The 114,898-nt window shown below is 66.4% G+C and carries 110 protein-coding genes, 1 tRNA gene and 1 pseudogene (1 of these 112 cut by a window edge); 49 read left to right on the top strand and 63 right to left on the bottom strand.

Annotated features, from left to right (window positions below; translation table 11 throughout):
* Positions 1–74 precede the first annotated feature (74 nt).
* Genes CG716_RS12315 through CG716_RS12330 form a run of 4 tightly spaced genes read right to left on the bottom strand, consistent with a single transcriptional unit; the run spans position 75 to position 4,324 of the window.
* Positions 75–1,352 (bottom strand): amidohydrolase family protein, encoded by a 1,278-nt coding sequence (locus tag CG716_RS12315; RefSeq protein ID WP_207760660.1) that lies wholly within the window; start codon positions 1,350–1,352, stop codon positions 75–77.
* Positions 1,353–1,367: 15 nt separating this feature from the next.
* Positions 1,368–2,582 carry an amidohydrolase family protein gene (locus CG716_RS12320; protein WP_094479887.1) on the bottom strand — a complete coding sequence of 405 codons (1,215 nt, stop codon included), beginning with the start codon at positions 2,580–2,582 and terminating at the stop codon, positions 1,368–1,370.
* Positions 2,583–2,585: 3 nt separating this feature from the next.
* Entirely contained in the window at positions 2,586–3,389 is an 804-nt protein-coding gene (locus CG716_RS12325; RefSeq protein ID WP_094479889.1) for an acetoacetate decarboxylase family protein, read from the bottom strand.
* Entirely contained in the window at positions 3,386–4,324 is a 939-nt protein-coding gene (locus CG716_RS12330) for an SDR family NAD(P)-dependent oxidoreductase (protein ID WP_094479891.1), read from the bottom strand. The genes CG716_RS12325 and CG716_RS12330 overlap by 4 nt, the downstream gene beginning before the upstream one ends.
* A gap of 64 nt (positions 4,325–4,388) precedes the next feature.
* On the opposite strand from CG716_RS12330, the gene CG716_RS12335 reads away from it, so the two are divergent.
* On the top strand, positions 4,389–5,273 hold the full coding sequence (locus CG716_RS12335; RefSeq protein WP_094479893.1) for an IclR family transcriptional regulator: 885 nt from the start codon (positions 4,389–4,391) through the stop codon (positions 5,271–5,273).
* A gap of 54 nt (positions 5,274–5,327) precedes the next feature.
* Complete coding sequence (locus CG716_RS12340) at positions 5,328–5,822, top strand: hypothetical protein (protein WP_234817825.1); 495 nt, start codon at positions 5,328–5,330, stop codon at positions 5,820–5,822.
* A gap of 8 nt (positions 5,823–5,830) precedes the next feature.
* Here CG716_RS12340 and CG716_RS12345 read toward each other — a convergent pair whose 3' ends face one another.
* Entirely contained in the window at positions 5,831–7,066 is a 1,236-nt protein-coding gene (locus CG716_RS12345; RefSeq protein ID WP_094479895.1) for an HNH endonuclease signature motif containing protein, read from the bottom strand.
* Positions 7,067–7,233: 167 nt separating this feature from the next.
* Here CG716_RS12345 and CG716_RS12350 point away from each other — a divergent pair, with 167 nt between their 5' ends.
* The gene (locus CG716_RS12350; RefSeq protein ID WP_094480226.1) at positions 7,234–7,695 is read left to right on the top strand and encodes an OsmC family protein; all 462 of its coding nucleotides are present in this window, start codon (positions 7,234–7,236) and stop codon (positions 7,693–7,695) included.
* A 29-nt stretch (positions 7,696–7,724) separates the two neighbouring features.
* Here CG716_RS12350 and CG716_RS12355 read toward each other — a convergent pair whose 3' ends face one another.
* Positions 7,725–8,177 carry a hypothetical protein gene (locus CG716_RS12355; protein ID WP_133066928.1) on the bottom strand — a complete coding sequence of 151 codons (453 nt, stop codon included), beginning with the start codon at positions 8,175–8,177 and terminating at the stop codon, positions 7,725–7,727.
* 278 nt (positions 8,178–8,455) lie between these two features.
* Here CG716_RS12355 and CG716_RS29880 point away from each other — a divergent pair, with 278 nt between their 5' ends.
* Positions 8,456–8,806, top strand: a complete 351-nt coding sequence (locus CG716_RS29880; protein WP_133066929.1) for a hypothetical protein — start codon at positions 8,456–8,458, stop codon at positions 8,804–8,806.
* Positions 8,807–8,943: 137 nt separating this feature from the next.
* On the opposite strand, the gene CG716_RS12360 is transcribed toward CG716_RS29880, so the two are convergent.
* The 11 genes from CG716_RS12360 to alr all read right to left on the bottom strand — a co-directional run bounded on the left by CG716_RS12360 (position 8,944) and on the right by alr (position 18,950).
* The gene (locus CG716_RS12360) at positions 8,944–9,411 is read right to left on the bottom strand and encodes a cupin domain-containing protein (protein WP_094479899.1); all 468 of its coding nucleotides are present in this window, start codon (positions 9,409–9,411) and stop codon (positions 8,944–8,946) included.
* Positions 9,412–9,603: 192 nt separating this feature from the next.
* Positions 9,604–11,229: a chaperonin GroEL gene (groL, locus tag CG716_RS12365; protein WP_094479901.1), complete on the bottom strand. Its 1,626-nt coding sequence runs from the start codon at positions 11,227–11,229 to the stop codon at positions 9,604–9,606.
* A gap of 85 nt (positions 11,230–11,314) precedes the next feature.
* The gene (gene groES / locus CG716_RS12370) at positions 11,315–11,617 is read right to left on the bottom strand and encodes a co-chaperone GroES (protein WP_036346100.1); all 303 of its coding nucleotides are present in this window, start codon (positions 11,615–11,617) and stop codon (positions 11,315–11,317) included.
* A 210-nt stretch (positions 11,618–11,827) separates the two neighbouring features.
* Complete coding sequence (locus CG716_RS12375; protein ID WP_094479903.1) at positions 11,828–12,829, bottom strand: alpha/beta fold hydrolase; 1,002 nt, start codon at positions 12,827–12,829, stop codon at positions 11,828–11,830.
* Between the two features lie 39 nt (positions 12,830–12,868).
* Positions 12,869–13,963: a patatin-like phospholipase family protein gene (locus tag CG716_RS12380; protein ID WP_094479905.1), complete on the bottom strand. Its 1,095-nt coding sequence runs from the start codon at positions 13,961–13,963 to the stop codon at positions 12,869–12,871.
* Positions 13,964–13,966: 3 nt separating this feature from the next.
* Positions 13,967–15,025, bottom strand: coding sequence for a tRNA (adenosine(37)-N6)-threonylcarbamoyltransferase complex transferase subunit TsaD (tsaD, locus tag CG716_RS12385; protein WP_094479907.1), 1,059 nt, complete (start codon positions 15,023–15,025; stop codon positions 13,967–13,969).
* Positions 15,018–15,479, bottom strand: coding sequence for a ribosomal protein S18-alanine N-acetyltransferase (gene rimI, locus CG716_RS12390; RefSeq protein ID WP_094479909.1), 462 nt, complete (start codon positions 15,477–15,479; stop codon positions 15,018–15,020). Before rimI ends, tsaD begins: the two co-directional genes overlap by 8 nt.
* Positions 15,476–16,114, bottom strand: a complete 639-nt coding sequence (tsaB, locus tag CG716_RS12395; RefSeq protein ID WP_094480234.1) for a tRNA (adenosine(37)-N6)-threonylcarbamoyltransferase complex dimerization subunit type 1 TsaB — start codon at positions 16,112–16,114, stop codon at positions 15,476–15,478. Before tsaB ends, rimI begins: the two co-directional genes overlap by 4 nt.
* Positions 16,111–16,584: a tRNA (adenosine(37)-N6)-threonylcarbamoyltransferase complex ATPase subunit type 1 TsaE gene (gene tsaE / locus CG716_RS12400; RefSeq protein WP_094480230.1), complete on the bottom strand. Its 474-nt coding sequence runs from the start codon at positions 16,582–16,584 to the stop codon at positions 16,111–16,113. The genes tsaB and tsaE overlap by 4 nt, the downstream gene beginning before the upstream one ends.
* Positions 16,577–17,692 carry an alpha/beta fold hydrolase gene (locus CG716_RS12405; protein WP_420093191.1) on the bottom strand — a complete coding sequence of 372 codons (1,116 nt, stop codon included), beginning with the start codon at positions 17,690–17,692 and terminating at the stop codon, positions 16,577–16,579. Before CG716_RS12405 ends, tsaE begins: the two co-directional genes overlap by 8 nt.
* Positions 17,693–17,762: 70 nt before the next feature.
* A complete protein-coding gene (gene alr, locus CG716_RS12410) occupies positions 17,763–18,950 on the bottom strand; it encodes an alanine racemase (RefSeq protein WP_094480232.1) in 1,188 nt (395 codons plus the stop codon).
* 96 nt (positions 18,951–19,046) lie between these two features.
* Here alr and CG716_RS12415 point away from each other — a divergent pair, with 96 nt between their 5' ends.
* The gene (locus tag CG716_RS12415) at positions 19,047–19,862 is read left to right on the top strand and encodes a GntR family transcriptional regulator (RefSeq protein WP_094479911.1); all 816 of its coding nucleotides are present in this window, start codon (positions 19,047–19,049) and stop codon (positions 19,860–19,862) included.
* Here CG716_RS12415 and CG716_RS12420 read toward each other — a convergent pair.
* A complete protein-coding gene (locus tag CG716_RS12420) occupies positions 19,859–20,590 on the bottom strand; it encodes an HAD family hydrolase (protein WP_094479913.1) in 732 nt (243 codons plus the stop codon). The two genes, CG716_RS12415 and CG716_RS12420, sit on opposite strands and share 4 nt — an antisense overlap.
* A 69-nt stretch (positions 20,591–20,659) precedes the next feature.
* Between CG716_RS12420 and CG716_RS12425 the strand changes: the two genes are divergently transcribed.
* Positions 20,660–21,580 (top strand): phosphotransferase, encoded by a 921-nt coding sequence (locus CG716_RS12425; RefSeq protein WP_094479915.1) that lies wholly within the window; start codon positions 20,660–20,662, stop codon positions 21,578–21,580.
* 16 nt (positions 21,581–21,596) lie between these two features.
* A complete protein-coding gene (locus CG716_RS12430; RefSeq protein WP_094479917.1) occupies positions 21,597–24,053 on the top strand; it encodes a GcvT family protein in 2,457 nt (818 codons plus the stop codon).
* Here the strand turns inward: CG716_RS12430 and CG716_RS12435 are convergent.
* Genes CG716_RS12435 through CG716_RS12445 form a run of 3 tightly spaced genes read right to left on the bottom strand, consistent with a single transcriptional unit; the run spans position 24,050 to position 27,357 of the window.
* Positions 24,050–24,544 carry a nitroreductase/quinone reductase family protein gene (locus CG716_RS12435; protein WP_094479919.1) on the bottom strand — a complete coding sequence of 165 codons (495 nt, stop codon included), beginning with the start codon at positions 24,542–24,544 and terminating at the stop codon, positions 24,050–24,052. The two genes, CG716_RS12430 and CG716_RS12435, sit on opposite strands and share 4 nt — an antisense overlap.
* The gene (gene gad / locus CG716_RS12440) at positions 24,544–25,923 is read right to left on the bottom strand and encodes a glutamate decarboxylase (protein ID WP_094479921.1); all 1,380 of its coding nucleotides are present in this window, start codon (positions 25,921–25,923) and stop codon (positions 24,544–24,546) included. Before gad ends, CG716_RS12435 begins: the two co-directional genes overlap by 1 nt.
* Before the next feature lie 12 nt (positions 25,924–25,935).
* Positions 25,936–27,357 carry an NAD(P)H-hydrate dehydratase gene (locus tag CG716_RS12445; RefSeq protein WP_094479923.1) on the bottom strand — a complete coding sequence of 474 codons (1,422 nt, stop codon included), beginning with the start codon at positions 27,355–27,357 and terminating at the stop codon, positions 25,936–25,938.
* Between the two features lie 154 nt (positions 27,358–27,511).
* On the opposite strand from CG716_RS12445, the gene CG716_RS12450 reads away from it, so the two are divergent.
* Together CG716_RS12450 and CG716_RS12455 are read left to right on the top strand one after the other, a co-directional pair.
* Positions 27,512–28,183 carry a TetR/AcrR family transcriptional regulator gene (locus tag CG716_RS12450; RefSeq protein ID WP_234817826.1) on the top strand — a complete coding sequence of 224 codons (672 nt, stop codon included), beginning with the start codon at positions 27,512–27,514 and terminating at the stop codon, positions 28,181–28,183.
* A 67-nt stretch (positions 28,184–28,250) separates the two neighbouring features.
* On the top strand, positions 28,251–28,919 hold the full coding sequence (locus CG716_RS12455; protein WP_207760662.1) for a peroxiredoxin-like family protein: 669 nt from the start codon (positions 28,251–28,253) through the stop codon (positions 28,917–28,919).
* Between the two features lie 7 nt (positions 28,920–28,926).
* Here CG716_RS12455 and glmS read toward each other — a convergent pair whose 3' ends face one another.
* Entirely contained in the window at positions 28,927–30,795 is a 1,869-nt protein-coding gene (glmS, locus tag CG716_RS12460) for a glutamine--fructose-6-phosphate transaminase (isomerizing) (RefSeq protein WP_094479925.1), read from the bottom strand.
* Positions 30,796–30,849: 54 nt separating this feature from the next.
* Between glmS and CG716_RS12465 the strand changes: the two genes are divergently transcribed.
* Both CG716_RS12465 and CG716_RS12470 read left to right on the top strand, forming a co-directional pair.
* A complete protein-coding gene (locus CG716_RS12465; protein ID WP_094479927.1) occupies positions 30,850–31,701 on the top strand; it encodes a dienelactone hydrolase family protein in 852 nt (283 codons plus the stop codon).
* A 43-nt stretch (positions 31,702–31,744) separates the two neighbouring features.
* Positions 31,745–32,785: an LLM class F420-dependent oxidoreductase gene (locus CG716_RS12470; RefSeq protein WP_165774130.1), complete on the top strand. Its 1,041-nt coding sequence runs from the start codon at positions 31,745–31,747 to the stop codon at positions 32,783–32,785.
* A gap of 90 nt (positions 32,786–32,875) precedes the next feature.
* Here the strand turns inward: CG716_RS12470 and CG716_RS12475 are convergent, their stop codons facing one another.
* The 12 genes from CG716_RS12475 to eccCb all read right to left on the bottom strand — a co-directional run bounded on the left by CG716_RS12475 (position 32,876) and on the right by eccCb (position 44,527).
* Positions 32,876–34,201, bottom strand: a complete 1,326-nt coding sequence (locus tag CG716_RS12475; RefSeq protein WP_094479931.1) for a hypothetical protein — start codon at positions 34,199–34,201, stop codon at positions 32,876–32,878.
* A complete protein-coding gene (locus tag CG716_RS12480) occupies positions 34,198–34,479 on the bottom strand; it encodes a type VII secretion target (protein ID WP_094479933.1) in 282 nt (93 codons plus the stop codon). The genes CG716_RS12475 and CG716_RS12480 overlap by 4 nt, the downstream gene beginning before the upstream one ends.
* A 49-nt stretch (positions 34,480–34,528) precedes the next feature.
* The gene (glmM, locus tag CG716_RS12485; RefSeq protein WP_094479935.1) at positions 34,529–35,863 is read right to left on the bottom strand and encodes a phosphoglucosamine mutase; all 1,335 of its coding nucleotides are present in this window, start codon (positions 35,861–35,863) and stop codon (positions 34,529–34,531) included.
* Between the two features lie 156 nt (positions 35,864–36,019).
* Positions 36,020–36,478, bottom strand: coding sequence for a hypothetical protein (locus CG716_RS12490; protein ID WP_094479937.1), 459 nt, complete (start codon positions 36,476–36,478; stop codon positions 36,020–36,022).
* A gap of 307 nt (positions 36,479–36,785) precedes the next feature.
* On the bottom strand, positions 36,786–37,229 hold the full coding sequence (rpsI, locus tag CG716_RS12495; protein ID WP_094480240.1) for a 30S ribosomal protein S9: 444 nt from the start codon (positions 37,227–37,229) through the stop codon (positions 36,786–36,788).
* 59 nt (positions 37,230–37,288) lie between these two features.
* Positions 37,289–37,732 carry a 50S ribosomal protein L13 gene (rplM, locus tag CG716_RS12500; protein ID WP_094479939.1) on the bottom strand — a complete coding sequence of 148 codons (444 nt, stop codon included), beginning with the start codon at positions 37,730–37,732 and terminating at the stop codon, positions 37,289–37,291.
* A gap of 190 nt (positions 37,733–37,922) precedes the next feature.
* A complete protein-coding gene (locus CG716_RS12505; protein WP_094479941.1) occupies positions 37,923–38,825 on the bottom strand; it encodes a PaaI family thioesterase in 903 nt (300 codons plus the stop codon).
* 57 nt (positions 38,826–38,882) lie between these two features.
* Positions 38,883–39,131 carry an MmyB family transcriptional regulator gene (locus CG716_RS31100; protein WP_165774138.1) on the bottom strand — a complete coding sequence of 83 codons (249 nt, stop codon included), beginning with the start codon at positions 39,129–39,131 and terminating at the stop codon, positions 38,883–38,885.
* A gap of 15 nt (positions 39,132–39,146) precedes the next feature.
* Positions 39,147–39,440 (bottom strand): WXG100 family type VII secretion target, encoded by a 294-nt coding sequence (locus tag CG716_RS12515; protein ID WP_094479943.1) that lies wholly within the window; start codon positions 39,438–39,440, stop codon positions 39,147–39,149.
* A 15-nt stretch (positions 39,441–39,455) separates the two neighbouring features.
* Positions 39,456–39,755 carry a WXG100 family type VII secretion target gene (locus tag CG716_RS12520; protein WP_207760670.1) on the bottom strand — a complete coding sequence of 100 codons (300 nt, stop codon included), beginning with the start codon at positions 39,753–39,755 and terminating at the stop codon, positions 39,456–39,458.
* A gap of 57 nt (positions 39,756–39,812) precedes the next feature.
* Entirely contained in the window at positions 39,813–40,994 is a 1,182-nt protein-coding gene (locus CG716_RS12525; RefSeq protein WP_094479947.1) for a type VII secretion-associated protein, read from the bottom strand.
* The gene (gene eccCb / locus CG716_RS12530) at positions 40,982–44,527 is read right to left on the bottom strand and encodes a type VII secretion protein EccCb (RefSeq protein WP_207760663.1); all 3,546 of its coding nucleotides are present in this window, start codon (positions 44,525–44,527) and stop codon (positions 40,982–40,984) included. Before eccCb ends, CG716_RS12525 begins: the two co-directional genes overlap by 13 nt.
* A 92-nt stretch (positions 44,528–44,619) precedes the next feature.
* Between eccCb and CG716_RS30755 the strand changes: the two genes are divergently transcribed.
* Positions 44,620–45,915, top strand: a complete 1,296-nt coding sequence (locus CG716_RS30755; protein ID WP_094479949.1) for an EsaB/YukD family protein — start codon at positions 44,620–44,622, stop codon at positions 45,913–45,915.
* A complete protein-coding gene (gene mycP / locus CG716_RS12540) occupies positions 45,912–47,228 on the top strand; it encodes a type VII secretion-associated serine protease mycosin (RefSeq protein WP_410431247.1) in 1,317 nt (438 codons plus the stop codon). Before CG716_RS30755 ends, mycP begins: the two co-directional genes overlap by 4 nt.
* Here the strand turns inward: mycP and eccB are convergent.
* The 3 genes from eccB to CG716_RS12555 all read right to left on the bottom strand — a co-directional run bounded on the left by eccB (position 47,193) and on the right by CG716_RS12555 (position 50,351).
* Positions 47,193–48,542 (bottom strand): type VII secretion protein EccB, encoded by a 1,350-nt coding sequence (gene eccB / locus CG716_RS12545; RefSeq protein ID WP_165774131.1) that lies wholly within the window; start codon positions 48,540–48,542, stop codon positions 47,193–47,195. The genes mycP and eccB overlap by 36 nt on opposite strands.
* 73 nt (positions 48,543–48,615) lie before the next feature.
* The gene (locus CG716_RS12550) at positions 48,616–49,668 is read right to left on the bottom strand and encodes a polyprenyl synthetase family protein (protein WP_094480244.1); all 1,053 of its coding nucleotides are present in this window, start codon (positions 49,666–49,668) and stop codon (positions 48,616–48,618) included.
* Positions 49,665–50,351 carry a hypothetical protein gene (locus tag CG716_RS12555; RefSeq protein WP_094479955.1) on the bottom strand — a complete coding sequence of 229 codons (687 nt, stop codon included), beginning with the start codon at positions 50,349–50,351 and terminating at the stop codon, positions 49,665–49,667. The genes CG716_RS12550 and CG716_RS12555 overlap by 4 nt, the downstream gene beginning before the upstream one ends.
* An 82-nt stretch (positions 50,352–50,433) precedes the next feature.
* Between CG716_RS12555 and CG716_RS12560 the strand changes: the two genes are divergently transcribed.
* From CG716_RS12560 to CG716_RS12575, 4 genes are read left to right on the top strand one after another with little or no spacing between them, the layout of a single operon-like run.
* Positions 50,434–51,852: a hypothetical protein gene (locus CG716_RS12560; RefSeq protein WP_094479957.1), complete on the top strand. Its 1,419-nt coding sequence runs from the start codon at positions 50,434–50,436 to the stop codon at positions 51,850–51,852.
* Positions 51,849–52,364 carry a hypothetical protein gene (locus CG716_RS12565; protein WP_094479959.1) on the top strand — a complete coding sequence of 172 codons (516 nt, stop codon included), beginning with the start codon at positions 51,849–51,851 and terminating at the stop codon, positions 52,362–52,364. Before CG716_RS12560 ends, CG716_RS12565 begins: the two co-directional genes overlap by 4 nt.
* A 6-nt stretch (positions 52,365–52,370) precedes the next feature.
* Entirely contained in the window at positions 52,371–55,550 is a 3,180-nt protein-coding gene (locus tag CG716_RS12570) for an ATP-binding protein (protein WP_094479961.1), read from the top strand.
* Positions 55,547–57,607 carry an FAD-dependent oxidoreductase gene (locus CG716_RS12575; protein ID WP_234817827.1) on the top strand — a complete coding sequence of 687 codons (2,061 nt, stop codon included), beginning with the start codon at positions 55,547–55,549 and terminating at the stop codon, positions 57,605–57,607. Before CG716_RS12570 ends, CG716_RS12575 begins: the two co-directional genes overlap by 4 nt.
* 4 nt (positions 57,608–57,611) lie before the next feature.
* On the opposite strand, the gene CG716_RS12580 is transcribed toward CG716_RS12575, so the two are convergent.
* Positions 57,612–58,859: a saccharopine dehydrogenase family protein gene (locus tag CG716_RS12580; protein ID WP_094479963.1), complete on the bottom strand. Its 1,248-nt coding sequence runs from the start codon at positions 58,857–58,859 to the stop codon at positions 57,612–57,614.
* 11 nt (positions 58,860–58,870) lie between these two features.
* Positions 58,871–59,425 carry a CGNR zinc finger domain-containing protein gene (locus tag CG716_RS12585; protein ID WP_094479965.1) on the bottom strand — a complete coding sequence of 185 codons (555 nt, stop codon included), beginning with the start codon at positions 59,423–59,425 and terminating at the stop codon, positions 58,871–58,873.
* Between the two features lie 75 nt (positions 59,426–59,500).
* On the opposite strand from CG716_RS12585, the gene CG716_RS12590 reads away from it, so the two are divergent.
* From CG716_RS12590 to CG716_RS12610, 5 genes are all read left to right on the top strand, one after another.
* Positions 59,501–60,502 (top strand): EamA family transporter, encoded by a 1,002-nt coding sequence (locus CG716_RS12590; RefSeq protein WP_094479967.1) that lies wholly within the window; start codon positions 59,501–59,503, stop codon positions 60,500–60,502.
* Between the two features lie 126 nt (positions 60,503–60,628).
* Complete coding sequence (locus CG716_RS12595) at positions 60,629–61,222, top strand: cutinase family protein (protein ID WP_094480248.1); 594 nt, start codon at positions 60,629–60,631, stop codon at positions 61,220–61,222.
* 75 nt (positions 61,223–61,297) lie between these two features.
* On the top strand, positions 61,298–61,969 hold the full coding sequence (locus CG716_RS12600) for a cutinase family protein (RefSeq protein ID WP_094479969.1): 672 nt from the start codon (positions 61,298–61,300) through the stop codon (positions 61,967–61,969).
* A gap of 55 nt (positions 61,970–62,024) precedes the next feature.
* The gene (locus CG716_RS12605) at positions 62,025–62,678 is read left to right on the top strand and encodes a cutinase family protein (protein ID WP_094479971.1); all 654 of its coding nucleotides are present in this window, start codon (positions 62,025–62,027) and stop codon (positions 62,676–62,678) included.
* A 59-nt stretch (positions 62,679–62,737) separates the two neighbouring features.
* Complete coding sequence (locus CG716_RS12610) at positions 62,738–63,352, top strand: cutinase family protein (RefSeq protein WP_094479973.1); 615 nt, start codon at positions 62,738–62,740, stop codon at positions 63,350–63,352.
* Here the strand turns inward: CG716_RS12610 and truA are convergent.
* The 8 genes from truA to infA form a co-directional block, all read right to left on the bottom strand.
* Complete coding sequence (gene truA / locus CG716_RS12615; RefSeq protein WP_207760664.1) at positions 63,349–64,230, bottom strand: tRNA pseudouridine(38-40) synthase TruA; 882 nt, start codon at positions 64,228–64,230, stop codon at positions 63,349–63,351. The two genes, CG716_RS12610 and truA, sit on opposite strands and share 4 nt — an antisense overlap.
* 4 nt (positions 64,231–64,234) lie before the next feature.
* Complete coding sequence (rplQ, locus tag CG716_RS12620; RefSeq protein ID WP_094479975.1) at positions 64,235–64,840, bottom strand: 50S ribosomal protein L17; 606 nt, start codon at positions 64,838–64,840, stop codon at positions 64,235–64,237.
* An 88-nt stretch (positions 64,841–64,928) separates the two neighbouring features.
* Entirely contained in the window at positions 64,929–65,981 is a 1,053-nt protein-coding gene (locus tag CG716_RS12625; RefSeq protein WP_094479977.1) for a DNA-directed RNA polymerase subunit alpha, read from the bottom strand.
* An 82-nt stretch (positions 65,982–66,063) separates the two neighbouring features.
* A complete protein-coding gene (gene rpsD, locus CG716_RS12630) occupies positions 66,064–66,669 on the bottom strand; it encodes a 30S ribosomal protein S4 (protein ID WP_094479979.1) in 606 nt (201 codons plus the stop codon).
* A 13-nt stretch (positions 66,670–66,682) separates the two neighbouring features.
* Positions 66,683–67,099 (bottom strand): 30S ribosomal protein S11, encoded by a 417-nt coding sequence (rpsK, locus tag CG716_RS12635; RefSeq protein ID WP_005140014.1) that lies wholly within the window; start codon positions 67,097–67,099, stop codon positions 66,683–66,685.
* 6 nt (positions 67,100–67,105) lie between these two features.
* Positions 67,106–67,483 carry a 30S ribosomal protein S13 gene (gene rpsM / locus CG716_RS12640; RefSeq protein WP_059016004.1) on the bottom strand — a complete coding sequence of 126 codons (378 nt, stop codon included), beginning with the start codon at positions 67,481–67,483 and terminating at the stop codon, positions 67,106–67,108.
* Positions 67,484–67,646: 163 nt separating this feature from the next.
* Complete coding sequence (rpmJ, locus tag CG716_RS12645; RefSeq protein WP_003879483.1) at positions 67,647–67,760, bottom strand: 50S ribosomal protein L36; 114 nt, start codon at positions 67,758–67,760, stop codon at positions 67,647–67,649.
* Between the two features lie 56 nt (positions 67,761–67,816).
* Positions 67,817–68,038, bottom strand: a complete 222-nt coding sequence (gene infA / locus CG716_RS12650) for a translation initiation factor IF-1 (protein ID WP_005140011.1) — start codon at positions 68,036–68,038, stop codon at positions 67,817–67,819.
* 310 nt (positions 68,039–68,348) lie between these two features.
* On the opposite strand from infA, the gene CG716_RS12655 reads away from it, so the two are divergent.
* Genes CG716_RS12655 through CG716_RS12675 form a run of 5 tightly spaced genes read left to right on the top strand, consistent with a single transcriptional unit; the run spans position 68,349 to position 74,149 of the window.
* The gene (locus CG716_RS12655) at positions 68,349–70,049 is read left to right on the top strand and encodes an NAD(P)/FAD-dependent oxidoreductase (RefSeq protein ID WP_094479981.1); all 1,701 of its coding nucleotides are present in this window, start codon (positions 68,349–68,351) and stop codon (positions 70,047–70,049) included.
* Between the two features lie 4 nt (positions 70,050–70,053).
* Entirely contained in the window at positions 70,054–71,544 is a 1,491-nt protein-coding gene (locus tag CG716_RS12660; RefSeq protein ID WP_094479983.1) for an ATP-binding protein, read from the top strand.
* Between the two features lie 29 nt (positions 71,545–71,573).
* A complete protein-coding gene (locus tag CG716_RS12665; RefSeq protein WP_094479985.1) occupies positions 71,574–72,407 on the top strand; it encodes an LLM class F420-dependent oxidoreductase in 834 nt (277 codons plus the stop codon).
* Positions 72,408–72,424: 17 nt separating this feature from the next.
* A complete protein-coding gene (locus CG716_RS12670) occupies positions 72,425–73,279 on the top strand; it encodes an LLM class F420-dependent oxidoreductase (RefSeq protein WP_094479987.1) in 855 nt (284 codons plus the stop codon).
* Positions 73,280–73,291: 12 nt separating this feature from the next.
* On the top strand, positions 73,292–74,149 hold the full coding sequence (locus CG716_RS12675; RefSeq protein WP_094479989.1) for an LLM class F420-dependent oxidoreductase: 858 nt from the start codon (positions 73,292–73,294) through the stop codon (positions 74,147–74,149).
* A 13-nt stretch (positions 74,150–74,162) separates the two neighbouring features.
* Here CG716_RS12675 and CG716_RS12680 read toward each other — a convergent pair whose 3' ends face one another.
* The 3 genes from CG716_RS12680 to CG716_RS12690 all read right to left on the bottom strand — a co-directional run bounded on the left by CG716_RS12680 (position 74,163) and on the right by CG716_RS12690 (position 77,240).
* Positions 74,163–74,936, bottom strand: coding sequence for a type III PLP-dependent enzyme domain-containing protein (locus CG716_RS12680; RefSeq protein ID WP_094479991.1), 774 nt, complete (start codon positions 74,934–74,936; stop codon positions 74,163–74,165).
* Complete coding sequence (locus CG716_RS12685) at positions 74,933–75,730, bottom strand: type III PLP-dependent enzyme domain-containing protein (RefSeq protein ID WP_133066930.1); 798 nt, start codon at positions 75,728–75,730, stop codon at positions 74,933–74,935. Before CG716_RS12685 ends, CG716_RS12680 begins: the two co-directional genes overlap by 4 nt.
* Positions 75,731–75,893: 163 nt before the next feature.
* Entirely contained in the window at positions 75,894–77,240 is a 1,347-nt protein-coding gene (locus CG716_RS12690; RefSeq protein WP_094479995.1) for a DUF2254 domain-containing protein, read from the bottom strand.
* A gap of 965 nt (positions 77,241–78,205) precedes the next feature.
* Between CG716_RS12690 and CG716_RS30185 the strand changes: the two genes are divergently transcribed.
* Positions 78,206–78,382: a hypothetical protein gene (locus CG716_RS30185; RefSeq protein WP_165774132.1), complete on the top strand. Its 177-nt coding sequence runs from the start codon at positions 78,206–78,208 to the stop codon at positions 78,380–78,382.
* Positions 78,383–78,540: 158 nt separating this feature from the next.
* On the opposite strand, the gene kdpA (CG716_RS12695) is transcribed toward CG716_RS30185, so the two are convergent.
* Complete coding sequence (gene kdpA, locus CG716_RS12695; protein ID WP_410431306.1) at positions 78,541–80,214, bottom strand: potassium-transporting ATPase subunit KdpA; 1,674 nt, start codon at positions 80,212–80,214, stop codon at positions 78,541–78,543.
* A gap of 459 nt (positions 80,215–80,673) precedes the next feature.
* Here kdpA (CG716_RS12695) and kdpF point away from each other — a divergent pair, with 459 nt between their 5' ends.
* The 6 genes from kdpF to CG716_RS12730 all read left to right on the top strand — a co-directional run bounded on the left by kdpF (position 80,674) and on the right by CG716_RS12730 (position 88,829).
* The gene (gene kdpF, locus CG716_RS30760; protein WP_094480001.1) at positions 80,674–80,763 is read left to right on the top strand and encodes a K(+)-transporting ATPase subunit F; all 90 of its coding nucleotides are present in this window, start codon (positions 80,674–80,676) and stop codon (positions 80,761–80,763) included.
* On the top strand, positions 80,763–82,433 hold the full coding sequence (kdpA, locus tag CG716_RS12710) for a potassium-transporting ATPase subunit KdpA (protein WP_094480003.1): 1,671 nt from the start codon (positions 80,763–80,765) through the stop codon (positions 82,431–82,433). The genes kdpF and kdpA (CG716_RS12710) overlap by 1 nt, the downstream gene beginning before the upstream one ends.
* A 3-nt stretch (positions 82,434–82,436) precedes the next feature.
* Positions 82,437–84,590, top strand: a complete 2,154-nt coding sequence (kdpB, locus tag CG716_RS12715; protein WP_094480005.1) for a potassium-transporting ATPase subunit KdpB — start codon at positions 82,437–82,439, stop codon at positions 84,588–84,590.
* A gap of 1 nt (position 84,591) precedes the next feature.
* Complete coding sequence (locus CG716_RS12720; protein WP_094480007.1) at positions 84,592–85,515, top strand: potassium-transporting ATPase subunit C; 924 nt, start codon at positions 84,592–84,594, stop codon at positions 85,513–85,515.
* A 135-nt stretch (positions 85,516–85,650) separates the two neighbouring features.
* The gene (locus tag CG716_RS12725) at positions 85,651–88,146 is read left to right on the top strand and encodes a DUF4118 domain-containing protein (RefSeq protein ID WP_094480252.1); all 2,496 of its coding nucleotides are present in this window, start codon (positions 85,651–85,653) and stop codon (positions 88,144–88,146) included.
* The gene (locus CG716_RS12730; RefSeq protein ID WP_094480009.1) at positions 88,143–88,829 is read left to right on the top strand and encodes a response regulator; all 687 of its coding nucleotides are present in this window, start codon (positions 88,143–88,145) and stop codon (positions 88,827–88,829) included. The genes CG716_RS12725 and CG716_RS12730 overlap by 4 nt, the downstream gene beginning before the upstream one ends.
* 202 nt (positions 88,830–89,031) lie before the next feature.
* Here CG716_RS12730 and CG716_RS12740 read toward each other — a convergent pair whose 3' ends face one another.
* Positions 89,032–89,355, bottom strand: coding sequence for a hypothetical protein (locus tag CG716_RS12740; RefSeq protein ID WP_094480011.1), 324 nt, complete (start codon positions 89,353–89,355; stop codon positions 89,032–89,034).
* Positions 89,356–89,514: 159 nt separating this feature from the next.
* Between CG716_RS12740 and CG716_RS12745 the strand changes: the two genes are divergently transcribed.
* Both CG716_RS12745 and CG716_RS12750 read left to right on the top strand, forming a co-directional pair.
* Complete coding sequence (locus CG716_RS12745) at positions 89,515–91,509, top strand: APC family permease (RefSeq protein ID WP_207760672.1); 1,995 nt, start codon at positions 89,515–89,517, stop codon at positions 91,507–91,509.
* 38 nt (positions 91,510–91,547) lie between these two features.
* Complete coding sequence (locus CG716_RS12750) at positions 91,548–92,042, top strand: DUF4383 domain-containing protein (protein ID WP_234817828.1); 495 nt, start codon at positions 91,548–91,550, stop codon at positions 92,040–92,042.
* A gap of 3 nt (positions 92,043–92,045) precedes the next feature.
* Here the strand turns inward: CG716_RS12750 and CG716_RS12755 are convergent, their stop codons facing one another.
* From CG716_RS12755 to CG716_RS12775, 5 genes are all read right to left on the bottom strand, one after another.
* On the bottom strand, positions 92,046–93,005 hold the full coding sequence (locus CG716_RS12755) for a Ppx/GppA phosphatase family protein (protein WP_207760665.1): 960 nt from the start codon (positions 93,003–93,005) through the stop codon (positions 92,046–92,048).
* Positions 92,990–93,487 carry a DUF501 domain-containing protein gene (locus tag CG716_RS12760; RefSeq protein WP_094480254.1) on the bottom strand — a complete coding sequence of 166 codons (498 nt, stop codon included), beginning with the start codon at positions 93,485–93,487 and terminating at the stop codon, positions 92,990–92,992. Before CG716_RS12760 ends, CG716_RS12755 begins: the two co-directional genes overlap by 16 nt.
* The gene (locus CG716_RS12765) at positions 93,480–94,190 is read right to left on the bottom strand and encodes a septum formation initiator family protein (protein WP_094480019.1); all 711 of its coding nucleotides are present in this window, start codon (positions 94,188–94,190) and stop codon (positions 93,480–93,482) included. The genes CG716_RS12760 and CG716_RS12765 overlap by 8 nt, the downstream gene beginning before the upstream one ends.
* Positions 94,191–94,226: 36 nt before the next feature.
* Positions 94,227–95,513: a phosphopyruvate hydratase gene (gene eno / locus CG716_RS12770; protein ID WP_094480021.1), complete on the bottom strand. Its 1,287-nt coding sequence runs from the start codon at positions 95,511–95,513 to the stop codon at positions 94,227–94,229.
* Positions 95,514–95,625: 112 nt separating this feature from the next.
* On the bottom strand, positions 95,626–96,357 hold the full coding sequence (locus tag CG716_RS12775) for a lytic transglycosylase domain-containing protein (RefSeq protein ID WP_094480023.1): 732 nt from the start codon (positions 96,355–96,357) through the stop codon (positions 95,626–95,628).
* 178 nt (positions 96,358–96,535) lie between these two features.
* Here CG716_RS12775 and efeU point away from each other — a divergent pair, with 178 nt between their 5' ends.
* From efeU to efeB, 3 genes are read left to right on the top strand one after another with little or no spacing between them, the layout of a single operon-like run.
* Positions 96,536–97,513 carry an iron uptake transporter permease EfeU gene (gene efeU, locus CG716_RS12780; protein WP_094480025.1) on the top strand — a complete coding sequence of 326 codons (978 nt, stop codon included), beginning with the start codon at positions 96,536–96,538 and terminating at the stop codon, positions 97,511–97,513.
* Positions 97,510–98,676 (top strand): iron uptake system protein EfeO, encoded by a 1,167-nt coding sequence (gene efeO, locus CG716_RS12785; RefSeq protein WP_094480027.1) that lies wholly within the window; start codon positions 97,510–97,512, stop codon positions 98,674–98,676. Before efeU ends, efeO begins: the two co-directional genes overlap by 4 nt.
* On the top strand, positions 98,657–99,967 hold the full coding sequence (gene efeB / locus CG716_RS12790; protein ID WP_094480029.1) for an iron uptake transporter deferrochelatase/peroxidase subunit: 1,311 nt from the start codon (positions 98,657–98,659) through the stop codon (positions 99,965–99,967). The genes efeO and efeB overlap by 20 nt, the downstream gene beginning before the upstream one ends.
* On the opposite strand, the gene CG716_RS12795 is transcribed toward efeB, so the two are convergent.
* The 4 genes from CG716_RS12795 to CG716_RS12810 form a co-directional block, all read right to left on the bottom strand.
* Positions 99,940–101,079 (bottom strand): nucleoside triphosphate pyrophosphohydrolase, encoded by a 1,140-nt coding sequence (locus CG716_RS12795; RefSeq protein ID WP_094480031.1) that lies wholly within the window; start codon positions 101,077–101,079, stop codon positions 99,940–99,942. The two genes, efeB and CG716_RS12795, sit on opposite strands and share 28 nt — an antisense overlap.
* Complete coding sequence (mfd, locus tag CG716_RS12800) at positions 101,076–104,750, bottom strand: transcription-repair coupling factor (RefSeq protein WP_094480033.1); 3,675 nt, start codon at positions 104,748–104,750, stop codon at positions 101,076–101,078. The genes CG716_RS12795 and mfd overlap by 4 nt, the downstream gene beginning before the upstream one ends.
* A gap of 84 nt (positions 104,751–104,834) precedes the next feature.
* Positions 104,835–105,383 carry a GAF domain-containing protein gene (locus CG716_RS12805; RefSeq protein WP_234817829.1) on the bottom strand — a complete coding sequence of 183 codons (549 nt, stop codon included), beginning with the start codon at positions 105,381–105,383 and terminating at the stop codon, positions 104,835–104,837.
* Between the two features lie 52 nt (positions 105,384–105,435).
* Positions 105,436–106,029, bottom strand: coding sequence for a TetR/AcrR family transcriptional regulator (locus CG716_RS12810; protein WP_234817838.1), 594 nt, complete (start codon positions 106,027–106,029; stop codon positions 105,436–105,438).
* 130 nt (positions 106,030–106,159) lie between these two features.
* Between CG716_RS12810 and CG716_RS12815 the strand changes: the two genes are divergently transcribed.
* From CG716_RS12815 to CG716_RS31235, 9 genes and pseudogenes are all read left to right on the top strand, one after another.
* Positions 106,160–106,231, top strand: a tRNA-Gln gene (locus tag CG716_RS12815).
* Positions 106,232–106,304: 73 nt separating this feature from the next.
* The gene (gene glmU / locus CG716_RS12820) at positions 106,305–107,702 is read left to right on the top strand and encodes a bifunctional UDP-N-acetylglucosamine diphosphorylase/glucosamine-1-phosphate N-acetyltransferase GlmU (RefSeq protein WP_234817839.1); all 1,398 of its coding nucleotides are present in this window, start codon (positions 106,305–106,307) and stop codon (positions 107,700–107,702) included.
* 95 nt (positions 107,703–107,797) lie between these two features.
* Complete coding sequence (locus tag CG716_RS12825; protein WP_094480041.1) at positions 107,798–108,778, top strand: ribose-phosphate diphosphokinase; 981 nt, start codon at positions 107,798–107,800, stop codon at positions 108,776–108,778.
* A gap of 2 nt (positions 108,779–108,780) precedes the next feature.
* The gene (gene arsC / locus CG716_RS12830) at positions 108,781–109,122 is read left to right on the top strand and encodes an arsenate reductase (glutaredoxin) (RefSeq protein ID WP_094480043.1); all 342 of its coding nucleotides are present in this window, start codon (positions 108,781–108,783) and stop codon (positions 109,120–109,122) included.
* Entirely contained in the window at positions 109,119–109,766 is a 648-nt protein-coding gene (locus CG716_RS12835; RefSeq protein ID WP_410431238.1) for an LpqN/LpqT family lipoprotein, read from the top strand. The genes arsC and CG716_RS12835 overlap by 4 nt, the downstream gene beginning before the upstream one ends.
* 80 nt (positions 109,767–109,846) lie before the next feature.
* Complete coding sequence (locus tag CG716_RS12840; RefSeq protein ID WP_094480045.1) at positions 109,847–110,713, top strand: oxidoreductase; 867 nt, start codon at positions 109,847–109,849, stop codon at positions 110,711–110,713.
* A 135-nt stretch (positions 110,714–110,848) separates the two neighbouring features.
* On the top strand, positions 110,849–111,514 hold the full coding sequence (locus CG716_RS12845; RefSeq protein ID WP_094480047.1) for a 50S ribosomal protein L25/general stress protein Ctc: 666 nt from the start codon (positions 110,849–110,851) through the stop codon (positions 111,512–111,514).
* Between the two features lie 6 nt (positions 111,515–111,520).
* Entirely contained in the window at positions 111,521–112,096 is a 576-nt protein-coding gene (gene pth, locus CG716_RS12850) for an aminoacyl-tRNA hydrolase (protein ID WP_094480049.1), read from the top strand.
* 136 nt (positions 112,097–112,232) lie between these two features.
* Positions 112,233–112,586: pseudogene (locus CG716_RS31235) on the top strand (DUF6611 family protein); the annotation flags it as partial.
* 38 nt (positions 112,587–112,624) lie between these two features.
* Here CG716_RS31235 and CG716_RS12855 read toward each other — a convergent pair.
* Together CG716_RS12855 and CG716_RS12860 are read right to left on the bottom strand one after the other, a co-directional pair.
* A complete protein-coding gene (locus CG716_RS12855; RefSeq protein ID WP_094480051.1) occupies positions 112,625–113,275 on the bottom strand; it encodes a DUF998 domain-containing protein in 651 nt (216 codons plus the stop codon).
* A gap of 9 nt (positions 113,276–113,284) precedes the next feature.
* Positions 113,285–114,310 carry an epoxyqueuosine reductase gene (locus CG716_RS12860; RefSeq protein WP_094480053.1) on the bottom strand — a complete coding sequence of 342 codons (1,026 nt, stop codon included), beginning with the start codon at positions 114,308–114,310 and terminating at the stop codon, positions 113,285–113,287.
* 176 nt (positions 114,311–114,486) lie between these two features.
* On the opposite strand from CG716_RS12860, the gene CG716_RS12865 reads away from it, so the two are divergent.
* Positions 114,487–114,898: the beginning of a universal stress protein gene (locus CG716_RS12865; protein ID WP_094480055.1), read on the top strand. Its footprint extends 1,607 nt past the window's final position; the window shows 412 of its 2,019 coding nt (coding positions 1–412); its start codon is at positions 114,487–114,489; the stop codon falls past the right edge of the window.

The following is a 114,898-nucleotide window of genomic DNA, read 5'->3' on the forward strand; positions in this document are numbered from 1 at the left end:
CTGCTGCTTGCTGCCGACGAACCATCGAACACCCTCCAAAATTTCAGGGTGTTGCTTCGACCGGTTGAACCTAGTCAGTTCTCCACCAGATCCGGAATGGGCTCTGCCTCCGTCAGCCAGTGCCGGCCGGCTTCGCGCGCCGCCGCCCATTTGGGGATGCTCAGCGCATCGTCCTGGCCGAGGTCGGCGGGTGTCGGGCCGATCCGGTCGACCAGCGGTGCGAGAGCCTTCAGGTCGAAGTTGTAGATTTCCGCGGCGGCCAGCCCCAGCATCTGCCGTGTTTCGTCGATCGGGATGTCCCAGAATGCGTGACGCAGCCATTTGCGCGTGTTCGGCCACGTCCCTTCCGGGTGGGGATAGTCGTTGCCCCACAGCATGTTCGAGACACCGATCTCGTAACGCCGGGCCAGTTCCCTGCGCTCGGTGGTGGTCGCCCCGATGAAGCAGTTGCGGTCGAAGTACTCCGAGGGCGGCATCGTCAGGTCGCCTTCGAGCAACCGGCTCATCTTCTTCGCCGAGTGCTCACGCAGGAAGCGGGTGTCCATCAGCCACAGCAGATCGTTGGCCCAGAACGCACCGCACTCGGTGGCGCCCCAGCGCAGTGTGGGGAAGCGTTCGAAAACTCCGGCCCACAAGGCGAACCACAGGGGCCTTGCTCCCCACCACCGCACCTCGGTGGTGTAGATGCCGAGGTGCTGCCCGTAGTCCTCACTGGGCGCCGGACCGACGTGGGTGTGCACCGGCATCTGCAGGTCTTGGCACACCGCCCAGACCTTGTCGTAGCGACGATCGTGGTAGGGCGGGTAATCACCCCACAGCACCGGGATCAGGATCCCACCACGCAGGCCGGAATCGGCTGCACGTTTGATCTCGGCGACAGCCGCATCGACGTCGGCGAGGATCGGAATCACCGCGACCCCGGCCCGCCGCTCCGGGCTGTGACTGCACAGCTCGGCCAGCCACCGGTTGTGGGCGCGTGCCCCGGCCATCGCACGGCCCGGATCAAGGTTGCCCGACTGTCCCAGGCCGGCCCCGAAAGGAGCCCCGGCAACACCGGTCACGGCATCGGCGTCGGGGAAGATGACCTCACCGGCCACGCCGTCGCCGTCGAGTTCCTTATCCCGTTGTGCGACATCCCATCCGCCGGCGATGCCTTCGCCGTGTTCGTCGAACCACTGTTCGGCAAACTCCTCGTCGATGAACCCGCCGGCCTGTGATGCCGCGACTTTCTCGGCGAGGTAGGCCTCGAAGTCTTCGCGATATTCGGGGTCGACGTACTCGCGGTACTGCTCGGTAGGGAGCTCGGCGTGGGTGTCGGCCGAGATGATGACGTACGGGTCCAGGGTCGCCATGGTGCTGTCCTTTCGCTACCAGGTTCGGATGGGGTCGGGCTCGAAGACGGTGCTGCTCGCACCTGCAGGTACCGCGACCAGCGGCTCGGCGACGTCGGCTACGGTCGGGCCGATTCGGTCGGTGAGGGGTTTGAGCGCGGCCAGGTCGAAGCCGTAGACGGCCGCCGCGTTGCCACCGAGCATGGCCGCCACCTCCTCGGCCGGGACGTCAGAGAATGTGTAGCGCAACGCTTCTCGGGTGAACTCACCGGTCCCTTCAAGGTGCGGGTAGTCACTGCCCCACATGATGCGGTCGACGCCGATGTCGTGGCGTTCGGCGCACTCGACGGGCCGCATGAAGCTGGCGCCCACGTAGCACTGGCGGGCCCAGAACTCGCTGGGCTTCAGCGACAGCGAGCCGGCGGTGGGGCCGGCGAAGCGGGCGATCGCCGAGCCTTCTCGTGAATAGCGGTCTGCCGCGACGTCGAGTGAGTCCAGCGTTGCCGGTATCCACCCGGCGCCCTGCTCGGTGAAGACCACGGTGAGCTCGGGATGGCGATCCATGACGCCGCTGAAGATCAGGTGCCAGAGCGCACGGTGAGCGAACCAGTGCGTCTCGTACACCCAGATCGCGAACGAGCTGCCCCATCCGTCGAGCGGGCTCGGTCCGGCGTTGCCGCCGTGGTGGTTGATCACGACGCCCGACTCGGCGCATGCGGTCCAGAGCGGTTCCCAATGTTCGGCGTAGAGCTGCGGGATGACCGACCCCGGCGGGATTCCGGGCAGCAGAACACCACCGCGCAGACCGAGTTTGGCGATCTGCTTCACCTCCGCGATCGCTTCGTCGAGGTCTTGGAGCATGACCTGGCCCACCCCGGCGCGCCGCTCGGGCGACAGGGAACAGAAGTCGGCCAGCCAGCGGTTGTGTGCACGCAGGCCGGCGCAGCGCAGTTCCAATTCACGGGCGGTCTCCGGTGGGGTGGCCGCCAGGCTCGATGATGGAAAGAACGGCGGGATGGTGTTGGGGTAGATCACCTCCCCTGCGATGCCCTCTTTGTCCAAATCGGCATTGCGGCGCTCACTGTCCCAATTGCGCTCGGCGTCGGCGTCGGCGAGGTCGGCGAACGGGTTGACGTATGCCTTTGCCCAGCTGTCGAATTCGTCCCTGAATACCGAGTCGAGATAATCGCGGTAGTCGAGTAGGTCAGCGCCGGCATGGCAGTCAGCCGAGATGACGGTGTAGCGGTCCATGGGCTATACCCGCGTCGGCTCGGGCTTCGGGGCGGCGAGCAGGGCCACGTCGTCGTAGCGCTGGTGCACGTACGGCAAAAGCCATTCCTGCGGTACCTGTTGTGCGATCCGCCCGACCTGGACGGTCCGGCGACGACACCACGTGATCGACCTGATCGCACGGATTGCGATGTCGGCCACCGGATCCAGCGGCGACTCCCCCAACTCGATGGTGCCGTCGATGGTCTCCAGCAGCTCGTAGTGCCGGTGGTATTCGCCGTAGACCAGGTGGGGGTCGGTGATGCCGTCCCCGTCGGGGGCGCGCAGGAACTTGAAGTAGAACTCGGTGTTGACCTGGTCGGGCGGCAGCTCCGCCGGGCCGCTGATCCTTCCGGTGACGGTGATGAGGCGATACCCCAGTCGGGTGACGCTGGCGGTGACACTCTTCCCGTCGCGTTCAACGGAGATGTCGGCCAGTTTCTTGGGTTCGCCGAAGGTTTCGCGTCCACCCGTGACGGACTGCTCGGTGGACTGGGGCATGAACAGCGGATAGTCGCCCTGGACGTCGCCGTGCCGGGCCGTCACCGAGAACACCGCCGACCCGAACGGCGGTCTGCCCTCGATCTGGACCCGCTGAAGCTGGATGCGCACCAGGGGTTCGGCCGCCGGTTCGAGGGGTTTCGGGAGGACCGCGGCGACGATCTCGGGATCGGTCAGGTAGGTGACAGTGACGGCCTCGGTGGCGATGGGCGCCTTGGTGGCGTCGATCTCGTGATCGACGCGGGCTTGTGGTGGGCGGGGCCCATAGCGAATGACTTTGGTGCTCAAGGTTTTCCTCCTTCGGTCTCGGAGCTGCTCTCGGCGTGCTTGCCGAGGACGTCGACCAGGTAGTCCGGTGCGCCGCGAGCCAGGATCGACGCCGCCTTGGCGCTCACCACCTGGTCGGACGGCGCCGGCAGGCCCATCATCCAGAAGCTGTCCGCCCGGATTCCCTCGAGGACCTGGTCGGCGACCGTCTCGAGAGGCGTGAATTCGACGTGGACACCGGCAGATTCGAAGCGGTCCAAAACCTTGTCCAGTGTCTGGGCGGGAGTTCGGCGCTCCTGGGTGGCGGCGTACTGCTGCGGCCGGTGCCGCCACGACTCCCAGATGCCGGTGTTCAGGAAGCCGCCGGGGAACAGCACGTGGGCACGTACCCCCGTGCCGGTCATCTCCAGATGCGTGTACAGGCTTTCGGTCAGGCAGAGCACCGCGGCCTTGGTCATCGGGTAGACGGCCGTGGCAGGTCCGCCCATCGCGCCCCTGGCGAGCGGCGCGAATCCGCCGTTACCCGAACAGGTATTGACCACGTGCCCGTCACCCTGCTCGAGCAGGATGGGCACGAAGGCCTTGATGCCGTGGATGACGCCAAGCACGTTGACGTCGATTCCCCAGCGCCAGTCGGCGAGATCGTGCTCCCACATGTAGCCCTCGGAGACCCCGCCGGTGCCTGCGTTGTTGCAGACCACATGCACGGCGCCGAAATGGGCCACCACCTGTTTGGCCAGCGACTCGACCGAGGAGTAGTCGGTGACATCGGTGACCACGCCGAGGGCCTCGATGCCTTCGTCGGTGAGAACCCTCGTTGCCTCGTCGAGCGGTTCGGCGAGGACGTCGGCCAGCACGACCTTCATGCCCTCCTGGCCGAATCGCCTGCCCATGGCTCGGCCGATGCCGCCGGCGCCCCCGGTCACGACGGCCACTTTGCCTCGTAGGTCCCTCATTGTGGCCATCGTCACATGGTCGCGTATAACACCGCAAGGAGTCGCACTATGCGACCATCCACCCATGGCTCCCCGTCCCTCCCCGCAGACCGAGCGGGTCGTGGACCTGTTCGAACAGCTGGCCGGCGACGGGAGCCGGGGGATGACATTGGCCGAGGTGTCGCGTCATTTGAGCGTCCACAAGGCAAGTTGCCACTCGATGCTGTCGGAGCTGTTGCGGGCCGGCTGGCTGCTGCGTGACCCGGTGCGCAAGACGTATCACCTGGGCCCGGCGCTGGTGCGTCTCGGGCGCGAAGCGGCCGGCCGCTATCCGGCACTGGTGTTGGCGCGCTCCGCGATGGCCGAACTGTCGGCGGCGACGGGCGCTCATTGCGTCGCCTTCTTGGTGGACGAGGACCATTCGACCGTCGTCGATCAGATCCGCAGCAGCCACGGCGGCGGCCACCCGATGCCAATCGGTACCCAGATTCCGCACCGTCCGCCGTATGGGGCGTCGACCGTCGCGTGGCGAGAGCCGGGCGTTCGGGAGCGCTGGCTGGCCACCCTGCCCGACGACGTGCGTGATCGCTACCGCCAGGCGATCGCCAACGCCAATGAGCGTGGCTACGCGGTCGGCCTGCACATCCTGCCCGATCTGCGGCTCCAGGAGCTGGCGCTGGTGGTCCGCAGCGCCGAGGTGCGCTCAACCCGGCTGAGCCAACTGGCGCAGGCCTTGACCGACGAACTCATCCACCAGGAGGAGTGGTTCCCGGTCAGCCTCGCGCCGGACGCCACCTACACGGTGAGCCACATCGACTCCCCGATCCTCGGGCCGGATTCCCGCATCGCGCTGATGCTCAGCCTGGTGCCCAGCGCAGAACCAATGAGCGGTGCCGCGGTGACCCGCATGGGTAGCCAGCTTGCTGAGCTGACAAGCCGGTTGAGTGCCACATTAAACGACGACGTGTAACTCCTGTGTGCTTGAGACCGAATACATTTCAGCGAGCGAAGGAGGAATGTCCCGGTGTCCAAGCGCGTGTTGGCCGTCATCGCCGGCTTGACGCTGCCCGTCGTCCTGAACGTCGCACCGGCCAATGCTGATCCGCTGCCCGATTTCTGCGTGCCGCCCAGCGTCGCGGACAACGTGTGCACCGCGCGCCTTTCGTCAGTGACAGCTGACGCCATCAACGGGACGATCACCGGCAAGCCTGTCGGCGGCGGAACGGCGATTACCCTTGCGGGACAAGGGGATGCGTACCTGAAGTCCACGGGATTCGGGGATCATCCGCCTGAACCCGTTCAGCATTGGGACGCCACCATCGACAGCACGGGAAATCTCAATGTCGATCAGTTCGATCCCAATTGGTACGGCAACGCCAAGGCTCGCGCATTCATGCCCAGGACCCTCAACGACCTCGCCACCCAGTTCCCGCCGAATGTCCTGTTAGTCCGGTTCACGCCTGACGACACCGAGCCGGGCACCTTTCGACTGGTATCAATTCAGCCGACCGCTCCGTAAGAGCCGACCTAGTTGTCTGGTGGTGGTTTGGGTTCATAGGGGTGGTACCACTTCCATTGGGCGCGTTCGCCGGTGGGTCCCGGCCATGGTGGAACATCTGGTGGTGGGTGGTTGGGTGGCCGGGCCAGTGATCCTGGGGTGAGGGGGTCGCCGTCACTGTCGAGGATGGTGAGGTGGTCGGCGGGGCCGGTGATGGTGATGTCACCGCGGTGATGGGCCCGGTGGTGATACGGGCACAGCAGCACCAGGTTGGACAGTTCGGTGGGGCCGCCGTCTTCCCAATGGATGATGTGGTGGGCGTGCAGGCCGCGGGTGGCACCACAGCCCGGGACCGCACACATGCTGTCGCGGTGCTCGAGGGCGCGGCGCAGCCGCCGGCTGATGGTGCGAGTCGTGCGCCCGGCGCCGATCGGTTGGCCGTCGCGTTCGAACCACACCTCACAGGTGGCATCACAGGTCAGGTAGTGGCGGTCGCCATCGGAGAGCAGCGGCCCCACATGCAGGGCGGCCATGCGCTGTTCGACATCGACGTGCACGACCACGGTGGTGCGCTGTGCGTGCGGGCGGCGCGCCACCTCGCTATCCCAGCCGGCTTCGACCAAGCTCATGAACGCATCCACGATGGTGGGGAACGGCGGCGCCTGAGCACCCATGGTCTCCCCGTCGCCGTGATCGTCGTGAAAGTCGGCGACCAACGCATCCCGGAGCGACTGCAGGGCCGCATCGAAGGTGGCAGCCTCGTCGTGGGGCAAGGTGATCCGCCAACTCGTCGACTCCTCACCCAAGGTCTTGTGGATCGAGCGCGGCGGGTCGGGTTGGGGATCAGGTTTGGGCGGCCGCGGCTCCAACTTCACCGCGGTCCGCAACTGACTAACCGTCGCCACCGACGCCAACTGTGCGTAATGCTCATCAGAACCATCGGCGGCCCGGGCGGCGATCACCCCGACCTGATCCACCGACAACCGCCCCTCACGCAACGCCGCCACACAACGCGGAAACTCGTCAATACGATGCGCCACCGCCGCGATCGATTGAGCATTCGCTGTGGTGGTACCCAGTTTCCAGGCCACCACCGCGGCCACCGACCGCGCCCCTGTCATTCCACACAGATTGCCGTGATCCAACTCAGCCACCAGGTCCACGATCCGACCATCAATCGCATTACGCGCACCGGCCAACTCCGCCAACTCCTCAAACACCCGCTCGAGACGCTCAACAGGCATCAGCTCAGCGGTCGAGGACATGACACCATCATCGCAGCCAGGTCCGACAAAAAACGACCGCCGGGACGTCATCTGCCAAGCAGCACAACCGGATTGCTCGTCGGACACGATCCGACTAACCACCGAGTGGGATGTCAACGACCGACTTTGTCGACAACCGCCGTATCAGGGGTGATTGGATGGCAATCATGACGGAATCCAATACCAGTGGCGACGCGGCGTCCTCAGAGGGCACCGTGACCGTCGTCGAGACGGGCGCGGGAACCTACACCCAAAGGATCACGGCGGGTAGGCATCAGCTATTCGCGGACGAACCGCAGCCGATCGGTCAGGACGCCGGGCCGACGCCCTACGACCTGCTGCTGGCCGGCCTCGGGGCGTGCACATCGATGACGGTGCGGATGTACGCCAACCTTAAGGGCTGGCCACTTGAGCGCGTCGAGGTGTCGTTGCGGCACAAGCGCATTCACGCTGAAGACTGCGCCCACTGTGAAACCACCAAGGGCTGGATCAGTCACATCGATCGAACCATCACCTTGGTCGGCGATCTCGACGACACTCAACGTCAGCGACTTCTCGCGATCGCCGAGCGATGTCCTGTCCATCAGACCCTGACATCCGAGGTCGACGTCGCCACGACGCTGGCGTGAAAACACCATCGACTTCGATATCGAGACGGCTAACGACGAATACACTTCCTTATCAGGATGTTTGAACTCTTGAGGCCGACTTTGCCGGGTGCCTGCGGCGTCACAATCAACGGAAATGAATGGTCGGTCTCAGTGGAATTGAAATCGTCGTAGAGGCGCACTCGATACGTGCCCGGCTTCGTAGCGATGAAGGCTAAATGCAGCACCCGGACCCCGACTTTGCACGGCTGGCCCTCGACGTCCGGCCAATGCCAGAAGATCTCGACGGTACCGCGCCGCGCTCCGTCCGGATCGTGGGCGACTGCGTACAAGTGCGGGTCATGATCTGAGCCGCTTTCGGCCCACACCGACAGAACAATCGGAATCTGAACCCCGATCGGAAACTCGTTGACAGAGAACGTCGACATCGGAAGTCCAATGGCATTTACGCCTGAGCTACTGTCAATCGCTCTCACGACTGGCACAAAGGCCGAGACATGCATGGCGACCCCCGAGTCCCACTGCTACCCCAACAGGACGTTACCCGCACCGAAGCCCCTGAGCAGGCTCGCACAGGCAACCCGCAGGCGAAGCGAAAACACTCATGGACTAACAGGGTTCGGACACCAAACTGCGAGCGCGGACATAGCTCATTCTTAGCTCGCCTAGTTAGTTTAACTAGCAGATGCCACCTCCGGGGAACGTAACCGGCGTCGGACCGTCAGTGGAGCAAAACCTGCAACCGCGGCCCTCGTGGCGTCGGATGGAAGGGTTGATCGAAATGAAGCTAACGAAGATCGTTGCTGGAGTGGGGATCACCGGTGCTCTCGTCGCTGGCGCCATAGGGGTTGGCACCGGAGTCGCCAGCGCCGCACCCGGCTTCGCGCCAGTGCCCGCATACGGCCCATACGGCCCGCCGCCTCCTCCTCCCGGCTGGCGCGGCCCCGCCGACTGGTACCACCCTGAGTGGGCCGGCTGGAACAACGGTTATCCGGCGGCGGGCTGGATTCCGCCGCAGGGCTGGGAAGCACCGCCCGACTGGAACAATCCTTCCGGTTGGGGTCCCCCACCGGGCTGGAACCCCTGCGGTGGGCCGATCCGCGACATCCTGCATCCGTTCCGCTGCTTGTAAGCATCGGCACGTCCAACGAAAACACCCCCGGCCCAACAGGACCGGGGGTGATTTCGTACCGAGTTACCCAGTTCGCGCGCCCGTGGGTCTCGGGCTTGTGTTGGGGTGCAACCACAGGATGCTCGCGCGAAGGACCGTCAGCGCGGGGGGCCCAGGATGACCTGCCCGAACTTGTCGGCCCCTTCAGCCATCCGTGCGGGTGAGATCTCAAAACCCTCCGGGCGCGGCGTTGCCTTGTCTCGGCCGGCGTAGCGGAACATTCCTTCGATTCCCGCTGGGGTGTTGATCATCAGCAGGTCCGCCTTCTTGGAAGTAATGCGGTATGCGTGCGGAATATTTTTGGGCAAGAAGACAATCCCGCCCTCCGAGAGTTCCATCTCCTGATCGTCGTACCAGAGCAATGCGGTCCCCTTGATCAGCATGAAGACCTCGTCCTCACGCGTGTGCTTGTGATACGGAGGCGCCTCACCCTCGCTGACATCGAATCGTCCAACCATCAACTGGCCATCGGTGGCCTTGCCGTCCAGCAGGATCGCCAGCGTGCCACCATCGAGCCACTCCAATTGCTGCTGTTGGTTAGGTTGTGCCAGGTACGCCATGCTCATGGGTCGTCCAAATTCCTTGTCGACGGCAAAAACTACGTTGCCCGCGTGGTTGAGTGGGCGCCTTCTGCGTCCGCTGGTCGAAAGTATGCACGCCGGCGCCGTGCCACGCCCGATTTATCCGAGTCGCCACGGATGGTCAGAAACGAAAACACCCCCGGCCCAACAGGACCGGGGGTGATTCGACGGAACTACTTAGTGCGCGTGCCCGTGATGACCATGCCCGTGGCCGTCGTCGACAGCGTCGACCGGCTTCTCGACAATCGCGGTCTCGGTGGTGAGCACCATGCGTGCCACCGATGCGGCATTGAGCACCGCGGAGCGGGTCACCTTCACCGGATCGATCACACCGTCGGCGATCAGGTCGCCGTAGGTCAGCGTCGCGGCGTTGAAGCCATGCCCAGCAGGGAGCTCGCTGACCTTGTTGACCACGACGGCCCCATCCAGACCGGCATTGGCGGCGATCCAGAACAGCGGGGCGGACAGCGACGAGGCGAACACCTCGACGCCGAGCGCCTCGTCACCGGATACCGACGCGCGCAGCGCGTCGAGCGCCTTACCGGCCTGCACCAGGGCGCTACCGCCACCGGCGACGATGCCCTCCTCGACCGCGGCCTTGGCCGCCGACACGGCGTCCTCGACCCGGTGCTTGCGCTCCTTGAGCGCGGTCTCGGTGGCCGCACCGACCTTGATCACCGCAACACCGCCGGCCAGCTTGGCCAGACGCTCCTGCAGCTTCTCGCGGTCCCAGTCGGAGTCGCTCGCCTCGATTTCGCTCTTGAGCTGCTTGACCCGATCGGCGATCGCCTCAGCGGTGCCACCGCCGTCAACCAGGACGGTGTCGTCCTTGCTGACCACCACGCGACGCGCGGTGCCCAGCACCTCGAGGCCGACGTCACGCAACAGCAAGCCGACGTCGGGGTTGACCACCTGTCCGCCGGTGACGACCGCCAGGTCATCGAGGAACGCCTTGCGGCGGTCACCGAAGAACGGCGCCTTGACCGCAACGGCCTTGAGCGTCTTGCGGATCGCGTTGACGACCAGCGTCGACAGCGCCTCACCCTCGACGTCTTCGGCGACGATCAGCAGCGGCTTACCGGCCTGGGCCACCTTCTCCAGGAGCGGCAGCAGGTCGGGTAGCGAGCTGATCTTGTCGCGGTGCAGCAGCACCAGCGCGTCCTCGAGGACGGCTTCCTGCGAATCGAAATCGGTGACGAAGTAGGCCGAGATGAAGCCCTTGTCGAAACCGACGCCGTCGGTGACTTCCAGCTCGGTGTTCATGGTCGAGGACTCCTCGACGCTGACCACACCATCGGTGCCGACCTTGGTCATGGCCTCGCCGACCAGCTCGCCGACTTCCTCGTCACGCGAGGAGACGGTGGCGACCTGGCCGATGGCGACCTTGTCCGAGACCGGAGTGGCCCCTGCCAGTAGCGCTTCGGACACGGCGTCGGCCGCACGGCCGATGCCCGAACCGAGCGCGATCGGGTTGGCGCCTGCGGCCACATTGCGCAGGCCGTTCTTGATGATGGCCTGCGCCAGCACGGTGGCCGTGGTGGTGCCGTCGCCGGCGACGTCGTTGGTCTTGGTGGCCACCGACTTCACCAGCTGTGCGCCCAGGTTCTCGAAGGGATCCTCCAGCTCGATCTCGCGGGCGATGGTCACGCCGTCGTTGGTGACCGTCGGGCCACCGAACGCCTTGGCCAGCACCACGTGGCGGCCACGCGGGCCCAGCGTCACCTTCACGGCATCGGCGAGCTTGTCGACGCCGACCTCCATGGCCCGGCGCGCAGTCTCGTTGAACTCAATCTGCTTGCTCATATGTCAGTCCTGACTTGGCTTCAGCGCGATCCGCCCCGGAAACCACCCGTACGCATACGGGGATCTCCGGGGCGGTTCACGATTGCTACTTGTTGACGACCGCCAGCACGTCGCGGGCCGACAGGATCAAGTACTCCTCGCCGTTGTACTTGATCTCGGTGCCGCCGTACTTGCTGTAGATGACGGTGTCGCCCTCGGCGACATCCAGGGGAATCCGCTTCTCGCCATCCTCGTCCCAGCGGCCGGGGCCAACTGCGACGACGGTGCCTTCCTGCGGCTTCTCCTTGGCGGTATCCGGGATGACCAGACCCGACGCGGTGGTCGTCTCGGCCTCATTGGCCTGTACGAGGATCTTGTCCTCGAGTGGCTTGATGTTCACGGCCACGATGGAATCCTCCACTTAGTTAACTTGCGGGCCGGGGCTTGTGCGCCCGGACCAGTCGGAATTACCAGGTGTTCGGCATACGTCCATGCCCTCGCGTCGTCGTCGCGGGTGCCGGCGCTGGGGTTGTCCGTAAGCCACCTAGCACTCTATACATGCGAGTGCTAGCACTCAAGGGTGGGCTGCTGCGTATTCGCCGAGAGCGGACGCCGCAGGTCAGGCGGGCCGCTCGTGAACCACCCGCACGTCCCCGAAGAACGCGATGACCAGGGCATTGAAAAGGTCGGCCCGTTCCCACTGCAGAAAGTGCCCGGCGCCCGGCAGCACGACGGGTCCGGTCCGGTCGGTGAATGCCACCTCGCACAGGTGGACGAACTCCGGGCCGACGACGTGGTCGTCCATTCCGTAGAGGATGAGTGTCGGCACGTCGACCTTGCGGTCCATGATCGGCGGCTCGCTGAACGGCCTGCCGTAGGCCAGTTGGTATACGGCCCAGCCGGCCCGCAGCCGCTCTTCGGTGCCGAAGGGCTCAGTCATGAAGTCGACGGCGGCCTTGTCGAACGTGCCCGGGGAAGCCCACAGCCGGTGGCCGTACATCTCTGCGATGTAGCGCCGCCGCTTGTCGGCGGTGTCGAGCTCGGCGGCCAGCTCGTCCGGGGTTTCGCCCTGCCGGCGCCGATAGTCCCCGGTCGGGCCGTCGCTGAGGATGGCGGCCGGGTCGATGCCCGCGGCCACGTAGTCGTCGAAGACCAGGGGCGGCACGGTGTCGAAGAACACCAGCTTGTCGACGAAGCCGGGATAGCGGTGCAGCAAGTCCACCGCGACCGCCCCTCCGACGTCGCCGCCGACGACACCGCAGTGCTCGTGGCCGAGGACATCGTGGGCCAGGAGGTAGACGTCTCGGCTGTAGGCGGCGATGTCGTAGACGTCGTCGTCCGACAGGTCGGAATCGCCGTGCCCCCGCAGGTCCGGGGCGATCACCTCGTAGCCGGCCGCGACAAGTGCGGCGATGTTGCGCCACCAGATCCGTTTGGTCTCCGGGTAGCCGTGTAAGAGAAGTAGGGGATACCCGCCACCGCTTTTGGGCCTCTCGTGGACGAAGGCCAGCGTCAGGCCGTCCCGACCGGGACTGGCAGGCACCTCGCGACGGTGGATGGCGAAGGCGTCCGGAGCCGGGGTGGGCGGCTGCGCCGGACGCAGCCGAATGTCGTAGTGCACGGGAGGAAGTTTCGCCGGTGCGCGACGCCGACGTGACGATTACGCGTAGAACTCGCGGATCTTGGGCGCCTCGACCTTCGCCCGGTCATACCCGGCCTGCATCGCCGGGGCGATCTGGTTGGGGTCCAGCAGATTCACCCCGGGCGGCGTGCCCGCGATGATCAGCATCGGCGTGGTCCCGACGGCCTTGAGCCCGTCGATCTCGGTGTAGATGTTGTGCGGGATGCCGCTGAGCAGGCTGCCTTCGTAGCCGTTGGTCAACGTGATCACCAATGCCCGCTTCGAACCGGCCACCACATCGGTGTGCGCCCAGGTCTTGGAAATCCCGCCGTCCATGCAGAACCGCTGTCCCACCAAAGTCGGGCCCATCACCCCGGGCAGCGATGAACTTGCAGCCGTCGCGTGCGCGAGCGCAATTCCGTTGCGCTGTGCCACATCCTGACCGACCACCAGTCGCTGCCCCGTGTAGCAGTCGTTGGCCGTGGTGAACATCTTGGCCGGCGGCCAGCCGGTCTGGCTGTCATCGGTCAGCATCCAGGCCAGCCGCTCCACCACGTCGCCGTTGACCGAGTTGTCGGCGGCCAGCGCGGCGTGCCCGATCAGGCGGATGGTCTCGGCGTCGCCGCTCTTGACCGAGAAGTTGATCTCACGGGCACGCTGCTGGCTGGCGTTGGCGCTCGATACCGGTGCGAGTTGGGCGAAGCGCGCCGGGAATTGGCCGAAGAAGTCGAACTCGTCGCGCAGGTGCTGGAAGTGGCCCGACGTCATCGACGAGCCGATGTATGCACCGGCCGAGGTGCCGACGACCATATCGGCCCGACCGGCCGGGTCGACGCCATCCTCGAGCAAGCCGTGGAAGAAACCGCAATACCAGGCCACGTAGTACTCGCCGCCACCACCGAGGACCAGCGTGCGGTCGAGACCGGCCGCGAGATTTGACGGTGTCGGCGCATCCGGTACCGGTCGCGCGAGGCCGTCGCTGTCGAACAGTTTCGCCGAGATCGACGCCGCCGATGCCTCGCCCTGCGAACATGAGTCAGCCCGGGCTATCGGGCTCCCCGGCAATCCGGCCACCGCAGAGGTCAATCCGGCCGTGACCCCGAGCCCCAGTGCGCTACGCCTGGATAGCTCCACGTCTCATGCCACCTGGCCGTTCAGCACCGGCAGGCCGGGGTCGCTGGGCACATCCAGCGGGGACGGCGCGGCACCGGCCGCGATGAGGTGCGCGGCGAATGAGGCGATCATCGCCCCATTGTCGGTGCACAACCGTGGTCGCGGGATCCGTAACGTCAAACCCGCTGCTGCACAACGCTCTTCGGCCAGTTCGCGCAGCCGCGAGTTGGCTGCCACTCCACCGGCAATCAGCAGCGTCGACACCCCCAGCTCACCGGCTGCGCGCACCGCCTTCGCGGTCAGCACATCGGCGACGGCCTCCTGGAATCCCGCGGCGACATCGGCGGTCGGGGCGTCGGGATGGCTTTCGACGTACCGGGCGACGGCGGTCTTGAGCCCGGAGAACGAGAACGCGAACCGCTCATCACGCGGACCGGTCATCCCGCGCGGGAACACGATCGCATCGCGGTTACCGGTGCGGGCCAACTCGTCGAGCGGCCGCCCACCCGGATAGCCCAGGCCGAGCAGGCGGGCCACCTTGTCGTAAGCCTCCCCCGCCGCGTCGTCGACAGTGCTCCCGAGTTCGATGATCGGCTCACCGAGGGAGCGCACGTGCAGCAGATGGGTGTGTCCGCCCGACACCAGCAGGCCAACGCATTCCGGCAGCGGGCCGTGGTCGTAGACGTCGGCGGCCAGATGCCCGCCGAGGTGGTTGACGGCGTAGAACGGCACACCCCACGCCGCGGCGTAGGCCTTGGCGGCGGCCACGCCAACCAGCAACGCCCCGGCCAGTCCGGGTCCGATGGTGGCCGCGACGACGTCGGGTTTGTCGATGCCCGCAGTCTGCAGTGCGCGACGCATGGTCGGGCCGAGGGCTTCCAGGTGAGCACGTGAGGCGATCTCTGGCACGACCCCGCCGAAACGGGCGTGCTCGTCGACGCTGGAGGCGACCTCGTCGGCCAGCAGAGTGATGGTGCCGTCGTCGTCGAGCCGGGCGATACCGACTCCCGTTTCATCACATGAACTTTCGATGGCCAGGATGATGCTCGGCGGGCTGGAGCGAATCGACTCGTGGTTAGACATGGGCCGGATCCCGTCGCATGGTGTAGGCGTCGGCGCCGCTGACCCGGTAGTAGCGCTTGCGCACGCCGACTCGTGCGAAGCCCAGGCTGGTGTACAACCCAATCGCAGCCTCGTTGTCGGTGCGGACCTCCAGATACACCGTCGAATCCGGACCGACGGCACCGAGCAGTTCGGTCATCATCCGCCGCCCGATCCCGTGCCCCTGATAGGCGGGATCGACTCCGACGGTGTGGATTTCGTACTCGAATGGCGCCGCGCGGCCGAGCCGGGAAATGCCCGCGTAGCCGACCAGTTTGTCCTCGACCCGGGCTGCCACGTACCGGTTGTGCGGGGCGGCCAGCTCACGGATGAACGCGAAATCGGGCCATGGGTCGTCCCCGTCAAACAACTGGTTCTCCAGCTCGGCGCAGCGGGCGGCGTCGTTCTCGTGCAGCGGGCCGTAGCTGACGTTCATCGCAGGACACCTCGTTCGGCGAGGGTTTTGGCATCCGGGCGGCGCAGATACAACGGCACCAGCGGCTCCGGTTCGGCATCCCAATCAACAATGGCGGCAACCAGACCCGTCGCCGTCGGGTAGGCAGGACCGATACGGTTTAGAGCGAACATCGCGGTGTGCTCCGGTGAGCCTGCCACAGTCTCGGCATCACCGATCGGAACGTCAACAGCCGCAGCGACGTCAGGACCTTCAATGCGTACCCCGTCGCGATACCGCGCCCAGTAGACCTCGCGGCGGCGGGCATCGGTCACTACCAGCACGTCGCCGCTGGTCTCGATGCCGATGGCATCCAGGCTGCACACGCCATACACCGGCAGCTTCAGCGCGTGCCCGTAGGCGGCCGCGGTGGCCATCCCGACGCGCAGACCGGTGAACGGCCCTGGGCCACAACCGACGACGACGGCGTCCAGGTCGGCCATCGTCAAGCCCGCGTCGGCTACGGCTGCCACCACATTGGGAGTCAGCGTCTCGGCGTGAGCACGGGCGTCGAGGGTGATCCGCTCGCCCGCCACGGCAAGGCCGTCGCCCCGGACAACCACGGCGGCGGTGACGGCCGGTGTGGCGGTGTCGATCACGAGAACGTTGTGGGTCATCCGTGGCTCCACCGCCATGTCGCGGTACGCACCTCGTTGTCGGCGCTGCGCGCCAGCGTGATGTCCAGGTGGTTATCGGAGAGCCGTTCGGCCAGGCCCTCACCCCACTCGACCACGACGACGGCGTCGTCGAGGTCGGCGTCGAGATCCAGCGAGTCCAGTTCGGCCAGCAGGTCAGCACCGGTGTGCTCGAGCAGCCGGTAGACGTCGACGTGCACCAGTTCGGGGTGTCCGGGGCGTCGCGCCCGATGCACCCGGGCCAAGACGAATGTCGGCGACGTGACCGGTCCCTCGACGTCCATGCCGAGCGCAATGCCTTTGGCGAAAGCGGTCTTTCCCGCTCCGAGCGGCCCGGAGAGCACGACGACGTCGCCGGCTCGCAGCTGCCGGCCCAGTTGTTCGCCCAGCGCGATGGTGTCTTCTACGGTGGGCAGCTCGCGGGTGCCCGCGTCCACCTGCGTCCTATCCACGGGCACGGTCCTTGAGCCGGCGGGTGAAGGCGATGAGTTTCGACGGGGTCGCGCGTTCGACCAGTTCCACCAAAGCGTCGTTGATCAGCTCGGGTTGCTCGAGCTGCACCAGATGACCGGCGCCGCCGACGATGAGCAGGTCGCTGTCCGGCAGCACATCGGCCATCTCCTCGGAGTACACCACGGGGGTCAGCACGTCGTGGTCGCCGCAGGCGATCAACGTCGGGATCCGAGCCAACACGGGCAGCGCCGCGCTTTCGTCGTGCACTTCCAGCGCGTGGAGGAACTCGACCAGGGTGGCTACTGGGGTGTCGTGAATCATCTTCTCGGAGAAGGCCACAACGCTCGGGCTCATATGGTCGTCGCCGTAGGAGGCCGCGCGCAGGATCGGGCGGATCACCGACCGTGCCGCGCCGCGGGTGCGGTGAACCAGCTTGGGGGCGTAGCGCGCCGCGAAGCGCACCGCCTCCAGAGCGGGGTTCTGCAGGATCTCGCCCAGCGGCGAGCGGGACAGCCCCTCCGACGCCGACGAGATCAGCGCCGCGCCGACGACGCGGCTGCCGTACTGCTTGGGGAACTGGCGGGCGTGTGAGAGCACCGTCATGCCGCCCATCGAATGCCCGACAAGGACGACCGGTCCGCGCGGCACCATCACTTGCAGAATGGTTTCCAGGTCCTGGCCCAGCTGGGTCACGGTGTAGGTTTCGACCGGGGCGGGGCTGGACTGGCCATGGCCACGCTGGTCGTAAAACACCATCCGGACCTGATCGCCCCAACGCTCGGCCAGGGCCGCGCGCTGAAAATGGAACGATCCCATCTGCAGGCAGAACCCATGGGCGAACACCACTGTCAGCGGTGCGGCGGCCGGACCGACTTCGCGCACCACGAGCGGGATCCCGTCGGGCGTGGTGACCACGCAACCGCGGTCGGCTTCCAGCAGCCCGAAATCCTCACGATGGTAGATGTCTTCGACGGCGGAACGGTGCCCGAACGCGCGGGCCGCCGACACCCCGGCGACAGTGCCCACTGCACCCAATCCGGCGACCCCGGCCAGCAGCCCGGCCTTCTTGCCCACACCGAGACTTGGATGGTCGGCCTTGCGGGCCAGCCGCTCGGCACTCTTGGCAGCGCGGCGTGCCAGCCGTGCATCGATCCCGCGTTCTGATTTGGTCTCGTCGTCACTGCCCACCAGCGTCGGCCTCCCGATAGGTGCGCACCACGCGACCGCGCGGGCTGGTGACTACCTCGTAGTGGATGGTGCCTAGCAGATCAGCCCAGTCCTGGGCGGTCGGCTCGCCGGATGTGCCGGGGCCGAACAGGATTGCTTCGTCGCCCTCGGCCACGCCGGGCTCACCGGGGCCGAGGTCTACGACGAACTGGTCCATACAGACCCGTCCTACGCTGCGGCGCAGCCGGCCGTTGATCAGCACGTCGATCCGCCCACCGAGTGGACGGTACAGACCGTCGGCGTAACCGATGGGCAGCAATGCCAGGTTGGTGTCCCGCTCAGCGATCCAGGTATGCCCATAGGACACGCCGTCACCGGCCTTGACCGGTTTGACCATCGTCACCGCACATTTCAGTGTCATCGCCGGGCGAAGTCCCATATCCCCGCGGTCGGGGATCGGGCTCAGCCCGTACACCGCGATGCCAGGGCGGACCATGTCAAAACCCAGGTCGGGCCGCGTCATCGCCGACGGCGAGTTCGACAGGTGGGCTACCTCGAATTCGATTCCACGCCTGCGCGCTTCGCCGATCATCTCGGTAAAGCGTTGCGCCTGACGGTCATTGAGCGGATCGTCGGGGACGTCACCGTTGGCCAGGTGGGACATGACACCGCGCAGCCGGATCGCATCGGCGGCCACGGCGCGTTGCAATTCGGTGAGCACCTTCGGGTAGTCGGCGGAACTGACCCCGTTGCGGTTGAGCCCGGTATCCACCTTGATCGTGACCTCGGCCGTGCGTCCGGTGCGCTCGACGGCGTCGAGCAGCTCGGCGACCTGCCGCACCGACGACACGGCAACCTGCACGTCGGCCGACAGAGCCGGCCCGAAATCGGTGCCGGGCGGATGCAGCCAGGACAGCACGGGCGCCGTGATGCCGCCCGCCCGCAGCGCCAGCGCCTCGTCGATGGTGGCGACGCCGAGCTCCGCGGCACCGGCTGCCACCGCCGCACTGCCAGCCTGGACCGCGCCATGGCCGTAGGCGTCGGCTTTGACGACTGCCATCACCTGGGCGGACCCGGCGTACTCGCGCAAAACGCGCACATTGTGCGCGATCGCCCCGAGATCGATGAGCGCTTCGGCGCCTGGACCGGAAACCTGGGTTTGCGTCGACGGGGTCAACGATGTCGTGTGCATGTTCATGTCACCGCCGCCAATTGTCCCAGAAACCGGCACCGGAGCCTGCATAGGGCGCTGACCTGTCATTTCGTGGCGTTCAGGGGCGGTAGAGTCGGCGGGATGCGGGTGCTGTCGATCGACGACGCCGTCCTGGCCGCGCGGCCGGACCTCGGCGGCCCCTCCGAGCAGCCGGCCCACTCCCGAATCGCCACCTGGCTGGAGAAACTGATCGTCTCCGGGCGGCTGACACCTGGCGACAAGCTGCCCTCCGAGGTGGAGATCGCCGGCGCACTGGGCGTGAGCAGAATGACGCTGCGGCAGGCACTGGCGGCCATCGAGGCCAAGGGGCTCATCCGGCGCAGCCGGGGACGGTTCGGCGGGAATTTCGTCGAGACGCCGCGCTTGGAGTTCGACCACATCGGGCTGCCGGGCTTCACCGAGCAGCTGCGCCGGCTGGACATGTCCGCCGGTGCGCGGGTGATCAAGGCGGTCACCCGCCCGCCGTCGTCCGAGGTTCGGCAGGCCTTGAAGCTCAAACGAGGCGCCCACGTGCACGAGATCATCCGTATGCGATCGGCCAACAGCACCCCGGTGCTGCTGGAGCAGACCTACCTGCCGGCCGCGCGGTTCCCCGGCCTGCTGTCCGCCGACCTCACCGGCTCGGTGTACGCGCTCATGGCCGAGGACTTCGACACCCCGTTGTTCGCCGCCGACGAGCACATCGAGGCGGTCCCGGCAACCGACTCGTCGGCCGAACTCCTGGGGGTGGCCGCGGGCGACCCATTGCTGTCGGTGACACGAACCGCATACGACCGCAACGATATTCCGGTGGAATTCTCCCACGACTACTTCCGCTCTGACCGAACCCGCATCCGGGTGCGCTCCGGTGTCGACCGCGGTCCCGACGCCGAGGTGGAGACCTCGCCGGCGTCCTAGGATTCACGTAGCACGTGCCCGACGATGTCGGGCGAAAGACGCGGAACCAAAGCCGGCGCGACGGCCATCAGTTCGTCGCTGGGCGCGAGACCAACCGCGACACAACGCATCCCGGCCGCTAATGCAGCCTGAACACCGGGCACCGAGTCCTCGAAAACCAGAATATTCGTTGGTGCGCAACCCAGTTGGCTGGCACCGGCGAGAAATCCCTCCGGATCGGGCTTGCCGCGGGTGACGTCTTCCTCGGCGACGACCACGCCGATCAACTCCCCGACCGGGCTGTTGGACAGGACGGCGCGGACGTCGTCGCGCTGAGCGCCGGTGACGATGGCCAGCGGAACCCCATGATCGGCCAGCCGCCGCACAAGGCGCACCGTGTCGGGCCGGATCGGGTTGTCGTCGGCGACCAGTTCACAGTAGCGCCGCTTGCGCAGGGCGAGCAGTGCGTCGACGTCGCGGTCGCGGGCACCGCTGATCTCCAGAGCTTTCTCGACGATCTCGCGGTCGCTATGGCCCAAGAGGTGGCGGTCGTAGTCCTGTTGGGTCATAGCCCAGTTCAGGTGCTCGCCGAACAGCTCACTGAAGATGCGGAACAGGATCGGCTCGTCGTCGGACAGCGTTCCGTTGAAGTCGAAGATCACCGCGGGGCGCACGGTGCAGGCCCAAGCCGAGATGACCTCGCGGGCCGAGTGGGCATGGGGGTACGACGGCACGGCCGAGTCAAGCATTGGCGCCCCCATTAGTCAATGGTCTAGTCTTTTAGACGCGATGCCCCTCCCGGCGCAAGGATGTCCTGTATGCCGTTCCTGTCCGACCCGGAACTGGATGCGCTGCTGGGACAGCTGCCGGTCCTGGCCGGGCGGCCCCGCCAACTCGAGGAGCTTTCCGGCGGTCTGACCAACCGCAACATCAAGATCACCACGCCTTCTGGAATTTACGTCGCCCGCTGCAGCGTCAACAGCACGAACCTTCTCGGCATCGATCGCGACAACGAGTACTACAACAGCAAGGCGGCCGAACAGGCCGGCGTCGGAGCGCCGGTGATCGACTACCGCCCCGACCTCGGTGTCCTATTGGTGGGCTTCCTCGAAGGCACCACCTTGACCAATGCCGACATGCAGCGGCCCGATGTGCTGGCGCGGGTGGCTGCCGGCTGCCAGGCACTGCACGCCGGACCGCGCTTCCGCGACCAGTTCAACATGTTCGAGCGTCAACCTGCCTACCTGAAGGTGGTGCAGGAACACGGGTTCCGGATACCGACCGACTATTTGTATTTCACCCGCGAGTTCTCGGCGATCAGGCGGATTCTCGGGTCAGCCGGGCACATCACCGTGCCATGCAACAACGACCTGCTGGCGGGCAACTTCGTCGACACCGGTGAGAAGGTCTGGCTGATCGACTACGAGTATTCGGGCAACAACGATCCGTGCTTCGAGCTGGGCAACATCTGGGCCGAGTGCGGGCTGTCCACCGACCAACTCGAAGAACTGGTAACGCTCTACTACGGCCGCCGGTTGCGGCACAAGACCGCGCGAGCCCGGCTGCAGGGAATCGTCGGCAAGTACGGCTGGACCCTCTGGGGTTGCATCCAGAACGGCTCCAGTGACTTGGATTTCGACTTCTGGGGATGGGCGATGGAGCGCTACGAGTCCGCGGTCGCCGAGTTCCGGGGGCCGGACTTCCCACGCCTTCTCGCCGACGCACAAGCACCCGACTGACGACCGATAGGAATACATGTCGACCCAAGAGCTACCCGGCCGCGCTCAGATCGTCATCATCGGCGGCGGTGTCATCGGCACCAGCGTCGCCTACCACCTCACCAAGTTGGGCCGCACCGATATCGTGCTCCTCGAACAGGGCCAGCTTTCGTGCGGAACAACCTGGCATGCGGCGGGTTTGGTCGGGCAGCTGCGCGCGTCGGAGAGCGGCACCCGACTGGTCCAGTACTCCACCCAGCTGTACGCCGAGCTGGAGGCCGAGACAGGTCTGAGCGCCGGGTATAAGCAGTGCGGCGGCGTGACGGTGGCTCGCACCGAAGACCGGATGACGCAGCTGCGCCGCACTGCGGCCAATGCGGCCGCTTACCAGCTCGACTGCGAACTGCTCAGTCCTGATGAGGCTTTCGAACGCTACCCGGTGATGCGAGTGGACGATCTGGTCGGAGCGATCTGGCTGCCGGCTGACGGCAAGGCCAACCCGACGGACCTGACGATGGCGCTGGCCAAGGGCGCCCGTCAGCGAGGCGCCAAGGTCGTCGAACACGTCCGGGTGCTCGACGTACTCACCGCAGACGGACGAGCGACCGGCGTGCGCACCGACGCCGGTGATATCGAAGCCGAAATTGTGGTCAACTGCGCCGGACAGTGGGCCAAGGCGATCGGCGCGCTGGCCGGGGTGAACGTGCCGCTGTACTCCGCCGAGCACTTCTACGTCGTCACCGAGACCATCGCCGGCGTGCACCCCGACTTGCCGATCCTGCGTGATCCCGACGGCTACACCTACTTCAAGGAGGAAGTCGGGGGTCTGGTTATCGGTGGATTCGAACCGGAAGCCAAGCCGTGGGTGGCTCCGGACAAGATCCCTTACCCCTTTGAATTCCAGCTCCTGGAGGAGGATTGGGAGCACTTCGAGATCCTGATGAACAACGCTCTGTTGCGCATCCCAGACCTGGAGCACACCGGGTTGAAGAAGCTCTACAACGGGCCCGAGAGTTTCACCCCGGACAACCAGTTCATCCTCGGTGAAGCGCCCGAATGCGCGAATTTCTTTGTCGGCGCCGGGTTCAACTCGGTGGGTATCGCCTCGGCCGGCGGCGCCGGCCGGGCGCTGGCGGAGTGGATCGTCAACGGCTCCCCTACGTCCGACCTCACCAGTGTCGACATCCGGCGCTTCGCACCGTTCAACGGCAACGTGGCCTGGCTTCACGACCGGGTGGCCGAGATTCTGGGCGTGCACTACGAGATTCCCTGGCCCAACCGCGAACTGGCGACCGCACGGCCGTTCCGCCGGTCGCCGGTGCACCATCTGCTGGCCGCCGGAGGAGCGAACTTCGGCAGCCGGATGGGCTGGGAGCGGGCCAACTTCTTCGCCCCGGCGGGCAGCGAGCCGGTTATCGAATATTCCTGGGGTAAGCAGAACTGGCTACCCTGGTCGGCGGCCGAGCAGGTCAGTACCCGTACCGGCGTCGCGGTGTTCGACCAGACCTCGTTCTCCAAGTATGTGCTGGCCGGGCCGGACGCCGAGGCCGCGCTGCAGTGGCTGTGCACGGCGGATGTGGCTGTGCCGGTGGGCAAATCGGTGTACACCGGCATGCTCAACGAGCGCGGCACTTATGAGTCGGATGTCACCGTCACGCGCACGGGCGCGCAGGAGTTCCTGATCGTGAGCAGCGCGGCCACCACCGAGCGGGACAAGGATCACATCCGCAAGAACCTGCCGGCCGGGGCGCACGCCGAACTGGTCGACGTCACATCGTCGATGGCGGTCTTCGGGGTCATGGGCCCAAAGTCACGCGAGCTGCTCGGCAGCCTCACCGACGCGGACCTGTCCGACACCGCATTCCCGTTCGCCACCAGCCGGCTGATCTCGCTGGGCTACGCGACGGTGCGGGCGACCCGGATCACCTATGTGGGCGAACTGGGTTGGGAACTCTACGTTCCCGCCGAGTTCGCGGTGGGCGTGTACGAGGTTCTGCTGTCGGCCGGCGAGCGGTTCGGTATCGCCCGCGGCGGCTACTACGCAATCGAGTCGATGCGTCTGGAGAAGGGCTACCGGGCCTTTGGCCGGGAACTGACGCCCAGCGAGAATCCCGTCGAGGCCGGGCTGCTGTTCGCCTGCAAACTCTCCTCCGATATCGACTTTCTGGGCCGCGTAGCGGTGGAGAAGGCCAAAGCCGAAGGGCCACGCCGGCGGCTGGTCAGCTTCGCCGTCAACTCGCCCGAGCCGATGCTGTGGGGCGGTGAGCTGATCCTGCGCGACGGCGCCGTCGCCGGACAGGTCACTTCGGCGGCGTGGGGCGCGACCACCGGCGCCTGCGTCGGGCTCGGTTACGTCAGATCCGCCGACGACGCGGTCGTCACTCCCGACTGGGTGCGGGCAGGCTCCTACGCCGTCAATGTCGGCGGCGAAACGTACCCGATCACCGTGTCACTCAAGGCCATCTACGACCCCGCCAATGAGCGGGTCCGCTAGCTTTCGGCGTTGAATGTTGTCGTCGGTCGCAGCAGATTCAACATGACGACCGGAATCCGTCGACTCGTGGACTGCTGATACGTGATGTAGGGCGGATACAGGTGACACATGTACTCCCACACCTGATGCCGTTCATCACCTTCCGGTTCGCGCCAGCCGGCCTCGAACGCCTGGGTGGCGATCTGCACGTCCAGCGTGTCGCCGGACGCGACGTTCAGGTACCACTGCGGATGACTGTCGGCGCCGCCTTTCGACGCGACGATCACGATTTCACCGCCGAAGTTGCCGTAGATCAGTGGCTTTATGTAGCGCTGACCCGACGTGCGTCCCGGATAGCGAATCAGGCAATGGGTGGTGAATGAGCGGCCACCAACATCGCTCAGGTCGAGGATGTGCCCCTGCGCGCCACCGGATTCGAGGTACGTCGCGAGGTGCTGCGCCGTCCACTGCGCTCGGCTGGCGCGTATTTCCGCGGCGTCGGAGTCAGCCATCAGTGCGAGAAGTGTTCTTGGGTGAAGTACCCGTCGGGCTTGATCGCGTCCAAATGGGTGAGCACAGCGTTGAGGTCCGCCCACAGCGAGCGGGCCAGGTCGGCCGAGAAGCCCTCACGCACCACGACCCGCAGCACCGCAATATTCTCGGCGCCTTCGGGCATCGTGTAGGCGGGCACCTGCCAGCCATAGGAGCGCAGCCCCGCCGACACGTCGAACTCGTTGTAGCCGAAGCCGCCCTTCAACCGGAATGCCACCACCGGGATTGCCGAGCCGTCGGAGATCACCTCGAAGTGCTCGCAACCCTCCAGCTGATCGGACAACCAGCGGGCCGTGCTCGCAAGGCACTGCATCACATGGGTGTAACCGGCACGGCCCAGCCGCAGGAAGTTGTAGTACTGGCCGACCACCTGGTTGCCCGGGCGGGAGAAGTTGAGTGTGAACGTCGGCATGTCACCGCCGAGGTAGTTGACCCGGAACACCAGATCTTCGGGAAGACAATCGGCGTTGCGCCACACCACGAATCCGATACCCGGATAGGTCAGCCCGTACTTGTGGCCGCTGACGTTGATCGAGGCCACCCGTGGCAATCGGAAGTCCCACTTGACGTCGGGGTGCAGGAACGGCACCACGAACCCGCCGCTGGCGGCATCCACGTGCACCGGGATGTCAAGTCCCTTGTCCTGCTGCAGTTTGTCCAGGGCAGCGCAGATGTCCGCGATCGGCTCCAGCTCACCGGTGTAGGTGGTGCCCAGGATCCCCACCACGCCGATGGTGTCCTCGTCGACGTACTCCAGGACCTGCTCGGGGGTGATGACGTAGCGATCCTCGGCCATCGGGAGGTAGCGCGGCTCGACTTCGAAATAGCGGCAGAACTTCTCCCACACCACCTGCACGTTGGAGCCCATCACCAGGTTGGGCGTGCGGCCCTTCCACTTGTCACCGACGCGCTCCTTCCACCGCCACTTCAGCGCCAGCCCGCCGAGCATCACCGCCTCCGACGAACCGATGGTTGACACGCCGACCGCCGTGGAGGCGTCGTCGTCGCGCAGGTTCTCGGCGTGAAACAGATCGGCAACCATTGCCACGCAACGTGATTCGATGGCTGCCGTCGCCGGGTACTCGTCCTTGTCGATCATGTTCTTGTCGAACGTCTCGGCCATCAGCTTCTCGGCCTCGGGGTCCATCCATGTCGTGACGAACGTCGCGAGGTTGAGCCTCGAGCTGCCGTCGAGCATCAGCTCGTCGTGGATGAAGCGGTATGCCGCAGAGGGTTCCATCGCATCATCGGGTAACCGCAGCGATGGAATGGGGTCGTTGGCCAGCCGCCCGGTATAGGCCGGTGCGATCGACGGGGAACGGTACTTGACGTGAGGCACAAAGGGTCCTTTCTAGAGTTCTGCGATGGCTTGACGAATATGGGCGAGGATGCGCGAGGCGGACGTGGGTACCGAGGCGGGGCCGGGGTCGGCGGCCGAGGCGTTGGCTGCCCGGGCGTGCACGAACGCCGCAGCGGCAGCCGCCTCGATCGGTGGTAACCCCGAGGCCAACAGCGCCCCGATCATGCCGGACAGCACGTCACCGGATCCGGCGGTCGCCGCCCACGACCCACCTGCCGGGTTCAGGTAGGTCTTGCCGGATGGGTCGGCGATGACGGTGACATTGCCCTTCAGCAGCACGGTGGCACCGAACGCTTCGGTAAGCCTGCGGGTGGCTGCCACCCGGTCCTCCCCCGGCGGTGCGCCCGCGAGCCGGGCGAATTCGCCGGCGTGCGGGGTGAGCACCGTGGGAGCCGTGCGCCCGGCCACCAGATCAGGCTGCGCGGCCAGCATCGTCAGGGCATCGGCGTCGACAACCACCGGCAGCGAGGTGCCAAGAGCGAAATGCAAAGCCCCGAAAGCATTTTGATCGGTCCCCAGACCGGGCCCGACGACCCAGGCCTGAACCCGGCCAGCCCCGTGCGGGTTCGGTGCGGCCACCACCTCAGGCCAATGAGACACCACCTCGGCCGCTGCCGACCCGGCGTAGCGCTTCATGCCAGACGTCGAGGCCACCGCGGCCCCGGTACACAGGATCGCGGCACCGGGATAGGTGGAGGAGCCGGCCAGGATGCCGGTGACTCCCTGGCTGTACTTGTCGTCATGCACGCCCGGCAGCGGCCAGCGGGCCTTGACGTCGGCGGCCTCGAATCCCACGACATCGGTGGGGGGCAGGTCCAGCCCGATGTCGACGAGTTCGACGCGGCCGCAGTCGGCCAGGGCATGAACGGGTTTGAGTCCGCCGAAGGTGACGGTGAGGGCGGCACGTACCGCAGGACCGGTGATCGCACCGGTCTGCACATCGATGCCGCTGGGAATGTCGACTGCCACCACCGGAATCCCGGCGTCCTCGACCGCGGCGAACAGCTCGGCGGCCGCCGGCCGTAGCGGGCCGGTGCCCGAGATGCCGACGACCCCGTCGATCACCAGATCTGCCGCGGGCGGGACGGTGGGCACCACCCGGCCTCCTGCGGCCCGAAAGGCCGCCAACGCCTTGGGGTGGGTGCGTTCGGGGTTGAGCAGCACCGCGGTCACCGCCACACCCCGGCGGCGCAGGAACGTTGCCGACCACAATGCGTCGCCACCGTTGTCACCCGATCCGACGACCGCGCACACGTGGCGACCGGCCAGTGCGCCCGTGCGGGCCCGCAGTTCCTTGGCAATCGCGGCAGCCAGGCCGTAGGCGGCACGACGCATCAGCACACCATCGGGCAAGCTGGCCAACAGGGGCGCCTCGGCAGCGCGGATCGTGTCGGCGGTGTAGTAGTGCCGCATCGGCACCAAGGCTACGTGCTGAACGGGCGATAACAGCGAAGTCCGGGTATTCGCACCGCATGACAGATCGCGGTTGCTCCAGGAACTGCCCGAGATCGAACGTGCGAGGTGGCACGCGCTCTGGCTACTGGCCGACCCCGGCTATTCTTTTGGAGTGATCGAGCCAGATTCTGAGCGGCCCCCCGCAGCCGTCAACGGCCGCAGCCTGACCCGGAAGGGACTTCAGACCCGAGACCGGATCGTCACCGCGGCCGCAGATCTGATGCAGGCACGAGGAGTCGCCCGCACCACGATCGAGGACATCCAAGCGGCCGCCGGCGTGAGCTCGTCTCAGCTATACCACTACTTCGCCGACAAGGCAGCGCTGGTGGCCGCGGTCATCGAACTGCAGGGCCAACGGGTACTCGACGTCCAACATCTGGGCTTGGACCGGCTGACATGCCTGGACGACCTCTGGCGTTGGCGCGATCTCGTAGTCGGCATTCGCACAGCTCAGAACTGCATCGGCGGATGCCCGCTGGGCTCGCTCGCCTCGGATCTGTCGGAAACAGACGCGCTGGCCCGCGCTCAGCTGGCGCGCTGGTTCGCCGAGTGGGAACGGGTCCTGCGCGACGGTCTGGCGGCGATGGCAGCCGCGGGCCAATTCACGTCGGGCACCGACACCGACCGCCTGGCGCTGGCGTTGTTGGCCGCCACCCAGGGCGGCCTGCTACTCAGCCAGGTCAACCGCGAGACAATCGCCCTCGCTGCCGCGATGGACACCGTCATCACCCAAATCGGCGCCCACTTGACCGAGGCGGCTCGCCTGGCCGTCCGACGGAGCTGACTTTTTGGTGTTGACACTCCATTTTTTGCTCGACACTCTCGAAGGCGAACGAACGAGAGGAGTCAGCGTGTCCACCACTGAACCGGTCACGATCGCGGCCCAGGTCGCCCAGTTGCAGGAGGGTATGGCCGGCCATCTACCCGCCGAGGCCATCGAGGCGTTCACCGCAGATCAGAAGCGGATGGTCGCCGAAGGCGCAGCCCCCGGTGCCGCTCAGCCCGGCACCCCGCTGCCCGACCCGGAACTGCTTGATGTGCAAGGGAATCCGACGAACATCAGCTCACTGCGCGATGGCCGCCCGGCCGTGGTGGTGTTCTATCGCGGCGCCTGGTGCCCATACTGCAACCTGGCGTTGAAGACCTACCAGGACCAGCTGGTGCCGGCACTGGCCGAGCGCGGCATCCCGCTCATCGCCATCAGTCCACAGAAACCAGACGGCTCGTTGTCGACCGCCGAGGCCAACGCCTTGACGTTCGACGTGGTCTCCGACCCCGGTAATCAGATCGCCTCCGCGCTCGGCATCGTCACCGCACCGTCGGAGGCGTCTCGGTCGGCGACCAAGCAACTGGGTATCGATCTGCTCGAGGCCAATGCCGACGGCGGCTACGAGTTGCCCATGCCGACTGTGTTGGTGATCGACAGTGAGGGCGTGATCGCCTGGAGCGACATCCACCCCGACTACACCACCCGTACCGAGGTTGCCGAGATCCTGGCCGCGGTCGCCGAATTGGGCTGAGCGACGCTTATTCGACCGTGACGGACTTGGCCAGGTTGCGCGGCTTGTCGACGTCGTAACCGCGGGCCCGAGCCACCGCTGCGGCGAACACCTGCAGCGGCACCGTCGACAGCAGCGGCTGGAAAAGCGTTGACACCGAGGGGATTTCGAAGATGTGATCGGCGTACGGGCGCACCGTGTCGTCACCCTCTTCGGCGATCACGATGGTCACCGCACCCCGGGCCTGGATCTCCCGGATATTGCTCAGCAGCTTGGCGTGCAGAGTCGCGGCGTTCTTCGGCGACGGCATCACCACAATGACGGGCAGTCCCTCTTCGATCAGCGCGATCGGGCCGTGCTTGAGCTCACCGGCGGCGAAACCTTCGGCGTGCATGTAAGCCAGTTCCTTGAGCTTGAGCGCACCTTCGAGGGCCACCGGGTAGCCGACGTGGCGGCCCAGGAACAGCACGGTCGGCGACTTGGCGAACCGCTGACCCAGCTCGGTGATGGGCCCCATGTGATCGAGCGTGCGAGCCACCAGGTCCGGCATCGACTCCAGTTCGCGATACTCCCGCTCGACCTCGTCGGGGTATTTGGTGCCGCGAGCCTGGGCCAGCGCCAGGCCGACAAGGTAGTTGGCGGCGATCTGGGCGAGGAACGTCTTGGTGGCGGCCACCCCGATCTCGGGTCCGGCACGGGTGTAGAGCACGGCGTCGGCTTCGCGAGGGATCTGGCTGCCGTTGGTGTTGCAGATCGCCAGCACCTTGGCCTTCTGGCTCTTGGCGTGCCGTACAGCTTCCAGCGTGTCGGCGGTCTCGCCGGACTGGGAGATCGCGATCACCAGGGTGCCGCGGTCCAAGACCGGGTCGCGGTAGCGAAACTCGCTGGCCAGCTCGACTTCCACCGGCAGCCGCGTCCAGTGTTCGATCGCGTACTTGGCCAGCAGTCCGGAGTGGAACGCCGTGCCGCAGGCGACGATGAAGACCTTGTCGATTTCGCGCAGTTCCTGATCGCTAAGCCGCTGCTCGTCGAGCACGATGCGGCCGTCGACGAAATGGCCCAGCAGCGTGTCGGCGACAGCCGCCGGCTGCTCGGCGATCTCCTTGAGCATGAAGTACTCGTAGCCACCCTTTTCGGCGGCCGACAAATCCCAGTCGATATGAAAAACCCGGGCATTGGCAGCGTCATCTTTGCCGCTGAAGTCGGTGATCCGGTAGCCGTCGGCGGAAATCACAACCGCCTGGTCCTGGCCGAGTTCGACAGCATCCCGGGTGAACTCGATGAACGCGGCGACATCGGAGCCGAGGAACATCTCGCCGTCGCCGATGCCGACCACCAACGGGGTGGATCGCCGCGCGGCGATGATGGTGCCCGGGTCGTCGGCGTGCGCGAAGACCAGCGTGAAATGTCCCTCGAGCCGGCGCAGCACCGAGAGCACCGACGCCTCGAAGTCGCCCGCGGTCGGGCCCTGCCGGTAGGCATGGGCGACCAGGTGGACGGCCACCTCGGAGTCGGTGTCGCTGGCGAACTCGACGCCATCGGCTTCCAGTTCCTGGCGCAGGGTGGTGAAGTTCTCGATGATGCCGTTGTGGACGACGGCGAACTTGCCCGCCGCGTCACGATGCGGATGGGCATTGCGATCGGTCGGGCGACCGTGGGTGGCCCAGCGGGTGTGGCCCATGCCCGCGGTTCCGGTCAGCGCATCCGCATCCGTTTCGGCCAGCGCTTCCTCGAGATTGGCCAGTCGGCCGGCGCGGCGGCGCACGGTGAGACCGCCGTCACCGTCGAGCAGCGCAAGCCCCGAAGAGTCGTAGCCGCGGTATTCCATCCGTCGCAGTGCGTCGACCACGACACCCCGAGCGGGCCGATGCCCGACGTAAGCCACGATTCCGCACATGGCAATCAAGGGTAGTGCAGCAGCGGCCACACCCCCGTGGGCTAGGTTCGTGGAGTGGCCCGGACACGCAAGCTCTTCGCGGCACTGACTCGCCGCGGTCCCCATCAGGTTCTGCGCGGTGACCTGGCCTTTGCCGGACTTCCCGGCACCGTCTACACCCCGGCGTCGGGGTTCAATCTGCCCGGTGTGGCCTTCGGCCACGATTGGCTCACAGACGTCGATCACTACCTGAAAACGCTGGAGCATCTGGCGTCGTGGGGCATCGTGGCCGCCGCGCCGGACACCGAGCGCGGCCTGGCCCCCTCGGTGCTGAACCTGGCGTTCGACCTGGGCACCACCCTCGACATCATCACCGGCGTGCGACTAGGCCCGGGCAAGATCAGCGTGCACCCCACCAAGCTGGGCCTGGCGGGGCACGGTTTGGGCGGCTCAGCGGCGGTGTTCGCCGCGGCGGGCCTGTCCGGGGCGGGCGCCACCTCACCGAAGGCGGTCGCGGCGTTGTTCCCGACGGTCACCAAACCACCGACCCGCGAGCCTGCGGCCTCGCTGAAGGTTCCCGGCCTGGTGCTGAGCTCGCCCGACGATCCGCAGTCGTTGCGTACCGACGCCCTCGACCTGGCCGGCGCCTGGAAGGGGTCGGTACTGCATGTCGTCAGCAAGGCCGAGTCCGCCGGGCTGGCCGAGAAGCGCCGCTTCGCCGGCACCCTGGGCTTACCGGGGTCGGATCGGCGCACCCAGAAGACGGCACGCGCGCTGCTGACCGGCTTCCTGCTGTTTCACCTGACCGGCGACAAGGACTACAAGGAATTCGCCGACCCCGAGGCCGAGCTGCCCAAAACCGAGGTGCTCGACCCCGAGGCGCCGCCGGTCACTCCCGAGGAACAGATCGTCGCGTTGCTCAGGTAACCCGGCAACCACCCAACCAACTGGTTGGTGATATAACCTCCTGATGCGCACCGGAATCTTTCTGGACTATTCAGGCGGCTTCCGCGAGGCCGTCGAGCACATCGTGGTGTTGGAGAAGGCCGGGGTGGACATCGCCCTCGTCGCCGAGGCCTACTCCTACGACGCCGTCAGCCAGCTCGGCTACCTGGCGGCCAAGACCTCGACGATCGAGCTGGGCTCGGGCGTCTTCCCCATCTACACCCGGACCCCGACCCTGCTGGCGATGACCGCAGCCGGACTGGACTTCGTGTCCGACGGCCGCTTCAGTCTTGGCATCGGCACGTCGGGCCCGCAGGTGGTCGAGGGCTTCCACGGGGTCCCGTTCGACGCGCCACTGGGCCGCACCCGCGAGGTCGTCGACATCTGTCGCCAGGTCTGGCGCCGTGAGCGCGTGCAGCATCAGGGCCGTAGCTACCAGATCCCGCTGCCGGCCGACCGCGGCACCGGGCTGGGCAAGCCGTTACATATCATCAACCGCCCTGTGCGCGAACGGATTCCAATCACCATCGCCGCGCTCGGCCCGAAGAACGTCGAGCTGACCGCCGAAATCGCCGAGGGCTGGCAGCCGGTGTTCTTCTACCCGGAGAAAGCCGACGACGTCTGGGGTGACGCGTTGCGTGCCGGAAAAGCCAAGCGCGACAGCCAACTCGGAAGCCTCGACGTGATGGTCGGGGTGTCGCTGGCCATCGGCGACGACGTTGAGGAGCGGTTGAACTGGGCCAAACCACATCTGGCGCTCTACATCGGCGGCATGGGCGCCAAGGGCCAGAACTTCTACCACAAGCTGGCCACCCGGTACGGCTACGGTGAGGTCGCTGACCACATCCAGGACCTGTTTCTGTCCGGTCGCAAGGCCGAGGCGATCGCCGCAGTGCCAGACGAGCTGGTGCGTCACGTCAACCTGATCGGTCCGCGCGGCTTCGTCACGGAACGCATCGCCGCGTTCGCCGAAGCGGGGGTCACCACGCTGCTGGCCACACCGACCACCACCGACCCCGCCGAATACATCAGGTGGGTCGAGGAATTGCAGCAGCTGCTGCCCTGATTACGGGTGGACGCGCGGCACGCTGCTCGTCGGCTGGGCGCAGCACGCGACGCTGCGATACGGGTATGACGAGACGGTCGCGGTCGGTGGTCACTGGCCGACCTGCGGCAGTTCATCGGCGGCGATCTCACAGGGCGTCTTCGTCTCGTCTGTCGTTTCGGACGACGGCGGTGGCTCCGGCGGCAGTGGTGGCGACGGCGGGGTTTGGGCCGGCTCCGCTTCGGTAACCTGGGGCTGCACCCCCGCCGGCCCGTCGTCGATGACGCTCTCCTCGGCGACCGGAACATCCTCCGGCTCAGTCTGTTCCGCGCTCTCGACGCCGGCTTCTTCTTCGTCGTCGTCGGGCTCGGCCACCTCCTCGTGCTCGTCTTGTCCGATGGCGTCGTCGAGTGCGGACAGGTCATCCTCGGCCGGCGTATCCGGCAAATCGTCGAATAGCCCACCGAGCGCATCGACGATCTGACCCACCAGCCCGGACTGGCCGCCACCGGCGTCGGGCATGGCCGGCATTCCAGCGGGCGTGGCGCCACCGAGACCGGGCGCGATTGCCGGCTCAGCTGGCGATACGGATGGAAGAGGTTGCGACGGTGAAGCATCCGCCATCGGTGCCGATGGTGCAGGTGAAGAGTCAGCGACCGGCGCCGGCGCCAGCGCCGCTGCGGCCGGCACGGTCGACCCAGTGGGCTGGACCACCGCACGGTCGGGCGACGACGCCGAAGCTGGTGGCGCATCGAAATGGCCAGGAACCTCGAAATAGGCTGTCGGAAAAGCACTCAACTGACGCAAAGCATCCTCGTAGGCGGCCGCCGCCGACGACGTCGCCAACCGCATCGCGGTGACCCACTCGGTTCGGATGTCGGTGTCGACATACGGGGTGATCTGCTCAGTGACGACCGCGACGGCCTCGTCGCGCGCCGCTCCCCCGCCCGTCACGATGGCCGCTGCCGCCAGCCATGCCGACCGCTCACCGGCACGGCGGTCGTCGATCGACACTGCCGCAGTGACCTTCTCGTCGACCAGTCGGCCCAGTGAGTCGCGCAGGGATTCACACGCCTCCGCCGCCGCACGCAATGCCTGCGCGACCGCCTCTCCGGCGGCACAGTGCCGGTCCGTAAAATCTGCTGCGAGAGAACCAGATTCGCCACCCCATGCCGCCGACACCGCAGAGCACGCGTCACGCGAGATGCTTATTGCTTGGTCGGCGGCGATTGCGGCAGCGCGCAGCAGGGCGCAGTCGGCATCCAGCGTCCCCAGGTCCAAACCGTCCTCGCCGCTGTACCATTCGACGATCCGTACCCCGTGTCCGGTCAGGTCCGGCTGCTGGTAGCCGACCGCATGACAGGCCGACACGTAGACCTGGGTGTTGCACACCGACGGCCGTCCGGCCGCCAGCCGGGCGGCGACGTCGAAGGTCATCGGACTGCCGCGCGAAGTTCGGCGTCACCGTAGCGGTCGGCGGTGACCCGCAGCGCGACGGCGACCTCGTCCGCGGCTCGCGCCCACTGCGCCACCGAGCCCGCGAGCCGCTCGAGCGCAGCGCGCACCGCGTCACCATGACCGGTGTGCATGCGCCCGGCCACGCTCCCGTCGAAATGCAGCCGGCTCAGCGATGCCCTCTCGAGCACGCCAGCGGCAGCCTCGAAGCGTTGCGCGGCGGCGCGCACCGCCGACGTGTCCACGCGTGTGTTACCCATGTCCGGTTATGACGCGCGGACGGGACGATCGGTTCCGGGTTTGTTTCGGTCAGCCTTCGGCGCTGACGGATTCGGCGATGCGTATCGCCAGCTGCCGGGCGGTGTCCTCATCGGCGGCTTCCACCATGACACGCACCATCTGTTCGGTTCCCGACGGGCGCAACAGGATTCGCCCGGTGTCCCCGAGTTCGGCCTCTGCCTCGCGGACAGCGGTCTGCACCGCGGGCGCCTCGGCGACCGTCGCCTTGTCGGCGACCTCGACATTGATGAGGACCTGCGGCATGGTCTGCATCGGCGCCGCCAGCTCGGCCAGCGACAACCGGGTCTGCGCCATCCGTGCCATCAACCTCAACCCGGTGGCGATGCCGTCACCAGTGGTGCCCAGCGCGGGCATCACGATATGGCCGGACTGCTCGCCGCCCAGCGTGTACTCGCCGGCTCGCAGCTCTTCCAAGACGTAGCGGTCGCCAACTCCGGTGGTGCGCACTGAGATTCCGGCTTTCCGCATGGCCAGATGCAGACCGAGATTGCTCATCACGGTGGCCACGACGGTCTCGGAAGCCAGCTCACCGGCCTCGCGCATGGCCAGCGCCAGGATCACCATGATGGCGTCGCCGTCGACCACCTGGCCGGTGGCGTCGATCGCCAGGCAGCGGTCGGCGTCGCCGTCGTGGGCCAGGCCGAGATCGGCGCGATGCGAAATCACTGCGGCCTGCACCTGCTCCAGGTGCGTCGACCCACAGCCGGCATTGATGTTGAGGCCGTCGGGTTCGGCGTTGATCGCGATGACGCGGGCACCGGCGGCGTGGTAGGCGCGGGGCGCGGCCTGGAATGCGGCGCCGTGGGCACAGTCGACCACGACCGTCACCCCGTCCAGCCGCACCGGAGCCGCGGCACGGACGTGATACAAGTAGCGCTCCAGGGCGTCATTCGCGTCGACGACGCGGCCGATCTCGGCGCCGACGGGCCGCAGGCCAGGTCCCTGCGCGACGAGCTCCTCGATGCGGTCCTCGGCGTCGTCGTCGAGTTTGTGGCCGCCGGGGCCGAAGATCTTGATGCCGTTGTCGGGCATCGGGTTGTGCGAGGCAGAGATCATCACGCCGAAGTCGGCACCGTAGGCGGCCGTGAGGTGAGCCACCGCGGGGGTGGGCAGCACGCCGACCCGCAGTGCATCGATGCCCTCGCTGGTCACACCGGCGATCACCGCCGCTTCGAGCATTTCGCCGCTGGCCCGCGGATCACGGCCGATGACGGCAATCCCGCGTCCTGAGCCTATTGCGGCGAGGCGGCGTGCCGCGGCCGCCCCGAGCGCCAGGCCCAGCTCAGCCGTCAGTTCTCGGTTGGCGACGCCGCGGACACCGTCGGTCCCGAACAGTCGACCCATGCGAACAAACCTCTCACAACTCCCGGCTCATGACACAACCGGTGAGGTTAACCGCCGTGTCGCCGCCGAACCGACACTGCTCCGAGACGCCAGACACAGAAACACTGCCCGCACCCTGTCTGGGTGCGGGCAGCGCTGGGGTTCTGCTAGATAGGGCTACCGGGCCTCAGCCGACGACGGCGTACCGGGCATAGCCGGGGTGGCGGTGCTGCCGATACCCGACGTGCCGCTGCTCTCCGCCGGCGCGACGACGTTCGAGCTACCGGACGCGTTCGTGGTGAAGGTGTAGCTCACACCCGACGCGCCGCTGCAGGCCGGAACGGTCTGGATCTGGTTGTTGGCGAGCTGCGGCAGCTTGGACGACAGGTCGTCACTCGGACACACCGACGTCGCCAGGGTCTGCGCGCTGTTCAGCGACACATTCTGGATGGTGCCGACCTGCTGGCCGTTGACGGTGAGCCCCACGTTGAGCTGGCCGCCAGCCGTCGGCTGGGGTGCCTGCGGCTGCGGCACCATCGGGGCGTCCGGGGCCGCACTCGCGAGGCCGAAGCCACCCGCGACGAGCAGCGATCCGCCGAGCACCGCACCAGCGGCAGTCTTCGTCCACATGTTCATATTTGCTCCTTTTCTTCCTGTTTTTGCCAGGGAGTCAGAGCTGCGGGAGCAATCACCACACAGCCCCGAAGGAAGGCACCGACCCCCCGAAGGGTCCCCTCCTACCTCGGGCAGCCGGCGTCGAGCCGGCTCCACAAAGCGTTGCCGAAGGGCGATGAACTCAAACCGAAACGTAACCATTCATCGCGACACGCTTGCTGAGCAGGCCGGTAGCACTGTGACCCAGGCCACAAACGACCGCCGGGCGTCCTCCAGTCCTGAGACTGGACGACGCCCGGCGGGTCGTTGCGTACGGGTACGCGGTAGATCAGCGCTTGCTGTACTGAGGCGCCTTGCGGGCCTTCTTGAGGCCGTACTTCTTGCGCTCGATGGCACGCGGGTCACGCGTGAGGAAGCCGGCCTTCTTCAGGGCCGGACGGTCCTCGGGCTGGACCAGGATCAGGGCGCGGGCGATCGCGAGGCGAAGCGCACCGGCCTGGCCCGAGGGGCCGCCGCCGTCGAGGTGGGCGTAGATGTCGAAGCTGTCCACCCGGTCGACGGTCACCAGCGGGGCCTTGATCAGCTGCTGGTGCACCTTGTTCGGGAAGTACGCCTCGAGGGTGCGGCCATCCAGGTTGAACTGGCCGGTGCCCGGCACCAGCCGAACACGCACCACGGCCTCCTTGCGGCGGCCGACGGTCTGGATGGGGCGGTCGATGATGACCGGCTCGCGGGGTGCGGACTCGAGGACCACCTCGACGACCTCAATCACCTCAGGAGCGTCGGAAACTTCGGTCTCCTCGACCTCGGTCGTCACGTCTGTCGTTTCGCTCACTGCGCCACCTGCTTGATCTCGAACGGAATCGGCTGCTGCGCGGCATGCGGATGATCCGGGCCTGCGTAGACCTTGAGCTTCTTCTGCACCTGACGGCTCAGCTTGTTGTGCGGCAGCATCCCGACGATGGCGTTCTCAACGACGCGATCGGCATGCTTGGCGAGTTCGTTGCCGAGCGCGCGGGAACGCAAACCACCGGGGAAACCCGAGTGGCGGTAGAGGAACTTCTTGGTGAGCTTGTCGCCGCTGATGGCGACCTTGTCAGCGTTGATGACGATGACGAAATCGCCACCGTCGACATTCGGCGTGAATGTCGGCTTGTGCTTGCCGCGCAGCAGCTTTGCTGCTTCAACGGCGAGCCGGCCGAGCACCACATCCGTGGCGTCGATGACGTACCACGAACGCGTGGTGTCACCCGCCTTCGGCGTGTACGTAGGCACAGCACTACCTTCTTTTCTTCTCGGGTTGGTCCCGGTATGACCCGGGTGCCGGTCGGGACGTGACGGTGAGGTTTGCTTCCCGGCGACCAACACTGACCCGAGAACCCGGCTTACCCCGCGGTGTGAAACCGCGGCGTACCGCACGCCAACGTGGCAGCTTACCTGCGACGATCCGGGCAGGTCAAAACGCCTATGCCCGCTCGTAGGCGATGTTGGCGACGGCCCGGACGTACGGGGTGCCACCGGAGTCGGCCATGGTGGCCGACACCGTCGCCATCCGCCGCCCGACGCGGTCGGTGGTGGTGGCCAGCGTGAGCGACCGGCCGTCGACCGGAGGCGAGCGAAAATAATAAACTGACAGGTCAGCCAGGGTATAGCGGTCGCCGCGGCCGGTGTGGGCCTGCCCGGCCAGCGAGCACGCCTGCCCGATGAGGGAGGCGATGACCCCGCCTTGGATCGCGCCGAGCGGGTTGGCCATCCACGGCTGCGGGGCGACGGTCATCACGGGGTCATCGCCGAGCTCGACGGTCATGGCCAGTAGTTCGCACAGCGGTCCGCGGGCGATGTCGCCCCGGTTGATCGCGGTGAGGATGCGCCGGCCGTCCCAGTCCGGGTCAATGGCCGACACGGTGGTGTCGACGTTCGGTGGTGCGGGCAATGTCTCCACCGGTATCGCGATCACGTCCTTGTCCAGGGCGCGCAGCGCTTCGCTGCTGCGGCCGACCCGGACGGCACGGGCCACTCCCGAGCAGACGACGTCGTGAGTTCCGGTGGTGATGGTCATGGTGGCGGTGCCGTGGGCGTCGTCGTGGTGGGCCATGGCCGAGACCGCGTGCAGCCGATCGCCCACCGTGGGCCGTGCCCCGGCGGTCAGGGCGAGCCAGGACTGCACGGTGGCGACCGGCTCGTCGAACGTGTACCAGTAGGCGCCGCTGGTGACCGATTCGGCCATCACCGCGTAGGCCGGCATCTCGACCAGCCCGCGGTGGTCGACCAGCGTCGTGGTCACCTGCTGGTCCAGCGAAATGCCGGCTTCGCTGACCCGGGTGTTGCCGATGCAAAATGCCGCCTGCGGTCCATTAGTTGTGCTCATCACCGGGCATCTTGCCGCGCCCGTCGCGAATCCGCGAATGCGAGGCACGGCCAAACCTCAGTCGACAAGCGCCTGGGTGACGAGAACGATTGCGAGAGAGAGACGTTCGGCATCAGAGGTGTCGGGCTCGGCGGTGTAGATCATGACGCGCACGTCGTCGGCGGCGACGATGAGCGTGTCGCAGTCGAGCGTGATCCGGCCGGCACCGGGGTGATCGATGACCTTGCGTCGTCCGTAATCCTGGTTGGGGACTGCGCGGAAGTGACTGTGCGGCCCCGACGGCTCTCCTCCGGCAGGGCCGCACAGAGTTTGGGTGGGCTATCAGCCCCACATCCCGGCAGCGCGACGGTCGGCGTCGGCCACGGCGGCCGCGCCGTCGCGAACGGCGGTACCCAAGCGCACCAGGATGTCGTGCAACGCCGATGCCGCCTGCTGCCAGCGTGCCTGCTCAGCCTGGTAGGCGGCTGCAGCATCGGCGGTCCACACTTGCTGCAATGGCGCGATCTGGCGGTTCAGATCATCGAGGGCAGCGCCGAGCCGGGCCGACGTGCCCTGGATGTCGGCGAGCACTGCCGAGTCGATCTCGGCGAAATCGTAGGAAAGGACAGGGTCCACGGTGGTGTTCCTTTGCTAGAGATCTGCGGTGACCGCGGCGATACGCTGTGAATGCTGATGCGCCGCCTCCCGCAGATCGTGTTCGTTGTTCCTGATCGTGTCCGCGATTCCGGCGAGGGCGTGGCACAGCCTGGTCGACTCGTTGTTCCAGTGTGCGACGACCGTTTTGAATCGTGCCGCTGCCAGCCCGCCCCACACCGTCGGGGGTACCGATTCCATCCGGGTGATGAAGCCCTGCAACAGACTCCGGATCTCGTCATTGCGGGAATCGGCGGCCGCGGCGACGGAACGCATCAGGTCGAAGTCGGTGTTCAGGGTCGTCACGGTTCATCCTTACGGTTGAGTTGTTCACGCTGACAAAGGATTTGACGGTCACGGATCGCGATTGGTTCCCACCAGTTCCCGAGCCGACGCGATTGCCTGCTCGCACGGCTGGACGACGAGGTTCGCGCGGCCGGGTGCGCTCTGGCATCCGACGCTGATGCGTGTCGACCCGTCGAGTACCACCGCCCACCGGATGTCACGGCCGACCCGAATCTCGCGATACGTGACGGCGGCACGAGTCCCGCGCCGGTCGGCGGGGTTGAAGTCGACGAAGACTCCACGCGGTTGTTCGTCGACAGCCTGACGCAACATCTCGGCGGTGTGATCCAATGTTTCTCCTGGAGAATAGGATTGGGTGACGTGCAACGCCACGCCCGGTTCCGTCGGCGAATCAGCCTGAATGCGTCGGGACCCAGGTCCGGCGGTGAGCCGCGTGATCGACCACTGGGTGGGGATCCGCACGCTGATGCGGCCTTCGGCGACGGTGACGGCGTCGACGGATGGCGACGGGAGAGGCGACTGCGCCGAATTGACCCCAATTGCACAGAGTGCCAACACCCCAGAGGCCGCCGCGGCGACCGGAGCCCACAAGCGCCGCGGACGGTGCGCCGCCACCTGCGCGAGCTCGACCACCGCTGCCGGCGGCGGCAGGTCACCGATGACGGCCAGCTGCGCCGGGGTGCCACGCTTACGCAACGACTCGCGCACCGCGCGGCCGAAGTCGGCTCCACCGGCCACTCCCGGTGGCGCGTCGATCAGGACCCTTGCTCCGGAATTGATCTCGACGGCCACAGCGACGTCATCCGGATCATCAGGGCGGGCCAGCACCATCGGCGTCCGGCCAGGAGTAGTGATGGAGACGACGTCATCGGCGATCTCGATGACGACGTCTAGATCATTGCCGGCGATCGCCACTGACCTGGGCAGCGTGCGGACATCGGCGGTGACGATTGCGGCCGCGTCGACGACGCGAGCCACCCGTTGCTGAGCCCACCACGAGGGATACACCAGGGTCAACGATTCACAGCGCGGCCCGGCAGTCGCGAGCAAGATCCTCCGCCACAGCTCAGCCACCGCGGCCGGCCGCTCGCCGCACAACACCGTTGTATCGTCGATACCGGTCAGCGCCGCAGCGACCACTTCTCGCACTTCTGCTGCGGTTTGTTGGTGTGGGCGTAGACAAACCAGCGACGGGCCAATCTCGAGCACCGCGGCGCTCACGCCGGACACCAGCCGATCTGAACCAGTTGTGCCGCCGTTCGTGTCACCAGCAATCCACGTCCGGGTGGCCGCGCGGTCGCGCGGTGCTGGCCGATCAGTGCACCTTCCTCGGGACTTCCGCTCATCAGCAGACCGGCACACCCGCTGTCCCGCAGATGCGCCAGGAGGGGCTCGAACATCGCCCGCGCGGATCCTGCGCACCGCCGGGCCACGATCAGGTGCAATCCGATATCAGTGGCGTGCGGCAGCAGGGCGAGCAGCGGGCTCAGCGCATCCGGCGACGTCGCGGAAACCAGATCGTAGTCGTCGACCACGACGAAAACCTCCGGACCGGTCCACCAGGTCCTGTTCTTGAGGTGCTCGATCGGCGTATCTGCGGCCGGTAATCTACTCTGCAACAACGTGATCAGCTCAGGTAGTCGGGCACCGACCCCAGTTACCGAGAACGTGTAGCCGAACAGGTGTTGCTGTTCGGCCACATCAAGCAGGCCTCGGCGATAATCCACGACGAACAACAGCGCAGGGCGATCGGCCGAGCCGCGTATGATCTCGCTACAGAGAACCCGCAAGGCGGCGGTCTTTCCGCACTCACGGTCGCCGATGATCAGCAGGTGCTGCTGTCCGAGGACGTCGAGCGCCACCGGTGCGAGGTCGTCACCGAGGCCGAGCAGGATCCGCACCGGATCGCTACCCCCTTGGTCGACCACCGCCGTGTGGTCAACGAGTGCGGGCAGCAGCCGGACGGCCGGCACTCGCCACGAACTGTCTTCGGCCACGTCGGCGCTGTCCGGTCTCGCAATCACGAAGTGTTGGCCGTCGCGGGTGATGCCGCGTCCAGGCCTGTCGATCGGGACCACCGACGCCTGCTTGCGGTCCATGTCCGAGTCGACCGGATCGCCAAGGCGTAGTTCGATTCTGGTGCCGATCTGGTCCTTGAGAGCCGGCCTGATATCCGCCCACCGTGCCGCCGTGAGGATCAGGTGGATCCCGAATGACAAGCCGCGGGCGGCGTAGCCGGTGATCGTTGGTTCGAGGTCGGGAAACTCCTCACGCAGCGGGGACCACCCGTCCACGACCAGAAACACATCGGCGCGCGAGTCGTCGTCACAGCCGGATTCACGGGCATCCAGAATCCCTCCCACATGGCTGACGATCCGGCGCACCAGTTCAGGTTCCCGGCGGCTCGCCACCGATCCCACGTTCGGCAGCCGCCCGAGCTCATCGAGCGTGCCGCCACCGAAGTCTAAGCAGTAGAACTGGATTCGGCGTGGGCCGTGTCGGCCGGCCAGTGCGGTGACCAGAGTGCGCACCGTGTTCGACTTGCCGCTCCGCGGTGCGCCTACCACGGCGGCGTTTCCACCGGCGCCGCCGAGCTCGACCATCAGCGGCGCCCGTCGCTGCTCGAACGGCAGGTCTACCAGCCCGATTGCGGCGTGCAGCTCTCCCCCGGAATCGCTGCGCAGCTCTGACAGGAGTGGCGAGTCGGCCAGCGGCGGCAACCACACTTGATGGGCCGGGGTGCCCCGACCACGGAGACGATCGATGATCAAGTCGAACGCGGTAGGGCCTACGTCGCGCTCGCCGGACGTCGCTGCCGCCGGCTCCGAGGTGAACAGCCGCACAGCCAGACTCGGCGGTGCCGCGGTGACCTGGTCGCTCACGTGAGCGCCGAGATAGGTGGCTTGCAAACGAACCAGCCGCCCGTCGCTCGTGCGGAGCAACGCCGCCCCCGGAGTGGCGGGCAGCTCGGCTGCGTCCGCGACGCCCAGCACCGACCGGGATTCGGCGCCGGTCGACGTCTTGAGACAGATGCGATAGGACAGATGCGATTCGAGGCCGCGCAGGCGTCCTTCGTCGAGCCGCTGGCTGGCCAGCAGCAGGTGTACGCCGAGGGAGCGGCCGACGCGCCCGATCTTGGTGAACAGTTCGGCGAAATCGGGCTCGTGAGCGATCAGCTCCGCAAACTCGTCAACAACGATGAACAACGCCGGCAGTACCGGAAGGGTGGGGTCGATGACCCGATATCGTTGGTAGGAAGCGAGATTGACCGCATTTCCGGCACACCGGAACAGGCGCTGACGACGCTGGATTTCGCCGCCGAGCGCCTCCTGCGTCCGCGCCACCAGCTGGGCTTCATCGGCGAGGTTCGTCATGACGGCGGCGACGTGGTGCAGACCCTCCAGGCCGAGAAAGGTCGCACCGCCTTTGAAGTCGATCAGCACGAGGTTGAGATCGTCGGGCGAATGGCGCGCGACCAACCCGACCACCACGGTGCGCAGCAGCTCAGACTTCCCCGACCCCGTCGCGCCGATACACAGTCCGTGCGGACCGTGCCCGCCATCAGCGGCTTCTTTCAGATCGAGGTCGACGGGTTGACCGTCCGTCGAGCTGCCGAGCGCGACCCTCAATCGGGCCGAATCAGTCAACGGTTGCCAAACATGTTCCACGTCAGAGTCGTTCATGCCCAGCGTGCTGAGCCAGCGCTGCAGGTCATCAGATTCAGTAGCCGCATGTCGGTGCCGGGCCAGTCGTCGCGCACAGATCCGCGCCTGGGTGATCGTCAGGCCGTCAACCGTGGCGAACTCCTCAATGCGCCCATCGCCGCGCACCGCCAGCCGGTCACCGTCGACGTGCAACCGAAGTGCGCGGTCATCATCGGCTGGTTCGCCGATGACGATCACCGTCACACCAGCGGCCGCCACACTTGGGTACTCGGCGCCGTCGGCGATCAGCACGACATGGCACCCGCGCCCTGTCCGGGGACTGCCATTGTGTGGCAACCACTTCAACCAATCCCAATACTGCCTGGAGCCGGCGGCGGCCACCGCCCCGATCGTGACGTCGTCCGGGCTGTGCAGCACAGCCAGCTGGCAGACCATCGCACGCACGAGAGCCCGGGCAGTCGCGGGCTCGCCCTCGACAGAGAGCGCTGCCACGCCACGCAGGGCGACCGCCACGGGCATGTCGTCGACCGTCGCGTGGCAGTGAACGAAGTGTCGCAGCGCGTCAGCGGCGACCGGGTCCTGGTCCTCGACCGGACCGACCGGCGGCACCACAATCCGGCGGGCGAGGCGCTGTCTGCCGAGTCCGATTCGAACGTGGCAGAAGTCGGAGTCCGCGCGCCCGCGCTCCCACATCCGTCGCCCACCGGCCAGCGTCCACAACGATGCCGGCGTCGGGTGTATCCACATCAACGCATCGCGCTGGCGTTGCGCAGCATCGGACAGCTGCTCGCTGAGCCGGCCCAGTTCGGACAGATACCGCCTGCGCCGTTGGTCCAGGCTGCCGTCGGCACGCCGCGTGCCCGCATGCACCACCATGCCGAGCGCCGAGACCACCATCATGGCCGGGAGGACCATGGCGGCCGGCCCGCGCGAAACCGCGCCAGATCCCCACATCAGCGCAGCGCCACCGACTATCGCGCCGAGACCTACCAGCGGCAGGTAGCGCGACATCCCGGTGGCTGCCGGCGAGCACGGCAGTCCACTGACAGCGAGGTCGTCTGTCGGAAACGCCGGTACCAGCCGGGCGGGCCGATTCATGCAGGGACGGTAGACACCGCTCGGCTCCGTCGGCAATTCACCTGTGGACAACGGAGTTCGACAGCACGACGGGCTGGCTAGCCTCAGCTGTCATGGCCCCCACCGGCGAAATGTGTCACGTGTCGATCTGCACCGGCGACCGCGAGGTGGACGTCATGCTGCCCGCTCAGCTACCAATCGCCGAGCTGATGCCCGCAGTGGTCGACCTCGTCGGAGGGGTCGACGTCGACGGCGCCGACCCGCACCTCGCCCGGGTGGGCGGGGAAATGCTCGATCCGGCGGCGACGCTCGCCCAGCAGGCCGTCCCCGACGGCGATCTGCTGATACTGACCGCCTCGGTGCGAGCGGTACCCGCACCCCGCTTCGACGCGAGTACCGCGGTGGTCGCCGTCGTCGACGGGCTCACCCCGGCGCCGTGGCCGGGGACCCGGGCGGGCTGGGTGGTCCTCGGCTGGGTGGCGGCCATACTGGTGTCTTTACTAGGCCGCGGGCTGCTGGACGCGAACGACGTCCGCCATCCAGCGGTCGCCGCGGCTGCGGCATCAGTGTCGCTGGCCGGGGCGGTGGCAGTGCAACGCGCCCAACGCGACCAGAGGTGTGCAGTGGGACTCGCTGTGCTGGCAGCGGTATTCGCAGGCCTGACCGGCGCGCTCAATTGCCTCGGCAGTCCCTGGCCGCCGGGCTTCCTTCTCGCACTGTCGGCAGTCTCCTCGACGTCGCTGCTCGCGTGGCGGCTGTTGGACTGTGCCCCTTTGGTTTTCCTCCCGTTGGCGGGCGTGGCGATGGCGGCGGCTGCCGCGACAGCTGGAGCGGTGGCCAATTGGTGGCCGGCGGCGGCAGTAGGGCCAATGCTGGGCATGGGAGCAATTGTCGTGCTGGCGGTGTCCACGACAGTGGCCGTGCTTGGCTGCGGGCTCTCGGCGGCCGACCTGTGCGACACCGAACTCGACACCAGGACGGCGACAGCGCACCGTCGATTGACCGGGCTCGTGGTGGCGGCATCAGCAGCCGCGGCCCTGGGCACCATCCTCGCCGCGGCGACCACACCGCGTCCCCTCGTGGCGGCCGGCTTCATCGCAACAGTCGCGACCGCCTTGCTACTGCAGACATCGCGTCATAACTGCCCACATCATGTTGCCGCCCTGACCATTTCGGCCGGAGGTGCGGTGACCTCACTGATTTGGTTGTCCGCCGCCGAAGTTCCGGCAAGCACTCCATGGCTGTGCGGTGGTCTGCTTGTGGTCGCGTTCGGCGCGGCGTGGTCCGGCAGGCATTGGCCGGGAAAACTCCGCCCGGTGGCAAGGCGGATGATCTCGTTGTTCGACCTGGCGGTCGGCGCGATCGTCGTTCCGTCTGCGGGCGCAGCGGCTGGAATCGGGCTGCTGTGACGAGGGCCGTCCTACGAGTCGCGACGGCAACTGCCGTCGTTCTGCTCACCTCGGCGCAGTGCGCAGCACCGGCGTTGGCAGTCATCCCGCCGGCAGTCGACAATTCGCTGCTTCCGCCGCCGTCGCCCCCTGCCCCACCCCAGCCGACCCAGCAGCACGAGGCGTGCGCGGTGCCGATGTCGATCGACGGCGCCGACGTATCGGCAACGCAGCTAAGGGGTTTCGACATGCCGGCGGTCTGGCGGCTGACGCGCGGTGCAGGACAGCGCGTCGCGGTGGTCGACACCGGGATCGCAGCGCACCGTCGGCTGCCCGGGGTGATCGCCGGCGGGGACTATGTCTCCAGTGGCGACGGCAGGCAGGACTGTGACGGGCACGGCACCGCGGTCGCCGGGATCATCTCGGCGGCACCGGATCGGACCGACCAGACCGGATTCTCCGGGGTTGCGCCCGAGGCCACTCTGATCGCAATCAGACAGTCCAGCAACAAGTTCGGACCATTGACAGATCCGTCCACCCGGGGGTTCGGCGATGTCAGCACCCTGGCCATGGCCGTGCGCACCGCAGCTGACATGGGCGCTTCGGTGATCAACGTGTCCTCAGTGGCTTGCGCCGAGTCGTTGGACGACCGGGCACTGGGTGCCGCGCTGTCCTATGCGGTCGACGTCAAGGACGCGGTCGTCGTCGCAGCGGCGGGCAATGTCGGCGGGGACGGTCAGTGCCCGAGTCAGAACACCACTGCGCAGCCCACCGTGATCGCCAGCCCCGCGTGGTACGACGACTATGTCTTGACCGTTGCCTCGGTGGGCCCGGGCGGCACGCCATCGCCGTTCAGCCTCAACGGGCCCTGGGTCGACGTCGCCGCACCGGGTGAACATGTCATCTCCCTGGACCCGGACGGTGACGGCGTCATCGACACGATGCCGACGCCGGCGGGGCAGGCGTCGATGTCGGGTACCAGCTACGCCACACCCGTCGTCAGTGGCCTGGTGGCCCTGGTGCGTTCCCGCTTCCCCCGACTGTCGGCGCGGCAGGTGATGGCCCGAATCGAGACGACCGCGCATCATCCGGCCGAGGGCTGGAACGCCGCGGTCGGCAATGGTGTCGTCGATCCTCTCGCTGCACTGAGCGATCACACTGCCGGGACATCGCCTCCTGATCCACGGCCGAGTGCTCCGCCTCCGCCGTCCCGTCCCGCGCCTGATCGTCCGTACGGGGTCGCGGCAACCGGTGCGGCACTGTGCCTGGCCGGTCTGGTCGCGGCGGCGTCGGTGCGGCTACGGCGCAGACAAGAGGACGTCCCGGCCGATTAGGGCGGCGTCACGCACGAGTTGTGGGCCTGCGGGCAGCGCACCAACGATCGCCCACGGCGCCGTCGCCGGTTTGCCGGCCAGGCCCAGCACCGCGACAGCCGAATCACTCACGGGGAAGCGAACTCCCGAATCAGTAATGAGATATCGGCTCGCGGTTCCCGGGTCGGTGATGTCCAAGCTGCGGCCTGCCGGCATACGCACTGCGTCGATGCCGGGCCCCTCGCCGTCCGATCCCGCCAGCGTCAACGCGCCGGGGCGCTCGGCGATCGAGCGTCCGACGGCGACGCCGCTGAGACCGGATTGCCAAGTCGCGCAGAGCTCTTCGTCGGCGTCGACGATCGAAGGAGGTTCGTCAGGATACGTGGCGACCGGCAGCGCATCGACGAGCGGACTGCGAGCGATCAGTTCTGCGGGCACTTCGCGGATCTCGGCAGCCGCAGCGGCGTCGGCGAATCGGATCAGGTCGACGGTCAGCCGCCCAACGCGCTGAAGCCCATCGGCAAGGACGACATAGTGCTCGGGCGCATCGGCCCTGCTGACCCGCACGACCGTTCCGATCGGAAAATGGGTGATTCCCGACGGCTGGCCCATCCGCGCAATGCGGGGCGGCCTGATCGCCGGCACCTCGGGAATCGCGTTGAGGACCGTCGCAGACACTGTGCGCGCTTGCGCACCGTCGAGGTGCAACGCGCGTGAGGTGGCCGGATCTGCGGCGTCGATCGCAGCGCGCTTGCCGCCGAAGAGCAGATAGCTCGATCCATCACCGCGCGCCACGGTGACGAGAACGCCGGTATGACGGTCCAGGTCGACAGGCACCTCGGCATCACCTGCGGCCACCGTGGTCGTCCCAGCGGCGTCGTCACAGACCGCCCAACGCAGGTCCCGGGGCGCCGTGACCTGCCCCAAGGTCCTTGGCGCACCGGGGATGCCCAGCACCGGACCGTTCGCCACGCCGCCGAGGGCGGTCTCGTCGACCAGGCGTGGTGTTATCGGTGAGCCCAGGATCAGACGGGCTGAGGTCAGGTTCGCGACCGGGCGCAGCCGGTCATCGATCCGAACGAACAGGGCACCGGATTGCCGCGACATCACCAGCGCAGCGTCATCGGGAATCGTGTCGTGCCGCACCGCCCCCATCACGGCGTCGACGGTCAGCAGCCCCGCGGCCAGCACGCAGCCGCCGAGCAGCGAGAGCTTGTGCGCCCGGACGGGGTCGTGCCTGCGCGGCATCGACTTGCCGAGGAGCGCATATTCCAGCCGCCGCAGCACGAAGCGCTGCGCGCTCAGCTGGGTTCGAAGCGACGAGCGGCCGGCCATCTCCCTGAGGCTAGAACAGTTGCCCACCCGGCGATTCCGTTCATCAACAACCGTAGTTCTCGAACGTCGACCACTATCTCGAACGCTCCCAGACGTAAGGCACAAGCGAACGCAGGAAGTCCAAGTCCGGACCCTGTTGAGCATCGCAGAACGCCTGCTCGAAATACTCCTCGGCAACCAGAAGTATCCCCTCGGCGTATTCGCTGGTGAATTCGATGCTGCCGTAGTCATCCATCAGCGAGCGAATGGTCCGGACCAGATCCTCGGAACGCTCGGCGCGACTGCGGCGCAAATAGTCCCGCACCACATCGCGGTCGGCTCCGCGGGCGCTCGCCATCAGGTGCACCAGGGTCAGCGTGCGCTTGCCCTCGAAGATGTCGCCCAGGATTTCTTTGCCGTAGTCACGCTCGTCGCCGACCAGGTTCAGCAGATCGTCACGGATCTGGAAGGCCGCGCCGAAGTGAAAGCCGAACCGAATCATGTGCGACAGGTCAGCCGTACCGCCTGATCCCACGATCGCGCCGACTCGCAGCGGATAAATCGTTGTGTACCAACAGGTTTTGTGCATGATGAGGTCGAGGTAATCCGCGGGTTTCAGGTCCTCCACACAGTCCAGTTGCCAGCCGAGTTCGGTGGCCTGACCCTCCAATGTGCGCATCGCCATGATGTCGAACTCCTCCATCACCAAATCGGCGATGTCGCGGTCGAGCCGCCGGGTGGCCCGCCGCAGCACCTGGCTGGCGACGATGGCCAGGCCGTCGCCGGCGTTGAGAGCGGCCGCCATCCCGTGCCGGGCGGTCAGGGTGGGCCGACCGCGCCGCATCTCGCTTCCATCGGTGATGTCGTCGTGCACCAGGAATGCGTTGTGCAGCAATTCGATTGCCACGGCAATGCCGATCAGGTCCTTCTGTTCCGCCCCGAAGGCGCGGCCCGCCGACAGGCACAGTGCCGGGCGCAGTGCCTTGCCCACGCGCGAGGGGTACTCGCGCATCGGCCCGTAGAGCCATTGCACCGGTTCACCGTCGGGCATGGCGTCCAGCATCGCGCGGCGCACCGTCTTGCCGACTTCGCGCAATTTGGTCTCGACGGCCTCGGTGAGATCCGAGCGGTCGGCGATGCTCGTCATGCGCTCGGCGGGCGGACCGTCAAGGCCACCGGCAGCCACAGTTCCGGGCGGCCTTCGACCAAAATCGTGCCGCGATACACGCCGGGCTTGGTCTTCTTCGTGGCTTTGACCGTGACGGCGATGCCCCGACTGGACCGCCCTGGCATCGGCACGACCTTCGGATCGAGCCGAGCTGCGGCGGCCTCGATCACCGACCCGTCGTGGGCCATCAACTCACTGCACCGCAGGCAAATCCGGCCCAGATCACCATCAGCGGAGTTATGTAACCAGACCTCAGCCGTTGCTGAGTCACCCACCTCGGTTTCGAACTCCAACCTGCCCGACGCGGCCGAGCCGGTGAAGTCCAAAGCGGGTGACGTCGCTGCGGTGGCCGGTTGCGTTTGCGGCGCCCCGCCCATGAGGAACTGCCCAGCCATTGCCCACCACGACCTGATCAGCGGTTCTACATCGGTGGCACCCAAGAAGTCTGCGCGTTGCTCGTCAGATAGCGGGGAGGCTTGCCGCACCGCCGCCGCGCCGCCATCGGGTCGTGTTGCGACCATCCGCACAAACCGATCAACGAGTTCGCTGGCCGCGCGAAAACCCTCCGCCTGCACCGAAGTTAGCGCACGCATATTGGCCGCCGGATCGAAGATCGACGCCCACGGCACATCGTGGATATCGCCGTTGTTCCCGCCGTCCACTCTGACCCCCCGTCAGAAATCGCTCGCTTATTGACGCGCAATCACGCTATGCTAGCTGCGAAAACATGGTTGGGGGCGGCCAATGGCATCAGTGAATTCTGTTCGCGACATCCTCGAAGTTTTCGGCGCGTTGGACCGCGCGGTTCGCGAAGCCGATGATCCGCAACTGACGGCGGCTGCCGACAAGTTGATTCCCGGGCTGGGGACGGCGGACCCCAGGTGGTACGCCGAGATCGAGAGCAAGTACTACGGCAACGAGGCTCGACGGACACCAAACCTCGCCCCTGCGTTGGCGCGGATCGCCACCGAGGACGCCGATCCGCAAACGCCACGGCTGAATCCGGCTCAGAAGACCCGCTTGCTGTACGGGATCTCGACGTCCGAGCGACTCAGGTCGCTGGCATCCGGTGCGTTACCGGCCTTGGACAATTCCGATCCGAAGTTCGATGACGCGCTCATCGGGTCACTTGCCGCGATTGCGCCCAGAGATTCCGAGTCGCCCGCCGATCGCCGGGCGAAGGCCATCGATGCACGAACAGCACTCCTGCAGAACATCTCGAACTTCAACCGGTTCAAGGACTACAAGTCGGCCGTGCAGGCCCCGGTGGAAGCCAGCGCCCTGCGGTCAGGGCAGCCGATGATCGCACCGTTGTGCCACACCGCCGTCGTGGTCGTCGAGAGTCTGGAATCCGCCGTCATCGACACCGCGTTCGACTCGAACGATGTTTCGCTCGAACAGCTCAAAAGCATTGTCAATCCTTTCAACTGGGCTCAGGACTATTCGGAGCTCTTCGTCCGCATGGCGGGCCAGGAGCCCGATATCATGCCCGACGGCTGGCGCCGGGTCTTGGAGACCGTCCGTTTGCTCGGAACCGAAGAGCTCACCACGCCACTGAAATTCTTTCCCTATCAGCCGAGCCCGGTCGAAGCGACACTGGACTACGACCTGGACAAGTCGGAGTTCGGTACCGGCGACGGGCAGGTGTTGGTCGATCGCGGGTTCATCAACATCAAGGTGACCAACTCCGAGCGCGATCCCGCCAAGCCCGGCGTCCACGTGACAACTCGGAAAGTTGTTCACATCCAAGGGATCTCCGCATACGCGCAAGGCAAGCTCGTCTGTATCGGCGGATACGGCACCGCGTCGGCCAATTTCCTGCTCGGTGCCGCAGCCAAGCCACCCAAGGACCCGGTGGCATTCGACTACCCCACAAAGGAGGACGAGGCCGATAAACCCCGAACCACGTCCCCGACAGCACCGCCGGCCACGCCGCTGACACACTTCGTTCCGGCTGCGGTCGGCGCGTGGACCGAATCCGCACAGGACCTGACGAGCGGATACTTCGACATCGCCCAGAAGTGGCTGACCGGCAGTCTCAGCCTGACCGATGTCGCCGACTACACCACGAAGGTCAGCAGCGAACTCGCCAGCTCGCCGTGGAAGTACCTGCAGGCGATGACAACTCCGCGGACGCCAGGAAAGCCAGGGAGCGCACAATGACTGCACCGCGGCCCCAGCTCCAGAAATCCGCGGGCGTCGTTCGCGGCTACTTGGATCAGATCAACGAGATCGCTCAAGATGCGGCCAGGCGGGACGATGCGGGCAAATGGGGAATCGACGGCTGGGTCCGGCTGATCCACAACCTGCTCGACCTGAACATGCGCACCTATGCCGGAGCCGTCCAGGTCGCATTGGCCGGACCGTCGTGGTGGCTAGAACCCACATCGACGAAACCGGTCCTGCCTGATCCGATCACTGTGGAAAAGCGACCCTATCCGCGGTCGGTCTCGATCGTGCAACCCTTCGCACGGGTCGGGCATTCAGACACACGAATTCCGCTGCAGGGGATCACTCTTGAGCCCCCCATACTGGGGCCTGAACAGACATCGATCCAGATCACGTTGACCGACGACCGATTCACCGGCGCCAATTACACTGGGACCCTTCGCCTTAGACGGGCGGACGGCGCCGGCCAAGACTCCGAGACGGTACGAGTCACCGTCGGCTTGTAGGCACGCGTGACTGTTAATCCAGCCATCGACGATCTCCTCGAACGGGCGGTCCGGGCGATCAACGATGGCGACCGCGCCACCGCCGACGAACTCGCCGGTCAGGTGTTGGCCGTCGACCGCTCGAACCCCGACGCCGAAGAGCTGCTCGCCACACCGGTGGGAAGCGGTGAGATACGGCGTCTCACCGTGCTGTTCGCCGATCTCGTCGACTCGACTGCACTGTCCATGCGCATCGAACCCGAGGTGTACCGCACCGTCGTCGGGCGCTATCGAGACGTGGTCCGCAATATCGTTGCCCGCTACGAGGGCCACATCGGTTCGATCAAGGGCGACGGACTGCTCGCCGTGTTCGGGCACCCGAACGCACACGAGGACGATACCCACCGATCCGTACTGGCCGGCCTGGACATCACCCGCGAGGTCGCCGACCTGAGCACGCTCGCCGAACGCCGGTTCGGGTTCGACATCGACGTCCGTGTCGGCATCCACCGCGGTGTGGTCTTCCTGGACATCGACCAGGATGACGTCTACGGCCTGGGTGCCAACCTCGCCGCCCGGATCTGCAGCCTCGCCCAACCCGGCACGGTCTCGGTGTCAGCGGCGGTCGAGCGGCTGGTCCGCGGCAACTTCGAGATGGAGGAGTGCCCGTCGCAGCGGGTCAAGGGCATGGATGCCCCACTCGTCCACTACGGGGTGATCGCCGAGCGTGATCTTGACGCCAAGACCTACGGCCCTATTGTCGGGCGGGAGCGAGAACTTGCTGCGCTAGAGGAAATGTGGCGCCAGGCGAGTGCCGGAACACTGACGACCAGGGGTGTGCTCCTGCGCGGCGAGGGCGGCATCGGCAAGAGCCGATTGGCCAGCGCCGCAGTCGACATGGCCCGCTCAACGGGGGCTTCGGTCCTCGAGCTGTTCGGGTCCCCGTTCCACACCGACGTCGGGTTACGCCCGGTGCGACGGCTGATCGAGCGGCACTCTCAAATCCAGCGCGACTCTGACGCGGCAGACAGTCTGCGGCTGCTCGAAGCGGAAGTTCGCAACCGCTCGATGGACACGGAGACGGTCGTTCCACTGCTGGCACCGGTGCTTGGTATCACTCCCGACGCGCGATATCAACCCCCGACCGTCAACGCCGGAGCACGGTTCAACCAGATCACGGCTGCCGTCCAGGATTACCTGCTGGCGTGTGTCAGCGGCGGTCCCGCCCTGATCCTCGCTGAAGACATCCACTGGTACGACGAAGACACCATCAGCATCATCAATTCGCTTCTGCGCGTGAACGACAACCGGCTCCTGGTGATCGTCACCGGGCGCAGCGTTCCTCCGCTGCGGGGTTTCATCGAGGAGCTGGAACTCAAACCCCTTGGGGCCGAGGACTCCGAGGCACTCATCCGAGCCCTGCACCCCGATATGACGCCGGATGCCCGGAAGAAGGTGCAGGACCGCTGCGACGGTGTGCCCCTGTTCATCGAAGAGGTTGTGGCCAAACTCAAGCACCGCGATGAGTTCGACGATCAGGCCCAGGTTCCCGACACGCTGTACGAGACGCTGGTGGCCAGGTTGCGCTCGAGCACCGACTCACTGATGGTGGTCGAAACCGCGGCGCTCATCGGCAGCCGCTTCGACCGTGACCTGCTCTCCGCGGTGACCGGAGTCGGCTGGCGCAAGGTCGACTCCCTGCTCGACGATCTCACCCGATCCCGGGTGCTTCGCCCGGTGGGCAAGCGCCAATGGAGCTTCCAGCACGAGCTTCTGCGCGAGGTGGCCGCCGAGCTATCACCCCCCAGCGTCCGGCGCCGTCTGCATCACCGCATCGCCGACGCTCTGGTGGACAACACGGTGGGCGGTTCACCTGAATGGCTCCTGGTAGCACACCATTTCGAGAGTGCTGAACGTTTCGACGAGGCAGCCTCGGCCTATCAGCGCGCATCGTCGCAGGCACGCGAGCGCGGGGCGCTCATCGAGGCGGGCAACCACCTCACCAGGGCGCTGGAGAACATCGAGAGGATGACGGCCTCCCCCGAGCGTGACCGGCGAGAAGTCAGCGTCCGCCTGGAACGCGGCTTCCTCGCGACCGCGGCCAGTGGGTACACCAGTCCCGAGGCGGCCGACGAGTTCGAACGTTGCCTAGACCTGGTGCGCGCAGAGCCAACCCTCGAGATGTTCGGAGTCTTCAGCGCACTCTGGGGCCACTACACAGCGCGCGGTCAACTCGATCGGGCAACACAGCTCTCCGAGGCACTGCGCCGAATGGAAGGAGCCGCCGATTGGGCCGCACCGATCTACAACGCGGTGGCTGGCTTTCTCGCGATGTTTCGGGGCAGATTCAACGAATCACGTGCCGAGCTGGAAGCGGCCGTGGGGATGCTCGACCGAAACGGCGTGCCACAGATCGCGCAGACCTGGTACACACCCAGTGACCGTATTTCGGGCTTATACGCCGAACTCGGATTTGTCCGGTTCATCCAGGGGGAGCTGTCCGGCGCCGAGCCGGCTTTCGCACGAATCGACAACAGATGCCGGGAGCTGACCTTCCCCGGCAATGAAGTCAGTCTCTGCTACGGGAAAGCACGCGAAGCGACCGTGCGCCTCGAGGCAGGCCAGTTCGACCAGGCTGCAAGGATCTTCGACGATATCGCCCGCAGTGCCGAGCAATACAGCTTGAGTGAATGGGCGATGGTCGCCGCGAGCTTCCGAGCATCGTTAGCCGCGCGCACCGCACTTGCCGGCGACCACCCCGAACCCGCTGCGCTGCGGCCGCATATCGCCAACATGGTCGCCGTCGTCGATGGCTGGCGTGCCGCTGAACTCAAATCGTTCTTGGCCTCCTACGAGAGCGTCTTGGTCCGATTGCACACGGCCGCAGGCGATCGTGACGCGGCCCGGCAACGCGCCGCCGACGCGTTGGACATGGTGGAGGAAACGGGTGTAGCCACCTTTAAGGCGGAACTCCTTCGGGTTCTCGCGCACACCCACGATAATCCCGAAGCGCGTTACGCCGGGCTGCGGAAGGCCATCACGGTGGCTCGCGAGCAGGGCGCCGTGGTCTTCGAATTACGTTGCGCTGCTGATGCGTTCGAACTCGTCGGTGAGCCGGCCCGGCCGGCGCTACAGCAGGCCTTGAGTCGCATCGCCGCCGAACAGGACTGGCCCGAACTGGCGCGCGCTCGGGCGTTGCTGGAGTGACGCGCCGACGCGGCCGGATCGCCATTCTGGGCGGTGGGATGGCTGGACTCAGCGCCGCGTGGCGGCTCAGCGAAGGCCAGTGGCGGGACCGCTTCGAGTCCATCACGCTCTACCAACGCGGCTGGCGCCTCGGCGGCAAGGGCGCCTCCAGCCGCGGCGAGCACGACCGGATCGAGGAACACGGCCTACACATCTGGCTGGGCTCCTACGAGAACGCTTTCGCTCTGCTGCGCGAGTGCTATGCGGAACTGGACCGCGAGCACACCGATCCCGGGTGCCCCATCCGGACCTGGGATCAGGCGCTGGTCCCCTCCGAGGAACTCGGGATGGCCGACCGCTTCGGCGACGACTGGCTGATCTGGTCCGGGAAGTTCAGCCGCACCCCGGAGCTGCCCGGTGAGCCGGGCGCGACCGGCCGGGAGCTGACGGTGGTCGAATTCGCCGGGCGCACCCTGCGGCTGCTTCTGGACTTTGCCGAATCACTCAGCGCGACAAGCGGTAGGGACCTCAGCTTGTCGGCCAGCCCGACACCGGAGTCGGCTGACTGGATCGCCGCGGTGCGGCGCGCGACGCTGGCCACGCTGGCCGCCCTCATCGAACCCCGCACCGCGGAGGCCGCCGCCGCGGGTTTCCTGACCGAGGCGCTCGATGCCGTGCGCGAAGCGCTGGACTACGAGCGCCGGCCCGAGCACAAGCGGATGTGGCTGCTGATGTCACTGCTGGCAGCCACCGCGCGCGGCCTGATCGCCGACCGGCTGATCACCGACCCGGCCGGTTTCCGGGCCATCAACGACGAGGAATACAGCGCCTGGCTGCTGCGGCATGGAGCCGACGCGGACGTCCTGGACTTCCCGCTGATTCGCGGCATGTACGACATGGTGTTCGGCTACGAGGACGGCGACTTCGCGCGGCCGGCCTTTGCTGCGGGGATCGCGGTATTGCTGACCGGCATAGCGCTTTTCCAGTACAAGGGCGCATTCTTCTGGAAGATGACGGCCGGAATGGGCGACGTCATCATCGCGCCGATCTATCAGGCGCTGCGTCGCCGCGGAGTCCGCTTCGAATTCTTCCACCGGGTCGACGCCCTGCACCTCGACGCGCACCGGCATTGCATCGACGCGATCACCATCGGCCGGCAGGTCGAGCTCGCCGACGGGGTCGACACGTACGACCCCCTGATACCCGCCAGCGGACTGCCGGTGTTCCCCGCGGTCCCCCGCTACGAACAACTCAAGGCCACAACGGAACTAGCCGATACCGAATCACACTTCAGCCCCCGGGCCGATACCGAGACTCGCGTTCTGTGCCGCGGTACGGACTTCGATCACGTCGTGTTGGCCGCGTCCCTGGGCATGGTCGAACTCGTGGCCGCAGAACTCATCGCCGACCGCCCGGAGTGGAAAGAGATGACCGCACACGTGCGTACGGTGGCCACCCAGTCGTTCCAACTCTGGCTGCGGCCAACCGAATCGGCGCTGGGCTGGCACCGGCCCGGTGTCACCACCAGTGGCTACGTCTCACCGTTCGACACCTGGGCATCGATGGGACAGACGTTGTGGGCCGAACACTGGCCGGAATCCGACGAGCCCCAGACCGTGGCGTACTTCTGCGGGGCGCTCGACGCGCAGTGGCCGACCACCGGCGAGCCCGCCGACTACGTCGCCACCCAACGAAAGCAGGTGCTGGCCAACGCCGTCGACTATCTGAACCGCCATGTCGGAATGTATCTGCCCGGTGCGGTGACTGAAGGCGGGTTCTCCTGGGGACTACTCGCCGGCGCCGGGCGCCGCCAGGGCGCGGCGGCGCTGGAGACCCAGCACGTCAGCGTCAACGTCGACCCGTCCGACCGCTACGTGCTATCGCTCCCGGGCTCGGACAAATACCGGCTGCGGCCCGACGAAAGCGGCTACGACAACCTCGTTCTGGCTGGTGACTGGACCGACTCGGGCATGAACGCGGGCTGCATCGAAGCCGCCGTCATCTCCGGACTGCAGGCGGCCAACGCCCTGTTGGGGTATGGCCGTTACCACCGTATCCGTGGGTTCTACATGCCCTGACCGCTCAGGGCAGGCTAACGGTCTCGAAGGTGACCCCGGCCGCCGGCAACCGGTCGAGGAGCACATCGCCCATCGCCGAAGCCGGTGTCAGGACACCGTGCCGGTCCGGCAGCCGGTCGCGATCGAGGACCAAAGCAAGCGCACTTTCGCCGGCCAGCACCGCGGTCGCCGAGTAGCCCGGGTCGGCGGGTTGGGCGATTGTCGCGCGATACCGGCGCCCCGTCGTCGTGGTCGCATAGGTCTCGACCCGGTAGTGCCCGCGCGATCCCATGTCGTTGCCCGTTCCCGCCGCGGGTGTCATGCGGTCGACCAAACCTGTTGGAAGCAGGCGCAAGTAGTGGCCGCCGAACCGCGACGCGGTCGTGATACCGGCGTTGAACATCGCGCCGGCCAGGGCTGCACCGGGGAACGAACCCATGATGAGGGTTTCGGTGTAGTGGAAGCTTCGGCCGTAGGCCCACTCCATCAGGGCATTCGAGCGGCGCACGCAGCGCGTGTTGTACAGCGCCATCACATACCCGCTGGTCCACAATCCCGCCAGTTCGGGGGCGATGGCCTGGCCGGGCAGCAACGGAAGATCAACCTGGTGGCCCAGATCCGGCTCGGCAGCGCGGTCGGGGCTGAGACTGTAGGGGTCGTCCAGCATCCGGCGCACCTCGGCGTCCGAGGACGTCAGCCGCATCAGGTCGACCATCGTCGCCACCGAGCCACCGGCGTAGCCGCCCGAGTAATCCCGTAGCACCAAAGTCGTCTCGCCCAACTCACCGGTGCCGTCGGCGGCCGCGCGTCGACTCAGTGCGTACACGGTGAGATCCGAAGGGATCGAGTCGAATCCACATGAATGCACGATGCGCGCGCCGGTGTCCTGTGCCGTGCCGTGGCTCTGGTCGATGCTGCGCCGGACGAACGGGACCTCGCCGGTGAGGTCGATATAGTCTGTTCCGGCGCCCGCGCAGGCGGCGACGACCGGCGGGCCGTATCTGGTGTAGGGGCCAACCGCGTTGAGCACCAAACGACTTCGAGACGCCATGGCGTCCAGCGAGCCGGGCTGGTCCACATCGGCAATGACCAGCGGCCACTTGTTCGCCCTGCCACCGAAACTGGACCGAACGGCCTCGAGTCGGTCTTGCGAGCGGCCGGCCAGTGCGATCGTCAGCCCTGTGCCGGATCTGGCCAGATACCCGGCAATGAGTTTGCCGACGAAGCCAGTGGCTCCGAAGATGGTGATGTCCACCTCACGCCCCCCGCGCATGGCCCAAAACGCTACGCCTCTTTCGAGCGGCGCTCCCGATAAGCGGCAACATGCTGACGGTTACCGCAATTGCCGGTGTCACAGAACATCCGCGAGCGGTTGCGGGACAGATCGATCAACACCGCCCCACAGTCTGGGGCCGCGCAGATCTTCAGCCGGCGCAGCTCACCGACGCGCACCAGATCGGCCAGCGACATCGCCATCTCCGCACCCATCCGCTGGGCCAGCGGATCGTGGATCGATGCCAGATGCAGATGCCATTCCGGCATCTCGGGATGACGTGTCAACCACGGTGCCGCACGGGTGTCGGATAGCAGTGCGTTGATCTGCCCGACGGCGCGCGCCTCGTCGTCGGCGGCAGCCCAGATCCGGCCCAGGCGCCCACGCAGTGTGTGCACTGCGGCCACCTCGGCGTCGTCGTGGTCGCGCCGCCCGGTCCAGCCGTAGCTGTTCAGATAGGCGTCCAGGGCAGGCTGATCGGCCAGCTGGTCGCCGTCGACGCGATCGCTGTTAACCAGTGCACACGCAGCCCGCAAAGTGAGCTCCGTGTCATGACTGAAAAGCATTTGACTCGTGACTCCCTCGGGTCATATTGTCATGACCAACGATCATTTTACTCATTACATTTGAGGGGGTGTCGCATGTCGACGACGGTTCGTGGCCAAGACCACTTCCGCCTTGGTCTGCTCTTCGCCATCGGATCGGCGTTCACGTTCGGCATGTCCGGCCCCTTCGCCAAGGCTCTGATGGAGGCCGGTTGGTCCCCCACTGCTGCGGTCACGGCTCGCCTGGCCGGCGGCGCGGTGGTCATGGCGGTTTTCGCCACCGTCGTCAAGCCCGACTGGGTTCGCGAGGCCCGTGCGCACGCCCGCACCGTCGTGGCCTATGGACTGGTCCCGATCGCCGGCGCCCAACTCTGCTACTACAACGCCGTCTCGCACCTATCGGTCGGCGTGGCGCTGCTGCTCGAATACACCGCCCCCATCCTGGTCGTGGGTTGGATCTGGGGAACCACCCGCCGCCGACCGCGAACCATGACGCTGGCCGGAGTGGCACTGGCCGTCGTGGGGATCATGTTGGTGCTCAACGTCGTCTCCGGGGGTGCCCAGATCAATGCAGCCGGCATCGCATGGGGCTTGGCCGCAGCGATCTGCGCCGCCTGCTACTTCATGATGTCCGATGAGGTGACGGCCGACGGCAGTGGCCTGAATTCGATCACCCTGGCCGCCGGTGGCCTGGTCGTCGGCGCGATCGCCGTCGGGCTGCTGGGCCTGACCGGTGTGATGCCCCTGACCTTCACCGCCAACAACGCCGATGTGGCCGGGCTGACGGTGCCGTGGTGGATACCGGTGATCATGCTGGCCGTGGTCGCCACCGCGATCGCCTACACGCTGGGCATCAGCGGTGTGGCGCGGCTGCGGCCGAGCTTCGCGTCCCTGGTCGGCCTGGGCGAAGTGCTCTTCGCCGTCCTCTCGGCATGGGTGCTGCTCGGTGAAGCGATCACCCCCGCCCAGGCTGTCGGTGGCGTCGTGGTCCTGCTCGGGCTGGCGCTGGCGCGTCAGGGGGATCGCAGCGCCGCCGTGACGGCCGCGACGTGGCCCGATGCCGGACCGATCGAGGAAATCAGCACCGCCCGAGCCTGAGCTCGCGCCACGCGCGAGCAAACGTCGGGAATGAAACACGCCTCACCTCGGTAACATCCACATGTGACTTCTACCGCCGCGTCGAAGCGTTTCCTGCTGGCCATCCCGGCCGTCGTTCTGATTGCCATGGCCGCGCTGGTCAGCCCCGTCACGCTGCCCACCGCATCGGCCGATTGCTACGACGTCCAGGTGGTGTTCGCCCGGGGCACCGACGAGCCACCGGGCATCGGCCGGGTCGGACAGGCGTTCGTCGACGCATTGCGCCCCAAGATCGGGCACCGGTCGATGGGTGTGTACGCCGTGAACTACCCGGCCAGCTACGACTTCCTGGCCGCCGCCGACGGTGCCAACGACGCCAGCGCCTTCATCCAGGGCGTGGTGAACGACTGCCCGAACACCCGCCTGGTGCTGGGCGGCTACTCGCAGGGCGCGGCGGTCATCGACATCATCGCCGCGGTCCCGTTCCCCGCGGTCGGCTTCAACAACCCGATGCCGCCCAATGTCCCCGACCACGTTGCGGCCATCGCGGTCTTCGGCAACCCGACCGCCAAGGTGGGTCTGCCACTGACCAGCAGCCCCGTCTACGGCAGCCGGTCGATCGACCTCTGCAACGCCGGTGACCCGATCTGCACCAGCGGCCAGGACGTCGCGGCCCATCGTGCCTATGGCAGCGACGGATCAGCCAACCAGGCCGCGTCGTTCGTCGCCGGACTGCTCTGATCGCGACGGTTTGGGCCTCCCAGCCCCGTATGTGAGGATTAGCCCTGTGCTCGCGACCAAGGGGGTCTCATCAGCATGGCTAGGCCGACCATGACACCAGCCCGCATCTTCGGGGTGGCCTCGACCGCTGCCACCGCCGCAGCACTTGTGCTGTTGGCCCCGCCTGCTGCGCAGGCCGCCCAGTGCAGTGACGTCGACGTCGTCTTCGCCCGCGGCACCAGCGAGCCCGCCGGAATCGGCCGCGTCGGGCAGGCCCTCGCCGACAACCTGCAGGCTCAACTCGGTGGCCGCTCGATCAGTACCTACGCGGTGGACTACCCGGCCAGCTACGACTTCCTGGCTGCCGCTGACGGCGCCACCGATGCGACCAATCACATCGCGGCCACGTCTGCGGCGTGCCCGTCGACACGCTTCGTGCTCGGTGGCTATTCGCAGGGCGCCGCGGTGGTCGACATGCTTGTCGGGATTCCGCCGCTGGGCGACAAGGTCGGCGACATCGGCTCGGCGCCGCCGCTGCCGGGGAATCTGGCCAACAAGATCGCCGGGCTGGCGGTCTTCGGCAACCCCTCCACGAAGTTCGGCAACCCCATCACCGATGCCGGAGGGGCGTACGCCGGCAAGGGCATCGACTTGTGCAACGACGGTGATCCGATCTGCTCGCGCGGCCGCAATCCGTTCGCGCACACCGATTACGAGACCGGCCCCGGTCCTGCGCAGGCGGCCGGGTTCCTCGCCGGCCTGCTGTAGCCCCGGCAAATTATTTGCTGCCAACACTTCTGGCCACTCGACTACGATGGCTGGCATGCGTGTCGCAGCGGTGCTGAGTGGTGCAGCAGCGGTGATGACCGTTGCCGCATCTCTATTTCCAACCGCCGTCGCGACGGCCGCGTCATGCCCCGACGTCGAGGTCATCTTCGCCCGCGGTCGCTTCGAGCCGCCAGGCGTCGGCGGCATCGGGCAGGCGTTCATCGACGCCCTGCGTGGTGACACCCCGAAGAACGTCGGTGTGTACGCGGTCAACTACATCGCCGACTGGGACATCGTCTCGGGCGCCAATGACATGAGTAAGCACATGCAGTACATGGCGGCCAACTGCCCGAACACCCGCCAGGTGCCGGGCGGGTACTCACTGGGCGCCGCGGTGGTCGACGTCGTCTTAGGGGCGACTCAATCCCAGTTCGGCTTCAACAACCCGCTGCCCCCGTCGATCGCCGACCACGTTGCGGCCGTGGTGTTGTTCGGCAACGGCACCCGCAGCATCTTCGGGCCGGTGTCGGCGACCAACAGCCCGGTGTACGGACCCAAGACCATCGACCAGTGCAACGCCGACGACCCGATCTGCAACGGGATCGATCCCAACACGCTCGCCGACAACTGGTCGCAGCATCTGCAGGACGCGTACATCGGATCCGGCCTGGTCGATCAGGCCGCCAGGTTCACGGCAGACAGGCTATAGATGTGAATATCCGGCGGACGGCAAGCTGCGCGGTCGCGACTTGTGTTGCGGCACTTGCGATGTTGACAGGACCCTCAGCACTGCCCGCCGCGGTACCGACAGCCAGCGCTGCATCGTGTCCCCCGATCGAGGTGATCTTTGCGCGTGGGCGTCTCGAATCACCCGGCACGGGGGTGATCGGTCAGGCCTTCGTCAGCGCACTGCGCTCGCGGGTGCACAAGACCATCGGCGTCTACGCCGTCAACTATCCCGCCGACAACCAGATCGACATCGGCGCCAACGACATCAGCAACCGCATCGCCTACAACATGAACAATTGCCCGAATACCCGCATGGTCCTTGGCGGTTACTCGTTGGGCGCGGCGGCCACCGACATGGTCCTGGCAGTTCCGATACCCATCATGGGCTTCCAGAACCCCATGCCCGACGGCGCCGACAGCCACATCGCCGCAGTCGCCCTATTCGGCAACGGAACCCAGTGGCTGGGCCCGATCACCAACTTCAGCCCCGCGTTCGGTGACCGGACCATCGAGCTGTGCCACGGTGCCGATCCGATCTGCAATCCGGCCGACCCGAACACGTGGGAGGCCAACTGGCCTGATCACCTCGCCGCCGCCTATCAGAAGGCCGGGATGATCGATCAGGCCGCGGATTTCGTGGCGGGCAAGCTCTAAGGCTTGGGCAAGATCCGCAGGTCGCGGGTGACGCCGATGCGCGCCGCCAACTGATCGTCGGGCGGATAGTCCACCCCGGTCAGCGTCAGACCGCGAGCTGGCGCGGCGGCGAAATCGCTGGAGCGCGTCGATGCGTCCAACAACGTTGCACACCAAGATGGTTCGCGTCGGCCTTCCCCGACGGCCAGCAGCGCTCCGACTAACGAGCGCACCATCGACCAGCAGAATGCGTCGGCGCTGACGAACGCGCTGACCTGATCACCGTCGCGCATCCACTCGAGGCGCTGGAGGTCGCGGATGGTCGTGGCGCCGGGACGATGCCGGCAGAAGGCCGCAAAGTCGTGCAACCCCACCAGATGCCGGGATGCCGCCGCCATGGCGTCCACGTCCAATGGCTTGGCCCAGGCCGTCACGTAGCGCGCGAACTGCGGCTCGACACCGTAGCTCGCCAGCGAAAGGCGGTAAGTATAGTGCCGTCGCAACGCCGAGAAGCGGGCATCGAAACCCGCTGGAGCGCGGCCGATCTCACGCACCCGAACATCCTCGGGCAAGAAGCGCGCCAACCGGCGCACCAATGGCAGAAACTCGGGCTCTCCCGGGCGGGCGTACCGCGGATGGGCGTGGACCACAGCGTCGGCAGGGACGTCCAGATGGGCAACCTGACCGGCCGCATGGACACCGGTGTCGGTTCGTCCGGCGCCGAACACCCGCACGGGTACCCGGAACACCGTCGACAAGGCCTCCTCGAGGACTCCCGCGACGGTGCGGAACCCCTCCTGCGCCGCCCACCCGCTGAATTCGGTCCCGTCGTAAGCGATGTCGAGCCGAAGACGAACCTGCCCGCCACCGGACTCGGTGACGGGCAGGTTCGCACTCATAGCCTCAGGACTTGTCAGCGTCCGAATCCTCGGCGGATTCCGCAACCTGCTCCTCGGCGACCTCTTCGGCAGCCTCGGCGGTCTGGGCGTCGGCGATCGCCGTGTCTTCTTCGATGGCCTCAGCCTCTTGGACCTCGGCGATCGATTCTTCAGCCGGAATCTCTTCGGCTGGAGACTCTTCCACCACGGCCGGAGCAGGCGCCGCCTTCTTGGCGGCACTCTTGCGAGCCCGGTTGGCCTCGTTGGTCACGGTCTTCTCCCGCACCAGCTCGATGACCGCCATCGGGGCGTTGTCGCCCTTGCGCGCCTCGACCTTGATGATGCGGGTGTAGCCGCCATTGCGATCGGCGAAGAAAGGCCCGATCTCGGCGAACAGGGCATGCACGATGTCCTTGTCGCGGATCTTCTTCATCACCTCGCGCCGGTTGTGCAGCTCGCCCTTCTTCGCATGGGTGATGAGCTTTTCGGCGTACGGCCGCAGCGCCCGCGCCTTGGGCTCGGTCGTCTTGATCCGGCCATGCTCGAACAGCGACGTAGCGAGGTTGGCCAGAATCGCCTTCTGGTGCGAGGACGACCCGCCGAGGCGGGCACCCTTGGTGGGCTTGGGCATTGCGACTATCTCCTATTCGGGGCCGGCCCCCGTATCAGGTAGGGCCGGGACGGATTCGGGCGGGCGAAGCTGGGTGGGTAAAGCCCTGTTAGAGTTCTTCGGTTTCGGTAAAGTCCTGGTCAGCGTCCAGGTCGTAACCTGCATCGCTATTCCAGGTGCCGGTGGCCACGTCGTAGCCGGCGACCTCGGACGGATCGAAGCTGGCCGGGCTGTCCTTGAGCGACAGACCCAACTGGTGCAGCTTGATCTTGACCTCATCGATCGACTTCTGGCCGAAGTTACGGATGTCCAGCAGATCGGACTCCGTGCGAGCGACCAGCTCGCCGACGGTGTGCACACCCTCGCGCTTGAGGCAGTTGTACGAACGGACCGTCAGATCCAGGTCGTCGATCGGCAGCGCGAACGCTGCGATGTGATCGGCCTCGGCCGGCGACGGGCCGATCTCGATGCCCTCGGCCTCGACGTTGAGTTCCCGTGCCAGACCGAACAATTCGACCAGTGTCTTGCCAGCCGACGCCAGGGCGTCACGCGGGCTGATCGAGTTCTTGGTCTCGACGTCGAGGATCAGCTTGTCGAAGTCGGTGCGCTGCTCGACGCGGGTGGCCTCCACCTTGTAGGTGACCTTCAGCACCGGCGAGTAGATGGAATCGACCGGGATACGGCCGATTTCGGCACCAGAGGCCTTGTTCTGGACGGCGGGCACGTAGCCGCGGCCGCGCTCGACGACGAGCTCGACCTCGAGCTTGCCCTTGTCGTTCAGGGTCGCGATGTGCATGTCGGGGTTGTGCACCGTCACACCGGCGGGCGGCACGATGTCACCGGCGGCCACCTCACCCGGGCCCTGCTTGCGCAGGTACATGGTGACGGGCTCGTCTTCCTCAGACGAGACGACCAGGCTCTTGAGGTTCAGGATGATGTCGGTGACGTCTTCCTTCACACCGGGAACGGTGGTGAACTCGTGCAGCACACCGTCGATGCGGATGCTCGTCACGGCCGCGCCGGGGATCGACGACAGCAGCGTACGCCGCAGCGAATTGCCAAGGGTGTAACCGAATCCCGGCTCCAGCGGCTCGATGACGAACTGGGAGCGGTTCTCGGCGATGACCTCTTCGCTGAGTGTGGGGCGCTGAGAAATCAGCATGGTTTTTCGTATCTCCTTCTCGGCACCCGCTATTTGATGCCGTTAAGTGATCCGCGGAACGGTTGCCCCGCGGACGTCTTCTTTACTTCGAGTAGAACTCGACGATGAGCTGCTCGGCGAGCGGAACCTGGATCTGCTCGCGGGTGGGCAGCTGGTGCACGAGAATCCGCTGACGCTCGCCCACGACCTGCAGCCAGGACGGGATCGGGCGATCACCGGCGGTCTGGCGCGACAGCTCGAACGGGAAGGTGTTCAGCGACTTGTCCCGAATATCGATGATGTCGTACTGCGACACCCGGTAGCTCGGGATGTTCACCTTCACGCCGTTGACGGTGAAGTGGCCGTGGCTGACGAGCTGGCGAGCCATCCGGCGGGTACGCGCCAGGCCGGCGCGGTACACCACGTTGTCCAGGCGGGTCTCCAGGATCTGCAGCAGGTTCTCGCCGGTCTTGCCGGTGGAACGGTTCGCCTCTTCGTAGTACTTGCGGAACTGCTTCTCCATCACGCCGTAGGTGAAGCGGGCCTTCTGCTTCTCCTGCAGCTGCTGGCGGTATTCGCTCTCCTTGATCCGCGCGCGGCCGTGCTGGCCGGGCGGGTAGGGGCGCTTCTCGAAGGACTGATCGCCACCGACCAGGTCGACGCCGAGGCGACGCGACTTGCGGGTCGCGGGTCCGGTATAACGAGCCATTTTCTAGTCCTCCCTAGACCCGGCGCCGCTTGGGCGGACGGCAGCCGTTGTGCGGCTGCGGTGTGACGTCGGAAATCGCGCCGACCTCCAGGCCAGCGGCCTGCAGGGAGCGGATGGCGGTCTCGCGGCCCGAACCCGGGCCCTTGACGAACACGTCGACCTTCTTGACGCCGTGTTCCTGAGCCTTGCGGGCCGCGTTCTCGGCGGCCAGCTGTGCGGCGAACGGGGTCGATTTGCGCGAACCCTTGAAGCCGACATGGCCCGACGACGCCCACGCGATCACGTTGCCCTGCGGGTCGGTGATCGAAACGATCGTGTTGTTGAACGTGCTCTTGATGTGCGCGGCGCCGTGCGGGACGTTCTTCTTTTCCCGGCGACGGGTCTTCTGCCCCTTCTTGGGTGCAGCGCCGCCCTTCTTTGCTTGTGCCATCCGGGGTTACCTGGCCTTCTTCTTGCCGGCGATGGTGCGCTTGGGGCCCTTGCGGGTGCGCGCGTTGGTTTTGGTTCGCTGGCCACGCACCGGAAGGCCACGGCGGTGCCGCAGGCCCTGGTAGCAGCCGATTTCGATCTTGCGGCGGATGTCTGCCTGCACCTCACGGCGCAGGTCGCCCTCGACCTTGAGGTCGTTGCCCTCGATGTAGTCGCGCAGCTGGGTCACCTGATCATCGGTGAGGTCCTTGCTGCGCAGATCCCGGTCGATGCCGGTCGCCGCAAGGATTTCCTGCGAGCGCGTACGGCCGATGCCGTAAATGTAGGTCAGCGCGATCTCCATACGCTTGTCGCGCGGGAGGTCAACGCCCATGAGACGTGCCATCAGGCAGTGATTCCTTCTCTTTGCGGAGGTCTGATCCCAGTCCGTTCCCCGTCTGTCGGGGTCCGGCCTCCGTGCCGGACGTGGATGAGAGCCCTATGCCCTCAGTGGTACTGGGAGGTCTGCATTCAGTTGTGGGTAGTGCTCTCGCCGACAGCGGCCGGTGTCAGCCCTGCCGCTGCTTGTGGCGCGGATCAGAGCAGATCACCATGACCCGCCCATGCCGGCGGATCACCCTGCACTTGTCGCAGATCGGCTTGACGCTAGGGTTCACCTTCACGGCTGTTCGATCCTTCTAGTTCTCGTCGTTGTCTTGTTACGTGCTCGGGTCGAGGCTTATTTGTACCGGTACACAATGCGACCCCGGGTCAGGTCGTAGGGAGACAACTCCACTACCACCCGGTCCTCGGGAAGAATGCGGATGTAGTGCTGCCGCATTTTGCCGCTGATGTGAGCGAGCACCTTGTGTCCGTTCTCCAGCTCAATGCGAAACATCGCATTGGGCAGGGGCTCGACCACGCGGCCCTCGACCTCGATGGCACCGTCTTTCTTGGCCATAACCTCTCAGATCCTGCTTTGTTGGTTCTGTTCACACCGGTCGCTCCTGGCAACAGGTGCTCGCAGTCGGGCAGCCTTCGCCCCGACTGCAAAACGTGAGCCGGGATCAGGAAATTCCAGAAATTCCAGGACGAGGCACGCAAGAGTCGGCGCGGATACCGCACCGCCGGTCCACGATACCCGCTTGGGCGCGCTACTCCAAAACCGTCGCGCAGCCGTACTGACCTCAGATTAAGCCCGAGGTGAACGGGCCGCGACCGGAACATCCCGACCCGATAAGCACTGGACACTCGGCGCATAATTATCAGCGATGACCGGACCCGCCCCCCAGCCCCGCAAACCCGTCATTCTCACCGTTGACGATGACCCTGCCGTGTCGCGTGCAGTAGCCCGTGACCTACGCCGCCATTACGGCGAGCGGTACCGGATCGTGCGCGCGGAATCCGGGCCCGACGCGCTGGAAACCATCAACGAACTGAAGCTGCGCGGCGAGACCGTCGCGGTGTTCGTGGCCGACTACCGGATGCCCCAGATGAGCGGCATCCAGTTCCTCGAAGAGGCGATGGACGTCTACCCGATGGCCCGCCGGGTGCTGCTGACGGCCTACGCCGACACCCACGCCGCGATCGACGCCATCAACGTCGTCGACCTAGACCATTACCTACTCAAGCCGTGGGATCCGCCGGAGGAGAAGCTCTACCCGGTGATCGACGCGCTTCTGGAGGCCTGGCACGCCACCGGCGACCGCGCCATCCCGCACACCAAGGTGATCGGGCACCGCTGGAGTGAGCGGTCCTGGGAGGTCCGTCAGTTCCTGGCCCGCAACCTGCACTCGTTCCGCGCCTTCAACGCTGACGAACCCAAGGGCAAACAGCTGCTCGACGCCGGCGGCCTGGACGGATTCCAGCTGCCCGTGGTCATCAGCGAGCAAGGCCAGGTCCTGGTCGATCCGACCAACGCCGAACTTGCCGCGATGCTGGGCCTGTCGACCAGCCCGTCGCTGGAGATGTACGACCTGGCCGTCATCGGCGGAGGGCCGGCCGGGCTGGCCGCGGCCGTTTACGGCGCCTCCGAAGGACTCAAGACGGTTCTGATCGAGGAGCTGACAACCGGCGGCCAAGCCGGGCGCAGCTCCCGCATCGAGAACTACCTCGGCTTCCCCACCGGCGTCTCCGGCGCCGAGCTGACCACGTCCGCACGCCGCCAGGCCGAGCGGTTCGGGGCCGAGGTCATCACCACCCGCAAGGCGGTCAAGCTGTCCGCCGGTGAGGCAGGCACGGCCCGCACCATCGAGTTCGAGGACGGCGGCAGCATCGCCGCACGGTCCGTCATCCTGGCCACCGGCGTGGAATACCGCCAGCTGCGAGTCACCGGATGCTGGGACAACCCCGACGATCCGGCCTGTAATTACGTCGGACGCGGCGTCTACTACGGGGCCTCGGTGTCGGACGCCTCCGAATGCCGCGGCGAGGACGTCTACATCGTGGGCGGGGCCAACTCGGCCGGGCAGGCCGCCATGTTCATGTCCCGCGAGGCGCGCTCGGTCACCATGCTGGTGCGCGGGCCGTCGCTGGAAACGTCGATGTCGTATTACCTGATCCAGCAGATCGAGAAGAACCCGAAGATCTCGGTGCGCACCTGCACCGAGGTGGTGGACACCCTCGGCGAGGACGATCACCTGACCGCACTGGTCGTGGAGAACCGGCAGACCGGCCAGCAGGAAACGGTCCCGGCCAGCAGGATGTGCTGCTTCATCGGCGCCGAGCCGCGCACCGACTGGCTCAAAGAGGTCGTCGCCGTCGACGACTACGGATTCATCCTGGCCGGACCCGACCTGTTCAACGTCGCCGGATGGGTTCTGGACCGGCCACCGCACCACCTGGAAACAAGTGTGCCCGGTGTGTTTGTTGCAGGAGACGTGCGCGCCGAGTCCGCCAAACGAGTGGCAGCCGCCGTCGGCGAAGGGTCGATGGCGGTGATGTTGGTGCATCGGTATCTGGCGGAGGCTTAGGAACATGGGCGAGAACTGCATGCCCCACGAACTGCGGACGTTGTTCCTGTTCGAGAAATTGTCCGACGAACAGCTGCGAACGCTGTGCGACAACGGGCACATCGCCATGTTCGAGCCCGGCCCGGTGGTCGTCGAGGGCGAGCCGGCCACCTGCTTCTACGTGCTGCTCGACGGTGAGCTGGTGATGTCCAAGCGCTCTGGCGGGGTGGATGTCGAGACCAACCGCACGTCGCAGCGTGGCGTGTATTGCGGGGCCTGGTCGGCCTACATCCCCGACGAGGAACAGGTCTACCAGGCGTCGGTGCGCGTCACCGTGCCGTCCCGGTTCTTCGTTCTCGACGCCAGCGCCTTCGCGCGGTTCATGCAAACCGAGTTTCCGATGGCCGTGCATCTCCTCGAGGGCCACATGGTCGGCGGCCGCCGCCAGAGTCAGATCATCGGCCAGCGCCAAAAGCTGCTCGCCCTGGGCACCATCACCGCGGGACTGACCCACCAGCTCAACAACCCCGCCGCGGCCACCGCCCGTGCCGTGGCAGATCTGCGCGAAGGCGTCGGCAAGATGCGCCACAAGCTGTCGATGCTCGCCGACGGCCAGTTCAGCCCTGAGGCGCTTCGGGTGCTGGTGCGCATCCAGGACGAAGTGGCCGAGATGGTCGCGAAATCCAAAGCCCAGGAACTGTCGGCGCTGGAGACCTCGGACCGCGAGGATCAGGTCGGTGACTGGCTGGACGACCACGGCATTGCCAGCGCCTGGGACTACGCCCCCACCTTCGTCGAAGCCGGCCTGGACGTCGACTGGCTGGAACGCGTCGAGGCATCCGTGGACTCGGTTGACTGCTCGGCGACCTTGCAGAGTGCCATCGGCTGGCTGAAATACACCATCGACACCGAACTGCGGATGAACGAGATCGCCGATGCCAGCGAGCGCATCTCGGGTCTGCTCGCTGGAGCCAAGAAGTACTCCCAGATGGACCGGGCCGAATACCAGGTCGCCAATGTCCACGAACTGCTGCACAGCACGCTCAAGACGCTCTTCGGGGACAAGGTCGGCGTCGGCACCGACAAGCCCATCAAGCTGGTCAAGGACTGGGACAAGAGCCTGCCCGAAATCGCCTGCTACCCAGGCGGTTTGAACGAAGTATGGGACGTCATCATCAACAACGCCATCCAGGCGATGAAGGGCCGCGGCACGTTGACGATCCGCACCGCGCGCCACGGCGACGACATGATCCGCGTCGAGATCGCCGACGACGGCCCCGGCATCCCCGACGAGATCATCGACCGGATCTTCACCGCGTTCTTCACCACGAAGCCGTTCGGCGAGGGCGACGGCCTCGGCCTGGATCTCGCGCGCCGCATCATCGTCGAGAAGCACCAGGGCGACATCCGGGTCCAGTCCGAACCGGGTAACACCCGCTTCACGATCCTGCTGCCGCTGACGGCGCCCGGCCCGGTCGCGCCAACACCGGGTGAACTTTCTGCCGCAGCGGAATAGCCGCCCGCCGGCCGCGGGTTGTAGCGGCCATGAGCGCCAAGCCAGATCTCGGCACGTTCGCATCGTTCGGTATGGGAGTCACCCCTGACGAAGCCACCGCAATCGAAGCGCTCGGCTACGGCGCCGTGTGGGTCGCCGGGTCACCGCCGGCGGAGCTGGACTGGGTCGAACCCAACCTCGCCGCCACCAGCCGACTGAAGCTGGCCACCGGCATCGTCAACATCTGGACCGCTCGGCCCGAAGCCGTCGCCGCGTCCTTCCATCGCATCGAAAGTGCTTATCCCGGCCGGTTTTTGCTGGGTCTGGGGGTCGGCCATCCCGAAGCCGATGCGCAGTTCGCCAAGCCGGTGGCCGCTCTCAACGCCTACCTGGACGTGCTGGACGAGCATGGCGTTCCCCCAGAACGGCGGGTGCTCGCCGCGCTCGGACCGCAGGTGCTGCAACTGTCCGCGCGCCGCAGCGCCGGCGCCCATCCGGTGCTCGTCACCCCCGAACACACCGCGCAGGCACGCCACCTGCTCGGGCCCGACGCGTTCCTGGCACCCGCGGTGCCCGTCGTGCCCACCACCGACGTCGAGCAAGCCCGCGCCATCGGCCGCAAGACCCTCGAGATTTACCTCGGCCTGAGTAATTACCTCAACAACTGGAAGCGCCTGGGCTTCACTGAGGACGACATCACCCGCCCCGGTAGCGACCGGCTGGTGGATTCCCTGATCGTGCACGGCACCCCCGAGACCATCGCCGCCCGACTCAAGGAGCACCTCGACGCCGGAGCCGACCACGTCCCGATCCAGCTGCTGACCTCGCCGGCCAAGGTCGTCGGAACCCTGGCCGAACTCGCCGGCCCACTCGGGCTGGGCTGAACAGAGAGGGAAGATCGATGACGGACGCCAAGCCAGATCTGGGCCGATTCGGCACATTCGGCCGCGGGGTCACCCCGCAGCAGGCCAAAGAAATCGAGGCGCTGGGCTACGGCGCGGTCTGGGTGGGCGGCTCGCCACCAGCCGAATTGGATTGGGTGGAGCCCATTTTGGCGAACACCAGCACGCTGAAGGTAGCCACCGGCATCGTCAACATCTGGACCGCTGCGCCCGGCCCGGTCGCCGAGTCGTTCCACCGCATCGAAGCCGCATACCCCGGCCGGTTCCTGCTGGGTATCGGCGTCGGCCATCCCGAAGCCACCCAGGAGTACCAGAAGCCGATCGACGCGCTTCGCGACTACCTCGACAAGCTCGACGAATACGGCGTAGGAAAGAACCGCCGGGTGGTCGCCGCACTCGGACCACAGGTCCTCAAGCTGTCAGCGGCGCGCGCCGCCGGTGCGCACCCGTACCTGACCACCCCGGAGCACACCGCCGAAGCGCGCCGGCTGATCGGACCCGAGGCGTTCCTGGCTCCCGAGCACAAGGTGGTCCTGACCACCCCGGACGCACAAGGGGCCGACACGGCGCGCGATGTCGGGCGGCGCGCGCTCGAGATCTACCTCAGCCTGCAGAACTACCTAAACAGCTGGAAACGGTTGGGATTCACCGACGATGACGTGGCCAAGCCCGGCAGCGACCGGCTGGTCGACGCTGTGGTTGCCTACGGCACGCCCGAGGCGATCGCCGCGCGGCTGACGCAGCACATCGATGCCGGCGCTGACCACGTGCCCGTCCAGGTGCTGACGTCGTCTGACAAGCTGGTGGATGAACTGGCTACTCTGGCCGGCCCGCTGGGGCTCAAACAACCGTAACGAGGGGGACTCGTGACCGATCCATCGCTGCTCAAACCAGATCTCGGCCGGTACGGAGTGTGGACAGCCGGTCCGGTCTCTCCGGAGCAGGCTGTCCAGATCGAGCGGCTCGGTTACGGCGCTGTGTGGGTCGGCGGGTCGCCGCCCGCCGATCTGGCGTTCGTGGAGCCGATCCTCGAGCGCACCGAGACGCTGTCCATCGCGACCGGAATCGTCAATATCTGGAACGCGCCGGCCCCGGAAGTCGCGGAGTCCTATCACCGCATCGAAAAGGCTTATCCCGGAAGATTTCTGCTCGGCGTCGGGGTGGGTCATCCCGAGCACACTCAGGAGTACACCAAGCCCTACGACGCGCTGGTGAGCTACCTTGACGATCTCGACGATAAGACCGTCCCGACCAGTCGCCGGGTGGTCGCCGCACTCGGGCCCAAGGTGCTTCAGCTGGCCGCGCAACGCAGCGCGGGCGCGCACCCGTACCTGACCACCCCAGTGCACACCGGGCAGGCCCGCGACCTGGTGGGCGCGTCGGTGTTCCTGGCACCCGAACACAAGGTGGTGCTGACCACTGATGTCGAGGAGGCCAGGAAGTTGGGCCGCGACAGCGTCGGCTTCTATCTAGGCTTGAGCAATTACGTCAACAGTTGGAAGCGCCTCGGCTTCACCGACGCCGATGTCGAGGGGGACGGCAGCGACAGGTTGATCGACGCGGTGGTCGCGTACGGCACCCCCGAGGCCATCGCCGCTCGGCTGGGCGAGCACCTCGATGCCGGGGCCGATCACGTCGCCATCCAGGTGCTGGGCGGGCCGGACAAGCTGCTGCCGGCATTGACCGAACTGGCCGGACCGCTGGGGCTGAACGCAGCCGGGTGAGCGCGCTGCGCGCCTAGTGGCGCGGACCGGAGTGCGCAGGGGTCAGCGCCGCACACGATGGTGCGACGTTGACCGCGGGACTGGGAAATCGGCCGGCGATACAACCATCCTCGACCGCGTCATCGACGGCCGCGGCGATCGCTGCGAGATCCTCAGGATCGCAACCCCAGTCTGCGACATCCACGTCACCGAGGCTGAGCCGGGCCGGAATGACGCTGTACCGACGGGAGATATCACGCATCGTCGCAATCATCGCCAGTACGGTCGCGCGCCCATCCTCCCCACTGCCCAGTCGGCGGTGCACGCCGATCATGTCCAGGCCCGCACCGGCCACGACCGCGGCTACCAGGGCGTCGTTGTCGTCGGTCACGTCGATCAGCACCCGCTGGCGATGTGAGGCCGCATCCGCGAGGATCCCAACCTGGGAAAGCGAGTTCACGACAAAGCGTCCGGCACCCGCCTCAGCGGCCCGCACCAAGGCGACCGCCTTCGGATCCGATGCATGCATGATGATGCGTTGTGGCAGCACACCCCTTGCCAGCGCCAGATCGACTCCATCGGTGTCGGCGACATCGACGGCAACGCCGTGGCGTTTAACCCACTCGGCCGGCGCCTGGAGACCAAGTACGTCATCGGGGTAGCTCACCGCCGCGCAGCGAAATGCCTTGCGGTACTGGGCGCACCGTCGCAGCATGACGGCTTCGGTGAGGCGCGGATCGGCGACCACCTGGGACCGTGCCGCGGCGGCGCGCAATATCCAGACGCTGGCCGGAATGGAGGCGGTCATGCCGCACGCTGTCCGATGACTTGCGCACCGGCAGAAATCACAACGACGGGCCGCGGGAATCGCAATGTGGCGCAAGCATCGTCGACCGATTCGTCGATCTCCTCGACGAGGTCGCGACGGACGATCGACTCATCGGCGGAGTTGATGATCCTGCCACCACCGAGTCCAAGCTGGGTCAGCACGACACCATGGCGACGGCGGATGTGGTCCATCTGCGCGATCATGTTGCCGATGGCAGCCGGGTAGCTTACGAAATCGTCGACGGCCGTGCCGACCTCGCATCGCAACCCGATCAAGTTGAGCGACCGGCAGCCGATCACCGCGTCCACCGCGAAATCGGCGTCGTTCGAGTCGAAGATGAACTGCCGCCAGGCACGGTCCGTCGTCGTCGCATCAGTCATGCGCAACAACACGTTCTGCGTACGCCCAACGACAGCGCCACTCAACGCCACGATGTGGTCGTCGCTACTGAGCACAACCCGGCCCACCCCGAGGGCGGCCACGCGGCGCATGTCGGACGTAGTCAGTTGGTCAGCGTGAGCGGTCATAAGCGCCGGATGGATGCCGACCGAGATCGCCGAATACAACTCCGGCATCGTGCGTACATCGATCGCGAGCCGGTGTTCGCGCATCCACCGCGCAACGCCGGCATCGTCCAGGGCAGACGCCGGGAAAGACACCTCAGCGGGCGCGCACGAGTCCCGATAACCGATCAGTCGGCGTATCTCCATGTCGTCGACCGCCGGGCGGTGACGTGCGCGAACAAATGACCGAAAGGTGGTCGACAGTGTCACCGAAACCTTCTTCGCCAAGCCCCGGCCTCCTGCTAGGGCGACCTCTCCCACAATCGCTCAACCCCGAACCGAAGTCAGCAATCCTTGCGATCTCTTGACGTTGCCCGTCCAAACATTGACGATCCGTTAACCCGTGCCGCGCGGCGGACGGTCAGCAGCCTCATCATGGCTGCGGATTGTCGTCCAGCATTGCCACCACGGCGGCGTATCGAGCGGTGACATCGGCCCGATCGGCCGGTTCTTGAACAGTTCGTATGTTCGCGCGCTGGATCATGTCTGCCTGATCGCGCAGAACCCGGCGACGATCGGGGTCCGGGGTTTGCTCGACGATCTTTGTCACCGCGTCGAGCTGCCGGATCATCACCGCCGGCATTCCGTCAGCGGCCTGGCGAATCTTCTCGAAGGCCCGCTCGACGAGTCGGTCGAAATGAGCCTGGTTGGCGATGACACGGATGAGCCCGCTGTCGTCGCGGCGAACCGGTTCCGGGTGCCAGGTCCTCGAGATGCGACACAGGCAGTCGCCGAGCCAGTCGATGCATGTCATCGCGGTGAACGTGTCGTTGACCGCGGGCGAGAGCGCTCGCAGGGCGATCTCGACAAGCTGGTCGAAGCCGAACGAAATATCCTGGGTAAGAGTGCGATACGGTCCCGTGACATGTCCGCGCTGGAGATTCCGCTCGACGTATTCCGCGGCCTCGGCGGGCCAGACGCTCGCCAAAATCTGTCCACGCACCAGGAAATGTCCTGGGCGGTAGGGCAAATGAATGACCGCGTCAGCCGATGCCGCGATCTTGAGCAACGTGTCGTGCCGAATGACCTGTAGGTATCCACTAGACGGGGTGCGTATCAGGGCCCCCGACTCGGCGATTCTGGCGAGCAATTGCGCCCTCGACGGGCCGCGCGCCGCGCCGACGCCGAACGACGTGTCGTTGCCGCCCGCCACGTCGATCTCACGAGCCAGGTCACCGGCAATGCCCGCAATCACCTGTGGCAGTTGGATCATCGACGCGATGTGGTTGAGGAAGTAGATGAGCACGGCCAGATCGGCCAGGGTCATGACCAGCGCGACCGTGACCGACAGATGGGGAACGAACTCGCCCGTCGAACCGCTACCGACGGAAACCAGCGTGAGGATCGTGTAGAAGAATGTCGCCACGAATGTGCCGAGCGTGACTTGCGTTCCGCGATCGCGGATGAAGTTGCGCAGCATCCGAGGCCCGAACTGCGTCGATGCCAGCGTCAACGCCACGATCGTGATCGAGAAAACGATGCCGACGACGGTAATAACCGCTGCGGCAACCGCAGTGAGAATCTGCCTAGCCGAGTCCGCCGTCCCACTCAGCACCCACGACGGCAGGTGCAAGTCGCCGCGGTAAGCAGCACGGTCTACTGCGTAGGTCCCGACGAACAGGACCAATACCGCAACAGCCTCGGTCGCGGGCACGACCCACAGGTTGGTACGAATCGCCTCACGGCGCCAATCCGACTGCAGATAACCCAGACTCGGCATCAGAGGTCAGTTCACGTTCGACGCGGTGTGGCATTGTTCGTCCACGCCTGGCTGAACCCGGGCGCGCGAGCGACCGTCGGCCCGACAATGCGCACGATCGCTCCCAGTCCCAGCCGCACGCTGCGCCACGTCTCGATCTAACACGTATCGCGGGCGATCCAGGGCCGGGCTGAACGTCAAGAAGTCGTAAATGCCCGGAAGCTCAGGCATGGTGTCCAACGCCCGGCGCCCCAGCATGCAGGTAGGCCGAATCGACCGTCATTACCGATGGGGTGCATCGCGCGCCAAAGTTGAACGGAGGAAAATCTCTGAATTACCCCCTATCGAACGCACCGTGCTCGTCACCGCGGCACCGGTTGCGCCACTGCACAGCGATCGAGACCTGCAGACCTTCGCCAGCCCGCACTCAGAAATTGGGCACCCGCAACCGAAAAGGTGTCGTAAATACTCGGTGGGTCCCCGTATGGATTGCGTTCGTCATGTAGCGACGGTCCGCGGGGGCGCGTAGATCTCGATATATGGACGACAGCCAACGGGGGCCAGTTCTGAGGCCGGGTCGTGGCCGGGCGAACGGCATCCGCAGCCGCGACTGCAGGTCGGCCGGCACGACCAGGTGTGGGGTGGTCTCCCTGGTATCGGGCGCGGCGGGCTGCGGTTGTGGCGGACTTGGCCGAGGTGCCTCTCTGGTTGGCGGGTTTACAACCAACTCGGCCGCAGCCATCCCGAAACCACTCCCGGACAACCAACGATCTGAGAGACGGAACCTGTTGTGAATGAACTGCTTCCGGTCTTCACACTGATCGCCCCGACTGCGATCGTCTTGCTGACCGTCCGTTATCTGAATCTCAGGGATGCCAGGAGAGACTCTGCGAAGATCGCTGTCGACGACGATGCTCGACGCGGCGAATACCAACTCTGACGACAGTCAACCGATTGAGGGGTGATTTGCCACGAGCGTGATAGCGATGGCCATTGTGGCAGCGGCCCCAGGGGGAATCCGATCCAGCGCGCTGGCTTCTGCTCGCGCGGGCGGCATTCCCACGTACAGCAATTCCGCGGCGATCACCGGTAGTGCCATCCTGGTGGCAGCATTACTAATCGTGTTGATCGGCATGGCGATTGCGTGGTGGCGAAGCCGCTGACCATCCGATGGACACACGCACGCCCTGGCCAACCGGGCCGCCGGACGATCTCTGCGAGAACGGGTTTCGGCCACCAGGTGGACGTGTCACCGAGGCGGCGGTTCCGTTCCTGTGTGCCGGGCAGCCGGGAGGCGTGCTTAGGTCACGAGCGCGGGACGTCAGCCCAATCCGTCGGCCACCGGACCGAGCGCCAGCGCCGGCAGGTACTCCAGACCGACGACGAGCAGCGTGGCGCCGATGATCAGCATGATGAACGTCGCCGAGTGGGTCCGCAGAGTGCCGGCCGTGATGACACCGGGCTTCTGAGCCGCGAAGGTGCCCGCGATCGCAAGCACAGCGATGATCGGCAGGAACCGCCCAACCACCATCGCGAGAGCAAGTCCAGTGTTGTACCAGGTTGTGTTGGCGCTGATTCCGGCGAACGCGCTGCCGTTGTTGGCGGCCGAACTCGTGAATGAATACAGCACTTCCGACAGCCCGTGCGAGCCGGCATTGAGCATCGACGCTCGTTCACCGGGCAGCGCCATCGCCACCGCCGTTCCAATCAGGACCGCCGCGGGCAGTGCCAGTATGTACAAGCTGACGAGCTTCATATGCCGGGCACGCAGTGGCTGTTTGAGGTACTCGGGTGTCCTGCCGACCATCAGGCCGCCGATGAAGACGGCGAGCAGCACCATCATCACCAAGCCGTAGAGGCCACTACCTGCACCACCGGGTGCCACCTCCCCGAGCATCATGTTCAGCATCAGCACCGCGCCGCCGAAACTGACGAAGCTGTCGTAGGAGGAGTTCGCCGCACCGTCGGCGCTGCTGGTCGCGACTTGCCCGAACAACGCGCTTCCCGATACGCCGAATCGGCTTTCGGTGCCTTCGACGGGACCTCCCACCGCGTGAACGACGGTACCGTGTGTCACCGTCGTCACCACGATCATCGCGACCGTTCCGACCACGAAGAGCACTGCGGCCGCAGTGAATAGCGCCCAACCCTGCTTGCGGTCGCCGATCATCACACCGAACGTCCGCAGGAAGGCGACCGGGATCAGCAGCATTGCCACGATCTCCACCGCGTTCGTCAACGGCGTCGGGTTCTCGAACGGGTGCGCACTGTTGGCGTTGAAGGCGCCACCACCGTCTCCGGACATCAACTTGATCGACTCCCAGGTGGCCACCGGGCCGCCGAGAACGGTTTGGCTACCGCCAGCCAGGGTCGAAACCTCTTGCGCGCCATGGAAGTTGTTGACCACACCGAGCGCCAGCAACACCACGGTGACAACGATGGACAGCGGCAGGAGGATACGTACAACTGACCGAACCAAGTCCGTCCAGAAGTTGCCCAGCTGCTCGTTCTGGTACTGCGCAAGACCCCGAATCAACGCAGCGGCAACACACATGCCGACCGCGCAACTGGCGAACGCCTGCACACCGAGCCCGGCAGCCAAACCCGCGTGCCCCAGCGTGGCCTCTCCGGCATAGCTCTGCCAACTGGTGTTGGTGACGAACGAGATTGCGGTGTTGAACGCCAACGCCGGCGTCATCCCCTTGTGACCCCACGGCTCCGGCAGCAGCGTTTGCACCAGCAGCAGCCCGTAAAGAAACAGCACGCTCACCGCTGAGAAGGAAAGCACCGAATAGCCATACCTCGTCCACCGTTGCTGATCGTCCGGCTGGGCGCCGATGAGCCGATAGATCACCCGCTCGACCCGCCAATGTCCAGTGTCCGAATACACCCGGGCCATGTAGTTGCCGAGCGGGACGTGCAATGCGACCACGAGCAGGACAACAACGATGGCCTGCAACAACGCTGGTGTTCCCCAGTGGGATGGACCGCCGATAACGGCAACCCCCTTAATCGATGTGCGCTCAACGGAGCCCAAATTAAGGAGCAGATCACCCTATGGTGGCGGCGGTTACGCAATCCATACATGGCGCTGCCAGGTATTGACACGACCTTGACGGGTGACTTTAGACCATTGCCGCGACCATGCGGGCACGGCGAGAATCTGTCCCATCGCCTCGACTGACCGCCAGCGCAGAGGGGAGGCGCGGGATCTTCGTTAAAGCGCGATGGTTCGACGTAAAGAAACCGTCAACGGGCGCTGGACTGGCACCGGTGCGATCTAGCTTCGTCATGGTCCTCGATGCCGAGGGCCCGGCAGTGCTGCCCGGGCTATACGGGCCAGGACCTCATCGATTTGTCGTGAACGGAGAGACATGGGTGTCGTCATATTCCTTGTGCTGACAGTGGCGATCTTCGCCTTGCTCGGCCTGGTGCAGAAGTTGGTCGAGCGACTGTGAGCTACGAGAACATCGTCGGGCTGATCTTGTCCGTGTTGCTGGCGCTGTTTCTTTTCGCCGCACTGCTGTTTCCGGAGAGGTTCTAGTGACTACGACATCGGCGGGGATCGTGTTCCTCGTCCTGCTGATCGCTGCGCTCGCGGCCGTGCACGTGCCGCTGGGCGACTACATGTACCGGGTCTACTCGTCGGAGAAGAACAACCGCGTCGAACGCGTCATCTACCGGTTGATCGGGGCCGACCCCAAGTCGGAGCAGACCTGGGGCGCCTACGCGCGCAGCGTGCTGGCCTTCTCGGCGATCAGCATCCTGGTCCTGTTCGTCTTCCAATTGGTGCAGGGCAAGCTTCCGCTGCACCTCAACGACCCGGCCACGCCCATGACGCCGTCGCTGGCCTGGAACACCGCGGTCAGCTTCGTCACGAACACCAACTGGCAGGCGTACTCGGGTGAGTCCACCCAGGGCCACCTGGTCCAGATGGCCGGCCTTGCCGTGCAGAACTTCGTGTCGGCCGCCGTCGGCATGGCCGTTGCCGTCGCGCTGGTGCGCGGGTTCGCCCGCCGGCACGCGACCGAACTCGGCAACTTCTGGGTCGACCTGGTGCGAGGAACCCTTCGCATACTGCTGCCGATCTCGATCCTCGCCGCCATCGTCCTGATCGCCGGTGGGGCGATCCAGAACTTCCATCTGCATGACCAGGTCGTCAACACCCTGGCCGGTAGCCCGCAAACCATCACCGGCGGCCCGGTCGCGTCCCAGGAAGCCATCAAAATGCTGGGCACCAACGGCGGTGGCTTCTTCAACGCCAACTCGGCGCATCCGTTCGAGAACCCCACCACGTGGACGAACTGGATACAGGTCTTCCTGCTGCTGGTGATCAGCTTCTCGCTACCGCGCACATTCGGCCGCATGGTGGACAGCAAGAGGCAGGGCTATGCCATTGCCGCGGTGATGGGCGTGCTTGCCACCATCAGCGTGGGCTTCATGATGTGGACGCAGCTGCAACACCACGGCACGGTGCCGACCGCGATCGGGTCGGCGATGGAAGGCGTGGAACAGCGCTTCGGTGTAGCGGATTCGGCGGTCTTCGCCGATGCCACCACGCTGACGTCCACCGGCGCGATCGACTCCGCCCACGACTCCTACACCAGCCTCGGCGGCATGATGACGATGTTCAACATGCAGCTGGGCGAGGTCGCACCCGGCGGCACCGGATCCGGCCTGTACGGCATGCTGATCCTCGCAGCCATCACGGTGTTCATCGCCGGCCTGATGGTCGGCCGCACACCGGAGTACCTGGGCAAGAAGATCAATCCGCGTGAGATCAAGCTGGCCTCGGCCTATTTCCTGACCACTCCGCTGATCGTGCTGCTCGGCACCGCGGTGGCGATGGCGATGCCCGGGCAGCGGGCCGGGATGCTCAACACCGGGCCGCACGGCCTGTCCGAGGTGCTCTACGCGTTCACCTCGGCGGCCAACAACAACGGCTCGGCCTTCGCCGGCATCTCGGTCAACACCGTGTGGTACAACACCGCCCTCGGCTTGACCATGGCCTTCGGCCGATTCCTGCCGATGATCCTGGTGCTCGCACTGGCCGGTTCGCTTGCCAGACAGGGACATACCCCCGAATCGATCGGAACACTGCCCACGCATCGCCCCCAGTTCGTCGGCATGGTCGCCGGCGTGACCGTCATCCTCGTGGCCCTCACCTTCTTGCCCATGCTCGCGCTTGGGCCCCTCGCCGAAGGAATTCACTAACCCATGACAACTAGCACCATCGACTCCGCAGAAGAGTCGAAACACCAACCCAGCAGCGGCAAGAAGAACCAGGTCCAAGGTGGCCTGCTCGACCCCAAGATGCTCTGGAAGGCCCTGCCGGACGCACTGGTCAAACTCGACCCTCGCACGCTGTGGCGCAACCCGGTCATGTTCATCGTCGAGGTCGGCGCCGTCTGGAGCACCATCCTGGCGATTCTCAGCCCGAGCTGGTTCGCCTGGCTGACGGTCTTCTGGCTCTGGTTGACGGTCGTATTCGCCAACCTCGCCGAAGCCGTGGCCGAAGGCCGCGGCAAAGCGCAGGCCGAAACACTGCGAAAGACCAAGGCCGACACCATGGCCCGCCGGCTGACCGGCTGGGAGTCCGGCGTTCCGGGCCGCGAGGAAGAGGTGGCCGCACCCCTGTTGCGCCAGGGTGACATCGTGGTGGTCGAAGCCGGCCAGGTCATTCCCGGCGATGGCGACGTGGTCGAAGGTATTGCGTCCGTTGATGAATCGGCCATTACCGGTGAATCGGCCCCGGTGATCCGCGAGTCCGGTGGCGACCGCTCGGCGGTCACCGGCGGTACGACGGTGCTGTCGGATCGCATCGTCGTGAAGATCACCCAGAAACCTGGTGAGAGCTTCATCGACCGGATGATCACCCTTGTCGAGGGCGCCAACCGGCAGAAGACGCCCAACGAGATCGCGCTGAACATTCTGCTGGCGGCCTTGACGGTTATCTTCATCTTCGCCGTCGCAACACTGCAGCCGCTGGCGATCTTCTCCAAGGCCAACAATCCCGGGGTGCCCGACACGCTGTCGCTGACCACCAACGGTGTGTCCGGGATCGTGATGGTCTCGCTGTTGGTCTGCCTGATCCCGACGACGATCGGCGCGCTGCTGTCGGCGATCGGCATCGCCGGCATGGACCGGCTGGTGCAGCGCAACGTGCTCGCCATGTCGGGCCGCGCGGTCGAGGCCGCCGGTGACGTCAACACCCTGTTGCTGGACAAGACCGGCACCATCACGCTGGGCAACCGGCAGGCATCGGACTTCGTCCCGCTCTCCGGTGTTACGAACGAGCAACTCGCCGATGCCGCGCAGCTGTCCAGCCTGGCCGACGAGACTCCGGAGGGCCGCTCGATCGTGGTGTTCGCCAAGTCGAACTTCGGCCTGCGGGCACGCACGCCGGGCGAGTTGGTCAACGCGGAGTGGGTGGAATTCACGGCAACCACCCGGATGTCCGGGGTGAACCTGGACAACGGCCATCTGCTGCGCAAGGGTGCCGCCAGCTCGGTCGCCGACTGGGTCCGCGGCGAGGGCGGTACCGTACCAACGGAACTCGGCATCATCGTCGATGGCATCTCCGCCGGCGGTGGCACTCCGCTTGTCGTCGGCCAGGTGGTGGACGGTAAAGCCGAGGTGCTCGGCGTCATCCACCTCAAGGACGTCGTCAAGCAGGGCATGCGCGAACGCTTCGACGAGATGCGCAAGATGGGCATCCGTACGGTGATGATCACCGGTGACAACCCGTTGACCGCCAAGGCGATCGCCGACGAGGCCGGCGTGGACGACTTCCTCGCCGAAGCCACACCCGAGGACAAGCTCGCGCTCATCAAGCGCGAGCAGGAGGGCGGCAAGCTGGTCGCTATGACCGGCGACGGCACCAACGATGCACCGGCGCTGGCCCAGGCCGATGTCGGCGTGGCGATGAACACCGGCACCTCGGCGGCCAAAGAGGCCGGCAATATGGTCGACCTGGATTCCGACCCGACGAAACTCATCGAGATCGTCGAGATCGGCAAGCAGCTGTTGATCACCCGCGGTGCTCTCACCACGTTCTCGATCGCCAACGACATCGCCAAGTACTTCGCCATCATTCCCGCGATGTTCGTCGCGTTGTTCCCCGGCCTGGATCTGCTCAACATCATGCGGCTGCACAGTCCGCAATCGGCGATCCTGTCCGCGGTCATCTTCAACGCTATCGTCATCGTCGCGCTGATCCCGTTGTCGCTGAGGGGTGTTCGTTACACCCCTAGCAGCGCGTCAAAGCTGTTGAGCCGAAACCTCTACATCTACGGTCTCGGCGGCATCATCGCTCCGTTCATCGGGATCAAGCTGATCGATCTCGTCATCCAATTCTTGCCAGGGATGTGACATGAAATTCTCCAACCTCATTCGCCAACACTGGGCAGCGCTGCGCGCGCTGCTGGTGCTCACGGTCATAGTCGGTATCGGCTACCCGCTTTTCATCTGGCTGGTGGCGCAGATCCCAGGCTTGAATGACAAGGCCAACGGGTCGATCATCGAGGTCAATGGGAAGCCGGTCGGCAGCAGCCTGATCGGCCAGCTGTTCACCGACTCCAACGGCAACCCGTTACCGCAGTACTTCCAGAGCCGCCCCTCGGCGGCGGGCACTGGCTACGACCCGCTGAACAGCGGTGCAAGCAACCTCGGACCGGAGAGCATCCTTGATACACCGGCAGACCCGTCGTTGCTGGCGCAGGGTAAGAAACCTGCCGATGCCGGATTCAAGGCAAGTCTGCTGACAACCGTATGCAGCAACAGTCAGTCCGTCGGACAGCTCGAAGGCGTCGATGGATCGCGTCCTTTCTGCACCGGCGACGGTGTCGGCGCGGTGCTCTCGGTCATCGGTCCCCGTGACTCGCGCGGCAACGTGATGCAGCCGACCAAGGTCGTCAGCGTCAACGAACCCTGCGAGACCACCACGCGTCCGTTCCTCGACATCTACGAGGGTGTGCGGGTGGAGTGCGCGAAGTTCGGCGAGGACTACACCGTCGGTCAGATCGTGCCGATCATCGGTGCGGCGTCGAGTGACCCCGCGGTGCCTGCCGACGCCGTGACCGCCAGCGGCAGCGGCCTGGACCCGAACATCTCGCCCGCCTACGCTGATCTGCAGATCGCCCGGGTCGCGAAGACCCGCGGCGTCAGCGTCGATCAGATCCGCCAGCTGGTCGCCGACCACACCGACGGCCGTACGCTGGGCTTCCTCGGCGAACCGCGGGTCAACGTCCTCGAGCTCAACGTTGCGCTGGACGAGAAGTACCCCAACAAGAGCTGATGAGCAGTGGATGATAAACGTGTGGACACCGTCCAACCGCCACGCGTGACGTCCGGCGGCGAACCGCCGCCGGACACGTCGTCAGACAGTGGTGCGCAGCCCGCCCCGAACGGCCACAAGCCGAAACGAGGCGAGCTGCGCATCTACCTCGGGGCTGCACCTGGCGTTGGCAAGACGTTCGCGATGCTCGGCGAAGCGCACCGGCGGATCGAACGCGGCACCGACTTGGTGGCGGCCGTGATCGAGACACACGGCCGCAAGAAGACCGCCGAGCTGCTCGACGACATCGAGATCATCCCGCCGCGCTATATCGACTACCGCGGCAGCCGATTCCCCGAGCTTGACGTGCCTGCCGTGCTGGCCCGTAAGCCGCAGGTCGTGCTGGTCGACGAACTCGCCCACACCAACACCCCGGGTAGCAAGAACCCCAAGCGCTGGCAGGACGTCGAAGAACTGCTCGACGCGGGCATCACCGTGATCTCCACGGTCAACGTCCAGCACCTGGAGAGCCTCAACGATGTCGTCGCACAGATAACCGGTATCGAGCAACAAGAGACGGTCCCCGACGAGATCGTCCGAAGCGCGTCGCAGATCGAGTTGGTGGACATCACTCCGGAAGCCCTGCGGCGCAGGCTTTCTCATGGAAACGTGTACGCCCCGGAGAAGGTGGACGCCGCGCTGTCCAACTACTTCCGCCGAGGAAACCTCACCGCGCTGCGCGAACTGGCGCTGCTGTGGCTGGCCGATCAGGTCGACGCGGCCCTGGCCAAGTACCGCGCCGACAACAAGATCACTGCGACCTGGGAGGCTCGAGAACGCGTCGTTGTCGCTGTCACCGGCGGGCCCGAATCGGAGACGTTGGTACGCAGGGCATCCCGGATCGCGTCGAAGTCCAGCGCGGAGCTGATGGTTGTGCACGTGGTGCGCGGCGACGGCCTGTCAGGGGTGTCGGCTCCACAGATGGGCAAGGTGCGCGAGCTCGCGACCAGCTTCGGCGCCACGGTGCACACCGTCGTCGGCGACGAGGTGCCCAGCGCACTACTCGACTTCGCACGCGAGATGAACGCCACCCAATTGGTGATCGGCACGTCACGACGATCGCGATGGGCCCGCGTCTTCGACGAGGGCATCGGGGCTGCGATCGTGCAGAACTCGGGCAAGATCGACGTCCACATGGTGACCCATGAGGAGTCCAAGCGCGGCTTCGTGTGGCGGCCGACGTCCCCGCGTGAGCGCCGCGTGGTCTCCTGGCTGGCCGCGGTGGTCGTGCCGTCGATCATTTGCGCCATCACCGTCGCGTTTCTGGACAACTACCTCGCTATCGGCGGCGAGAGCGCACTGTTCTTCGTCGGAGTGTTGATCGTCGCGCTGCTCGGGGGCGTGGCGCCGGCGATCCTCTCGGCGATGCTGTCCGGGCTGCTGTTGAACTACTTCCTGACCGAGCCGCGCTATACCTTCACCATTGCCGAGCCGGACGCCGCCGTCACCGAGATCGTGCTCCTGCTCATGGCGATCGCGGTCGCCGTGCTGGTCGACGGTGCCGCCAAACGCGCCAGGGAGGCCAGGCACGCTTCCCAGGAGGCCGAGCTGCTCACCCTGTTCTCCGGCGCAGTGCTGCGCGGCGCGGACTTGGAGACACTGCTGGAACGGGTGCGGGAAACCTACTCACAGCGCGCTGTCAGCATGCTGCGCGTGCGCGGACAAGACGAGAAAATTGTTGCCTGCGTGGGCAAAGATCCTTGTGTGACAGTGGATTCCGCCGACACCGCCATCGAAGTGGGCGACGACGAGTTCTGGATGCTGATGTCGGGGCGCAGCCTGCCCGCCCGCGACCGGCGGGTGCTCACGGCCGTCGCCAAACAGGCCGCCGGGCTGGTCCGCCAGCGGGAACTGGCCGCGGAGGCCAGCAAAGCCGACGCCATCGAGAAGGCCGACGAACTGCGCCGCTCCCTGCTCTCGGCGGTCAGCCATGACCTGCGCACACCCCTGGCCGCAGCCAAGGCGGCGGTGTCGAGCCTGCGTTCCGAGGACATCGGGTTCTCCGAGGAGGACACAGCCGAGCTGCTGGCCACCGTCGAGGAATCGGTCGACCAGCTGACCGCACTGGTGGACAACCTGCTCGACTCGTCGCGGCTGGCTGCCGGAGTGGTCCGGCCCGAGCTCAAGCGGGTGTACCTCGAAGAGGTGGTCCAACGCGCGCTGCTGAGCATCAGTCGCGGGTCGACCGGGTTTGGCGCCAAGGGGCTCAGCCGTATCAAAGTCGACGTCGGCGACGCGGTGGCGATGGCCGATGCCGGCCTGCTGGAGAGGGTGCTGGCCAACCTGATCGACAACGCACTTCGCTACGCACCGACGTCCATCGTGCGCGTCAACGCGGGCTGGGTCGGCGATCGGATGCTGATCAACGTCATCGACGAAGGCCCCGGCGTGCCCCGGGGCACTGAGGAGCAGCTGTTCGAGCCGTTCCAGCGGTTCGGCGACCGGAACAACAAATACGGTGTCGGCCTTGGCCTTTCGGTGGCCCGCGGTTTCGTCGAGGCGATGGGCGGAACAATCTCGGCCACCGACACCCCCGGGGGTGGCCTGACCGTCATCGTCGACCTTGCCGCGCCGCCCGAGGGCCGGCCGTGAGCAAGGTCAAGGTGCTGGTGATCGACGACGAGCCACAGATCCTGCGAGCGTTGCGAATCAATCTCAGCGTGCGCGGCTACGAGGTGATCACCGCTGCGACCGGTGCGGGGGCGTTGAAGGCGGCCGCAGACCACCGGCCCGACGTGATCGTGCTCGACCTGGGGCTGCCCGATATGGACGGTATCGAGGTCCTCGGCGGTCTGCGCGGCTGGCTGGGCGCACCGGTGATCGTGCTGTCAGCCCGCACCGACTCCGCCGAGAAGGTCGAGGCCCTCGACGCCGGTGCCGACGACTACGTGACGAAGCCGTTTGGCATGGACGAGTTTTTGGCCCGGCTTCGCGCGGCGGTGCGCCGCGCCGCCGCTGCCTCGGAAACCGACGAGCCGGTGGTCGAAACCGACGCTTTCACCGTTGATCTGGCGACCAAGAAGGTGATCAAGAACGGCGCCGAAGTGCACCTGACGCCCACCGAGTGGGGCATGCTCGAGATGCTGGTGCGCAACCGCGGCAAATTGGTCGGCCGCGAAGAGTTGCTGAAAGAGGTCTGGGGTCCGGCCTACGCCAAGGAGACCCACTACCTGCGGGTGTATCTGGCGCAGCTGCGGCGCAAGCTCGAGGATGACCCGTCGCATCCCCGCCATCTGCTGACCGAAGCGGGCATGGGCTATCGCTTCCAGCAGTGACGCCATTCGATACCCGCCGGCATCAGGAAATCGCTGCCGCGCGGGTCGGCCGCGAACTATCGTCGAAGCCACCGGGGCGAAGGAGATGAGTTGTCATGAACGAGCCCAAACACACTGGAGGCTGTACCTGTCGCTGTAATGCCTGCGACGGCGGCCATCACTGTCACAACATCGGCAGCGGCTGCAAGGTCAAGCTCTAGTCCTAGTCGTACAGCGCCGTCCAGACGGTGAATCTCGACAGCAGCTCGACGATGTCTCGGCCGCGTTCGCTGTGCTGATACAGCGAGTCGTTCGAACCGATGCCATCGCAGCTGCCCGGCATACCGCTGATGACCAGCCCTGTGACGACCAGATCACGTAGCGCTTGGACAAGATTCCGCCGTGCGCCGGGAATTTCGGACTGAATCTCGGCGATGGTCAGCGGTCCATCCGTCAGCACGTCGAGCACGTCGACGAGATAGGGCCGGCTTATGAGCTCGCGCAGATGCGCTCGGCTGCCCCATTGGTCCAGACCACAATCCGACATAGGGCGCCAACGTAGGGCAACTGCAAGCCGCGCCACACCAACGTTTGCGGAATTCGAACATCGCAAACGTCAATCTTTACGAAATCCCTACGGCCTGCGCTGCGCCGCGTGAGCCCGCCGAAACTAGGCTCGCTTCTCGTGTCTTCGCCCACGTCACTGATGAAACGCCTAGTCCTTGGCCGGCCGTTTCGCAGCGACAGCCTCGGCCACACGCTGCTATCGAAGCGGATCGCGCTGCCGATCTTCGCCAGTGACCCGTTGTCGTCAGTCGCGTACGCCACCCAGGAAATCCTTCTCATCCTGACCCTCGGGGGTCTCGCCTACATCCACCTGGCGCCGTTCGTCGGCGTCGGCGTCGTGGTACTGCTGGCCGTCGTGGTGCTCTCCTACCGTCAGGTGGTCCGGGCCTACCCCAGTGGCGGCGGGTCCTACGAAGTGGTGTCGCGGAACCTCGGTCCGCTGGCCGGGTTGGTGGTAGCCGCCGCGCTCATGGTGGACTACGTGATGACCGTCGCGGTCTCGGTCGCCGCCGGCGTTGACAACATCATTTCCGCGTTCCCCGATCTCAATGCCTACCGAGTCGCTATCAATATCGGCTTCATCCTCGCGCTCACCGCGATGAACCTTCGCGGTGTACGAGAGTCCGGCCGTGTCTTCGCCATTCCCACGTATGCGTTCATCGTGGGCGTCTACCTCATGGTGGGACTGGGTCTGCTACGTGCTCTGCTGGGACATCCACCGGTCGCCGAAAGCGCCCACTACGACATTCGGCCAGAACAAGTGGGACTGACGACGGTGGCGTTGATCCTGCTGGTGCTCCGCGCATTCTCGTCGGGCTGCACCGCACTGACCGGCGTCGAGGCCATCTCGAACGGAGTTCCCGCCTTCCGTAAGCCCAAGGCGCTCAACGCAGCCCGAACCATGACGGCGATGGGGTTACTGGCTACCACGATGTTCGCCGGTGTGACAGTGCTGGCGATGATCGCGAAAACCCGAGTCGTGGAGAACACCTGCGATCTGGTCGGCTTCCACGGCGACTGCGAAACCGAACCGCAGCGCACCGTCATCGCGCAACTGGCTGCCGCCGTTTTCGGCAACAACAGCGTGATGTTCTTCTACATCCAGGCCGCTACCGCCCTGATCCTTGTACTCGCCGCGAACACTGCCTACAACGGATTTCCGCTGCTGGCATCGATTCTCGCCCAGGATCGCTATCTCCCCCGACAACTGCAGAATCGAGGTGATCGCCTGGCTTACTCCAACGGCATCGTCCTTCTCGCAGTCGTCGCCGGTGGACTGATCTACGCCTTCGACGGATCGGTGACCCGACTGATCCAGCTCTATATCATGGGTGTCTTCACGTCGTTCACGCTCTGCCAGGCCGGCATGGTACGACACTGGAACGCTGAACTGCGGCACGCGGTCACACCGGCTGAACGCCGAAAGATCAACAGCGGCAGAGCCGTCAACGCCTTCGGAGCCCTCCTGACCGGTCTCGTGCTCGTGGTGGTCATGATCACCAAATTCACCCACGGCGCTTACCTCGTCGTCATCGCGATCCCGATCCTCTGTGTACTGATGCACGCCATCCACCATCACTATGCTTCGGTGCGAGACGAATTACGGATCGCTCCCGACGACGAGGAGACGCTCCCGAGCCGGGTGCACGCCGTCGTGCTGGTCTCGGGGTGGAACAAGGCCACCCAGCGCGCCGTCCTGTACGCGCGCGCCACAAGGCCCCACACATTGACGGCCGTGACGGTGAACATCAACGACGCCGAGACCCGCGCGTTGCACCGCGAATGGGAGAGCTTGGACATCGATGTACCCCTGAAAGTGGTGGAGTCGCCCTACCGCGAGATAACCAGGCCGGTGCTGCAATACGTGAAGCGGGCACGCCAGGGGCCTCGCGATGTGGTGTGCGTATACATCCCAGAAACCGTGGTGGGGCGGTGGTGGGAAAACCTGCTGCACAACCAGAGCTCACTGAGACTCAAGGCGCGACTGCTGTTCGAACCGGACGTGATGGTGACCAGCGTCCCGTACCAACTCCACACCGCCGCGCGCCGCAACCTCAGCACGGTCGAACACGGCCCCGGCGACGTCCGCAGCGGTGTCGACCGATCCATCCGTTACGAGACCAGCATCGATTGAACGGTTGACCGCCGGAATTGACGGGTATGCCAACCAGCATGGAGACGGCCCACCCGCGCAGACTCCAGCGACCGGGAGTCGGCCTACTGGCGGTACAGGGCGCCGCAGTCCTCGTCGCCGCGGCATTCCTGGTTGCCGCGATCGCCGGCTTCATCCCCGGCCTGACCACCCACCTGGACCAGCTCCGTTGGCTGGGTCGCGAATCGCACGCCGAACTGTTCGGTGTCTTCGCTGCTTCGGTGGTGCACAACCTGCTGCATCTGGCCTTCGGAGTGGCGGGTCTGGTGCTCTCCCGCACCTTCGCCAGAGCCCGGGCCTACCTGATCGGCGGGGGCCTGATCTATCTCGGACTGTGGGTCTACGGCCTGCTCGTCGATTTAGCCGGTCCGCGAAACATGCTGCCGCTCAACAACGCCGACAACTGGCTGCACCTGGCGATCGGTGTGGTGATGACCCTGCTCGGTGTCACGCTGGCCGGTAGCCGCATCCCTACCGGAGCCAACGGCGAACCGCTGATCCCACCGGAGGACTAGCGATCAGATGATCGACAGCGCGATCCCGTCGAGAATGTCGTGCTCGCTGACCACCAGTTCGTCGACGCCGGCCCGCTGCCCCAGCGCATACGCCAGCTCCTCGACGACGATCGAACCGCCGCCGATGACGTCGACGCGCCCCTCGTGCATCGGCCCCAGCGCAGCACGCTGCTTGCGGGTCATGCCGATGAGCTGCTCGCAGACCTCCAGCAGATCGGGGAAGGCGACCCGAGAAAGGTGGATCGCGTCGGGGTCATAGGTGGTCATGTGCTGGGCCAGCGCGGCGAGGGTGGTGAACGTGCCCGCCACCCCGACCCAGGTCTTGGCGCGATCCACCGGCACCACCCGCAGTGCCTCGCCGAGACGTTCCCGCACCACCTCGCGGGCCGCGGCCACCTCGGCGACCGTCGGCGGATCGGAGTGCAGGCAACGCTCGGTCAGGCGCACGCAGCCGATGTCGGCCGAGAAGCTGGCCTGCACGCCGTTCCCGTCACCGACCACCACCTCCGTCGACCCACCACCGAGGTCGACAACCACGAAAGGTGCGGCGGCGCTGTCGAGTTCACCCACCGCGCCGTTGAACGACAGCTCGGCCTCCTCCTGACCGCTGATCACCTCGGCGATCGCACCCGGGACCGCGGAATCCAGCACCTCGGCGGTCATCGCGAAGAAGACATCCCGGTTGGCCGCGTCGCGAGTGGCTGATGTCGCCACCATGCGCACCTTGGGCACATCGAATCGCCTGAGCAGCTCGCCGTAGTCGGCCAGGGCCGAGCGGGTGCGGGCCAGCGCGTCGGGCGCGAATTGCCCTGTGGCGTCGACGCCTTGGCCCAGCCGCACGATCCGCATCTCCCGGTGCACATCGTGCAGACGCCCGCCGGCCGAGTCGGCGATCAGCAGCCGGATCGAATTGGTGCCACAGTCGATGGCCGCCACCCTGTTGGTCTCTACGTCGATGTCCACACCCCCCTATCCAGAATTCCCGCCATCCCCGGCTCAGCGGCCAGCACCGCCAGAGCTTCGTCGCCAAACGGGTTGACGCCCGGGCCTTTTGCCAGCGAATGCGCGATCAGCACGTGCAGGCATTTGATCCGGTCGGGCATGCCGCCACCGGTGAACGAAGTGCCCAGCGACTCGATCGCATCGCGCTCGGCCAGATAAGAGTCATGGGCTCGGCGGTAGGCCGTGGCCAGATCCGAATCCTGTTGCAGCCGCTCACTCATGTCCCGCATCAGCCCGTCGGATTCCAGCCTGCTCGCCGCGGCGGTCAGCACCGGGTGGGTCAGATAGTAGAGCGTCGGGAACGGCGTGCCGTCGGGCAGCCGCGGCGCGGTTTTGACCACAGCCGGTTCACCATTGGGGCAGCGATACGCGATCTCCAGAACGCCGCGCGGCTCGCGCCCCAACTGCCGCGCCACCGCATCGAGATCGGCGGAATCAACCACCGGGCACCGGGGGTGGTGGTGCACCACCGTCTGCTGGTGGCGGCAACGCAGGCTGGGCCGGATCCACGGCCGCAGGCACCGGTGGACCGTGCGGTGTATCGGCGATGGTATGCCACAGCGAGGTGTACCACGGGTCGGTGCTGCGGACCGGTGCCGCCTGCGGACTGGCATCAGTGGTGACCACCGCCCCCGCCGGCAGCTGCACCTGGAAGGGGATGTCACCTGGCATGACGAACCCCAGCCGCTCACGGGCCTGCGCCGCGATGTACACCGGATCGCCCAGCTTGGCCTTCTGCGATTCCAGGTCGGAGATCTGCTTGCGCAGCGCCTCTTCCGACGCATGAAGCTGCTTCATCTCGGTGCGCTGCGCGAAATACGTGCGCACCGGTCCCGCGATCGTCAACGTCAGCACGCAGACCAGCGCCGCCAGGATGGCCGCGCGGCGCGCGGTGAAGCCCAGCCGCTGTTCGCTCTGGCGCTCCACCGAGGCTGCGATCGCACGCCGGATCGGCTCGGTAACGCTGTGCGCTGCAGTGGATGTCGCCGGCCCAGCGGCTCCGACGGGCTCCGGCTTGGCCTTGGTTTCAGCAGGGCGGGGTTCACGTTTGGCCGCCGGCGACGTACGCGAGCGGACCCGCCCCGACGGACCCGGCCGAGAGGCCGGGGCACGTCGTTTCGGGTCGGGCCGCTTGCTTTCCGCCACAGTCTGTTTCAGGCCTCTTTCGGGTCCCTTGGCGCCTTACTCGCCGACCACGAACCGCGGGAAAGCCAGGTCGCCCGCGTAGCGCGCGGCGTCGCCGAGCGCCTCTTCGATGCGCAGCAACTGGTTGTACTTTGCCACCCGCTCGCTGCGAGCCGGTGCACCGGTCTTGATCTGGCCGCTGCCGACGGCCACTGCCAGATCGGCGATCGTGGTGTCCTCGGTTTCGCCGCTGCGGTGGCTCATCATCGTGCGGTAGCCGCTGTTGTGCGCCAGCGCGACGGCGTCGAGGGTTTCGGTGAGCGTGCCGATCTGGTTGACCTTCACCAGAAGTGCGTTGGCCGCACCGCGCTCGATCCCCTCCTCGAGACGTTCGGGGTTGGTGACGAACAGGTCGTCGCCGACCAGCTGCACCCGGTCGCCGATCGCGGTCGTCAGCTCGACCCAACCGTCCCAGTCGTCCTCGGACAGCGGATCCTCGATCGACACCAGCGCGTAGGAATCCAGCAGACCGGCGTAGAACTCCGCCATCTGCGCGGCGGTGCGGGTCTCCTTCTCAAAGGCGTAACCCGTTCCCTGCGTGTAGAACTCGGTGGCGGCGACGTCGAGCGCCAGAGCGACATCAGTGCCGAGCTTGAAGCCGGCGCCCTCGATGGCGGTGCCGATCAGATCCAGCGCGGCCTTGGTGCCGGGCAGGTCAGGGGCGAAGCCGCCCTCGTCGCCCAGACCGGTGGACAGACCTTGCTTCTTCAGCACCGACTTCAGCGAGTGATAGACCTCCGCACCCCAGCGCAGGGCTTCCTTGAAGCTCGGTGCGCCGATCGGGGCAATCATGAACTCCTGGACGTCGACGCCGGTGTCGGCGTGGGCGCCACCGTTGATGATGTTCATCATCGGCACCGGCAGGATGTGCGCGTTGGGTCCGCCCAGGTAGCGGAACAACGGCAGCCCGGCACTATCGGCGGCAGCCTTGGCTACCGCCAGCGAAACGCCGAGGATGGCGTTGGCGCCCAGCCGCGACTTGTCGGGGGTGCCGTCCAGGTCGAGCAGCGCCTGGTCGATCAGCCGCTGATCGTCGGCGGACAGTCCGATGACCGCGGGGGCGATTTCGTCGAGAACCGCCTCGACCGCCTTTTCAACTCCCTTGCCGCCGTAGCGGGCGGCGCCGTCGCGCAGCTCGACCGCTTCGTGCTCGCCGGTCGACGCACCCGACGGGACGGCGGCGCGAGCGAACGTACCGTCGATCAGGGCCACCTCGACCTCCACGGTCGGATTGCCGCGCGAATCGAGAATCTCGCGGGCCGCAACCTGCTCGATGATGGGCACTTGGTGTTCTCCTTAGCGTCGTGGCGTACGACGAATGTCCTCGTCGGGCGGATGGGCAAGCCGTTCCATAGCCTAGATGGTCACCAGCGCGGAAGCGCTCCTAGAGCCGGGGCTAGAGCGCATGCCCTTGGGCATAGGCCGTCGCCCAGTCCCGCACGGTGCGCGCGTACTGGTCAGAGTGGTTGTAGGCGTGCAGTGCGTTCATCCAGCCACGCGGCGTTGCGAGGTCCTTGCCACGGAAGCACAGATACCCGGCGGCCGACAGCGCCGCGTCGTCGATGTTGTCCGGGCTGATCACGCCATCGTTGTTGGCGTCGACGCCGTAGAGCCGCCAGGTCTCGGGGATGAACTGCATGGGCCCCATCGCCCGGGCGTAGACCGGCTCGTCGCTGCCCAGCGACTCTTCATCGTCGATGATCTCGAGGTTGCCATTGGTGCCGTCCAGGTGGACTCCCCGGATGGGCGGGCTGACGTCGCCGTTGGGCGCGATGACGGCGCCGCGGTAGGTGCCGTGGTGGCTTTCGACCATGCCGATCCCCGCCAGCGTCGTCCACGCGAGATGACAGTTGGGGTTCTCCACCTCCGCCACCCGCGCGGCGTACGCGTAGGCCTCCAGCGCGATGACCGGAATACCGAGAGCGGGCGCACGCTGGGCCGCCCAGTCGCGCAGCTGGTCGGCCGGGCGGCCCTTGGCGTGGGTGTCGACCGCGGGCACCGGGTCGCCGGGCGGTGGCGGTACACCGTCGGGGATGGGTATGCCGAGCTGCCAGGAACAGCTCGCCCCGAGCAGCATCGCAGCCACCGCAACGACGGCGACAGCCCGCAGCCAACGCGTTGACGACACAGCACTCCTCGAACCCAACCGAACGTGTTCATCGTCCCACGGGTTCGGTGCCGCCAGGCCCTGCGGCGGTGCCAAGAGAGGCCAATTTCAGCCCGGGCCATAATGCTAAGGTGAGCCGAACCTTGGTTTGGCAAGCCTATGCTGCTGTCAATCTCCTGAGCATGTAGAGGACGTGCCGATGAACGACCTGGCGGGGATCTCCACCGGCGTCCACACCACATTCAGCGCGACCGGCCCAAACATCACCGCCCAACTGTTCGGGAGCGGTCTGATCGGCCTGCGTGAAGGTTTGGAGGCCGGGATCATCGTGATGGTCCTGATCGCGTTCCTGGTGAAGTCCGATCGTCGCGACGCCCTCAAATGGGTGTGGCTCGGGGTCGGCGCGGCGGTCCTGATGACGGTGGCGGTGTTCCTCACCATCCAATACGGCACCTACACGATCAAAGACCTGGCCGCCGAGGCCATCGCCGGAGTGGCATCGCTGGTGGCCGTCGCGATCGTCACGTCGATGGTGCTGTGGATGCGCAAAGCATCCGCCAGTATGTCCGGCGAGCTCCGCGCCGGCATGTCGAAAGCACTTGAGACCGGCGCACTGGCCGTGTTCATGCTGGCGTTCCTGGCCGTGGGCCGGGAGGGCTTCGAGACCGCGCTGTTCATGGTCGGCTACGCCGAAGCCGAGACCTCCTGGCCGCTGCTGGGGTTGCTGATCGGCGTGCTGACAGCCGCCGCGATCGCGTGGGGCATGTACGCCGGCGCGGTGCGGATCAATCTGGCCAAGTTCTTCTCCTACACCGGCGTGTTCCTCATCGTGGTCGCCGCGGGTGTTCTGTCCTACGGCATCGGCGCGCTGCAGACCGTCGGCTGGCTGCCCGGCTTGAGCTCGCGGGCCTTCGACATCAGCGCGGGATTCAACTGGTCGGCCTGGTACGGGGAGATCGTCCAGGGCGTCTTCAACATCACCCCGACGCCGACGGTGCTACAGCTGATCTGCTGGCTGGCCTACATCCTCATCGTGCTCGGCCTGTTCCTGCGGCCCACCCGCTCGGCGCCGAAACCGGCCGCCGCGGCCGCCGCGGCCGCCGAAGTTTCCACCGATAGTGCCGGCGCCTCCGAAGACTCGGGGCACTCCACCCTCTCCGAAAGGTCCAATCAGTGACGCTCACCCACGGCATCAAGACCGGTACTGCCGCCGTCGCCACGATCCTCGCCGGAGTTTCACTGGCCGCCTGCACGGCCAAGGAAAACAAGTCCGCGGACTCGAGCACCAAGACACCCGCCGAGATCACCGTCAACGCCTCCGACACGCAGTGCACGCTCTCGGCCACCCAGTCCGGGACCGGGCCGAGCACTTTCGTGATCACGAACAACGGCACCAAGGTCACCGAGTTCTACGTATACGGCGCCGGCGAGCGGGTGATGGGCGAGGTCGAGAACATCTCCCCCGGGCTCCAGCGCAAGCTGATCGTGCAGCTGGCCGAGCCGGGCAAGTATCAGACCGCCTGCAAGCCGGGGATGATCGGCGACGGCATTCGCGGCGACTTCACCGTGACCGGCAACGCCGTCGCGGTCGACGAGAAGGCCGAGTTCAAGGAAGCCGCCGAGAGCTACAAGCGTTACGTGAACAGCCAGACCGACGCGCTGGTGCCGGCGACCCAGCTCTTCGTCGACGCCATCAAGAAGGGTGACGTCGCGGCGGCCAAGGCGCAGTATCCGATTGCGCGCACCTACTACGAGCGCATCGAGCCGGTGGCCGAATCGTTCCCCAACGACCTCGACCCGCGTATCGACCTTCGTGAAGCCGACCTGGAGCCTGGCCAGAAGTGGACCGGATTCCACCGGCTCGAGAAGGACCTGTGGGTCAGCGGCCTGCAGCCGGACACCAATGCCGTCGCCGACCAGCTGGTGGCCGATGTCAAGGAACTCAACGACGGCGTGAAGGCGCCTGACTGGACCATCGACTCCACTCAGATCGCCGGTGGCGCACAAGGTCTGCTCGACGAGATCGCGGCCAGCAAGATAAGCGGCGAAGAGGACATCTTCAGCCACACCGACCTGTGGGACTTCCAGGCCAACGTGGATGGATCACAGACGGCCGTCGCGTCGGTTCGCCCCATCCTCGACAGCCGCAATCCCGACCTGGGCAAGCGCGTCGACAAGGGCTTCGCCGATGTCGAGGCGCTGCTGGCCAAGTACCGCAAGGGCGATGGGTTCGTGTTATACGACACGGTGACCGAGCCTGCGCGCCAGGAACTCTCGCGTGCGATTGACGCGCTGAGCAAGGAGGTAAGCCAGGTGCAGGGTGTCATCGCCCCCCAATAGCGCCGGCGAGACTGCCCCCGCCCATCCGGGGCAGTCTGGTCTGTCTCGACGCAAGCTGTTCGGTGCCGCCGGTGTGACTGCCGCGGTGGTCGGCGCGGCCGGCGCCGGGGCGCTGGCCGGGCGGGCATCGGCGGCCGACTCGCACACCGGCGGGCTGGACAAGCCGGTGCCCTTCCGCGGTGAGCACCAGGCCGGGATCGTCACCCCGGCCCAGGACCGGATGCACTTCGCCACATTCGACGTCACATCCGATTCCAAGGCCGACGTGGTCGCCATGCTCAAAGAGTGGACGGGCATGGCGGAGCGGATGACCGAGGGTCACGAGGCCGTTCACGACGGCGCCGTCGGCCTCAATCCCTATGCGCCGCCGTCTGATACCGGTGAGGCGCTGGGGTTGCCCGCGTCGCAGCTGACCCTGACCATCGGGTTCGGCCCGTCGTTCTTCCTCAAGGACGGCGAAGATCGTTTCGGTATCGCCGGCCAGAAGCCGCAGCTGCTGGAGAACCTGCCGAAGTTCCCCAACGAGACGATGGACCCGGCCCGCTGCGGCGGCGACATCGTCGTACAGGCCTGCGCCAACGACCCCCAGGTCGCGGTGCACGCGATCCGCAATCTGGCCAGGGTCGGCTTCGGCACGGTCGCGGTGCGCTATTCACAGCTGGGGTTCGGTCGCACCTCGTCAACCACCCGCGAGCAGGCCACGCCGCGAAACCTGTTCGGGTTCAAGGACGGAACGAACAACATCAAGGCCGAGGACACCGACGCACTGACCCAGCAGGTGTGGGTGGCCAAAGGCGACGGTCCGGACTGGATGACCGGCGGCAGCTACATGATCAGCCGCCGGATCCGGATGCGCATCGAATCCTGGGATCGCACCACACTTCTCGAGCAGGAACGGGTGATCGGCCGGCAGAAGGGCAGCGGCGCGCCCAACGGGCTCACTCAGGAATTCCAAGAGCTCGACCTCGACATCGTCACCAACAAGAACACCCCGCTGATCGACGTCGACGCCCACGTGCGGCTGGCATCCCACCAGCATCTGGGCGGCATTCGTATCCTGCGCCGCGGTTACAACTTCACCGATGGCTCCGACGGATTCGGGCATCTGGACGCCGGGCTGTTCTTCATCGCGTTCGTGCGCAACCCGGTCTCCCAGTTCATCCCGATGCAGATGGAACTGGCCCGCCGCGATGCGCTCAACGAGTACATCACCCACAACGGCAGCGGGATCTTCGCCATCCCCCCGGGACTGCGCGACGGCGACTACTGGGGCTCGACGCTGCTCGGCTGAGCCTCGTCGAGCAGGTCCGGCTCCTCCGGTTCGACTAAGTCGACATCGTCGACAGCCAGCTCCGGAACCTCGAATTCGTCGGCGGAGTCGATGAGCACGATGTCCACATCGTCGAGCGGATCGTCGTCGGCGGAGACCACCTCAGGCACCAGCGGTTCATCCAGCAGGCCGGGGCCCGCGGTCGGCCAATGCCGGCGCCACTCGTCGTCGCTGACCGCACCCAGAGGCGCGGCCGCGTCGAGCTGGCTGGGAACATCGGTGTCGCGGCGGTTGGCCGCGATCGCGCGCTCGACGGCGCGTACGGTGTCCATGAACTCCAGAACCGCTGTGCGCAATTCGTTTTCGGCGTCCTTCTCAGCCGCCACAGTGACCGTCACGATAGCGCCGGGAATGAACTCCGCGGGCAGCCCGGCGATCAGCACCCGCGCAATCACCTTCTGCGCCAACGCCAATGCGGGCTGAGCCGTCGGCACGTCGTCGACGCAGGACACCCGTTTGTTGGTCTCGAGAGACTTGCGCTGCTCCCACTGGGCCAGCTGGTCTTCCAGCGAGATCGACTCACCGGCCAGCACCGCGGGCACCCGGTTGCCGAGCTTGCGCACCAACGCGTCGGCGACGTCATCGATGGTGAACGAATGCTGGGACGCCTCCTCGGCGATGCGGGCGTGAAACAGCACCTGAAGCAACACGTCTCCGAGTTCGTCACGCAACTCGTTGAGGTTGCCGCCACGGACCGCGTCGAACAGCTCGTACGTTTCTTCCAGCAGGTAGCGCCGCAGCGAGTCGTGGGTCTGCTCGCTCTCCCACGGCCCCGCGGTGCGTAGCTTGTCCATAATCGCCACCGCGTCGACCAATCGCTCGCCGGGCGCCGGCGCCGGCGCGGCGATCAGCCGTTCACCGCCGGCCAGCCGGGCCCGTACTTCGGGGTGCTGACGGTCGGAGGACAACAGCACCGGGGCGTTGTCGCCGGTGTACACCGGGCGAGCCGACGGCAGCGACCAGGGCACCTTCACCGGCATCTCCTCGGTGTACTGCACGTCGCCGCCGAGCAATTCGACCGCGTCGACGGGTAGCAGCGAGGGACGGCGCGGATCGACGAGGATGACGGTCATCGCCGCTCTCCCTTCTCCGCACCAGCAGGTGTGAAGGTCGTTATATCAAGCTCACCGTGCGGTTGTCCGTCGAGTGCCAGAAGCAGGTCCGCGACCATCTGCACCAATTCCAGGTCACGGATCCGCGGCGCCGCGACCCCGCTGCCCGAACGCGGGATCGGCACCTGCACCGTCGAGGTCGTGGCCCGATAACCGGCTCCGGGATACACCCGCTTCAGACGCAGTTGCGCAGAGTCGGGCAGCGTCAGCGGTGACACGCGAATCGTTGTGGCCGAACCACTTCCGGTGGCAGCCACTTCGGTCACCCCGTACCCGCGGCACAGCAGACGCAGGCGTGCGACCGCCAGCAGCCGCTGGGCGGGCTCGGGCAACGGCCCGTAGCGGTCGGTCAGTTCCTCGACGACCGAGACGATACCCGCATCATCGGTGGCGGCGGCCAGCCGGCGATAGGCCTCCAGCCGCAGCCGGTCGCTGGCGATGTAGTCCGGCGGCAGGTGGGCGTCGACCGGTAGATCGATGCGGACATCCTTGGGTTCCTCGACCGTGATGACGGCCTCGCCGTCATCTGCTGCTTTCAAAGCCGCCCGATAGGCCTCGACCGCCTCACCCACCAGCCGGACGTACAGGTCGAATCCGACCCCGGCGACGTGGCCGGATTGCTCGACACCGAGCACGTTGCCTGCGCCGCGAATCTCCAAGTCCTTCAACGCCACTGCCATACCCGCGCCGAGTTCGTTGTTCTGCGCGATAGTGGCCAGCCGGTCGTAGGCGGTCTCGGTGAGCGGCATCTCCTTCGGGTAGAGGAAGTAGGCATAGCCGCGCTCGCGGCTGCGGCCCACCCGCCCGCGCAGCTGGTGCAGCTGGGACAGGCCGAAAGTGTCGGCACGTTCGACGATCAGCGTGTTCGCGTTGGAGATGTCCAGTCCGGTCTCGACGATCGTGGTGCAGACCAAGATGTCGTATTCGCGGTTCCAGAATCCCTCGACCGTGCGCTCCAACAACTCTTCGGGCATCTGGCCGTGGGCGACCACCACCCGCGCCTCGGGCACCAGCTGCCGGATCCGGGCAGCCGCGCCGTCGATGCTGCTGACCCGGTTGTGGATGTAGAAGACCTGCCCGTCGCGCAGCAACTCACGGCGCAGTGCGGCGGCGACCTGCTTGTCGTCGTGCCCGCCCACATACGTCAGCACCGGATAGCGCTCCTCGGGCGGGGTGAGGATCGTCGACATCTCCCGGATGCCTGCCAGGCTCATCTCCAGGGTGCGCGGGATCGGAGTGGCGCTCATGGTCAGCACGTCGACGTGGGTGCGCAGGCTCTTGATGTGCTCCTTGTGCTCCACACCGAAGCGCTGCTCCTCGTCGACGACGACCAGGCCGAGGTCCTTCCAGCGCACCGCGGTCTGCAGCAGCCGGTGGGTGCCGATCACGATGTCGACGCTGCCGTCGGCCATACCGTCGATCACCGCCCGCGACTCGGTGGGATCGGTGAACCGGGACAGGCCTTTCACGGTCACCGGGAAGCCGGCCATCCGCGCGGTGAACGTCTGCAGGTGCTGGTCGGCCAGCAGCGTGGTGGGCACCAGCACCGCCACCTGCTTGCCGTCCTGCACGGCCTTGAACGCCGCCCGCACCGCGATCTCGGTCTTGCCGTAGCCGACGTCACCGCAGATGACCCGGTCCATCGGCATCGACTTCTCCATGTCGGCCTTGACCTCCTCGATGGCGGTCAGCTGGTCGACGGTCTCGGTGAACCCGAACGCGTCCTCCATCTCGGCCTGCCACGGGGTGTCGGGGCCGAAGGCGTGCCCGGGGGCGGCCTGCCGCTTGGCGTAGAGCGACACCAGTTCGCTGGCGATTTCCCGAACCGCCTTGCGCGCCTTGGTTTTCGTGTTGGTCCAGTCGCTGCCGCCCAGCCGGCTCAGGCCAGGTTCCTGGCCGCCGACGTAGCGGGACAGCTGATCCAGGGAGTCCATCGGCACGAAGAGCTTGTCGGCGGCTTGTCCGCGCTTACTCGAGGCATACTCCAAAACCAGGTATTCGCGGCGCGCACCGCCGACGGTGCGCTCGACCATCTCGACGAACCGCCCGATGCCGTGCTGGTCGTGCACCACGAGATCACCGGCGGTCAGCGCCAGCGGGTCAACGGTGTTGCGCCGCTTGGCCGCCAGCCGCCTGCCTTCGGGCGCGGACGCCCGGTTGCCGGTCAGGTCCGTTTCGGTGATGACCACGAGATTGGCGCCCGGCACGATGATGCCGTCGTGCAGCGGGCCGCGAAGCACGCCGACCACGCCAAGTTTGGGGGCCTGGCCGGGCTCCAGCATCCCCGCCGGGATGTCGCGCTCGCCAAGCTGTTCGACCACCCGGTGGGCGGTGCCGGTGCCGGGTGCGACAACGGCGGCATATCCCCCGGTCATCACATGGGCCCGCAGCATCGCGAAGATCTCGTCGACCGTGCTCTGCTGCCCGCGTGCCGACGGGGCGCTCCGCACGTCGAGTTCGACAGCGTTCTCCGCGGCGAGCTGGCTCAAGGTCCACCACGGGCGGTTGCTCGCCCGGGCCGCGTCGCGGACGTCGTCGAGCTCGCGGAAACCGGAGCCGCCGAGCTGCTCGACGTCGATCGGGGCGTCGCCGCCGATCGCGGCCACCGACCACGATGCCTCGAGGAACTCGCGCCCGGTCTTGATCAGGTCGGCCGCACGGGTGCGCACCTTCTCCGGGTCGCATATCAGGAGCGGTGTGTCGGCGGGCAGGTGATCGATCAGCAGCGCGAGTTCGTCGGGTCGTAGCACCGGTTGCAGTGCCTCCATCCCGTCGACCGGGATGCCTTCGGCGATCTTGACCAGCATTTCCCCGACGCTGCCGGTGATGTGGTTGTCGTCCGGTGGCCGCGTCTCGATGAGCTTGGTGGCGCGGGCCCGCACTTCTTCGGTGAGGAGCAGCTCACGGCAGGGCACCGCGACGACGGTGTCGACGTCGATCTCCGGGATCGAGCGCTGGTCGGCGACCGCGAACATCCGCATCTCGCTGACCTCGTCGCCCCAGAATTCGACCCGGACCGGGTGCTCGGCGGTCGGCGGGAAGACGTCGAGGATGCCGCCGCGGACCGCGAATTCGCCGCGCTTGCCGACCATGTCGACCCGGGTATAGGCCAGCTCGACCAGCCGCGAGACCAGCTGGTCGAAGTCGAACTCCGCGCCGACGTGCAGCGTGACCGGCTCGATATCGGCCAGATCCGGCGCCATCGGCTGCAGCAGCGAACGCGCGGTCGTCACCACCACCCGCAGCGAAGGCCCCAGCCGGGCGTCGTCGGGGTGGGCCAGCCGGTACAAGACCATCAGGCGCGCGCCCACGGTGTCCACGCCGGGCGAGAGCCGCTCGTGCGGCAGCGTCTCCCAGGACGGGAACATCACGGCGGCGTCGCCGAAGACGCCGCGCAGTTCGGCGGTCAGGTCGTCGGCCTCGCGCCCGGTCGCCGTCACCACGAGCACCGGACCGCCGCGGGCCAGCGCGCACGCGGCATACAGCTGCGCGCTGGACGGCCCTACCAGGGCGAGTTCTTCGGGACGTTCGGTGGCGCGCTGCGCGAGTTCGACGAAAGCCGGCGCGGTGAGCGCCAAATCGACCAGCCCCGCGATCGGGGGCTGGACATACTGGTGCCCCGGTGCGGTCATGATCCCCCATCCTAGGCAAGACCACCGAAGGCGTTGCGGCGGGCCGCGATTCGTCCGTCCGCTGTGACGCAGGTCGCGCCGGGCCTACTCGCCGCTCGCCGCGTTGAGGGCGGCGACCTTGAAACCGGGGTCGGGAATGCCGTCGGGGAACCGTTGCAGCGCCGCGACGGCGACGTCGGCCAGCTGTTGCAGCGCTTCAACGACGTGTGGGTCCGGCTGACCTGGCCGCGCCCAATACACCCCGATGGCACCCATCGGATCAGCCCCGAGCATCGGCACCATGACCAGGCTGCGCACGAAGGTCGGGCGGTAGGCCTCCTGCGGGATCCGGTCGTCTCGCCGGGTGTCGGAGATCTGGACCACCGTGCGGTGGATCATCGCCCAGCCGCTGATGCAATCCGAGACCGGGAAACGCTGCCCCTTCCAGAGCGGACTCATCGAATCTTCGTCCGCGTAGTAACACATATCGTGGTCCAGCAGCACGAAGGTCGCGCCGTGCGCATCGGCAATCCGTCGCGCCGCAACCTTCACCACCTGCTGAACGTCCTCGAGCCGCTCGGCCGCCGTCAGCCGGGCCTCGATCTGGTCGATAACCTCCCCATTGCCGACCACAGCGTCGTCCCCTCCTGTCAACCCCCGACAGCTTTGTCTGCGACGTGAATACCCATTCTTCCAGCGTGAGCTGCTATTCGCCCCCTAACTGGGGATCGGCCTCCAGATGGGTCAGCCCGTTCCACATCAGGTTCACCAGGTGGGCGGCCACCACTTCTTTCTTCGGCTCTCGGGTGTCGAGCCACCATTGCGCGGTCATCGAGACCGAGCCGACCAGGGCCTGGCCGTAGAGCGGGGCTAATTCCGGGTCGAGGCCGCGCCGAGCGAAGTCGCCGGCCAGGATCGAGGACACCTGGCCGACGGCATCGTTGAGCAGGCTGGAGTAGGTGCCGGTGCTGATCGCTGCGGGCGAGTCGCGGATCAGGATTCGGAAGCCGTCGGTGCGCTCCTCGACGTAGGTCAGCAAGGCCAGCGCCACCCGCTCGACGCGAACCCGGGAGCGGTTGTTGGTCAGCGACGACGTGATCCCGTCGAGCAGGGCCGACATCTCGCGATCGACGACCACCGCGTACAGGCCTTCTTTACCGCCGAAGTGCTCGTAGACGACAGGCTTGGAGACGTTGGCGCGCTGGGCGATCTCCTCGATGGAGGTGCCCTCGTAGCCGCGCTCGGCGAACAACGTGCGGGCAACGTCGATCAGCTGACGCCGGCGTTCGGTGCCGGTCATCCTGGCGCGCGGGGCGCGAGGTTCCTTCTCCGGTGCTGCCACAAGGCTCAGCGTATTCCCGGGTCGCTTCGCTCCTGCTCCTACGGGTGTATTCGTTTGCACTAGAGTCTCAGGCGGACATTTCGGCCAGTCCGTCGTGGTGTAATCGGCAGCACCTCTGATTTTGGTTCAGATAGTTCAGGTTCGAGTCCTGGCGACGGAGCTCATAGGAGGGCGTAGTGACTACACATACCCATGCCGCCGTCCTGGTTTTGGCGGCCGGGTCCGGAACCCGGATGCGCTCGCAGACCCCGAAGGTTCTGCACACCCTCGGCGGACGCAGCATGATCGCCCACACCCTGCACGCAGTGGCCGCGCTGACGCCCGACCACATCGTGGTGGTTGTCGGGCATGGCCGCGAGCAGGTCAGTGCCGAGGTGCGCCGGGTCACCGGGGACAGCAGCGACGTCACCACGGTCGTGCAGGAAGAACAGCTCGGCACCGGCCACGCTGTCGGCGTCGGACTGTCCGTGCTGCCCGAAGATTTCACCGGCACCGTCGTCGTCACCACGGCCGATATACCGCTGCTCGACAGCGAAACATTGGTCGCCCTGACGAAATCCCACGCCGGGGCGGGTGTGACAGTCGTGACTACGACACTGCCCGATCCCACCGGCTACGGCCGCATCATCCGTGACGCCGACGGTGCGGTCGCCGCGATCGTCGAACATGCCGACGCCGACGAGGACCAACGCGCGGTCGCCGAGATCAATTCGGGGCTCTACGCGTTCGATGCGGCCGCGCTGCGATCGGCACTGTCCCGGCTGCGCACCGACAACGCCCAGGGCGAGCTCTATCTCACCGACGCCATCGCCTTGATCCGTGCCGACGGACTGGCCGTGCGCGCCCAGCACATCGCCGACCCCACGCTGGTCTCCGGCGTCAACGACCGCGTGCAACTCGCCGCGCTGGGAGCCGAGCTGAACCGGCGGATCATCGAACGCCACCAGCGTGCCGGCGTCACCGTCACCGACCCGACCACCACCTGGATCGACGTCGACGTCGAGATCGGACCCGACACCGTCATCGCCCCCGGCACCCAGCTTCTCGGCGCCACCTCGATCGGCTCCGGCTGCACCATCGGCCCGGACACCACACTCACCTCGATGGAGATCGGCGACGGCGCCACGGTCATCCGCACCCACGCAGAGCTGTCGGTGATCGGCGACCGGGCCACGGTCGGCCCGTTCACCTACCTGCGCCCCGGCACGCAACTCGGGACGGGCGGCAAGCTCGGGACATTCGTCGAAACCAAGAACGCCGTGATCGGGGCCGGCACCAAGGTGCCGCACCTGACCTACGTGGGCGACGCCGACATCGGCGAGCACAGCAACATCGGCGCATCCAGTGTGTTCGTCAACTACGACGGCGAGAACAAGAGCCGCACCACGATCGGGTCGCACGTGCGGACCGGATCGGACACGATGTTCGTCGCCCCGGTCACCATCGGCGACGGCGCCTACACCGGCGCGGGCACCGTGGTGCGCGACGACGTGCCACCCGGCGCGCTTGCCGTGTCGGCAGGGCCACAGCGCAACATTGAGGACTGGGTGCTGCGCAAGCGGCCCGGCAGTGCATCGGCGCAGGCCGCCGCCAAGGCCAAGCAGGCCGAATCGGGCGACCCCCGGAGGTGACCCGTCGTCGCCAGATGTTGCCTTTTTGGTAACCCGGGGACGTAGCACCGTACGATTGGCCCGTATCGATCTCCGACCGGCAAGGGCAGCACACAGTGGGCACGGACTGGACCGACAACCGCAAAAATCTGATGCTCTTCTCGGGCCGCGCGCACCAGGAGCTGGCCGAACAGGTGGCAAAAGAGCTCGACATCGAGGTCACCGCGCAGACCGCACGTGATTTCGCCAACGGTGAGATCTTCGTTCGCTTCGACGAATCGGTCCGCGGCTGCGACGCCTTCGTGCTGCAGTCCCATCCCGCGCCGCTGAACAAGTGGCTGATGGAACAGCTGATCATGATCGACGCGCTCAAACGCGGCAGCGCCAAGCGCATCACCGCGATCCTGCCGTTCTACCCGTACGCGCGTCAGGACAAGAAACACCGCGGCCGCGAACCGATCTCCGCGCGACTGGTGGCCGATCTGTACAAGACCGCAGGCGCCGACCGCATCGTCACCGTCGACCTGCACACCGATCAGATCCAGGGCTTCTTCGACGGGCCCGTGGACCACATGCGCGCCCAGCCGCTGCTGACCGGCTACATCAGGGAGAACTACAACTGCGAGGACGTCGTCGTGGTCTCGCCGGACTCGGGCCGAGTGCGTGTCGCCGAGAAGTGGGCCGACGCACTGGGCGGGACGCCCCTGGCGTTCATCCACAAGACCCGCGACCCGAAGGTGCCCAACCAGGTCGTGTCCAACCGGGTCGTCGGTGACGTGGCGGGCAAGACCTGTGTGCTGACCGACGACATGATCGACACCGGCGGCACCATCGCCGGCGCGGTCAAGCTGCTGCACAGGGACGGCGCCAAGGACGTCATCATCGCCGCCACCCACGGCGTGCTGTCCGATCCCGCCCGTGAGCGGCTGGCCGACAGTGGTGCGCGCGAGGTGATCGTCACCAACACGCTGCCCATCGAAGAAAGCAAGCGGTTCCCGCAGCTGACCGTATTGTCCATCGCCCCCCTGCTGGCCCGCACCATCCGTGCGGTCTTCGAAAATGGTTCGGTGACAGGCCTTTTCGACGGGGATGCGTAGCGTTGTCCAGCAAGATCTATCACAATCCGCGTTGCAGCACCTCCCGCAAGACCCTAGACCTGCTGCGCGACAACGGCATTGAGCCGACGGTCATCGAATACCTGAAGTCACCGCCGTCGCGCGCCGAGATCGCCAAGCTGATCGGAGATGCCGGCATCGATGTCCGCACGGCCGTCCGCAAGCGTGAATCCCTCTACAGTGAGCTGAATCTCGCCGAGGCAAGCGATGACGAACTGCTCGACGCCATGGCCGCCAACCCGATCCTGATCGAGCGCCCCTTCGTGTTGACGCCCAAGGGCACCCGGTTGGCCCGTCCGATCGAGACGGTGCACGACATTCTGTGAGAGCGCGAAGCGCAGCCGTGTCCATCGCGCTGGCCATGACAGTGGCGGCGTGCGGCACGACGCCGCCGGACTATTCCACGGTGTGGACCACACCGGCGACCACGATCGCAACCACCACCACTTCGGGCAAGCCGCAACCGATTGCCGAGTACCTCTACGGCCTCGGGGTCACCGGCGAGCAGGTTCCGCTGGACAAGCTCACCGACATCACGGTGACGCTGCCGCGGCCACCGGGCTGGACCAAGTACTCCAACTCGAACTTCTCCCCCGGCACCGAAGTGATCGCCAAGAACAACACCTATCCGACGGCGATGGTGCTGGTGTTCAGGCTCACCGGCAACTTCGACGTGAAAGAGGCACTCAAGCACGCCAGTGCCGATGCCGAGGTGTCGCAGAACTTCGTGAAGCTCAATTCGTCGGACGCCGATTTCGATGGCTTCCCGTCCTCGATGATCGAGGGCAGTTACGACCTCAACGGCAAGCGGCTGCACTCCTACAACCGGGTCGTCATCCCGGTGACCGGCGCCCCGAACTTCCAGCGCTACCTGGTGCAGCTGACGGTGACCACGCTGGCCGATCAGGCCGCGGCGGCTTCCGACGACGTCGAGGCGATCATCAAGGGCTTCACCGTCGCGGCGAAGTGACCGCGCCCTGAGCCCAATGGGCGGCCTCCTCGGCCGCTCGCCGCGCTGCGCCGCATCGTCGGCCCCCTAGAGTGGTCGGCATGAGTTGGACCGCCGCAGATCTGCCGTCGTTCGCCGGACGCACCGTCATCGTCACCGGAGCCAACAGCGGGTTGGGCCTGGTCACCGCTCGCGAGCTCGCCCGGGTCGGCGCGCACGTCACCCTGGCATGCCGCAATTCGGGCAAGGGCCAGGAAGCGGCCGCGACCATGACCGGCGACGTCGAGGTGCGCAGCCTCGATCTGCAGGACCTGGCCTCGATCAAGGAGTTCGCGGACGGCGTGTCGAGCGTCGACGTGCTGATCAACAACGCCGGCATCATGGCCGTGCCCTTCGCGACCACCAAGGACGGGTTCGAGAGCCAGATCGGCACCAACCACCTCGGTCACTTCGCGCTGACGAACCTGCTGCTGCCCAAGGTGACCGACCGTGTGGTCACGGTGTCGTCGTTCATGCACCTGCTGGGCAAGATCAGCCTCAAGGACCTGAACTGGAAAGCCCGCCCGTACTCGGCCTGGCTCGCCTACGGTCAGTCGAAGCTGGCCAACCTGCTGTTCACCCTCGAACTGCAGAAACGCCTGGATGCGGCCGGCTCGCCGCTGAAGTCCGACGCCGCGCATCCCGGCTACTCGGCCACCAACCTGCAGGGTCACACCGGCAACCGGTTAGGCACCAAGGTGTGGGACGCCGGCAATGCGCTGCTGGCCACCAGCGCCGACTTCGGCGCACGCCAGACGCTATATGCGGCCAGCCAGCAGCTGCCCGGTAACACCTTCATCGGCCCCAGGTTCGCCATGCGTGGTCCGACCGGACCGTCGCCGCGCAGTCCGCTGGCCAGCAACCAGGCCACCGCCAAAGCGTTGTGGCGGCTGTCTGAGCAGCTCACGGCCATCGAATTTCCACTCTGAGTCGCTCGTCGGCTACCCTGGTGCCCGCGTCACGGCGAGGGTGGTCCAGCCACCGTTATCGACGAGGCAACCTTTCGATTGGTGCCTGCCTTCTCCGTGCGGAAGACCACAACAGGCAACTCAGGAGCACCAATCATGGCCACAGGCAGCACCAATAAGCTCACCGCCGGCGTGCGGGACAAGGTCGGCAAGGGCGCATCGCGCCAAGCCCGCCGCGACGGCAAGGTTCCCGTCGTCCTCTACGGCCACGGTGACGACCCACAGCACCTCGAGCTCAACGCCCGTGATTTCGCCGCCGTCCTGCGGCACTCGGGCACCAACGCCGTGCTGGCCCTGGATATCAACGGCAAGGAGCAGCTGGCCCTGACCAAGGCGCTGGCCGTGCACCCGATCCGGCGCAACATCCAGCACGCCGACCTGCTGGTCGTCCGTCGCGGCGAAAAGGTCACCGTCGAGGTCAACGTCCAGCTCGAAGGCGAAGCCGCCTCCGGCACCCTGGTCACCCAGGACGCCACCGCGATCGAGATCGAGGCTGAAGCGCTGTCGATCCCCGAGCACCTCATCGTGTCGATCGAGGGCGCCGAGGAAGGCACCCAGATCACCGCCGGCCAGGTCGAGCTGCCCTCCGGTGTGACGCTGGTCAGCGATCCCGAACTGCTGCTGGTGAACATCGTCACCGCGCCGTCGGCCGAGGAGCTGGAGTCCGAGGGCGGCGGCGAGTCTGTCGAGGAGCAGGCCGCCGACGCGGCCGAGGCAGCCGGGGCTGCCGAGGGCGAGGGCGAGTCGGCCGAGGCCGAGTAAGCCCGAATGGCCGAACCCCTGCTGGTTGTCGGCCTCGGCAACCCGGGTCCGCAGTACGCCAAGACCCGGCACAACCTCGGCTTCATGGTGGCCGATCTGCTGGCCGCTCGCATGGGTGCACCGTTCAAGGTGCACAAGCGCTCCGGCGCGGAGATCGTGACCGGCCGGCTGGGGCACCGTCCCGTCGTGCTGGCCAAACCGCGTACCTACATGAACGAGTCGGGGCGCCAGGTCGGCCCGCTGGCGAAGTTCTACTCGGTGATGCCGGCTGACATCATCGTCGTCCACGACGAGCTCGACATCGACTTCGGCCGGATCCGGCTGAAGCTCGGTGGCGGCGAGGGCGGTCACAACGGTCTGCGGTCGGTGGCCAATTCGTTGGGCACCAAGAACTTCCAACGTGTCCGTATCGGGATCGGCCGGCCGCCGGGGCGCAAGGATCCGGCGGCCTACGTGCTGGAGAGCTTCAGCGCGGCCGAGCGCGAGGAGGTGCCGGCCATCTGTGAGCAGGCTGCCGATGCCACCGAGTTGTTGATCGAGGTCGGCCTGGAGACGGCGCAGAACCAGGTGCATGCCTGGTGACGCCGTAAGAATTCCCCGCAGGGTCGTCAGGATTCCGTAGAGATCGCTGACGCCGGGCCGTCTCCGCAGTAAACCTGAGTGCGTGAGGATTTCACGTGTTTGGGGTTCGTTCGACGCTTACCCGGCGCGCTACGGCGTGGCTCGCTACCGGCTGGTCGTCTTCCCGCCCGGGATCACTACCGGCGAACGACGGCTGCTGAGGGTGTGGCGCGGCTGGCCGCTGTGGGGCGCCGCGCTGTGGCTGGGCCTGCAGATCGGCGGGGCCATGGCGGGCATGCCCGAGACTGCACTGATCGGCGGTTCGATGGTCTACATCGCAGCTGGCGCAATCACTTTCGTGCTAGCCGGAGACACTCGGATGCGGGTACGCACAGTGTGGGCCACCTCCATCGCCGGTTACGGCGACCCCGAGGCCGACCGTCGATACTCGGCGTTGCGGGTGATGGCACGCGCCCTGGATCAGGCTGACCTCGATCTGGAAGAAGGCCGGATCGATCCGCTGCAACACGAAGCACGGTGGTGGCAGGTCTACGACGTTCTCGACACGATGGCGTCGGTCCCCTCACCGCGCACCAGCCACAACCCGAGCGCGACCAGCGCGGCCGCTTCGAATCCGGCGATCCCCCGTTCCACCAATCCGAGCGGGATCAACGTCCACCATCTCTGACCGGTCACTATGCCGGCCCCGATGGCCCCGAATAAAACTGCCAGCCAACCTATTCCGATCCCAGCCAGCCACCTGGCCGCCCGCGCGGTGAGCGCCTGGCCGCGAGCGATCAACAACACCGCCGGCGGCAGCGCGACGAACGCGACCAGGGAGGCGAAGCGGTGCACGGTGCCCGAAGCACTCGGCCCGGCGACCCAGTTGTGCTTGGGAAAGACGACGACAGCCAGCAGGCCGACCACCCACAGCATCATCAACACCGAACCGGCCGAGAGCGATTGCACTCGACCGGCGCGGATCAGGCCGTACAGCAGTGCGGCCGAGGCCCCGGCGAGCATCAGCACCGCCGCAACGAAAGCCCAACTGCCCGAGGTATACACGTATTCGGAGATGGTTGCCGCGCGTAATTCTCCGCGCCGAGACGGCGCTCTGCCGAGGGTAGCGTCCAGAGCGAGCACCGCGACCATCGCCACCACCGCACCGAATACGCCGATCCAGCCGAGCGCACGCACCATCGGCCCAGTTTACGCGCGACCCCTCACCCCGCTGTCCACAACCTTGATCGGTTTGTGCGGGAAGCGCCGCTCTGCGTACTCCTTGGCCGCCGAATTCGGCAGCACGTAAAGGGTTTCGGCCTTCTCCTGCAGCGGCCGCAGCACCAGGTCCATGAAGCCCTTGCGGTCATCGAGGTAGGGCTCGATGACGTCCTCGCCGGCCGGGCAGACTGCCAGACAGTAGGCGGCCTTGTAATTGGCCTTGAACGACAGGCTCTGCCACATTGACGCGTTCTCCGAATCGCTCACCCGGGAACGGAAGTCTGCGGCGTCGTCACTGTCGGCGATCGTCTGCACCCAGTCGGTGAACCCGCCCATGAACTCACGATAGTTGTGCACCGAGCAGGCCAGGAAGTCGAATGCGCCATCCTTCTTGATGGCGCCCACGGGGCAGGCCGCGACACACAGCTTGCATTCCAGACACGGCGAATAGTCCAGTGGGACACCGTAACCACTGACCGGCGCGTCGACCAGAATGGTGGCCAGCAGGATGAAGTTGCCGAATTTCGGGTGAATGACGTTGCGATGGATACCCATCACGCCCAGCCCTGCCGCCACCGCGACGGGCTTGTGCGCCACCACCCAGATCCGGCCCGGATACCGGTCCATCTCCATCGGGAAGGTGGCCGACGGATTGAGCACCCGGTGTCCGGCGTCCTGCAGCGCGCGGGTGATCCGGTGCGCGGCTTCGTTGATGAGCTCGCCCGTGCGGTGAAATTCCTGGTTGGCCACGCTGCGGGCGACGGAGCGCACATTGTCCCGGTTCATCCGTACCACCAGGCTGATGTAGCTCTTGGTCCCCGGCAGCGCGGCTTCGACGTGTTCGCGCTCGCCGGCCAGGTCGGGATTGTCCACGCTGGCGAAGGCCACATCGTCGGCGCCGGAGGCCAAGCAGAGCTCGCGCAGCCAGTCGGCGTCGATCACCCCAGCCGGTTCTGTGCGCGGGCGGGCGCGCACGGCTTGCACAGTCGGGTGTCCGTCCAGGCGCGGGTTCATAGCTAAGTACAGTACACCATACTCAGATGCGTCGACGTGATGGAGAACACCCCGGCGCGCGGAATATTGGTTACCTATGTAAAGTTGTGGAAGACCATGCTCTGTCTAGCCGCGCCCCCATTACCGCTCCCGACAGCGCATCTCGGCCCCGCGGCCGGAAGCGGGGGACGGAGCTGATGCGCCAGGGCCCGTTGGCAGGACGTTATCCGGCGGTCGCCGCGATGGTCACCCTCGCGCTGATCCCCTACCTCGCGCTGTCGGCCGCGTTCGATCCGCTGGTGCCGATCATCTCCGAGCAGCTGCACATGTCCACTCAGGCGATGGCCTTGAGCTCGGGACTGGGCAACGCGGCCTACGCCGTAGGCACCGTGCTCGCCGTCCAATTCGCCCAGCACCTGCCGCAGCGGCGCATGCTGCTCGCGTACGCGGTGGTGCTTGTCGTCGGCTCGGTGATCGCCGCCGCTGCGCCGAACGCCACGGCATTCATCGGCGGGCACGTGCTGCAGGGGCTGGCGACCAGCATGCTGCTGATCGCCGCCGCGCCGCCGCTCACCATCGGCTTCCCGCGGGACAAGCTGCGCAACACCG

Origin of the sequence: Mycolicibacterium sphagni, assembly GCF_002250655.1 — a bacterium.
Lineage (GTDB): Bacteria > Actinomycetota > Actinomycetes > Mycobacteriales > Mycobacteriaceae > Mycobacterium > Mycobacterium sphagni.

What these genes read in the sequence shown, in the direction of transcription:
- CG716_RS12505 (WP_094479941.1), bottom strand. Translation starts at nt 38,825, where the DNA reads ATGAGCACAACTAATGGACCGCAGGCGGCATTTTGCATCGGCAACACC.
- infA (WP_005140011.1), bottom strand. Translation starts at nt 68,038, where the DNA reads ATGGCCAAGAAAGACGGTGCCATCGAGGTCGAGGGCCGCGTGGTCGAG.
- CG716_RS12550 (WP_094480244.1), bottom strand. Translation starts at nt 49,668, where the DNA reads ATGACGAGCATCGCCGACCGCTCGGATCTCACCGAGGCCGTCGAGACC.
- CG716_RS12420 (WP_094479913.1), bottom strand. Translation starts at nt 20,590, where the DNA reads ATGCTTGACTCGGCCGTGCCGTCGTACCCCCATGCCCACTCGGCCCGC.
- CG716_RS12740 (WP_094480011.1), bottom strand. Translation starts at nt 89,355, where the DNA reads ATGTCGGATTGTGGTCTGGACCAATGGGGCAGCCGAGCGCATCTGCGC.
- CG716_RS12665 (WP_094479985.1), top strand. Translation starts at nt 71,574, where the DNA reads ATGAGCGCCAAGCCAGATCTCGGCACGTTCGCATCGTTCGGTATGGGA.
- CG716_RS29880 (WP_133066929.1), top strand. Translation starts at nt 8,456, where the DNA reads ATGAAGCTAACGAAGATCGTTGCTGGAGTGGGGATCACCGGTGCTCTC.
- rpsD (WP_094479979.1), bottom strand. Translation starts at nt 66,669, where the DNA reads ATGGCTCGTTATACCGGACCCGCGACCCGCAAGTCGCGTCGCCTCGGC.
- kdpB (WP_094480005.1), top strand. Translation starts at nt 82,437, where the DNA reads ATGACAACTAGCACCATCGACTCCGCAGAAGAGTCGAAACACCAACCC.
- CG716_RS12605 (WP_094479971.1), top strand. Translation starts at nt 62,025, where the DNA reads ATGCGTGTCGCAGCGGTGCTGAGTGGTGCAGCAGCGGTGATGACCGTT.
- tsaB (WP_094480234.1), bottom strand. Translation starts at nt 16,114, where the DNA reads ATGACCCACAACGTTCTCGTGATCGACACCGCCACACCGGCCGTCACC.
- CG716_RS12795 (WP_094480031.1), bottom strand. Translation starts at nt 101,079, where the DNA reads ATGACCGTCATCCTCGTCGATCCGCGCCGTCCCTCGCTGCTACCCGTC.
- CG716_RS12680 (WP_094479991.1), bottom strand. Translation starts at nt 74,936, where the DNA reads ATGACCGCCTCCATTCCGGCCAGCGTCTGGATATTGCGCGCCGCCGCG.
- CG716_RS30185 (WP_165774132.1), top strand. Translation starts at nt 78,206, where the DNA reads ATGGCCATTGTGGCAGCGGCCCCAGGGGGAATCCGATCCAGCGCGCTG.
- CG716_RS12810 (WP_234817838.1), bottom strand. Translation starts at nt 106,029, where the DNA reads ATGACCGGCACCGAACGCCGGCGTCAGCTGATCGACGTTGCCCGCACG.
- CG716_RS12430 (WP_094479917.1), top strand. Translation starts at nt 21,597, where the DNA reads ATGTCGACCCAAGAGCTACCCGGCCGCGCTCAGATCGTCATCATCGGC.
- pth (WP_094480049.1), top strand. Translation starts at nt 111,521, where the DNA reads ATGGCCGAACCCCTGCTGGTTGTCGGCCTCGGCAACCCGGGTCCGCAG.
- CG716_RS12745 (WP_207760672.1), top strand. Translation starts at nt 89,515, where the DNA reads ATGAAACGCCTAGTCCTTGGCCGGCCGTTTCGCAGCGACAGCCTCGGC.
- CG716_RS12350 (WP_094480226.1), top strand. Translation starts at nt 7,234, where the DNA reads ATGACGGAATCCAATACCAGTGGCGACGCGGCGTCCTCAGAGGGCACC.
- glmM (WP_094479935.1), bottom strand. Translation starts at nt 35,863, where the DNA reads ATGGGTCGACTGTTCGGGACCGACGGTGTCCGCGGCGTCGCCAACCGA.
- rpsM (WP_059016004.1), bottom strand. Translation starts at nt 67,483, where the DNA reads ATGGCACGTCTCATGGGCGTTGACCTCCCGCGCGACAAGCGTATGGAG.
- CG716_RS12355 (WP_133066928.1), bottom strand. Translation starts at nt 8,177, where the DNA reads ATGCATGTCTCGGCCTTTGTGCCAGTCGTGAGAGCGATTGACAGTAGC.
- CG716_RS12560 (WP_094479957.1), top strand. Translation starts at nt 50,434, where the DNA reads ATGGCATCAGTGAATTCTGTTCGCGACATCCTCGAAGTTTTCGGCGCG.
- rpsK (WP_005140014.1), bottom strand. Translation starts at nt 67,099, where the DNA reads ATGGCACAAGCAAAGAAGGGCGGCGCTGCACCCAAGAAGGGGCAGAAG.
- glmS (WP_094479925.1), bottom strand. Translation starts at nt 30,795, where the DNA reads ATGTGCGGAATCGTGGCTTACGTCGGGCATCGGCCCGCTCGGGGTGTC.
- CG716_RS12750 (WP_234817828.1), top strand. Translation starts at nt 91,548, where the DNA reads ATGGAGACGGCCCACCCGCGCAGACTCCAGCGACCGGGAGTCGGCCTA.
- CG716_RS12600 (WP_094479969.1), top strand. Translation starts at nt 61,298, where the DNA reads ATGGCTAGGCCGACCATGACACCAGCCCGCATCTTCGGGGTGGCCTCG.
- CG716_RS12610 (WP_094479973.1), top strand. Translation starts at nt 62,738, where the DNA reads ATGTTGACAGGACCCTCAGCACTGCCCGCCGCGGTACCGACAGCCAGC.
- CG716_RS12470 (WP_165774130.1), top strand. Translation starts at nt 31,745, where the DNA reads ATGCGCACCGGAATCTTTCTGGACTATTCAGGCGGCTTCCGCGAGGCC.
- CG716_RS12565 (WP_094479959.1), top strand. Translation starts at nt 51,849, where the DNA reads ATGACTGCACCGCGGCCCCAGCTCCAGAAATCCGCGGGCGTCGTTCGC.
- CG716_RS12415 (WP_094479911.1), top strand. Translation starts at nt 19,047, where the DNA reads ATGCGGGTGCTGTCGATCGACGACGCCGTCCTGGCCGCGCGGCCGGAC.
- CG716_RS12585 (WP_094479965.1), bottom strand. Translation starts at nt 59,425, where the DNA reads ATGCTTTTCAGTCATGACACGGAGCTCACTTTGCGGGCTGCGTGTGCA.
- CG716_RS12595 (WP_094480248.1), top strand. Translation starts at nt 60,629, where the DNA reads ATGGCCGCGCTGGTCAGCCCCGTCACGCTGCCCACCGCATCGGCCGAT.
- CG716_RS12655 (WP_094479981.1), top strand. Translation starts at nt 68,349, where the DNA reads ATGACCGGACCCGCCCCCCAGCCCCGCAAACCCGTCATTCTCACCGTT.
- CG716_RS12580 (WP_094479963.1), bottom strand. Translation starts at nt 58,859, where the DNA reads ATGCGCGGGGGGCGTGAGGTGGACATCACCATCTTCGGAGCCACTGGC.
- CG716_RS12330 (WP_094479891.1), bottom strand. Translation starts at nt 4,324, where the DNA reads ATGAGGGACCTACGAGGCAAAGTGGCCGTCGTGACCGGGGGCGCCGGC.
- CG716_RS12845 (WP_094480047.1), top strand. Translation starts at nt 110,849, where the DNA reads ATGGCCACAGGCAGCACCAATAAGCTCACCGCCGGCGTGCGGGACAAG.
- eccCb (WP_207760663.1), bottom strand. Translation starts at nt 44,527, where the DNA reads ATGAATCGGCCCGCCCGGCTGGTACCGGCGTTTCCGACAGACGACCTC.
- rimI (WP_094479909.1), bottom strand. Translation starts at nt 15,479, where the DNA reads ATGAACGTCAGCTACGGCCCGCTGCACGAGAACGACGCCGCCCGCTGC.
- eccB (WP_165774131.1), bottom strand. Translation starts at nt 48,542, where the DNA reads ATGGCCGGCCGCTCGTCGCTTCGAACCCAGCTGAGCGCGCAGCGCTTC.
- CG716_RS12480 (WP_094479933.1), bottom strand. Translation starts at nt 34,479, where the DNA reads ATGGGTAACACACGCGTGGACACGTCGGCGGTGCGCGCCGCCGCGCAA.
- CG716_RS12490 (WP_094479937.1), bottom strand. Translation starts at nt 36,478, where the DNA reads ATGAACATGTGGACGAAGACTGCCGCTGGTGCGGTGCTCGGCGGATCG.
- rplQ (WP_094479975.1), bottom strand. Translation starts at nt 64,840, where the DNA reads ATGCCCAAGCCCACCAAGGGTGCCCGCCTCGGCGGGTCGTCCTCGCAC.
- mfd (WP_094480033.1), bottom strand. Translation starts at nt 104,750, where the DNA reads ATGACCGCACCGGGGCACCAGTATGTCCAGCCCCCGATCGCGGGGCTG.
- groL (WP_094479901.1), bottom strand. Translation starts at nt 11,229, where the DNA reads ATGAGCAAGCAGATTGAGTTCAACGAGACTGCGCGCCGGGCCATGGAG.
- CG716_RS12435 (WP_094479919.1), bottom strand. Translation starts at nt 24,544, where the DNA reads ATGGCTGACTCCGACGCCGCGGAAATACGCGCCAGCCGAGCGCAGTGG.
- CG716_RS12445 (WP_094479923.1), bottom strand. Translation starts at nt 27,357, where the DNA reads ATGCGGCACTACTACACCGCCGACACGATCCGCGCTGCCGAGGCGCCC.
- CG716_RS12475 (WP_094479931.1), bottom strand. Translation starts at nt 34,201, where the DNA reads ATGACCTTCGACGTCGCCGCCCGGCTGGCGGCCGGACGGCCGTCGGTG.
- glmU (WP_234817839.1), top strand. Translation starts at nt 106,305, where the DNA reads ATGCGCTCGCAGACCCCGAAGGTTCTGCACACCCTCGGCGGACGCAGC.
- CG716_RS12315 (WP_207760660.1), bottom strand. Translation starts at nt 1,352, where the DNA reads ATGGCGACCCTGGACCCGTACGTCATCATCTCGGCCGACACCCACGCC.
- tsaD (WP_094479907.1), bottom strand. Translation starts at nt 15,025, where the DNA reads ATGTCTAACCACGAGTCGATTCGCTCCAGCCCGCCGAGCATCATCCTG.
- CG716_RS12860 (WP_094480053.1), bottom strand. Translation starts at nt 114,310, where the DNA reads ATGAACCCGCGCCTGGACGGACACCCGACTGTGCAAGCCGTGCGCGCC.
- CG716_RS12345 (WP_094479895.1), bottom strand. Translation starts at nt 7,066, where the DNA reads ATGTCCTCGACCGCTGAGCTGATGCCTGTTGAGCGTCTCGAGCGGGTG.
- CG716_RS12590 (WP_094479967.1), top strand. Translation starts at nt 59,501, where the DNA reads ATGTCGACGACGGTTCGTGGCCAAGACCACTTCCGCCTTGGTCTGCTC.
- truA (WP_207760664.1), bottom strand. Translation starts at nt 64,230, where the DNA reads ATGAGTGCGAACCTGCCCGTCACCGAGTCCGGTGGCGGGCAGGTTCGT.
- CG716_RS12625 (WP_094479977.1), bottom strand. Translation starts at nt 65,981, where the DNA reads ATGCTGATTTCTCAGCGCCCCACACTCAGCGAAGAGGTCATCGCCGAG.
- alr (WP_094480232.1), bottom strand. Translation starts at nt 18,950, where the DNA reads ATGAACATGCACACGACATCGTTGACCCCGTCGACGCAAACCCAGGTT.
- CG716_RS12720 (WP_094480007.1), top strand. Translation starts at nt 84,592, where the DNA reads ATGAAATTCTCCAACCTCATTCGCCAACACTGGGCAGCGCTGCGCGCG.
- CG716_RS12690 (WP_094479995.1), bottom strand. Translation starts at nt 77,240, where the DNA reads ATGCCGAGTCTGGGTTATCTGCAGTCGGATTGGCGCCGTGAGGCGATT.
- CG716_RS12660 (WP_094479983.1), top strand. Translation starts at nt 70,054, where the DNA reads ATGGGCGAGAACTGCATGCCCCACGAACTGCGGACGTTGTTCCTGTTC.
- CG716_RS12335 (WP_094479893.1), top strand. Translation starts at nt 4,389, where the DNA reads ATGGCTCCCCGTCCCTCCCCGCAGACCGAGCGGGTCGTGGACCTGTTC.
- CG716_RS12670 (WP_094479987.1), top strand. Translation starts at nt 72,425, where the DNA reads ATGACGGACGCCAAGCCAGATCTGGGCCGATTCGGCACATTCGGCCGC.
- CG716_RS30755 (WP_094479949.1), top strand. Translation starts at nt 44,620, where the DNA reads ATGGCCCCCACCGGCGAAATGTGTCACGTGTCGATCTGCACCGGCGAC.
- CG716_RS12320 (WP_094479887.1), bottom strand. Translation starts at nt 2,582, where the DNA reads ATGGACCGCTACACCGTCATCTCGGCTGACTGCCATGCCGGCGCTGAC.
- CG716_RS12425 (WP_094479915.1), top strand. Translation starts at nt 20,660, where the DNA reads ATGCCGTTCCTGTCCGACCCGGAACTGGATGCGCTGCTGGGACAGCTG.
- CG716_RS12855 (WP_094480051.1), bottom strand. Translation starts at nt 113,275, where the DNA reads ATGGTGCGTGCGCTCGGCTGGATCGGCGTATTCGGTGCGGTGGTGGCG.
- CG716_RS12360 (WP_094479899.1), bottom strand. Translation starts at nt 9,411, where the DNA reads ATGAGCATGGCGTACCTGGCACAACCTAACCAACAGCAGCAATTGGAG.
- efeU (WP_094480025.1), top strand. Translation starts at nt 96,536, where the DNA reads ATGAACGACCTGGCGGGGATCTCCACCGGCGTCCACACCACATTCAGC.
- CG716_RS12840 (WP_094480045.1), top strand. Translation starts at nt 109,847, where the DNA reads ATGAGTTGGACCGCCGCAGATCTGCCGTCGTTCGCCGGACGCACCGTC.